Annotated in this window: 110 protein-coding genes, 6 tRNA genes and 2 pseudogenes (2 of these 118 running past the window's edge); 59 read left to right on the plus strand and 59 right to left on the minus strand. The window is 60.3% G+C overall.

Translation table 11 applies throughout. The features are described 5' to 3' along the window. Positions 1-36 carry the beginning of a Glu/Leu/Phe/Val dehydrogenase dimerization domain-containing protein gene (locus HALAL_RS0105385; protein ID WP_025273022.1) on the minus strand. The gene continues 1,044 nt to the left of window position 1, outside the view, so 36 of the gene's 1,080 nt are visible here — the first part of the coding sequence; it begins with the start codon at positions 34-36; its stop codon lies off the left edge, out of view. 351 nt (positions 37-387) lie between these two features. On the opposite strand from HALAL_RS0105385, the gene HALAL_RS0105390 reads away from it, so the two are divergent. Together HALAL_RS0105390 and HALAL_RS0105395 are read left to right on the plus strand one after the other, a co-directional pair. Then, complete coding sequence (locus HALAL_RS0105390; RefSeq protein WP_025273023.1) at positions 388-1,215, plus strand: DUF8083 family protein; 828 nt, start codon at positions 388-390, stop codon at positions 1,213-1,215. Between the two features lie 187 nt (positions 1,216-1,402). Further along, positions 1,403-1,618: a BldC family transcriptional regulator gene (locus HALAL_RS0105395; protein ID WP_025273024.1), complete on the plus strand. Its 216-nt coding sequence runs from the start codon at positions 1,403-1,405 to the stop codon at positions 1,616-1,618. 493 nt (positions 1,619-2,111) lie between these two features. Here the strand turns inward: HALAL_RS0105395 and HALAL_RS0105400 are convergent, their stop codons facing one another. Beyond that, the gene (locus tag HALAL_RS0105400) at positions 2,112-4,946 is read right to left on the minus strand and encodes an AfsR/SARP family transcriptional regulator (RefSeq protein ID WP_035534380.1); all 2,835 of its coding nucleotides are present in this window, start codon (positions 4,944-4,946) and stop codon (positions 2,112-2,114) included. Between the two features lie 172 nt (positions 4,947-5,118). Between HALAL_RS0105400 and HALAL_RS0105405 the strand changes: the two genes are divergently transcribed. The 4 genes from HALAL_RS0105405 (at position 5,119) to HALAL_RS0105420 (ending at position 8,810) form a co-directional block, all read left to right on the plus strand. Then, positions 5,119-5,697: an NADPH-dependent FMN reductase gene (locus tag HALAL_RS0105405; protein WP_025273026.1), complete on the plus strand. Its 579-nt coding sequence runs from the start codon at positions 5,119-5,121 to the stop codon at positions 5,695-5,697. 87 nt (positions 5,698-5,784) lie between these two features. Continuing rightward, positions 5,785-7,263: an MFS transporter gene (locus HALAL_RS0105410; protein WP_025273027.1), complete on the plus strand. Its 1,479-nt coding sequence runs from the start codon at positions 5,785-5,787 to the stop codon at positions 7,261-7,263. Positions 7,264-7,427: 164 nt separating this feature from the next. After that, positions 7,428-7,949: a hypothetical protein gene (locus HALAL_RS0105415; RefSeq protein WP_035534382.1), complete on the plus strand. Its 522-nt coding sequence runs from the start codon at positions 7,428-7,430 to the stop codon at positions 7,947-7,949. Positions 7,950-7,997: 48 nt separating this feature from the next. Continuing rightward, positions 7,998-8,810, plus strand: coding sequence for a PrsW family intramembrane metalloprotease (locus HALAL_RS0105420; protein WP_025273029.1), 813 nt, complete (start codon positions 7,998-8,000; stop codon positions 8,808-8,810). Between the two features lie 4 nt (positions 8,811-8,814). Here HALAL_RS0105420 and HALAL_RS0105425 read toward each other — a convergent pair whose 3' ends face one another. Next, positions 8,815-10,200 carry a cystathionine beta-synthase gene (locus HALAL_RS0105425; protein WP_025273030.1) on the minus strand — a complete coding sequence of 462 codons (1,386 nt, stop codon included), beginning with the start codon at positions 10,198-10,200 and terminating at the stop codon, positions 8,815-8,817. A 369-nt stretch (positions 10,201-10,569) separates the two neighbouring features. On the opposite strand from HALAL_RS0105425, the gene gndA reads away from it, so the two are divergent. Next, entirely contained in the window at positions 10,570-12,021 is a 1,452-nt protein-coding gene (gene gndA, locus HALAL_RS0105430; protein WP_025273031.1) for an NADP-dependent phosphogluconate dehydrogenase, read from the plus strand. Between the two features lie 56 nt (positions 12,022-12,077). Here the strand turns inward: gndA and tsaD are convergent, their stop codons facing one another. The 7 genes and pseudogenes from tsaD to HALAL_RS19175 all read right to left on the minus strand — a co-directional run bounded on the left by tsaD (position 12,078) and on the right by HALAL_RS19175 (position 19,739). Continuing rightward, positions 12,078-13,139 (minus strand): tRNA (adenosine(37)-N6)-threonylcarbamoyltransferase complex transferase subunit TsaD, encoded by a 1,062-nt coding sequence (gene tsaD, locus HALAL_RS0105435; protein ID WP_025273032.1) that lies wholly within the window; start codon positions 13,137-13,139, stop codon positions 12,078-12,080. Next, positions 13,136-13,606, minus strand: a pseudogene (rimI, locus tag HALAL_RS0105440) (ribosomal protein S18-alanine N-acetyltransferase); the annotation flags it as partial. The gene tsaD and the pseudogene rimI, both read right to left, overlap by 4 nt. Beyond that, positions 13,591-14,253: a tRNA (adenosine(37)-N6)-threonylcarbamoyltransferase complex dimerization subunit type 1 TsaB gene (gene tsaB, locus HALAL_RS0105445; RefSeq protein ID WP_025273034.1), complete on the minus strand. Its 663-nt coding sequence runs from the start codon at positions 14,251-14,253 to the stop codon at positions 13,591-13,593. The gene tsaB and the pseudogene rimI, both read right to left, overlap by 16 nt. Continuing rightward, positions 14,247-14,711 carry a tRNA (adenosine(37)-N6)-threonylcarbamoyltransferase complex ATPase subunit type 1 TsaE gene (gene tsaE / locus HALAL_RS0105450; RefSeq protein WP_029767442.1) on the minus strand — a complete coding sequence of 155 codons (465 nt, stop codon included), beginning with the start codon at positions 14,709-14,711 and terminating at the stop codon, positions 14,247-14,249. The genes tsaB and tsaE overlap by 7 nt, the downstream gene beginning before the upstream one ends. A gap of 91 nt (positions 14,712-14,802) precedes the next feature. Next, positions 14,803-15,960, minus strand: a complete 1,158-nt coding sequence (locus HALAL_RS0105455; protein ID WP_035534383.1) for an alpha/beta fold hydrolase — start codon at positions 15,958-15,960, stop codon at positions 14,803-14,805. 119 nt (positions 15,961-16,079) lie between these two features. Next, positions 16,080-17,237, minus strand: coding sequence for an alanine racemase (gene alr / locus HALAL_RS0105460; RefSeq protein WP_084471872.1), 1,158 nt, complete (start codon positions 17,235-17,237; stop codon positions 16,080-16,082). A gap of 75 nt (positions 17,238-17,312) precedes the next feature. Beyond that, positions 17,313-19,739 (minus strand): S8 family serine peptidase, encoded by a 2,427-nt coding sequence (locus HALAL_RS19175; RefSeq protein WP_156937617.1) that lies wholly within the window; start codon positions 19,737-19,739, stop codon positions 17,313-17,315. A 187-nt stretch (positions 19,740-19,926) separates the two neighbouring features. Between HALAL_RS19175 and HALAL_RS0105470 the strand changes: the two genes are divergently transcribed. Next, positions 19,927-20,430 carry a hypothetical protein gene (locus HALAL_RS0105470; RefSeq protein ID WP_035534384.1) on the plus strand — a complete coding sequence of 168 codons (504 nt, stop codon included), beginning with the start codon at positions 19,927-19,929 and terminating at the stop codon, positions 20,428-20,430. A gap of 124 nt (positions 20,431-20,554) precedes the next feature. Here HALAL_RS0105470 and HALAL_RS0105475 read toward each other — a convergent pair whose 3' ends face one another. From HALAL_RS0105475 to HALAL_RS0105490, 4 genes are all read right to left on the minus strand, one after another. Beyond that, a complete protein-coding gene (locus HALAL_RS0105475; protein ID WP_051462770.1) occupies positions 20,555-20,989 on the minus strand; it encodes a PIN domain-containing protein in 435 nt (144 codons plus the stop codon). A gap of 9 nt (positions 20,990-20,998) precedes the next feature. After that, positions 20,999-21,208, minus strand: coding sequence for a hypothetical protein (locus HALAL_RS0105480; protein WP_156937618.1), 210 nt, complete (start codon positions 21,206-21,208; stop codon positions 20,999-21,001). Positions 21,209-21,753: 545 nt separating this feature from the next. Further along, positions 21,754-21,831, minus strand: a tRNA-Asp gene (locus HALAL_RS0105485). Between the two features lie 169 nt (positions 21,832-22,000). Next, positions 22,001-22,073, minus strand: a tRNA-Glu gene (locus tag HALAL_RS0105490). A gap of 222 nt (positions 22,074-22,295) precedes the next feature. Here HALAL_RS0105490 and pheA point away from each other — a divergent pair. Then, a complete protein-coding gene (gene pheA / locus HALAL_RS0105495; protein ID WP_025273042.1) occupies positions 22,296-23,255 on the plus strand; it encodes a prephenate dehydratase in 960 nt (319 codons plus the stop codon). Here the strand turns inward: pheA and HALAL_RS0105500 are convergent. Then, positions 23,232-23,573: a metallopeptidase family protein gene (locus tag HALAL_RS0105500; RefSeq protein ID WP_025273043.1), complete on the minus strand. Its 342-nt coding sequence runs from the start codon at positions 23,571-23,573 to the stop codon at positions 23,232-23,234. The genes pheA and HALAL_RS0105500 overlap by 24 nt on opposite strands. A 250-nt stretch (positions 23,574-23,823) precedes the next feature. Here HALAL_RS0105500 and ddaH point away from each other — a divergent pair, with 250 nt between their 5' ends. Next, entirely contained in the window at positions 23,824-24,663 is an 840-nt protein-coding gene (ddaH, locus tag HALAL_RS0105505) for a dimethylargininase (RefSeq protein ID WP_084471873.1), read from the plus strand. Positions 24,664-24,708: 45 nt separating this feature from the next. Here ddaH and HALAL_RS17405 read toward each other — a convergent pair whose 3' ends face one another. Beyond that, positions 24,709-25,305 carry a hypothetical protein gene (locus HALAL_RS17405; RefSeq protein ID WP_025273045.1) on the minus strand — a complete coding sequence of 199 codons (597 nt, stop codon included), beginning with the start codon at positions 25,303-25,305 and terminating at the stop codon, positions 24,709-24,711. A 272-nt stretch (positions 25,306-25,577) separates the two neighbouring features. Further along, positions 25,578-26,162: a hypothetical protein gene (locus tag HALAL_RS0105515; RefSeq protein ID WP_025273046.1), complete on the minus strand. Its 585-nt coding sequence runs from the start codon at positions 26,160-26,162 to the stop codon at positions 25,578-25,580. Positions 26,163-26,395: 233 nt separating this feature from the next. Here HALAL_RS0105515 and pdhA point away from each other — a divergent pair, with 233 nt between their 5' ends. From pdhA to HALAL_RS0105530, 3 genes are read left to right on the plus strand one after another with little or no spacing between them, the layout of a single operon-like run. Further along, positions 26,396-27,562, plus strand: a complete 1,167-nt coding sequence (gene pdhA / locus HALAL_RS0105520) for a pyruvate dehydrogenase (acetyl-transferring) E1 component subunit alpha (protein ID WP_025273047.1) — start codon at positions 26,396-26,398, stop codon at positions 27,560-27,562. Continuing rightward, positions 27,562-28,539 carry a transketolase C-terminal domain-containing protein gene (locus HALAL_RS0105525; RefSeq protein WP_025273048.1) on the plus strand — a complete coding sequence of 326 codons (978 nt, stop codon included), beginning with the start codon at positions 27,562-27,564 and terminating at the stop codon, positions 28,537-28,539. The genes pdhA and HALAL_RS0105525 overlap by 1 nt, the downstream gene beginning before the upstream one ends. An 11-nt stretch (positions 28,540-28,550) precedes the next feature. Further along, complete coding sequence (locus tag HALAL_RS0105530; RefSeq protein WP_025273049.1) at positions 28,551-29,870, plus strand: dihydrolipoamide acetyltransferase family protein; 1,320 nt, start codon at positions 28,551-28,553, stop codon at positions 29,868-29,870. Between the two features lie 478 nt (positions 29,871-30,348). On the opposite strand, the gene disA is transcribed toward HALAL_RS0105530, so the two are convergent. Next, the gene (gene disA, locus HALAL_RS0105535) at positions 30,349-31,455 is read right to left on the minus strand and encodes a DNA integrity scanning diadenylate cyclase DisA (RefSeq protein ID WP_425402647.1); all 1,107 of its coding nucleotides are present in this window, start codon (positions 31,453-31,455) and stop codon (positions 30,349-30,351) included. A gap of 179 nt (positions 31,456-31,634) precedes the next feature. On the opposite strand from disA, the gene HALAL_RS0105540 reads away from it, so the two are divergent. Further along, entirely contained in the window at positions 31,635-32,225 is a 591-nt protein-coding gene (locus tag HALAL_RS0105540; RefSeq protein ID WP_025273051.1) for a hypothetical protein, read from the plus strand. A 51-nt stretch (positions 32,226-32,276) separates the two neighbouring features. Here the strand turns inward: HALAL_RS0105540 and HALAL_RS0105545 are convergent, their stop codons facing one another. Together HALAL_RS0105545 and HALAL_RS0105550 are read right to left on the minus strand one after the other, a co-directional pair. Continuing rightward, positions 32,277-32,600, minus strand: a complete 324-nt coding sequence (locus HALAL_RS0105545; RefSeq protein ID WP_025273052.1) for a hypothetical protein — start codon at positions 32,598-32,600, stop codon at positions 32,277-32,279. Positions 32,601-32,704: 104 nt separating this feature from the next. Beyond that, positions 32,705-33,991 (minus strand): adenylosuccinate synthase, encoded by a 1,287-nt coding sequence (locus tag HALAL_RS0105550; RefSeq protein WP_025273053.1) that lies wholly within the window; start codon positions 33,989-33,991, stop codon positions 32,705-32,707. 191 nt (positions 33,992-34,182) lie between these two features. On the opposite strand from HALAL_RS0105550, the gene HALAL_RS0105555 reads away from it, so the two are divergent. The 3 genes from HALAL_RS0105555 to HALAL_RS17410 all read left to right on the plus strand — a co-directional run bounded on the left by HALAL_RS0105555 (position 34,183) and on the right by HALAL_RS17410 (position 37,364). Then, positions 34,183-35,019: a diacylglycerol kinase family protein gene (locus HALAL_RS0105555; RefSeq protein ID WP_025273054.1), complete on the plus strand. Its 837-nt coding sequence runs from the start codon at positions 34,183-34,185 to the stop codon at positions 35,017-35,019. 282 nt (positions 35,020-35,301) lie between these two features. Continuing rightward, complete coding sequence (locus tag HALAL_RS0105560; RefSeq protein ID WP_025273055.1) at positions 35,302-36,069, plus strand: SGNH/GDSL hydrolase family protein; 768 nt, start codon at positions 35,302-35,304, stop codon at positions 36,067-36,069. Between the two features lie 185 nt (positions 36,070-36,254). Beyond that, positions 36,255-37,364, plus strand: a complete 1,110-nt coding sequence (locus tag HALAL_RS17410) for a DUF4253 domain-containing protein (RefSeq protein WP_025273056.1) — start codon at positions 36,255-36,257, stop codon at positions 37,362-37,364. 438 nt (positions 37,365-37,802) lie between these two features. Here HALAL_RS17410 and HALAL_RS0105570 read toward each other — a convergent pair whose 3' ends face one another. Then, positions 37,803-39,656, minus strand: a complete 1,854-nt coding sequence (locus tag HALAL_RS0105570; RefSeq protein ID WP_169732408.1) for a beta-propeller domain-containing protein — start codon at positions 39,654-39,656, stop codon at positions 37,803-37,805. Positions 39,657-39,885: 229 nt separating this feature from the next. Between HALAL_RS0105570 and HALAL_RS0105575 the strand changes: the two genes are divergently transcribed. After that, a tRNA-Gly gene (locus tag HALAL_RS0105575) sits at positions 39,886-39,959 on the plus strand. 254 nt (positions 39,960-40,213) lie between these two features. Here HALAL_RS0105575 and HALAL_RS0105580 read toward each other — a convergent pair. Beyond that, positions 40,214-40,687, minus strand: coding sequence for a GNAT family N-acetyltransferase (locus HALAL_RS0105580; RefSeq protein WP_051462772.1), 474 nt, complete (start codon positions 40,685-40,687; stop codon positions 40,214-40,216). A 232-nt stretch (positions 40,688-40,919) separates the two neighbouring features. Here HALAL_RS0105580 and HALAL_RS0105585 point away from each other — a divergent pair, with 232 nt between their 5' ends. Continuing rightward, positions 40,920-42,098: a PP2C family protein-serine/threonine phosphatase gene (locus HALAL_RS0105585; RefSeq protein WP_156937619.1), complete on the plus strand. Its 1,179-nt coding sequence runs from the start codon at positions 40,920-40,922 to the stop codon at positions 42,096-42,098. Here the strand turns inward: HALAL_RS0105585 and HALAL_RS0105590 are convergent. Then, on the minus strand, positions 42,095-42,319 hold the full coding sequence (locus HALAL_RS0105590) for a hypothetical protein (protein WP_025273060.1): 225 nt from the start codon (positions 42,317-42,319) through the stop codon (positions 42,095-42,097). The two genes, HALAL_RS0105585 and HALAL_RS0105590, sit on opposite strands and share 4 nt — an antisense overlap. Before the next feature lie 193 nt (positions 42,320-42,512). Between HALAL_RS0105590 and HALAL_RS0105595 the strand changes: the two genes are divergently transcribed. Next, the gene (locus tag HALAL_RS0105595; RefSeq protein ID WP_025273061.1) at positions 42,513-44,354 is read left to right on the plus strand and encodes an acyl-CoA dehydrogenase; all 1,842 of its coding nucleotides are present in this window, start codon (positions 42,513-42,515) and stop codon (positions 44,352-44,354) included. A gap of 251 nt (positions 44,355-44,605) precedes the next feature. Here HALAL_RS0105595 and HALAL_RS0105600 read toward each other — a convergent pair whose 3' ends face one another. Both HALAL_RS0105600 and HALAL_RS0105605 read right to left on the minus strand, forming a co-directional pair. Further along, positions 44,606-45,385, minus strand: coding sequence for a VOC family protein (locus tag HALAL_RS0105600; protein WP_025273062.1), 780 nt, complete (start codon positions 45,383-45,385; stop codon positions 44,606-44,608). Between the two features lie 125 nt (positions 45,386-45,510). Next, on the minus strand, positions 45,511-46,068 hold the full coding sequence (locus tag HALAL_RS0105605) for a hypothetical protein (RefSeq protein ID WP_051462774.1): 558 nt from the start codon (positions 46,066-46,068) through the stop codon (positions 45,511-45,513). Between the two features lie 242 nt (positions 46,069-46,310). Between HALAL_RS0105605 and HALAL_RS0105610 the strand changes: the two genes are divergently transcribed. After that, positions 46,311-46,850 carry a GNAT family N-acetyltransferase gene (locus tag HALAL_RS0105610; RefSeq protein ID WP_025273064.1) on the plus strand — a complete coding sequence of 180 codons (540 nt, stop codon included), beginning with the start codon at positions 46,311-46,313 and terminating at the stop codon, positions 46,848-46,850. A 73-nt stretch (positions 46,851-46,923) separates the two neighbouring features. Here the strand turns inward: HALAL_RS0105610 and HALAL_RS0105615 are convergent, their stop codons facing one another. The 8 genes from HALAL_RS0105615 to rpmH all read right to left on the minus strand — a co-directional run bounded on the left by HALAL_RS0105615 (position 46,924) and on the right by rpmH (position 52,560). Next, a complete protein-coding gene (locus HALAL_RS0105615; protein ID WP_025273065.1) occupies positions 46,924-47,970 on the minus strand; it encodes a ParB/RepB/Spo0J family partition protein in 1,047 nt (348 codons plus the stop codon). A 2-nt stretch (positions 47,971-47,972) separates the two neighbouring features. After that, a complete protein-coding gene (locus tag HALAL_RS0105620; protein WP_342670453.1) occupies positions 47,973-48,860 on the minus strand; it encodes a ParA family protein in 888 nt (295 codons plus the stop codon). A 364-nt stretch (positions 48,861-49,224) separates the two neighbouring features. Next, the gene (gene rsmG, locus HALAL_RS0105625) at positions 49,225-49,887 is read right to left on the minus strand and encodes a 16S rRNA (guanine(527)-N(7))-methyltransferase RsmG (RefSeq protein WP_025273067.1); all 663 of its coding nucleotides are present in this window, start codon (positions 49,885-49,887) and stop codon (positions 49,225-49,227) included. A 39-nt stretch (positions 49,888-49,926) separates the two neighbouring features. Continuing rightward, on the minus strand, positions 49,927-50,421 hold the full coding sequence (locus HALAL_RS0105630; protein ID WP_025273068.1) for a Jag family protein: 495 nt from the start codon (positions 50,419-50,421) through the stop codon (positions 49,927-49,929). A gap of 281 nt (positions 50,422-50,702) precedes the next feature. Then, positions 50,703-51,749, minus strand: coding sequence for a membrane protein insertase YidC (gene yidC / locus HALAL_RS0105635; RefSeq protein WP_025273069.1), 1,047 nt, complete (start codon positions 51,747-51,749; stop codon positions 50,703-50,705). An 18-nt stretch (positions 51,750-51,767) separates the two neighbouring features. After that, on the minus strand, positions 51,768-52,013 hold the full coding sequence (yidD, locus tag HALAL_RS18015; protein WP_084471877.1) for a membrane protein insertion efficiency factor YidD: 246 nt from the start codon (positions 52,011-52,013) through the stop codon (positions 51,768-51,770). 3 nt (positions 52,014-52,016) lie between these two features. After that, positions 52,017-52,400: a ribonuclease P protein component gene (gene rnpA, locus HALAL_RS17415; RefSeq protein ID WP_025273070.1), complete on the minus strand. Its 384-nt coding sequence runs from the start codon at positions 52,398-52,400 to the stop codon at positions 52,017-52,019. A 22-nt stretch (positions 52,401-52,422) separates the two neighbouring features. Beyond that, positions 52,423-52,560 (minus strand): 50S ribosomal protein L34, encoded by a 138-nt coding sequence (gene rpmH, locus HALAL_RS18020; protein WP_084472072.1) that lies wholly within the window; start codon positions 52,558-52,560, stop codon positions 52,423-52,425. 594 nt (positions 52,561-53,154) lie between these two features. Here rpmH and dnaA point away from each other — a divergent pair. From dnaA to HALAL_RS0105705, 12 genes are all read left to right on the plus strand, one after another. Next, positions 53,155-54,921 carry a chromosomal replication initiator protein DnaA gene (dnaA, locus tag HALAL_RS0105650; protein WP_035535044.1) on the plus strand — a complete coding sequence of 589 codons (1,767 nt, stop codon included), beginning with the start codon at positions 53,155-53,157 and terminating at the stop codon, positions 54,919-54,921. A 1,397-nt stretch (positions 54,922-56,318) separates the two neighbouring features. After that, positions 56,319-57,467, plus strand: coding sequence for a DNA polymerase III subunit beta (gene dnaN / locus HALAL_RS0105655; RefSeq protein WP_025273073.1), 1,149 nt, complete (start codon positions 56,319-56,321; stop codon positions 57,465-57,467). A 207-nt stretch (positions 57,468-57,674) separates the two neighbouring features. Continuing rightward, the gene (gene gnd / locus HALAL_RS0105660) at positions 57,675-58,550 is read left to right on the plus strand and encodes a phosphogluconate dehydrogenase (NAD(+)-dependent, decarboxylating) (protein ID WP_025273074.1); all 876 of its coding nucleotides are present in this window, start codon (positions 57,675-57,677) and stop codon (positions 58,548-58,550) included. 93 nt (positions 58,551-58,643) lie between these two features. Then, positions 58,644-59,810 carry a DNA replication/repair protein RecF gene (recF, locus tag HALAL_RS0105665; RefSeq protein ID WP_025273075.1) on the plus strand — a complete coding sequence of 389 codons (1,167 nt, stop codon included), beginning with the start codon at positions 58,644-58,646 and terminating at the stop codon, positions 59,808-59,810. After that, positions 59,797-60,264, plus strand: coding sequence for a DciA family protein (locus tag HALAL_RS0105670; protein ID WP_169732409.1), 468 nt, complete (start codon positions 59,797-59,799; stop codon positions 60,262-60,264). Before recF ends, HALAL_RS0105670 begins: the two co-directional genes overlap by 14 nt. Before the next feature lie 299 nt (positions 60,265-60,563). Further along, positions 60,564-62,522, plus strand: a complete 1,959-nt coding sequence (gene gyrB, locus HALAL_RS0105675) for a DNA topoisomerase (ATP-hydrolyzing) subunit B (protein ID WP_025273077.1) — start codon at positions 60,564-60,566, stop codon at positions 62,520-62,522. A gap of 76 nt (positions 62,523-62,598) precedes the next feature. Continuing rightward, complete coding sequence (gene gyrA, locus HALAL_RS0105680) at positions 62,599-65,100, plus strand: DNA gyrase subunit A (protein ID WP_025273078.1); 2,502 nt, start codon at positions 62,599-62,601, stop codon at positions 65,098-65,100. Positions 65,101-65,103: 3 nt separating this feature from the next. Beyond that, positions 65,104-65,913, plus strand: a complete 810-nt coding sequence (locus tag HALAL_RS19450; protein ID WP_025273079.1) for a DUF3566 domain-containing protein — start codon at positions 65,104-65,106, stop codon at positions 65,911-65,913. 187 nt (positions 65,914-66,100) lie between these two features. Next, positions 66,101-66,177, plus strand: a tRNA-Ile gene (locus HALAL_RS0105690). A 463-nt stretch (positions 66,178-66,640) separates the two neighbouring features. After that, on the plus strand, positions 66,641-66,805 hold the full coding sequence (locus HALAL_RS19455) for a hypothetical protein (protein WP_425402656.1): 165 nt from the start codon (positions 66,641-66,643) through the stop codon (positions 66,803-66,805). 576 nt (positions 66,806-67,381) lie between these two features. Then, entirely contained in the window at positions 67,382-67,513 is a 132-nt protein-coding gene (locus tag HALAL_RS18890) for a DLW-39 family protein (RefSeq protein WP_211240432.1), read from the plus strand. A gap of 157 nt (positions 67,514-67,670) precedes the next feature. Further along, a tRNA-Ala gene (locus HALAL_RS0105705) sits at positions 67,671-67,746 on the plus strand. Between the two features lie 151 nt (positions 67,747-67,897). On the opposite strand, the gene radA is transcribed toward HALAL_RS0105705, so the two are convergent. Then, positions 67,898-69,301, minus strand: coding sequence for a DNA repair protein RadA (gene radA / locus HALAL_RS0105710; RefSeq protein ID WP_051463050.1), 1,404 nt, complete (start codon positions 69,299-69,301; stop codon positions 67,898-67,900). Between the two features lie 138 nt (positions 69,302-69,439). Between radA and HALAL_RS0105715 the strand changes: the two genes are divergently transcribed. The 3 genes from HALAL_RS0105715 to HALAL_RS0105730 all read left to right on the plus strand — a co-directional run bounded on the left by HALAL_RS0105715 (position 69,440) and on the right by HALAL_RS0105730 (position 72,123). Continuing rightward, on the plus strand, positions 69,440-70,216 hold the full coding sequence (locus tag HALAL_RS0105715; RefSeq protein WP_025273081.1) for an HAD family hydrolase: 777 nt from the start codon (positions 69,440-69,442) through the stop codon (positions 70,214-70,216). Between the two features lie 501 nt (positions 70,217-70,717). Next, the gene (locus HALAL_RS0105720) at positions 70,718-71,077 is read left to right on the plus strand and encodes an ArsR/SmtB family transcription factor (protein ID WP_029767460.1); all 360 of its coding nucleotides are present in this window, start codon (positions 70,718-70,720) and stop codon (positions 71,075-71,077) included. Between the two features lie 233 nt (positions 71,078-71,310). Beyond that, the gene (locus HALAL_RS0105730; RefSeq protein WP_025273083.1) at positions 71,311-72,123 is read left to right on the plus strand and encodes a hypothetical protein; all 813 of its coding nucleotides are present in this window, start codon (positions 71,311-71,313) and stop codon (positions 72,121-72,123) included. On the opposite strand, the gene HALAL_RS0105735 is transcribed toward HALAL_RS0105730, so the two are convergent. Then, positions 72,120-73,184: a hypothetical protein gene (locus HALAL_RS0105735; protein WP_025273084.1), complete on the minus strand. Its 1,065-nt coding sequence runs from the start codon at positions 73,182-73,184 to the stop codon at positions 72,120-72,122. The genes HALAL_RS0105730 and HALAL_RS0105735 overlap by 4 nt on opposite strands. A gap of 279 nt (positions 73,185-73,463) precedes the next feature. Here HALAL_RS0105735 and HALAL_RS0105740 point away from each other — a divergent pair, with 279 nt between their 5' ends. The 3 genes from HALAL_RS0105740 to HALAL_RS0105750 all read left to right on the plus strand — a co-directional run bounded on the left by HALAL_RS0105740 (position 73,464) and on the right by HALAL_RS0105750 (position 76,770). Then, the gene (locus HALAL_RS0105740) at positions 73,464-74,411 is read left to right on the plus strand and encodes a DUF368 domain-containing protein (protein ID WP_156937620.1); all 948 of its coding nucleotides are present in this window, start codon (positions 73,464-73,466) and stop codon (positions 74,409-74,411) included. Between the two features lie 256 nt (positions 74,412-74,667). Further along, entirely contained in the window at positions 74,668-75,216 is a 549-nt protein-coding gene (locus HALAL_RS0105745; RefSeq protein WP_025273086.1) for a hypothetical protein, read from the plus strand. A gap of 717 nt (positions 75,217-75,933) precedes the next feature. Then, entirely contained in the window at positions 75,934-76,770 is an 837-nt protein-coding gene (locus HALAL_RS0105750; protein WP_025273087.1) for a chaplin family protein, read from the plus strand. Between the two features lie 77 nt (positions 76,771-76,847). Here HALAL_RS0105750 and HALAL_RS0105755 read toward each other — a convergent pair whose 3' ends face one another. Together HALAL_RS0105755 and HALAL_RS0105760 are read right to left on the minus strand one after the other, a co-directional pair. Continuing rightward, positions 76,848-77,156, minus strand: coding sequence for a hypothetical protein (locus HALAL_RS0105755; protein WP_025273088.1), 309 nt, complete (start codon positions 77,154-77,156; stop codon positions 76,848-76,850). Next, on the minus strand, positions 77,153-78,952 hold the full coding sequence (locus HALAL_RS0105760; RefSeq protein WP_025273089.1) for a SulP family inorganic anion transporter: 1,800 nt from the start codon (positions 78,950-78,952) through the stop codon (positions 77,153-77,155). The genes HALAL_RS0105755 and HALAL_RS0105760 overlap by 4 nt, the downstream gene beginning before the upstream one ends. Positions 78,953-79,227: 275 nt before the next feature. On the opposite strand from HALAL_RS0105760, the gene serS reads away from it, so the two are divergent. Beyond that, entirely contained in the window at positions 79,228-80,487 is a 1,260-nt protein-coding gene (serS, locus tag HALAL_RS0105765) for a serine--tRNA ligase (RefSeq protein WP_025273090.1), read from the plus strand. 61 nt (positions 80,488-80,548) lie between these two features. Here the strand turns inward: serS and HALAL_RS0105770 are convergent, their stop codons facing one another. Beyond that, the gene (locus HALAL_RS0105770; protein ID WP_029767463.1) at positions 80,549-80,911 is read right to left on the minus strand and encodes a DUF488 domain-containing protein; all 363 of its coding nucleotides are present in this window, start codon (positions 80,909-80,911) and stop codon (positions 80,549-80,551) included. 139 nt (positions 80,912-81,050) lie between these two features. Between HALAL_RS0105770 and HALAL_RS0105775 the strand changes: the two genes are divergently transcribed. The 9 genes from HALAL_RS0105775 to HALAL_RS0105815 all read left to right on the plus strand — a co-directional run bounded on the left by HALAL_RS0105775 (position 81,051) and on the right by HALAL_RS0105815 (position 89,962). Beyond that, the gene (locus tag HALAL_RS0105775; protein ID WP_025273092.1) at positions 81,051-81,941 is read left to right on the plus strand and encodes an HAD family hydrolase; all 891 of its coding nucleotides are present in this window, start codon (positions 81,051-81,053) and stop codon (positions 81,939-81,941) included. Between the two features lie 31 nt (positions 81,942-81,972). Then, positions 81,973-82,800, plus strand: a complete 828-nt coding sequence (locus HALAL_RS0105780) for an HAD hydrolase family protein (protein WP_025273093.1) — start codon at positions 81,973-81,975, stop codon at positions 82,798-82,800. Between the two features lie 132 nt (positions 82,801-82,932). Continuing rightward, entirely contained in the window at positions 82,933-83,865 is a 933-nt protein-coding gene (locus HALAL_RS0105785; protein ID WP_025273094.1) for a Rossmann-like and DUF2520 domain-containing protein, read from the plus strand. Continuing rightward, on the plus strand, positions 83,862-84,764 hold the full coding sequence (gene panC, locus HALAL_RS0105790; protein ID WP_025273095.1) for a pantoate--beta-alanine ligase: 903 nt from the start codon (positions 83,862-83,864) through the stop codon (positions 84,762-84,764). The genes HALAL_RS0105785 and panC overlap by 4 nt, the downstream gene beginning before the upstream one ends. Then, complete coding sequence (gene panD, locus HALAL_RS0105795; RefSeq protein WP_025273096.1) at positions 84,745-85,167, plus strand: aspartate 1-decarboxylase; 423 nt, start codon at positions 84,745-84,747, stop codon at positions 85,165-85,167. The genes panC and panD overlap by 20 nt, the downstream gene beginning before the upstream one ends. 11 nt (positions 85,168-85,178) lie before the next feature. Next, positions 85,179-86,651: a S10 family peptidase gene (locus HALAL_RS0105800; RefSeq protein ID WP_025273097.1), complete on the plus strand. Its 1,473-nt coding sequence runs from the start codon at positions 85,179-85,181 to the stop codon at positions 86,649-86,651. A gap of 19 nt (positions 86,652-86,670) precedes the next feature. Further along, positions 86,671-88,326, plus strand: a complete 1,656-nt coding sequence (locus HALAL_RS0105805; RefSeq protein WP_025273098.1) for an L-aspartate oxidase — start codon at positions 86,671-86,673, stop codon at positions 88,324-88,326. After that, on the plus strand, positions 88,323-89,189 hold the full coding sequence (nadC, locus tag HALAL_RS0105810; protein WP_029767465.1) for a carboxylating nicotinate-nucleotide diphosphorylase: 867 nt from the start codon (positions 88,323-88,325) through the stop codon (positions 89,187-89,189). Before HALAL_RS0105805 ends, nadC begins: the two co-directional genes overlap by 4 nt. 11 nt (positions 89,190-89,200) lie before the next feature. Next, positions 89,201-89,962, plus strand: coding sequence for a type III pantothenate kinase (locus HALAL_RS0105815; RefSeq protein WP_025273099.1), 762 nt, complete (start codon positions 89,201-89,203; stop codon positions 89,960-89,962). Positions 89,963-90,031: 69 nt separating this feature from the next. Here HALAL_RS0105815 and HALAL_RS19275 read toward each other — a convergent pair. The 4 genes and pseudogenes from HALAL_RS19275 to HALAL_RS0105835 all read right to left on the minus strand — a co-directional run. After that, positions 90,032-90,904 (minus strand): annotated as a pseudogene (locus HALAL_RS19275) (4-(cytidine 5'-diphospho)-2-C-methyl-D-erythritol kinase); the annotation flags it as partial. 273 nt (positions 90,905-91,177) lie between these two features. Then, entirely contained in the window at positions 91,178-92,026 is an 849-nt protein-coding gene (rsmA, locus tag HALAL_RS0105825; protein ID WP_025273101.1) for a 16S rRNA (adenine(1518)-N(6)/adenine(1519)-N(6))-dimethyltransferase RsmA, read from the minus strand. Beyond that, positions 92,026-93,630: a peptide chain release factor 3 gene (locus tag HALAL_RS0105830; RefSeq protein WP_025273102.1), complete on the minus strand. Its 1,605-nt coding sequence runs from the start codon at positions 93,628-93,630 to the stop codon at positions 92,026-92,028. The genes rsmA and HALAL_RS0105830 overlap by 1 nt, the downstream gene beginning before the upstream one ends. Before the next feature lie 163 nt (positions 93,631-93,793). Further along, positions 93,794-94,249 carry a GatB/YqeY domain-containing protein gene (locus HALAL_RS0105835; protein ID WP_025273103.1) on the minus strand — a complete coding sequence of 152 codons (456 nt, stop codon included), beginning with the start codon at positions 94,247-94,249 and terminating at the stop codon, positions 93,794-93,796. Positions 94,250-94,274: 25 nt separating this feature from the next. Here HALAL_RS0105835 and HALAL_RS0105840 point away from each other — a divergent pair, with 25 nt between their 5' ends. Together HALAL_RS0105840 and HALAL_RS0105845 are read left to right on the plus strand one after the other, a co-directional pair. Then, entirely contained in the window at positions 94,275-95,174 is a 900-nt protein-coding gene (locus tag HALAL_RS0105840) for a metallophosphoesterase (RefSeq protein WP_025273104.1), read from the plus strand. A 173-nt stretch (positions 95,175-95,347) separates the two neighbouring features. Then, positions 95,348-95,424: transfer RNA gene (locus HALAL_RS0105845), tRNA-Pro, on the plus strand. Between the two features lie 296 nt (positions 95,425-95,720). Here the strand turns inward: HALAL_RS0105845 and HALAL_RS0105850 are convergent. Continuing rightward, positions 95,721-96,338 (minus strand): LysE family translocator, encoded by a 618-nt coding sequence (locus tag HALAL_RS0105850; protein ID WP_025273105.1) that lies wholly within the window; start codon positions 96,336-96,338, stop codon positions 95,721-95,723. A 118-nt stretch (positions 96,339-96,456) separates the two neighbouring features. Between HALAL_RS0105850 and HALAL_RS0105855 the strand changes: the two genes are divergently transcribed. Both HALAL_RS0105855 and HALAL_RS0105860 read left to right on the plus strand, forming a co-directional pair. Beyond that, entirely contained in the window at positions 96,457-96,909 is a 453-nt protein-coding gene (locus HALAL_RS0105855; protein WP_025273106.1) for an Lrp/AsnC family transcriptional regulator, read from the plus strand. 107 nt (positions 96,910-97,016) lie between these two features. After that, entirely contained in the window at positions 97,017-97,364 is a 348-nt protein-coding gene (locus HALAL_RS0105860; protein ID WP_025273107.1) for a DoxX family protein, read from the plus strand. A gap of 750 nt (positions 97,365-98,114) precedes the next feature. Here the strand turns inward: HALAL_RS0105860 and HALAL_RS0105870 are convergent. The 6 genes from HALAL_RS0105870 to HALAL_RS0105895 form a co-directional block, all read right to left on the minus strand. Continuing rightward, positions 98,115-98,747, minus strand: a complete 633-nt coding sequence (locus HALAL_RS0105870) for a DUF305 domain-containing protein (protein WP_025273109.1) — start codon at positions 98,745-98,747, stop codon at positions 98,115-98,117. Beyond that, a complete protein-coding gene (locus HALAL_RS17425) occupies positions 98,748-99,527 on the minus strand; it encodes a thioredoxin-like domain-containing protein (RefSeq protein ID WP_169732410.1) in 780 nt (259 codons plus the stop codon). Between the two features lie 150 nt (positions 99,528-99,677). Further along, the gene (locus tag HALAL_RS0105880) at positions 99,678-100,136 is read right to left on the minus strand and encodes a DUF2752 domain-containing protein (protein WP_025273111.1); all 459 of its coding nucleotides are present in this window, start codon (positions 100,134-100,136) and stop codon (positions 99,678-99,680) included. 280 nt (positions 100,137-100,416) lie between these two features. Further along, positions 100,417-100,707 (minus strand): hypothetical protein, encoded by a 291-nt coding sequence (locus HALAL_RS0105885; protein WP_025273112.1) that lies wholly within the window; start codon positions 100,705-100,707, stop codon positions 100,417-100,419. A gap of 260 nt (positions 100,708-100,967) precedes the next feature. Then, on the minus strand, positions 100,968-101,480 hold the full coding sequence (locus HALAL_RS0105890; protein ID WP_156937621.1) for a hypothetical protein: 513 nt from the start codon (positions 101,478-101,480) through the stop codon (positions 100,968-100,970). Positions 101,481-101,527: 47 nt separating this feature from the next. Further along, entirely contained in the window at positions 101,528-102,268 is a 741-nt protein-coding gene (locus HALAL_RS0105895) for a cytochrome c biogenesis CcdA family protein (RefSeq protein WP_025273114.1), read from the minus strand. 374 nt (positions 102,269-102,642) lie between these two features. Here HALAL_RS0105895 and HALAL_RS0105905 point away from each other — a divergent pair, with 374 nt between their 5' ends. The 5 genes from HALAL_RS0105905 to HALAL_RS0105925 all read left to right on the plus strand — a co-directional run bounded on the left by HALAL_RS0105905 (position 102,643) and on the right by HALAL_RS0105925 (position 105,921). Continuing rightward, positions 102,643-103,002: a BlaI/MecI/CopY family transcriptional regulator gene (locus HALAL_RS0105905; protein WP_025273116.1), complete on the plus strand. Its 360-nt coding sequence runs from the start codon at positions 102,643-102,645 to the stop codon at positions 103,000-103,002. Then, positions 103,002-103,946: a M56 family metallopeptidase gene (locus tag HALAL_RS17430; RefSeq protein ID WP_025273117.1), complete on the plus strand. Its 945-nt coding sequence runs from the start codon at positions 103,002-103,004 to the stop codon at positions 103,944-103,946. The genes HALAL_RS0105905 and HALAL_RS17430 overlap by 1 nt, the downstream gene beginning before the upstream one ends. Positions 103,947-104,032: 86 nt before the next feature. Continuing rightward, on the plus strand, positions 104,033-104,974 hold the full coding sequence (locus HALAL_RS0105915) for a cytochrome c biogenesis CcdA family protein (protein ID WP_211240433.1): 942 nt from the start codon (positions 104,033-104,035) through the stop codon (positions 104,972-104,974). A gap of 3 nt (positions 104,975-104,977) precedes the next feature. Further along, positions 104,978-105,655 (plus strand): peroxiredoxin family protein, encoded by a 678-nt coding sequence (locus tag HALAL_RS0105920; protein ID WP_025273119.1) that lies wholly within the window; start codon positions 104,978-104,980, stop codon positions 105,653-105,655. Further along, positions 105,655-105,921, plus strand: a complete 267-nt coding sequence (locus HALAL_RS0105925; protein ID WP_025273120.1) for a glutaredoxin family protein — start codon at positions 105,655-105,657, stop codon at positions 105,919-105,921. The genes HALAL_RS0105920 and HALAL_RS0105925 overlap by 1 nt, the downstream gene beginning before the upstream one ends. A 285-nt stretch (positions 105,922-106,206) precedes the next feature. On the opposite strand, the gene HALAL_RS0105930 is transcribed toward HALAL_RS0105925, so the two are convergent. The 10 genes from HALAL_RS0105930 to HALAL_RS0105980 all read right to left on the minus strand — a co-directional run bounded on the left by HALAL_RS0105930 (position 106,207) and on the right by HALAL_RS0105980 (position 112,380). Next, positions 106,207-106,515 (minus strand): hypothetical protein, encoded by a 309-nt coding sequence (locus HALAL_RS0105930; RefSeq protein WP_025273121.1) that lies wholly within the window; start codon positions 106,513-106,515, stop codon positions 106,207-106,209. A gap of 186 nt (positions 106,516-106,701) precedes the next feature. Further along, complete coding sequence (locus HALAL_RS0105935; RefSeq protein WP_025273122.1) at positions 106,702-107,295, minus strand: hypothetical protein; 594 nt, start codon at positions 107,293-107,295, stop codon at positions 106,702-106,704. A 244-nt stretch (positions 107,296-107,539) separates the two neighbouring features. Further along, positions 107,540-107,989, minus strand: coding sequence for a hypothetical protein (locus HALAL_RS18470; RefSeq protein ID WP_156937622.1), 450 nt, complete (start codon positions 107,987-107,989; stop codon positions 107,540-107,542). Then, entirely contained in the window at positions 107,934-109,001 is a 1,068-nt protein-coding gene (locus HALAL_RS18475) for a hypothetical protein (protein ID WP_156937623.1), read from the minus strand. The genes HALAL_RS18470 and HALAL_RS18475 overlap by 56 nt, the downstream gene beginning before the upstream one ends. After that, positions 108,998-109,249, minus strand: coding sequence for a hypothetical protein (locus tag HALAL_RS0105955; RefSeq protein WP_025273126.1), 252 nt, complete (start codon positions 109,247-109,249; stop codon positions 108,998-109,000). The genes HALAL_RS18475 and HALAL_RS0105955 overlap by 4 nt, the downstream gene beginning before the upstream one ends. 802 nt (positions 109,250-110,051) lie before the next feature. Further along, positions 110,052-110,603 (minus strand): hypothetical protein, encoded by a 552-nt coding sequence (locus tag HALAL_RS0105960; protein WP_035534389.1) that lies wholly within the window; start codon positions 110,601-110,603, stop codon positions 110,052-110,054. Next, positions 110,596-111,198, minus strand: coding sequence for a hypothetical protein (locus HALAL_RS0105965; RefSeq protein WP_025273128.1), 603 nt, complete (start codon positions 111,196-111,198; stop codon positions 110,596-110,598). Before HALAL_RS0105965 ends, HALAL_RS0105960 begins: the two co-directional genes overlap by 8 nt. A gap of 40 nt (positions 111,199-111,238) precedes the next feature. Next, the gene (locus HALAL_RS0105970; RefSeq protein ID WP_025273129.1) at positions 111,239-111,493 is read right to left on the minus strand and encodes a hypothetical protein; all 255 of its coding nucleotides are present in this window, start codon (positions 111,491-111,493) and stop codon (positions 111,239-111,241) included. A 20-nt stretch (positions 111,494-111,513) separates the two neighbouring features. Then, on the minus strand, positions 111,514-111,771 hold the full coding sequence (locus HALAL_RS0105975; protein WP_025273130.1) for a hypothetical protein: 258 nt from the start codon (positions 111,769-111,771) through the stop codon (positions 111,514-111,516). Between the two features lie 336 nt (positions 111,772-112,107). Beyond that, a complete protein-coding gene (locus HALAL_RS0105980; protein ID WP_025273131.1) occupies positions 112,108-112,380 on the minus strand; it encodes a hypothetical protein in 273 nt (90 codons plus the stop codon). Between the two features lie 927 nt (positions 112,381-113,307). Here HALAL_RS0105980 and HALAL_RS0105985 point away from each other — a divergent pair. Next, a protein-coding gene (locus HALAL_RS0105985) for a non-ribosomal peptide synthetase/type I polyketide synthase (protein ID WP_156937624.1) crosses the window boundary here: on the plus strand, positions 113,308-115,343 show its start. The gene runs 13,849 nt beyond the window's last position; only the first 2,036 of its 15,885 coding nucleotides appear in the window; it begins with the start codon at positions 113,308-113,310; its stop codon lies beyond the right edge, outside the window.

A 115,343-nucleotide genomic window follows, 5' to 3' on the forward strand; every position in this document is an offset into this window, starting at 1 on the left:
CGCCCGTCCGCTTTCGCGGGGGTCGAATATTCCCATGATATTGAGCTCCATTGCTGTACTGGGTTTGGTTTGACCAGTTGTTGTATCGCTTTCCCCGATGAGATATCGGACGGGTCAAGACCCGCTCGACATGATCTCATCGGCGATCGTCTCTGTGGTGGGAGACGGGTGAGACACGCGGTTGTGTCGTGGCATGACCTGTCAAAACAAACGGCGATGGCCTTCGGTTCGCCCCGAATTTCCTCACCGATTCCTTCTATTGGTCACACTCTTAAGTCTAAGCTCATTCGATTTTAAAGTTGCTGGTTGTCCCGGCACTTAGGAGATCCCGTCAAAACCGTTGCCTCCTCGGTTGTCCGAATTGGCGCAATGTGGCAGCATTAAGCCGTGTTTACTCCTGTCGCAGGTTATTTCCGAGTCTATGAACCTGTCAGCGCCTTTTCCGATTCGGATTTTTGGCGGCAATACGTGGAAGACGGCCGTGGCGTACCAGTCTGGGACGGGCCGACCATGATTCGCGAAATGCTGTATTCGCGGGTGGGGTGGCCCTGGCGGGAAGTACCGGATTTCCCTCGAGAGGCGTACCTCCTCCCCGGCGACGAACCTCTGATCTGCCCCTGGAACCTGACCTACCGCACCGCCCATATGGCGGTCGAACTGTCGTCCATGCTTCCGGGGACCTTGGGAGAGCGTCTGTTCCCTCCGGAATTCATCTCCTCCGCCTCCGATGTGGTCACTTCCGACGTCCACATCGACCGGCACGACACTCCCAGTGATTCACATGAGCGAATCTCGATATGGACGGTCCCGATTCGCTGGCTGTCGGCGATGCGCGGAACGGACAAGAAATACTCCACTTCTCACCGAACACGCCATTTGCTCTACCGAGCACCGATTCGCGATGTCCGTGCCCGCCTCCACATCGCGATGTCCATCGCCAATGAACACGATTGGATCGATGAAGACCTTGCTGGCGCGATCGACTCCACCCTGACCTGGTTGCGCGGATTCGACGACGCGTCAAAGGTCGAATTGGACTTCGGCGGGTTGACGACTCTCTGGACCGACCGACAACTGGCAGAGGACGACTCGGTGGACCTGACCTGGAAGGCTCTCGAAGAGGCCAACGACGGAAACACCTCGGGGGCCGAAAAACATCTGGAACGCCTCAACGCCCGCTTCCGTGAAATTCGCGCCAAGGAACGTCTGAACTAATACCTCTTCCGACCTCCCCTAACGGCACGAACGGAGGGCCGCCTCTCCTACTAGTAGGAAGGGCGGTTGACCGTTAGGAGGATAAAAACAACCATTTGCCCTATGTCGGACAAGCCAGACATCACAGACACTAGAGAGGAAATTTCGATTCAGTCATCGAGCGGGTACAGAGGAGATCAACGTGACGATGCAAGCATCCGCGTCCAATGACAACCAAACCCTGCTATTGCCCTCCGAAGTCGCAGCTCTCTTCCGAGTCGACCCCAAAACCGTCACTCGATGGGCCAACTCCGGGCGAATCTCCGCCATCCGCACCCTAGGCGGACATCGGCGATTCCTCGAAAGCGAAATCATGGAAATCCTCGATGGTGAGCGCGCCATGAAAATTCCTGTTCAACGGTGACCGCTCAGCTTGCCCCAGGCACTCCACCTTTGCGCTGCGGGGGATTCTCACGACCTGAAGGTCGCGACGAATCCTCCTCGCGCAAATCTGAAGCACCTGGAACAACCTGAGCTCTTCTCCAGCTCTACCGCCGCTGCACACGCGCTTCGCGCGTTGTTAGCGGCTCGCCAGTTGGCTCGTCCCTAGGGATGGAGTGATGGCAGCGCTCTTTTAGGAGCACAGGTAGCTCTACCGCCACTGCACTCCGCGCCTGCGGCGCGTCGTTAGCGGCTCGCCGGTTGGTTTATTCGTAGGAATAGTCTGGCGGTTGAGTTTGTCGTGGCGACGCAGGCATTTCTGCCTCAACGGTGCGTTTCGCGGTTCGAACTGGGGCTCTTGGGTTCGTCGTGGTGTGAGCTCGCAGGCCACTGCATTACATCCCCCGAAATTCCGATCAATGTGGGTCGCACCGATCCTTCGGTGTGGCCCACATTTATAGGTCCGGAATTGGACGTCATTTTAGATAATCGAGGGCTTCGACGAAAGCTCCACATTCTTCAGCCAGAATTTCCTTCGCCTCTTGACCGGTCAGATCCATTTCAATGGCCTTCAACGCCCCCGCCGCCTCGCCGGCGATCATGGCGTCGCACTGATCCCCGGCCAGATCACGTGCTCTCACCAGCAAACCTTTCGCCGTGTCCGCCTCCCCGCGCATCAAAGCACGTCTCCCCATGCGGGTGAGCAGTCGCGACAGATCGCTCACCAGGTACAGATCTTCGGCATGCTGCAGGGCCATACGGTCCAGACGTTCAGCCTCCGTCAACGCGTCCCGATCGTCGTGAACGCGGCTAAGAATATCGAGTGCCTGCAACGTCCCCCACATATCGCCACAGCCGGAAAAGCCGCGATGCGCCGCATCGGCGAACTTCACCGCGTCATCGAGAACGGAATCGCGCCACGCCGCGAGAGCATATTCGATGTTCCATGCCGCCGAGATCCACTCGTTCTGAACGGACATCGCATCTTCGAGCGAATGTGACGGTTCGTGGAATTGCCAACGTCCGGTCGCGGTTCGGGTGAGCGTGCGGTACCAATGCGCCATATCGACCCGGTCCGCCGAGCGATCATCGTCCGCAATGTCGGAGTGAAAAGGAGTGGACCGCTCGACGTCGCCGTGGTGTTCGTCCAGACGTAGCGACAAGGCTTCGTGCCACAGGCGTACCGCGGTCGCGTGGGCCGCGGATTCAAGATCCGCCTCGATCATATGGCGTGCATATCCATGTGCTTCGGTAATCCGTCCGGTGAGAACCCAGAACCACATCATCTCGAGAGCTGTACTGGCGGCCGTAGCGACATCGGTTACCAGCAGACGTTCCAACACCAGCCTGATGTTGGCGGATTCGTCCCGCAGCGACCGCAGCGCCGTTTCCTGGTGGCGACCTCGCAAGTCCGGGGCGACAGTGAGTACGTACGCCACGAAATAATCGTTGACGGCCTTCACCGCACGGTGTGATGCCTCGGTGTCGTCCTGTTCACGAAGCACAAAGGCACGGATCGTCTGCAAAAGCCGGTAACGGGGACCATGAGTTCCCTGGACGACGTATACCAACGACTGTTCCACCAGCCGGGTCAAGTCCTCATCCAGGTCGATGTCCAGGTCCTCGCACACCTCTTCCAGCGCCGCCAGTGTCATACCGTCGGCGGTGGAGGCCAAGCGTCCCAAGACCGTTCGTTGCGAGGACGTGGTCAAATCCCAGCTCCACGAGATCACGGCGTCCAAGGTCCTCTGCCGTGACGGGCGATCGTTCGAACGCGAACGCAGCAACCGGAAGCGGTCGTCCATGCGTCGCACCAGTTCGGACAGTCCGAGCACCCGTACTCGAGCGGCGGCGAGCTCGAGAGCCAATGGCAATCCATCCAGATGTTCGGCCACTCGAGTCAATTGCGACACGGTTTCCGGAGTGGGGCTGAGTTCGACACCGGTGGCCCGGATGCGATCGGCCAGAAGACGGAGAGCCGGGTAATGTCCCAGCTCCACCCCGCCCACAAGTTCGTCGGAGTTGGGGAAGTCGAGTGGATCGACCACCACGACCTGTTCCGCCTGCAAGCCGAGAACGTCCCGACTCGTGGCGACAATGGCGACTTCACCGGCAATTCCCAGAATTTCGTGTACCGCCGCGGTGACGGCGTCGCGGGCTTGCTCGCAGTTGTCCAGCACCAATAGTGAGCGCTTGGTGAGGAGAGCGCTCAGCAACCGATCACGTAGATTCGGCGGATTGTCGAGTGGCGATCCACCGGAGGCGGCGTCATCACGCACGCCCAGGTGTTCGGCCATCACTTCGTAGACCTGCGAGGCGTCAGTACCTCGAACCGTGGACAGGTCGATGAATTGAATTCCATCGTGGAAATCCGCCGATACCTCCCGAACCAGCTCCACCGCCGTCCTGGTTTTACCGACGCCGCCGGGACCGGTAAGGGTAACCAGACGGTGGCGTCGCAAGAACTTCCGGGCCCTCGAAAGCATCGCCTCACGCCCAACGAGGTCGGTGAGCGGCTCGGGAACCGTGGACACGCTCGCGGGTTGTTGCGATGTCGACGGCGCGGCGGGCAGGTTCTGTCGCAATATGTCCTGTTGCGCCTGTACCAGGTCGGGCCCCGGGTCCAGCCCAAGTTCGTCGCGTAGTCGTTCGCCGACCTCACTGAACACGTCGAGAGCTTCGGATTGACGACCCGCCTGATAGAGACTACGCATCAACAAGGCGTGCAGTCCCTCTCGCAGGGGATGCCGTTGTGCCAGCGCGGTCAGTTCGGCGACGACCGAGCTGCCTTGTCCGTTCTCCACCCGCAGTGAGGCGCGTCTTTCGCGGGCGGAGAGATGCTTTTCCTCCAGGTCCGCGGCCGCGGCGAGCGCGAATCGTTCGTGGCGGAACTCTCCGAAGGGATCGCCCCGCCACAGACTGAGTGCGGTGGACAGGAACTCCTGTTGGGTTCGGCTGTCAGGGGCGGTATCGACGGTGCGCAGGCTGTGTTCGAAGAGGTGTGTGTCGATTTTTTTCGGATCGACGTTCAGGCGGTATCCGTAGTCCTGCCAGGTAATGAGATCGGCGGCGTTCTCCCCCGCATTGCGAAAGGCCTGGCGCAGTTGCGAGACCTTTGACCGCAGGGCCGATTCCACTTTGGCGGGTACCGCGTCTCCCCAGAGTGCGTCGGCGAGTCGGTCGGCCGACACCACTGCGTTGGGGTGGATGAGCAATACGGTGAGCAGGCAGCGAACCTTGGTTCCGGGGATGTCGACGGGTCGGTCGTGTTGATCGGTTACTTCAAGGGAGCCAAGCACACCAAATCGCATAACACAAGGATACTTACGGTTTCCCAAAAGCGCATCCCACTACTTTTATATCGACTTTTACCTGCTGTTTCGTCCGGGTTACGGCTGATTCCCGGTGACCGTAATCCGATCGGAAGGATTCCGTAAGCGCCTCCTCCCATGATGGGCACATCGCAACAAACGAGGAGGAAAAATGAGCGACAACCTGAACCTGGCGATCATCATCGGCTCCACCCGCGACGGCCGTTTCGGCCCCTCCATCACCGAATGGTTCCGCGAGCAGGCGGAGCAGAACGACCGGTTCAATATCGACGTCATCGACCTGGTCGACTGCGAATTGCCGGACCAGTTGGTCGACAGCGAAGAGAACATTCCACGGGCGGTTTTGAACCTCTCCGAGCGTTTGGAGCGCGCCGACGCCTTCGTCATGGTCACTCCCGAATACAACCGGTCCTTCCCGGCCCCCCTGAAGACCGCCATCGACTGGTTCCACAGCGAATGGGCGGCCAAGCCGGTCAGCTTCGTCTCCTACGGAGGTATCTCCGGTGGTCTTCGCGGAGTCGAGCAGCTGCGTTTGGTCTTGGCCGAACTGCATGCCACGACGATTCGCGACACCGTCTGCTTCCCCAACTTCTGGGATTCCTTCGACGAATCGGGGACGTTGACCGACCCGGAGGGCCCCAACAAGGCCGCCCAGCACGTACTCAACAACCTGGCCTGGTGGGCGCAGGCACTCTCTCGGCAGCGTGCCGTCGAACCCTACGGGCAGTAAACCTCTCTCCGGAGTGGCCGCGTTTCCGACACCCGTCGCGGTCGCTCCTTTGATCTCCCAACCACTTCAACCGACTTAGGATCTCCCATGCAAGGCTCTCAGAAGACATCACTGACCAAGAACCAACGGGTTCTCTTGACACTATTGTGCGGCGCGGCGTTTCTCATCGTGCTGGACACCGCCACCGTCGTTACCGCTCTCCCTTCCATTCAGAGCGATCTCGGTTTCAGCGCCGGAGGGGTGCAATGGGTGGTCACCGGCTACTCATTGACCTTCGGAGGGCTGATGATGCTATGTGGTCGTCTCGCCGATCGATTCGGCGGGCGACGGATGTTTCTCATTGGGATGACGGCCTTCATCGTCACCTCCTGGTTCTGCGGTTTCGCGTGGTCCAGTGAAGTACTGGTCGTGTCCCGCTTCGCTCAGGGCGCCGCGGCGGCACTCACCATGCCGGCGGCATTGTCGGTGATCATGGCCAACTTCCCTGAAGGCGGACAGCGTAATAAAGCCCTCGGGGTCTGGTCCACCGTTGGCGGGTTGGGCGGTATCTCGGGGGCCGTCGTCGGCGGTCCCTTGACTGACGGCCCTGGCTGGTCCTGGATTTTCTACATGAACATACCTCTCGCTCTCCTTGTGGTGGTCCTGTCGTTTCGGTTCTTGGCGGCCGATCGAGGTAAGGCCGGTGGAGGCTCCTTCGATTTGAGTGGCGCGGCCACCATCACCTCCTCCCTCTTCCTACTGGTGTGGGCCATGTCGAATGTTCCCGAAAGCGGATGGCTGCACCCGACTACGTTGGGCATGCTCGGGGGATCGATCGTTCTGTTCGCCCTTTTCCTCGCCGTGGAAAAGCGCGCGGCCTACCCGCTGGTTCCCCTGCGACTTTTTCGTAACGGGACTTTGAGCGGTGGAAACGTCGCTCTGTTCCTGGCGGGCATGCTGCAGGGAACCTGGTTCATCGTCACGCTGATGGCACAAGGAGTCCACGGGTTCTCCGCCACTCAGTTCGGCCTGATCATGGTGGTTCCCGCTGGAGCGTCGATAGTGGGGGCCATGCTCGGCCAGAAGGTCACCACCGCCTTCGGCACTAAGCGAGTGGTGATAGTGTCCACGCTTCTCACCGCCCTGGCGGTGATCCCGTTGCTCAGTGTTACCGCCGATGAATTCAACCTGTGGATCGTGTTGTCGGGAGCCGTGGTCATGGGCTTGGTCTTCGGGGTTGCGATGGTGTCGACATCGATCGCCGCCCTGACCGGTGTCGACGAGGCAGACAACGGCATCGCCTCCGGCATTGAGGAAAGCACCTTCATGATCGGATCCCCGGTGGGAATCGCCATCGCGGCTTCGGTGGCCGCCTGGGTGACGACCACGATCGCCCCGGCCTCGGCAACGCAAGGGGAAGCCTTGATCCAAGGGCATCGCACCGCCCTCGTCGTCTTGGTGGCCATCGGTCTGCTCGCTCCGTTGCTGTCCTGGATTCTCATGCGACGCGATACGAGCTCGTCGTCCGGTGAATCGGGACCGTCAGAACCAAAGGAAACCACTCTGGTGGGGCCGTCAGGGGAGTGACGGTCGGTTGGAGGGCCGCCGGACGGGTAGATGAGTACCCGTCCGGCGGCCGTTTTTCGCGTCTATCGTCGGGGCTCCGACGGTCGCGGACGAACATCTTGGCTTTTCCCGTGCCATTGGGTACGATCTAGGCCGATTTTGTGGACACTTGTAACGTGATGCGAATGCGGTCCTTGTCGATTTCAACGTTGGTCAGCGCGATAGTGCTTCTTTTCGCGTTGGGCGTCCCCCTGTTCAATAAGGCCATTAATCCGTCGCAGGACGTCGCCGGGGAGAGTTTCGAGCTGGGGCGGGTCGAATTCACCGCCCCGGAAACGGCTCTTCTGCGTCCGGGGCTTTTTCGCCCCGAGGCCGGTCAGATCGAACTGACCGTGGGGAGGGCGACGGTCAACGTCAATGCTGCGGGTCCATATCACTACGATGCGGAATACCTGGCCGGGGAGGTGACTCGCCTGCTGGAAGCGCGTCCCGGGGTCAATATCACCGAAGCACGTGAATGTGTTGCCGCCAATGACGTCCAAGGCGCGGGCAGCAATTTCGTCATCGAGGACGGCACGGGGTTCATCTGCGCCTTCGTGGAAGACAACGTTCGATTCGAAGTCTCCGTTTCAGGCGATACACTCGACACTGCCACGGTCGTCCACATTGAAGAACTCATGGGCACACTCTCGGTGAAAGGCAGCTAGTTGAAAGTCGATGTCACGTCTCCAGCACAATGGACATTGGCATTCCTGGTGACGGCCTCGAGTATTCTTCTCACCTATTCGCTGCTGCCCAGCGCGTTGGCCTATCCCGTGGCCGGTGGAACCGCCATCGGCCTGTTCTCTCTCTTCGCGGTACCACTGTGGATTTTCTACCGCAAGATCCACAGTCGCGTCACCGTTCCCCCGTCCGCACTGGTACTCGGTCTGATATGGGGCGCTACGGTATCGGTCATGGCCAGTCTGTACGGTTCCGGCGCGGTTCGCGGCCTCCTGGCCGGCTCGGTCAATTCCGCCTGGGCCGAGCGATGGGTACCGGTCTTGGGCGCTCCGGTCGTCGAAGAGTCCGTAAAAGCCGCCGGAGTGATTTTGGTGGCCACCATCGCCTATCCCCGTTTTCGCAGTGTCCTGGACGGATTGCTGCTCGGCGCGTTCTGCGGAGCGGGGTTCCAGATCATCGAAGGCTTTGCCTATGCGATGTCAACGGTGGTGCTGCATCGCGCGGGGGACGACGTCGCACCCGTGATTTCGGTGTTCATCGTGCGGGGAATCCTCGCGGGTCTGTGGTCGCACGCGGTCTACACCGCCATTGTCGGGGCGGGGATAGCCTACGCTCTGCTCCACCAGAACGCGCGAGGGGCGCTGCTCGCGTGGGGCGCGTGGTTGTTCGCGGTCCTGTGCCACGCCTTGTGGAATTCTCCCTTCCTGCGCGATGGCGCCGGTTTGGGAGTGTGGGGCACTCTGAGCGGGGTCATCCTGAAAGGACTCCCCGCCGTCGTCGTGGTGGTCTGGCTGGCGCGGTGGCTGTTGCGCTGCACCGACCACGCCACAGCCACCGCGCGATAGGCGATTACTCGCCGCCGGGGCGTTGAATCTCCACGAATTCAAGGAGGTCCTGACGCGTCACGATACCGACCGGTTTCCCTTCGGCCAGCACCATCAGGGCGTCGTGATCGTGGAACACCTGTACCGCGTGAGCCACGGAATCGCCCGCACCGATGGTTTCCAAGGGCCCGCCGATGAGTTTCTCCACCGGATCGTGCAGCGTCGCCTCACCGCGGAACAGCTGATCCATCAAGTCCCGTTCGGCTACCGCTCCCGCTACTTCGCCACTGGTCACCGGAGGTTCCGCTTGCAGCACCGGCAACTGGCTGACGGAGTATTCGCGCATGATGTCGATGGCTTCGCGGATCGTGTCGGTCGGGTGTAGGTGAACCAGTTGAGGCAGGTCAAGGCGTTTGCGTTCGAGCACGTTCGCAACGGTCATATCGGCGCTGCCCGCGCTCATAAAGCCGTACGCGGTCATCCATTCGTCGGCGAATATCTTGGACAGGTAGCCTCGACCCCCGTCGGGCAGAAGCACGACGATGACGTCGTCCGGCTCGGCCCGACGCGCGACGTTCAAAGCACCCACCACGGCCATTCCGGCCGATCCGCCGACGAGAAGCCCCTCCTCACGTGCGAGCCGACGGGTCATCTCGAAGGCCTCCGCATCGGTGACCTCTTCGATCTCGTCCGGCAAGGTCCGGTCGTAATTGTCCGGCCAGAAGTCCTCTCCGACCCCTTCTACAAGGTATGGGCGACCGCCTCCGCCGGAGTAAACCGATCCTTCCGGGTCGGCCCCGACGACGCGGACCCGATCATGGGATTTCTCTTTGAGGTACTTACCGGTACCGCTGATGGTTCCGCCGGTTCCGATTCCGGCGACGAAATGCGTCAAGCCTCCCTCGGTCTGCTCCCACAGCTCCGGTCCCGTCGAGTAATAGTGGCTTTCCGGGTTGAAGGGGTTCGAGTACTGGTCTGGTTTCCAGGCCCCTTCGATTTCGGTGACGAGACGATCGGATACCTGGTAATACGATCGTGGGTCCTCAGGAGCGACCGCTGTGGGACATACGACCACCTCGGCGCCGTAGGCGGCCAGCACATTGCGCTTGTCGGCCGACACCTTATCCGGGCACACGAATACACAGCGATATCCGCGCTGCTGGGCCACCATCGCCAAACCGACACCGGTGTTACCGCTGGTCGGTTCCACGATCGTCCCACCTGGACGGAGTTTCCCCTCCTTCTCGGCGGCATTGATCATGGCCACGGCAATGCGATCCTTCACTGAACCGCCGGGGTTGAGGTATTCCACTTTCGCCAGCACGGTAGCGTCGATACCCTCGGTAACCGAGTTCAACTTGACAAGTGGGGTGTGACCAATAAGGTCAAGGACAGACTCAACGTATTGCATACCTTCAGATTAGAGGGCCGATCCGCCGAGGTCGCGTAGGCGTCGTAAGCCGCCACGTGTCGTACGTCGAAACCCACCGTATGCTGGAAGACAGCGGCAACGACGCCCCGAGCCGTCTAGCACGGCGAGTTTTTCCGGTTTTCTCCGTCTAGCACGGCGAGTTTTTCCGGTTTTCTCCGTCTAGCACGGCGAGTTTTTCCGGTTTTACTCGTCCAGCACGGCGAGTCTTTCCGGATTCCGCCGTCGACACGGCGAATCTTTCCGGATCGCAGCACTCGCGGCGGCATGTTCATCCGGAGACTGCCGGTAGCCGAATCGACTACTCGACGATCCGAGCTCTCTCAACCATCCAGTGAGGACCATTTACTTATGAGCGAATCGACTAACGCCCGCGCCGATATCGGCGTCATCGGTATGGCCGTCATGGGCTCCAACCTGGCGCGCAACTTCGCACACCACGGCTTTACCGTCGCCGTTTATAACCGCAGCCCACAACGCACCCGCGACATGATCGCCGAGCACGGTTCGGAGGGGGACTTCGTTCCCGCCGAGACCTTGGAGGAGTTCGTGGGTTCCCTGAAGCGTCCGCGTAAAGCGATGTTGATGGTGAAGGCCGGCCGAGGCACCGACGCGGTCATCGAAGAACTCAAGCCGCTACTCGAGCCCGGCGATATGATCATCGACGGTGGAAACGCACACTTCAGCGACACCATGGAGCGGGAAGCCGCCCTGCGCGAACACGATATTCACTTCGTGGGAACCGGTGTATCGGGTGGTGAAGAGGGCGCTCTCAAGGGGCCTTCCATCATGCCGGGCGGTTCAGTGGAGTCTTATGAGAGCCTGGGTCCGATTCTGGAAGCGGTGGCCGCCAAAGCACCCGACGGCACGCCCTGCTGCGCCCATCTCGGCCCGGACGGAGCCGGTCACTTCGTCAAGATGGTCCACAATGGCATTGAGTACTCCGACATGCAGCTCATTGGTGAAGCCTACGACCTCATGCGGCGTGGTGCCGGGATGGAACCGACCGAGCTGGCCGACATCTTCTCAGAGTGGAACCAGGGCGAGCTCGACTCCTACCTGATCGAAATCACGTCGGAAGTACTCGGTCACACCGACCCCGTCACGAAGCAACCGTTCATCGACATCGTCGTCGACCAGGCGGGGCAGAAGGGAACCGGACGGTGGACCGTCCAGTCGGCCCTCGACCTCGGGGTGCCGGTGACCGGTATCGCGGAGGCCACCTTCGCCCGTGCCCTGTCCAGCGGCGTCCCGCAACGCGAAGGCCTCAAAGGCCTGCTCGACGGGCCCAATACCCAGACGGTCGACACCCCGAAGGAATTCGTCGAAGACATCCGTCAGGCTCTCTACGCCTCCAAGATCGTCGCCTACGCCCAAGGGTTCGACCAGATCCGGGCCGCCGGTAAGGAATACGGCTGGGACATCGACCTAGGGCTTCCCGCGGCACTGTGGCGTGCCGGTTGCATCATCCGCGCCAAGTTCCTCGACGACATCACCGCCGTCTGGAAGGCAGATCCGAATCTTCCGAGTCTGCTGGCCGCGCCACGGTTCGCCGACATCGTCAACCAGGCCTCCGAGTCGTGGCGTCGCGTGGTGGCCTTCGCCGTGACCGCCGGAATCCCGGTTCCCGGTTTCTCCGCCGCCTTGGCGTACTTCGACGGTCTACGTTCCAACCGCTTGCCTGCCGCACTCGTGCAGGGGCAGCGGGACTTCTTCGGAGCGCACACCTATCGGCGGGTCGACGCCGAGGGCGTCTTCCACACCGACTGGTCCGGAGACCGCAGTGAGATCAAAATGGACTAACTGAGCTTCGTGAGTGCGGGGCGCGACTGCTCGTGTCCCGCCACTCCGGTCGGTCGTCAGGCCGCGACGGCGTTGGCCACGATGATGTCGTCCACATCCAGCGAGGAACTGGTCGGGAAACCGATGTGGCTGTGCGGCACCCCTGCGGCCACGAGGTGCGAGCCCAGGGCCGCGACCATCGCGCCGTTGTCGGTGCACAGCCGGATCTTGGGATACCGCAGTCGAATCCCGGCCGCCTCGGTCCGGTCGTGTAGGAGGTCGCGCAGGCGCGAGTTCGCCGCCACGCCCCCGCCGAGCAGGACGGTGTCGATATCCATGTCCTGGGCGGCCATGACGGCTTTCTGGGTCAGCACGTCGCACACGGCCTCCTGGAAGGACGCCGCGATGTCGTTGACCGGCACTTCCTGACCGGAAGCCTGGTGGGACTCCACCCAGCGGGCCACGGCGGTCTTCAGTCCGGAGAAGGAGAAGTCATAGCGGTGTTTGCGCATGTCTTTGGCGTTGGTCAGTCCGCGCGGGAAGGCGACCTTCGACGGATCACCCTGGCGCGCGGCCTTATCGATAGCCGGTCCACCCGGGTAGGACAGTCCTAGGAGCCGGGCCACCTTGTCGAAGGCCTCACCGGCGGCGTCGTCGAGTGTTTCGCCGACATAGGAACTGTTCAGGGCGAGGTCGTCGACCCGAATGATATTGGAATGTCCGCCCGAGACCAGAAGGCCAAGAGCCGATCCCTCCAGGGGACCGTTTTCGACCGTGTCGACCGCGATGTGGGAACTGAGGTGATTCACCCCGTACACCGGTACCCCCGTCGCCGCCGACAGGGCCTTCGCCGCTCCGACTCCCACCATCAGGGCTCCCGCCAAGCCCGGACCGGCGGTGACGGCGATTCCGTCGAGTTCGTTCAGGCTCACGTCCGCCGATTCCAAAGCACGACGCACGGTCGGAATCATCGCTTCCAGATGGGCACGTGAGGCCACCTCCGGCACCACACCGCCGTAACGGGCGTGTTCGTCGACCGAGCTGGCCACTTCGTCGGCGAGCAGCTCGTGGCCACGCACAATTCCGACCCCGGTCTCATCGCATGAGCTTTCGATGCCCATAATCAGCGGCCCACTCATTGTGCCTCCTCCAAATCCAAGCGCATAACGGCGGCGTCCTGTCCGGTCGCCTGATAGTAGTTCTTTCGTATGCCCACGCCTTCGAAACCGTAGGCGGCGTATAGCTTCTGAGCCGGTAGATTGTCGGTGGCGACTTCCAGAAGCACCGCTTCCCTCCCGTCGGCCCGGGCGGTCCGCAGCATGTCTTCCAGCAGAAGGCGACCTACTCCACCGCGCCGAACCTCGGGGCTCACGGCGATGTTGTTCACCCAGGCCTCTTCGCCGCCTTCATACATGGCGAGCCCGGCATAACCGACGATGTTTCCATCGGACACGGCGATACGGTAACGGAAACCGCACGCCAGTTCCGACCACAGCATGGGAGCGGTCCACGCGTCGGCACCGAAGATCTCGTTTTCCATCGCCACGATGTGGGGGATGTGCCACCAACGCAATCGTGCCAGGTGCGCCATTACTTCTTTTGCTCCGACAGAAGCTTGGCGTCGGGGCGCCGCAAATACAGCGGGGTCATCTCGTCGGAGGGGGCGCGGTCGAGAATGCGACGTCGGGCCACGGCCGCCAAGGTGGCGAGCGAGGGATAACGCGGTTCGTCGGCGACGTCCTGACGCAACCGGTCGGCGTACAACAACGCACCTTCGCCCACCGCACGATCGGCTTTCAGCTCGGGGAGGGCCGATGCCTTCCCCACCTGGGGATCCGCGACCCGAACTCCATTGTCGTATTCGGCCCAGTAGATTTCCTTGCGCCGTGCGTCGGCCGCCACCAGTGTGCGCCCACTCGTCTCCGCGCCGATTCCGTCCAGGGAGCAGACCCCATACACGGGAACGTCCAGCGCGAAGGCCGTCGCCGCCGCGGTCACCATACCGACGCGCAGCCCGGTGAACGGCCCCGGACCGATTCCGGCGACGACCGCGTCCAGGTCACGGGGTCCGATCCCCGCTTCCTCCTGCGCCTGCTGAATCATGGGAGTGAGGTTCTCCACGTGGCCGTGTTTGTCCACCAGGCGGCGATGCGCTCGTACCGCGACGTTCGACGTTTGATCGTCGTCGGCCGAGACATCGACGATGGCAGCCTGAACGGCACTGGTAGAGGTGTCCACGACGAGAGTCAGCATAAGGCTCCTACAGGTTCCACGATTTCTTTCAGGCGCTCGTTCCAGTCTCCCCCACGGGCGATAAGGCCGATCTCACGGCTATCGTCACTGTTACGTCGCAACGTCACTTCGAGGTGCGTCTCACCGAGGCGTTCGGCCAGACCGGCACCCCATTCCACCACCGTCACCGAGCGTTCGACATCGGTGTCGAGGTCCAGGTCGTCGAGTTCATCGAGACCTCCCAGGCGATAGGCGTCCACGTGAATCAGGGGAAGCCGGCGACGTCCCGGCCGGTGACTGCGAGCGATGATGAACGTGGGGCTGGTGATCCGCCCGGAGACGTCCAGACCTTCACCGATCCCCTGGGTCAGGGCGGTCTTTCCCGCTCCCAACGGCCCGGTGAGTATCACCAGGTCGCCCGCGCGCAGTACCTCGGCGAGGCGTGTGCCGAATTCGTGCGTGTCCTCAGCCGTCCTCATGGTCAGCTTCACAGTCGTCACCTCTATCGTTCCGTCATCCCTGGTCGCCCGCGGGTGGCGAGACAGAGCCCGTTCGGCTGTGTCTCACCGGTCATACCCTCCCCGGAAACGGATTCCACCACCGATGACGCGTGCTTTTCACGGTCGATTCGGCGGGAGGGGACATCGTTCCGGTCCGCGAGCTCGACTTCTCTACTGATTTGTAGATTATCTCCAATAGTTTTTGTGAGATCTCGCGGGGTTGTTCCAACTGGGGATTGTGCCGCGCTGCTACAAATGCCGTCTCCGCCCGCGTGAGCACCTCGGCCATGTCCCGAGAACACTTGACCGGGGTCAGGGCGTCATCGGTTCCGGCCACGATCAATACGTCCCGTTCGGACAATAGCGGCAGGGTGCTGCGCCCATCGTGGTCAAGAATAGCGCGTATATAGCCGACGACCGTTTGAATCGGAGTGTCTCTGTTCATATGTTCGATCAGTGACACCAGAGACGGAGACGGGTTCGGTGCAAGGAACGCCTGTTTCCGCGCCGTCAACCACACCGAATCGCCCACCAGACGACGTGCCCGCTCGATCAACTGCGGTGTCCACCGACTGACCCGCTGCATCATCGGAAGCACGGTGCGCTTGATGCGCTGGACGATTCGCATGGGTTTGGTATCGACGTCACGCAGCGGAGAGGCGGACGACGACACCAGAGCCACCGAATCCACTCGTTCCCACAGCCGTGGATAGCGCTCGGCGACTTCCTGGATCACCATTCCACCCATGGAATGCCCGATCAGAACCAGACGCGAACGGGGCGCCACGCTGTCCACCACCCGCGACAGGGTGGAGGCCAGGTCCGCGATCGAGTACTCCACCTTCGGGAGCGCACCCGATAGGCCGTGACCCGGCTGGTCGTAAAACACGCACTGCACCGGCCACCCGTCCTTGATCCGCTCGGCGCAGGCCTGGCGCTGAAAGTAAAACGTCGCCGAATTCTGAATGTAGCCGTGTAGGAACACCGCCGTCACGGGAGCCTCTTCCGATCCCACCGTCTCCACGTGCACCGAGACCCCGTCGTGGTTCGGCACCGACCGGATCGAATCGGTGGACGGCATCTCGAACGGTTCGTCGGCGTAAGGATCGTCGGAGCCCGCCTTGGCCCGACGCGCCAGGTACTTCGGTACCGCAATCGTAGTGGCGACCCCGGCGGCAATGCCGCCGACCGCGGCCCCGGCCATTCCCAGCTTCTTCCATGACGCCACGCGTGCTCCTCAATGTCGGTCTATCGTCATATCCGTCGTGCTGCCCGGCGCATCCGTATCGACTCAAGCGAACCTACAGGGCCCCAACGAGAGGCGGCGAGGTCATCGCCTCCGGCGTTTCAATCCACCCAACGACGCGGTACTCGGCTGCCGATTCCGGTGAAAATCTCATTGGCGATCGTCCCCGACCACCGCGCCCAATCGTCGGGGCCGGGTGCGTCGGTTCCCGCTCCGAAGAACACCACCGGATCCCCCGCGGCGACCGTGTCGTCCCCACAGTCCACCACGACCTGGTCCATCGAAACCCGACCGATGATCGGCCGCACCTTGTCACGCAAGAGTACGTGCGCCTGACCCGAGGACGAGCGTGGTATCCCGTCGGCATAGCCCAACGGCACCAAGGCGGTCGTGGTGTCCTGTGCCAACCGGTAGATATGGCCGTAGCCGACCCCGGCACCGCGAGGCACCCGCTTGACCAGAGATACATGGCTGCGCAATTCCATGGTGGGTCGGAAGTCCGCGTTGTGTCCAGACACCGGATTCGAACCGTACAGAGCGATTCCGGGCCGAACCATGTCGAAATGCGCGTCCGGGTGCACCAGAATCGCGGCCGAATTGGCGAAATGGCGCATTGGTATCGACAGACCCGCCGCGCCGGCCACCTCCCAGGCCCGTGCGAAAGCGCGCTTCTGGTGTGTGTTGGCGTCGACGTCGCCTTCCTCCGCCCGAGCAAAATGGCTCCACAACGCCACCGTCTCGATGTCTCCGGAATCGACGTAGCGCCGGAGCCGCTCGGCCATCCCCGGCCACTGCGACTCCACGGCCCCACCTCGAGTGATTCCGGTGTCGACCTTCCAATGCACCCGCGCACGACGCCCTTCGACACGGGCCGCCTCCGCCACGGCCTCCAGCTGTTCGATCCCGGCGACACTCACATCGACGTCCGCGGCAATCGCCTCTCGCAGCTGCTGGATCTGATGTGGAACGAAAAACACCGCCAGGATCGGAGTGTCCACGATCTTGGCGCGATGCCGCAGATCCAGCGCCTCCGCCAATGTGGCCACACCCAGCCAGTCGGCTCCCGCCGCGACCACATGTGCGGCGGTCCCCTCTAGGCCGTGACCGTACCCGTCGGCCTTCACCATGGCCATGTGTCGCACAGGCGCATGGCTCCGCAGAACCGAAAGATTATGCGCTAGATTGGCGGCGCTCAAACGCGCTTCCGCTATCCCCGCCATCCCAGCGTGCGGAGCAAGAAAACCGGTTTCACCAGACATGTCCTACAGACTACGCGGTCATCGCTGCGTATCGCCGAACCAAAGCACCGGATGTAAGGTAATCGAGCCAACGCCCTAGCGGGTCACCTGAAAGCTCGGCGACGTCCACGTCTCCCAGTCCGAAGCCGAATCCGGGTCACCGCCGGGACGAACGACCGAGAGACGCACCTGCCACTCGCCGACGCGCAACGACCGATCCACCACCTCCGCCAGATCGAGGATCAAGGTATCGTCCACCCCCGGCGAACGCGGCATGAATTCCTGCTCCAGCGAATCCACCACGGTACCCGTGTCCGCGTTGACGACCTCCACCAGCGACGTCCGCGTCTGATACGCGAGGAACGCCTGCAGGCCCGGCAGGGGGTCGCCGCGTTGCAGAACCCGGTCACCCTTCCACGGCTCGGTCAGGTCCCCGTCATCGTCGGCCACCACCAGCCTCGGGTAGGTCTTATGATCCAGTATCGACAGTGAGTTGAAGTCGCCGAAATAACCCGAATACGGCAGGCGCCATTCCTCGGCACCGTCCGAAGCCACCACATAACCTCCGAAAACACTGTGATCGGGCATGTTCTCACCCGGCCGCCAGGTCACCTCCACCGACCGGCTCGCCCCGGCGTCCAGCTGAAGCGACTTCGGTTCGAAGGCGATATCCGGATCGACGGCGTTCCAGTCGATATCGCGAATATCGCCGTCGGTGGCCGCCGCCAATTGATGCTCCATATCCAGATCGAGCGCTTCGTCTCCAACATTGGACGCTTCGAACTCGAAGACCCGTTCACCCGTTCCGTCCCCGGTGCCCATCACCACGGGACGCAACACGACCGTGGCGTCGAGCGCGGCCGGTATATCGATCAGTCCAGCCCCGACGCGATGCACCGACTCCCACAAAGGGACCTCGGAGTTCTCCCGCCACGGCACCGGCGAAGCCGACGCACTCAAACGCCGCCGCACCTCGGCGGGATCCATCGACGGGTCCTCCCCCAACAACAGAGCCGCCGCGCCCGCCACATGTGGCGCCGACATGGACGTCCCCGACACAGACTTGTAATCGGCCTTGTCACGCACCCAGGTCGACCAAATACCGCCGCCCGGAGCGGCCACATCCGGCTTGGCGGAAAGATCGGGCGCCGGGCCGATGGAACTGAACGACGAAGCGAGACCGGCGTGCGGCAAATCGACCGCGACCGTGTCGTCGCCGAACTCAATACTCGGGTTCAACTCCAGGTCAATGAGATCGCGCAGGTAATCCCCCGCCTCTCCGGGAATCACCGCCCCGGGAACGTCCCCCTCGTCGACTCCGCCCGCGCTGAAGGGACCGTCGTTGTTGTTGTAGATAACGACGGCGCTCGCTCCTGCCGCGACGGCATTGTCGTACTTGTCGGCGAACGTGCAGTCACCGCGTTCCACCAGGGCCGCCGTATTGTCGGGGTCCGACAGTTCGACCGCGTCACAGGCGCGTCCGAGAAATTCCAGGTCGTCACTGTGATAACCGATTTCAGGGGCCTTGGCTTCATCCAGTGGTCCCCAACCGATCTCCTTGTCGAAGGGTTGAGTCTGCGCGGAGCTCATCCGGGTCTCGCGGTTGTCCAGTGAGGCCACCGAAATCACGTTCTCGCCGACGCTGGGGGCGCCAAGGGAAAACGCTCCGGTCGTCCCGGCGTTTCCGGCGGAGGCGACCATAACGATCCCCTCGTCGACCATTTCCGACGCTGCTACCGCCGTCGGATATTCCGGCCATTGAAAGGCGTAGCCCAGTGACATGTTGACCACGTCCATACCGTCGTCGGCAGCCCGTTCCATGGCGTCCAGAATGATCTCCGAGCTGGTAGCGCCCTCGCATCCGAAGACGCGGTAGGCCCCCAGACCGACGTTGGGCGCCGCGCCCACTACCTCGCCGTTCGCACCGACGATCCCGGCCACGTGGGTGCCGTGTCCATTGCAGTCCATGGGGTCGCGATCCGGTTGGGGGCGACGGTCCCCTTTGTCCGAGCGATAATCGTCGCCGACGAAGTCATAACCGTGCGCGACACGGCATCCGTAACCGAAACAGCCGCCCAAATCGGGGTGTTCGTAATCGATGCCGGTGTCGATGACGCCGACCTTGACGTCCTCACCGGCGATCCCGCGACGGTGCGCTTCGGCCGCGCCGGTCGCGTCCACCGCTTGACCCATTTCCTCCCGCTGGGCCGACTCCTCCACCGCTTCCAGGCGTGGGACGGGGATCTCGATATCGGGCCAGACACGTTCCACCGCCGAATTCCGTTCCAGGTGTCGCGCTTCGGCTTCGGTCGCGGATATCGAAACTCCGTCCCAGAGACGTCCGTATTCACGACGGACCTCCACGTTGTCACCCTGCAAGAGGGACGGTTGAGAATCGCCGTTCCATTCCAGCAGCCAGACGCGTTCTCCGGCTTCCGGTTCCGTCGCCTCCGTTGCCGCAGCAGACGAAGCCGTTGCCGCCAGCACGGCGGCCAGCGTCATCGACAGTGCACGCCTCAACACGATATAGCCGACCTTCCTGATAGGTAAACGGTGGAACCCCACTGTGCAGTGTGGATTGCAGCCTATCCCTCAAATCAGCGGCGTGTTTGGGTTTTAGGAGACCGCAGATATTCGACACCAAAGAAAGTGACGTACCATCATGTTCTGTCGTAGCCCCAATGCCCTGGACAACCCCGTGAGGATACTGATGGATGACGCAGGTCTCTTGATCGCAATCGCCGCCATTGCGATTCTTGGTAGCACAGGAGCAATAACAGCGTGGTGTGGCCATAGGACTTCTCAGCTATACGTCTTCGTCGTCGAACTGTTTATGCGCCACAGGCTGGGGATAAAGCGCTCCAAGGAACACGCAGACATCGTTGCGGTGCCCTTCTACGGCGGATTCGGGTTGATGTTCTCCCTCTTCCTGCTTCTCTATACTATTGAAGCGCTGGCTAGTGAGAAGCTTCCAACAGTCGTTATGGGTACAGTTGCCATGGGCCTGGTCATGCACATCTTCCTGACGATCCCGTTGTCGATCGTGATGGTAAAAACCGGCCGACCCAAGTTCCTTATGCCACTTCGCATGAGAAAAAGCAGCCGTCAAGAGCCGAGGGACAATGTGTACTTAAGCTCAGCCGAGGTCGTCGCTCCTGCGAACAAGGCTTGCAAGACGGCTGCTTGCCTGCAAAGCGCGGCCATCGGGGTCTGATGCGTGTTTTACAGCCTTCTCTGGCCCCATCGTCGTGGATCTGAATGTTAGTAGAAGAACTCTCAGTTGGCAGACCGATATCATTGAAACCGGGTATCACACCAGATATTCCCCAGGAACTCACCTACAAATCTGCAGGATAGAGCGTGAAGTGGTCGGCTCCCCAGATCGGCTTAAGTTCGCGAAAGTGGCGCACGTCCTTCGTTACGAGGGTAGTGGTGCGATAAGCATCAGCGAGGACGACAAGCGAGGCGTCTGCGACACCGACATAATCCCGGTCAATTTTCGAACGGCTGATGATCTCGTGGGCCGCTTGGTGGTCATCCCCTGTCCACGTTGCCAGGTCGAAGACTCCAGCTGAGACGTATTCGGAGAATTTCAGGGCTGCCTCAGCGCCAAGCCGTTTGGCGAGCATATAGTCGGACTCCGCAACGATAAAGGGGGACAGCACAAGAGTGTGCCTTGGATCAGACAACACCTCGCTGACCATCCTGTGGACCGGGTCATCCTCGTCAAATGCGGCGAGAATCCCGCTAGTGTCCAAAATCAACGTTGCCATAGTCCATCCTTACTCGCCAAAACCCCTTTTGAGCTCGGCGTCAATTTCTTCAGCTGTCAACGGATCGCCGCTGTGGAAGCCACCAAACGGTGGGCGGGTTCGGCCTGAACGCCGGTCAGCCAGGATTTGAATCAGCTCCGCCAGAGTTGCAGCACCTTCATCTTTCGCCATGCGCTGCAACTGGTTTCGCAAACTCTTTGGCACCTTAATGGTGGTCATCTCTCTTAGCGTCATCATTCTATAACCTTCCCCTCAGCCCCCGAGGCGGGGGTATACTCCAGTATACCATATGTGATGTCATTCACCATTCCCATTATGAACACGCCTGTTCTGTCGTGTTCATAATGGGAATGGTCGTTTTGGACATGTGTTTAACACACATCGATTTGTACCGACTGGCAATTTACCAGCGTAGCCCCTCATGGCCGAATGACAAGGCGTTCCACCAAGAAACCGAGACGCCAGTAAGACTGGCGTGTTCTAACTGGGGAGATACCGTCTTGGCCCATGCGGCATCGCAGAGCAAAACGTCACCTGCCGCATCGCCACTTGCGGCGATATTCTGACCAAGGCACTCTTCATGCATTGGCATACTTGGGTTGCTTCGCATATGATTTCAGGTCTTTTACGTAGTTTTAACTGGAACGGCCTAGGACTGAGCCCCGCTAGACTCCGAAGAGCCACTATAAACCAACCATCTAAAACACAAAAAACTCGATGAACCTACGGTTTCATCGAGTTTCCAATGTCCTGAGACATCACAATGGCGGTCTCGACGGGATTTGAACCCGCGACCTCCGCCTTGACAGGGCGGCGAGCACTCCATACTGCTCCACGAGACCATGTTCAATTGTGAAAATTCGCTGGGCGACTCACTTCTAAAACCTCAGAAGTGAAATCGTTTCTGCGACTTCTCATTTATACCAGATGTCTTTTTGAGCTCCGCACCGGGCTTGGCTTCGATGTGTCGAAGCATTTTCCATGCGAACCAAGCAAAAACACTTGATACCGTACCCCCAACGGGATTCGAACCCGTGTTACTGCCTTGAAAGGGCAGCGTCCTAGGCCTCTAGACGATGGGGGCCTGACTTTATCCGAGCCATCTACATGATCGGAAGCGCGCCACGCATACGGAACCCTTATTCGGTCCGCTGCGCTAACTGCGAAGCCTCAATAAGCATACGCGATCGTTCGTCGCTCGTCCACAGCGGGGTCAAGATGAGACCGCCATCTCAAGGCGATCGCGATACGGCAGTTCAAGGCGTCACAACCTCAATGACTCCTGCAGCGCTGCTAGCGTATTGGCATGGACATCGGCTATCTGGGACCCAGCGGTACCTTCACCGAAGCGGCTTTGCACGACCTTCCCGACAGCGAACGGCATCACCCCGTCCCAATGGCATCCATTCCCGATGTTCTTGACGCACTCCACAACGGCGAGGTCGACGCCGGATTCGTTCCGCTCGAAAACAGTCACGAGGGAACCGTCAATCCCACCCTGGACCGGCTTCTCCACGGCGATCCGGTCGTCATCACCGCCGAGGTGGACTATCCGGTGAGCTTCGTTCTGGCCACCGCCACACCGAACAAGACGGTAGGCACCATCGCCTCGCACCCGCACGCACTGGCGCAAGTACGCGGATTTCTGCGTTCGTCCTTCCCCGAGGCACGCATCATCGAGACTCTATCGACCGCGGCGGGTGCCGATGCGGTGCGGAAATCGGAAGCCGACGCCTGTGTCTGCGGTCCGCATACGACAGAGCAATCCGACCTGGTTATCCGCTACCACGACATCGGTGACAACCCGAACGCCGCCACACGGTTCGTCTTGCTGCGACGCCCCACTCCCCCCGCAGAGCCCACCGGACACGACGTGACCTCTCTAGCGGTGTTCCTCCGGCACGACCAGGTCGGTGCCCTGGTCACGGTGCTACAGCAGTTTGCCGAGCGTGGTATCAACCTCACCAAGATCGAGTCACGCCCCACGGGGGAAGGCCTGGGGCACTACACCTTTCTGCTGGACTGCACCGGTCATCTCCACGACGCCCGAATCGGTGACGCCCTCGCTGGAATCAAGCGCTCCGGAGCCGGAGTGCGCTATCTGGGGTCCTACGAACGGCAATGGCTGGAAGTGCCGATCGGACCCTTGCCGGGCATGACCGACGCCGACTTCGCGGCCGCGTCAACCTGGCTCGAGCAACTGCGTGCCACTGGGCACGACGGCGATGACGGGCAGCAGAATTCAACCCCATCCCAGTTCGTGTAGATGAGCGTCGTCGATACCGAAGTGATGCGCGATTTCATGGACCACGGTGGTGCGTATCTCGGCGATCATCGCCTCCCGATCGGACACCGCGCTCATATGCGGCCCTCGGAAGATCGTAATGGTGTCGGGCAGCACGGCCCCGTAGTCGCTACCGCGTTCGGTCAACGCGATTCCTTCGTACAGACCTAGGAGGCCCGGCTCGCCCGGCGGTGGTTCGTCCTCAACGAGAATCACCACATTGTCCAGCAAGCCCATGAGCCGTTGGGGAATCGAATCCAGAGCGTCTCCGACGGCCTCTTCGAATTCCTCGGCTGTCATTTCGTATCCCACCTCCCTAATGTGACAGCCCCGGCGATCGAGCTCCACCGTCGGCCGCTGTGGGAATGTCGCTCACCTGGAAACGACACGATCGGGGGTGAGTTTCCAGACATTGCGCGTTCCATTCCGCGCAATCGCGGCGCAAAACCGTTCAAACGGGCCACTAGCGGGGCAAATTCCCCATTGACCGCCTCCGTGAAAACACGATCTGATGTGCAATCGCTCAGGGTTTGTGATTAAGATTCTCACTATGCAGACTTTTGCTTCTGGCCTAGCCACACAACGAGGTGATTCACGCACGTATCTGATGTGCCGACCGGAGTACTACACGGTCGAATACGCCATCAATCCCTGGATGGACACCAGTCAACCAGTCGATACCGCCAAGGCCCTCGAACAATGGGAAAACCTGAAAGCCACCTACGAATCGCTGGGACACACGGTTGAGGAAATCAGTCCGGAACCCGGGCTCCTAGACATGGTGTTCTCGGCGAACGGCTCGTTCACCGTCGAGGGACGGGTTTACGGTGCCAAATTCCGCCACCGTGAGCGGCAACCCGAAGCCGGGGCGTTCGACAAGTGGTACGGGGACCGGGGTGGATGGTTCTACACCGCTCCTCGTTTCATCAACGAAGGCGAGGGCGACTTCACCTATCTCGAGGGTTCGGGCTTGATCTTGGCCGGTTGGGGTTTCCGCACCGACCCGGCCGCACACGCCGAGGCCGGGGAGGTCCTGCGCCGTCCGGTCGTGTCCTTGCGGTTGGTCGACGAGCGCTACTACCACCTGGACACCGCCTTGGCCGTCCTCGACGACCACCGAATCGCCTATCTGCCAGAGGCGTTTTCACAGGATTCACAGGTCTTGTTGCGTCGTCTCTTCCCCGACGCCGTCATCGCGACCGAAGAGGACGCGGCCGCCTTTGGTCTGAACTTCGTGTCCGACGGACGCAATGTCGTGATCAATTCGGAGGCCGAGGCATTGGCCGATAAGCTGTCAGATGCCGGCTTCGAGGTCACCTCGGTCGATCTCTCGGAATTCAAGAAGGGCGGCGGATCAGTCAAGTGCTGCACCGCCGAACTACGGCCGTAGTTTCCACGTCACGTCATGGCCCGTCCCGCACTCTGCGGGCGGGCTTTAATCGTGTCTGGGGCCGTTGAGGGCTTCGGCGAGAGAGACGACGGTCTTGGTGCGACGAAGCGTTGCGGAGGAGTGGGAGCGTCGCGATGGAGCACGTTCCGGTCGACGTGCACTGAGCGGCATGGTTTCGCGCTGCGTGGGAATGACCGACTTCGGCAGCGGAATACATTCGACCCCGGGGCGCCGGAATACGAGAGCCAAGTGGGCGTCGATTCGCCACATTCGTTTGGGGTGACTGGTGGGCAACCAGAAGTGGAAGTGTTCCCCGCCGGCGACGAAGCTCAGCTCCACTCCGGGGCGGTTCGGGATGGCCGACCAGCGCATCGATTCGATTTCGTTGACCGGGGCGTCCAGAACCGCCCGTACTCGATTGAGCAGGCGCGATTGCCGGGTAATGACGAGTCGCCGTCCGGTCAACATGAGTATGTGTTCGCCAGAAGCGTAACCGCCGGAACCGATGAGCTGAGTAACGAGTATCACTCGATCCTGAGGTGAAACGTTGAGGCGAAGATAGGGCAGGTGGCGTGTCAGTTGCGAAGAGACGATACCGGCTTCGGCAGAGGCGGCGAGCATGGTGCGCGAAAAGATGTCCATGTGAATTATCCCCCAGAATTTCCGTGTGGTTCATCACTGCCTTTGGTATCTGTAACGGAAATTCGCATATGCACGTTACGGCTCTGAGTGAATAATTCACCAAGTCATCCAAACAGGTGAAGGAAGAGCGCCGCTCACAATGAAAAAATCACTGGGAAGCGTAATGTCTCGGGCGTCAGAGGTGTGAGCGTCTCTCCACCGGGATATCCATGACTCTCGCTCTCCACAGAAGCAGATTGCATGTGCAGATTTCGGTGTCGCCACCTTAACGGTCATAACTCCGTCGTGGAGGTGGCGTCGGATTCGGACGTCGGCTCGTCCTCGTCTTCGTCGTCCACCACGGTCGCGTCATCGTCGTCGGCCTCGGACGGTTCGTCGTCTTCAGAGACCGGCCGTCGTTTCGGCTCAGTGTCTTCCGGGGGCTGCGGCATGCTTTCGGGCGGACGCGGCGCACTCTCGACGTCGTCGTCCTCGGACGGTCGATCGATCTCCACTGACGTCAAGCGCAGTCGCGGACGATCGTCCTCCGCACTCTCGGCACGATCGTCGGGAGCATCCTCGGAGCCATCGCGCTCTTCGCGATCGGCTTCCAGTTCGGACGCCGTGACGGACGGGCGGGGCGGCCCCGGCGGCGTCGGCCGGTCTTGACGCTCGGGAAGAGAAAAATCGTTCGGCAACTCGGCCGGTCGCTGCGCGGTGGGAACCTCCTGGCCGTTTTCCACCTCGTGGAGAACGGCCAGGCCCGTGCCCGCGAAAGCGACCATCGTTCCCACGGTCAGCGCACCAAGTGTCAATGGAACGCGCAGTAGTCGGGTTTGTCCCACTTCGATCGGTTCGATGTCCCCACCTGAATCCATACCCACCTCATTCCAGAAGGACACGATCTAGAATCAGTCTGTTGTATTTTGATTACTCTTCGAAATCAGACTGTCCGTTTTATGGTACTATCGTCGGTTTTCTGCACCAAAATCCGGTTACTTGTCGTCCAGAAAGTCACACTCATTGTAATCGACCGGTGGGGGTTGCCCACAACCCGCGCGCTTCTGCCATGCTTAATACACCGGTATCTCTAAATTGCGAGGAGGCAACTATGGGCACTGGTGAAGACTCGCCACGTCCAAGCAAGAAAAAGGCGGCCAATCGTCGCCAAAGTTCTACCTCCGGTACGAACTCACCACAGTTCGTTCAGATCATCACTCCTGAGGGTAAGCGGGTGAAAAAGCCCGAATTCGACGTCAAACTCAGCGACGACGAGTATCGCAGTCTCTATCGTGACCTCGTCATCTCTCGTGAACTCGACGCACAGGGCACCGCTCTGCAACGTCAGGGACATCTCGGCCTATGGCCGTCCATGCTCGGTCAAGAGGGCGCACAGATCGGCTCCGGCCGTGCGCTCGGCCCCAACGACAAGGTGTTCCCGTCCTATCGGGAGCTCGGCGTCCAGTGGGCCAAGGGCCTGGACATCATATCCGCATTCTCCCTGTTTCGTGGTGTCGACCTGGGTGGACGCCCGGTCGAGGACGACAAGTTCAACATGTACGAAATCGTCATCGCCGCGCAGACTCTGCACGCCACCGGCTACGCCATGGGTATCACCAAGGACGGCGCCGTGGGCAACGAAGACGGCGAAGCCGTTATCACCTACCACGGCGACGGTGCCACCTCCCAGGGTGACTTCAACGAATCGCTCGTGTTCGCCTCGGTGTACGACGCGCCCATCGTGTTCTTCTGTCAGAACAACCAGTACGCCATTTCCGAACCGGTCACCACACAGTCGAAGGTCGCACTGTCCCAGCGCGGCGACGGCTTCGGGATCGACACCTATCGGGTGGACGGAAACGACGTGCTCGCCTGCTACGCGGTGACCCAAATGGCCATGCAACGAGCCCGCATGGGTGAGGGCCCCGCTCTCATCGAAGCGGTGACCTACCGTATGGCACCCCACACGACCTCCGACGACGCCACCCGTTACCGCGGGAAGGACGAAGAAGAAGAATGGCGGGCCAAGGACCCCATCACCCGTTACCGCGCCTGGTTGAAGGCCGAAGGACTGGCCGACGACGAATTCTTCGACGCCATCGACACCGAAGCCGACGAAGAAGTTCGTCGCCTCCGCGATCGCGTGATCAATATGCCGAACCCGGACGTGAGTTCCATGTTCGACCACGTCTACGTCAACAATCCACAGGACCTTGAACAGCAACGCCAAGAGGCCGTGGAATTCCGCGACTCGTTGGAGGAAGGGAGCGACGCCTAATGAGCACCTCGATGTCAATGATCAAAGCTCTCAACGCGAGTCTGCGTAAGGGCATGGAAGACCACCCCAAGACCGTTGTCATGGGTGAGGACGTCGGCGACCTGGGCGGAGTCTTCCGCGTCACCGACGGGTTGAAGAAGGACTTCGGAGTCGACCGAGTCATCGACACGCCTCTCGCCGAATCCGGCATCGTCGGAACGGCCATCGGTCTGGCGTTGCGCGGCTACCGTCCGGTCGTGGAAATCCAGTTCGACGGATTCGTCTACCCGGCATTCGACCAAATCGTCTCCCAGCTGGCCAAGATGCCGTACCGCTCCAGCGGTAACGTACGTCTACCGGTCATCATCCGTATCCCCTTCGCCGGGGGCATCGGTGCCGTCGAGCACCACTCCGAATCGCCGGAATCCTACTTCATCCACACCGCCGGCCTCAAGGTCGTCTCCCCGGCGACCCCCGAGGACGCCTACTGGATGATGCAGCAGTCCATCGCCGACGACGACCCGATCGTCTTCCTGGAGCCCAAGCGTCGCTACCACGCCAAAGGCGAGGTCAATGAAGACGCCGCTCCGCTCCGGCTCGACCAGGCGCACATCGCCCGTCCAGGAACCGACGCCACCCTGATTTCGTACGGCCCGACCGTGGACCAGGCGATGGCGGCGGCGGACGCGGCGGCCGATGAGGGCCGCAATCTGGAGGTCATCGACCTTCGTTCGCTCTCCCCCGTCGACTGGCCGGTACTGGAGGAGTCCGTCCGTCGTACCGGACGAGGAATCGTCATCCACGAGGCAAGCCGGACCCTCGGACTAGGTTCAGAGGTCTCGGCCCGCCTCACCGAACAGTGCTTCTACTCGCTGGAAGCCCCGATTCAGCGCGTCACCGGTTACGATGTGCCGTATCCGGCCAGCCGTCACGAGGATGACTTCCGCCCCAGTGTGGACCGTATTCTCGATGCCGTCGATGCCACGTTCGAGTACTGAGGAGAGGGTTTATGGCGCAGGAAACGATTTTCAATCTTCCCGACCTCGGTGAAGGTCTCACGGAGGGCGAAGTCGTCAACTGGCTTATCGAGCCGGGCGACGAGGTCAAACTCAATCAGCCGTTCGTCGAGGTGGAAACCGCCAAGGCTTTGGTCGAGGTTCCCAGCCCCTTCGACGGCGTCGTCACCACCTTTCACGCCGATGAGGGAACCGTGCTCGACGTGGGCGCACCCTTGGCCACCTTCCAGACCGAAGGCGGAGACGACTCCGCACCGGCTGCCGAGGCGGACAAGGGCGCGGAGGAATCCTCCAAGCGCACGCCTAACCTGGTCGGTTACGGCGCGAGCGAGGAGGCACCGAAACGTCGGCGGCGCAAAAAGAAGGGCGGTGCGGCCGCCGCACCGGCCCCGGAGCCGACTCCGACCCCGGCCCCCGCACCACCAGCGGCACCGGCTCCCACCGGCTCCCCGGTGCTGGCCAAGCCGCCGGTACGTAAACTCGCCAAGGATCTTGGCGTCGATCTTCGTACCGTGACCCCGACGGGACCGAACGGTACGATCTCCCGCGACGACGTGCAGAGCGCGGTCGGCTCGACTCCGGCGCGTGGCGCCACGGTCGGTGCCGCCGAGGGCGACGAGCGGATTCCGATCAAGGGCGTCCGCAAGATGACGGCGGAGAACATGGTGCAGAGCGCCTTCACCGCGCCCCACGTGACCGTGTTCTACACCGTCGACGTGACCGCCATGATGGACACCGTCAAGGCTTTGAAGGGGCACAAGGACTTCGCCGACGTCAAGGTGACGCCTATGCTCCTGGTGGCCAAGGCCGTCCTCGCCGCGATCAAGCGCAACCCGATGATCAACGCCCAGTGGGACGAGCAGGCCGGTGAGATCGTCGTCAAGAAGGACGTCAATCTCGGTATCGCCGCCGCTACACCACGCGGGCTGTTGGTTCCCAACATCAAGGCCGCGCAGTACCTGACTCTGCACGATTTGGCAGCGGAGTTCGGCACTCTGGTCTCCACCGCTCGCGACGGTAAGACGTCGCCGGAGGACATGGCCGGGGGCACTTTCTCCATCACCAATGTTGGAGCCTTCGGCGTCGACTCGGGCACGCCCATCCTCCCTCCGGGAGAATCGGCGATTCTGGTCTTCGGCGCGGTACGGGATCAGCCATGGGTTCACAACGGCGAGATCGCCGTCCGAAAGGTGACCCAGTTGGGTCTGTCCTTCGACCACCGTCTCATCGACGGTGAGCAGGGATCGAAGTTCCTCGCCGACGTGGGTAACTTCCTCAATGACCCGGGTATGGCCCTGCTGGCGTGGAACTAGCGGTTCGACCGAACCGCGGGGAAGCAACAACTGAATACTTCTTCTGACTAGGGGGAGGCGACGTAGTCGCCTCCCCCTAGTCGCGTCATGGTTGTTCCGCCACCACGCCGAGTATCGAACACTGTGCCGCCCATTCTCCCAGGATATGGGACGTGAGTGAGCTTACCTGTTAATCAATGGCAACAGACGTTATTCAGTGTTGTAATTGGTTAGTCAATCGCAATGAGGTATTTGATTCAAAGGCTTATCACCGATCACGGTGATGACTGGAATCCCCTTGAACTACCTCAACGATGGACACAAGGGACTATTCTCCTCCCATCGGTGTCCAAGGCGACGCCGCGCCTGGACACCCCGAGACCCCGGTCATTGGGGGTTCTCACAAGAAGGGGCTGCCAACCAATGGGGTGGGTTGGCAGCCCCGATTTCGTCCGTCTAAAACAGTGACGTGCGATATCGCACCGCGTCGGCGATGCGATTAAAAATAGCGATCCAGAATCGACGCCTCCGCGATTCGGGTCAAGCCGTCCCTGATGTTCGCCGCTCGCGTGGGACCGATTCCGGATACGTCCCGCAAGTCCTCCACTCCCGCACCCAGCAGGCGGGGAAGAATTTCGAAGCGCGCCACGATGCGCTCGGCGATGGAATCGGTAAAACGCGGCAATTTGGACAGCAGCCGATAGCCGCGCGGTGACACCCGTTGCTCCAGCAATTCCGGATCGGCCTCGAATCCCATGCGAATGGCCACCGACGTCAAATCCAGCAGATCCACCGACGACATCCGATCAATGTCGTCCAGAACCTCGTGGAAGTCCAGATGCGCCGGAATATAGTCGCGTACGACCAGTTCACGGCTGCGCGATACCCCCGCCATCAGCTCGTCGAGCTGTAGCGCCAAGAGTCGGCCGTCGGTACCCAGCTCGATGACGTGCCCCTCCACCTCATCGGCGATGTGCCGAGCCATTTCCAGACGCTGAATCACCAGCACGGCGTCGCGTACCGTCACCAAATCCTCGATCTCCAGGGCGAAGAGATTGGACGCCACCTGATCGAGGCGCTGCTTATAACGTTCCAGGGTGGCCAGGGCTTGATTGGCGCGGGACAGAATCTTCGTAGACGGCTCCATGACGTGGTGGAGACGTCGGAAGTACAACCCGATAGTGTGCATGGATTGGCTGACCGAGATCACCGGGTAACCGGTCTGGACCGCGACGCGCTCGGCGGTGCGGTGCCGGGTCCCCGATTCCGTGGAAGGAATCTTGGCGTCGGGCATCAGATGCACGCCCGCTCGCACAATACGCGACAGGTCGGCGGTCAACACCACCGCGCCGTCCATCTTGCACAGCTCACGTAGCCTGGTCGAGGAGAATTCCACATCGAGTTCGAAGCCTCCGGTACAGATATCGGCCACCGCGTCGTTCCAACCCAGGATGATCAGCGCACCGGTGCGTCCGCGTAGAATTCGTTCCAGGCCGTCGCGTAGTGCCGTCCCCGGCGCCATGGTCGCCAGGGTGACTCGTAGATCCTCGTCCGGTGCGCCTGACACTTTGCTCCTCCTTATACAGCAGCTATACCGAGACGCCACCCAACCACACGGTCTACTCCGTCGGACCCGATGTATTTGGCGAACCACGATAAGGTGTAGTCGAGGCGACCGGTAACTGTCATCCCACCTTCCCGCAGAGGAGACTACCGCGTCACCGACACGGTCGGGGATAGTGATATCCATCTCCCCCAAGTAGATCAAATTGAAGGACCGATACGATGCGACGTAAGACGGAGTGGATTACGATCCGCCGCCGTACCCCGCTGCGTCGTTTGAGCACCCTGGCGGCCTATTCCTTCGCCATGGTCTGCGTGGTGCTCTTTACCGTATGGCTCACCGACACCGAGCCACGGCATCTGGACTCGCAGCAAACCAATCCCGTCACCGCTCTACCGCCGTTCATCATGACTCTGGCGGCCATCGGGGCGTTGTTCTTCCTGGTTCCACTGTTGCGGCGTCCGCTGCTACAGGCCAATCATTTCGGGGTGAAGATTCGACCGTCGTTCACCAAGACACTGGTCATTCCGTGGAGCAATATCGAAGAGATCGCCGCCATCACCGTTTCCGGTGGGCGGCGCTCGGTCTCGTACCTCCTCTTGGCCACCGACACCTACCTTGGCCTGGGCGACCGGCCCCGATTCTCCGATCGATCGGTACTACGCGAAGCCAACCGCGCGACCGAAGGCCTGGTCGCCGGGTTCGACGTGGCGATTCGCTGCGAAGACTTCCATCCGTCCCCGGACAAGCAACTGGCCCAGCTGGCATCGTACGCTCCGGGCCACGTGCGCATTGTCGACCGCCTCAGCTGAACCCGGCTTGCAGGCAGGTGCGGCTCGGCGTCTTCCGAGCCTGGTCATCGACTAATCGGACAGCGCGTCGGCCTGGCCGGTCTCAAAACGCACGATCTTTCCGTCTTCCACCTCGAAGTCCCAGTAGGTGTCCATATGGCCCCACTTCTCATCGTCGATGGCGACCATCAGCCGCCGACCGTCGTTTCTCTCCTCGTTAACGGATAGGCGCGCGTGAGAGTCCAATAGATTCTGCCGGACCCAGTCGGTCCCATTACGGTCGACGCCGTCGTCGCTCATGGAGAAGTCCTCAGCCAGGACGGAGAACACTCCCTGTGAATCGCCGGAATTAACTGTTTCAATGAAGGCATTGACTGCCGGATTCGTCGGTTCCATGGATTCAGGCTAAAGCAGCTCCGGCCCTTCGGCGGCGCCTTTTCCAGATGGCCGACACAAATCGGGCCGGAGATGTGCTCTCCGGCCCGATTGAATTAAAAGTTCTACACGATGTCGTGACGGATGACGTTCTCTTCTCGTCCGGGACCGACGCCGATCACGCTCACGCGAGTACCGCACAGTTCTTCCAACCGTTCGATATAGGCCTGGGCGTTCTTGGGCAGATCCTCGAATTGACGGCAGTGGCCGATGTCTTCGGACCAACCGTCCAGGTATTCGTATACCGGCTTGGCATGGTGCAGATCGGTCTGAGTCATCGGCATTTCCTCAATGACCTCGCCCTCGACCTCGTATCCGACACAGACGGGGATACGTTCCAACTCGCTCAAGACATCGAGCTTGGTCACGAAAAGGTCGGTAATACCGTTAACCCGTACCGCATAACGTCCGAGAACCGCGTCGAACCAGCCGCAGCGACGTTGACGTCCGGTGGTAACACCGTATTCGCCACCCCGTTTCAGGAGGAATTCGCCGTACTCGTCGAACAATTCGGTGGGGAACGGCCCCGCGCCGACGCGAGTGGTGTAGGCCTTGATGATTCCAATGCTGGTTTCGATCTTATTGGGAGCCACCCCGGTTCCCACCGCCGCTCCACCCGCGGTCGGGTTGGAGGACGTCACGAACGGGTAGGTCCCGTGGTCGACGTCCAGCATGGTGGCCTGGGCACCTTCGAGAAGCACGTTCTTGCCGTCTTCGATCGCCTTGTTCAGGATCAAGCGGGTATCGGCGATGTAGGGCTTGAGTTTTTCGGCGTACTCGAGGTACTCCTCGACGACCTCGTCGACGTCGATCGCCTTGCGGTTATAAACCTTCACCAGAATTTGATTCTTTTCCCGCAGAATCAATTGCAGCTTGTCCCGCAGAATGCCCGGGTCGAGTAGGTCCTGCACCCGGATTCCCATGCGAGCGACCTTGTCGGCGTAGGCCGGCCCGATGCCACGTCCGGTGGTACCGATGCGGGCTTTCCCAAGGTAACGCTCCACGACGCGGTCGAGAGCGCGATGGTGCGGCATGACCAGGTGTGCGTCAGCACTGAGCTTCAGATTCGACACGTCCACGCCACCGGCGGTGAGCTCGTCGAGCTCGCTGATGAGGAATTTGGGGTCCACCACAACGCCCCCACCGATGACGGGAGTAACGCCCGGTGTGAGAATACCCACGGGTACCAAATGGATGGCGTACTTCGTGCCGTCCGGTGTCACCACCGTGTGGCCTGCGTTGTTACCACCTTGATAGCGGACCACATAGTCCATGTCCGCGCCCAGCAGGTCCGTGACCTTGCCTTTTCCTTCGTCGCCCCACTGAGTTCCGACGACTACGATCGCTGGCATTGCGCCTACCTTCCCGGGAAAAATCGACCCGATTACCGCCCAAGCCTAATAGCATACCTTCTGAATCCCAAATCACCCCTGGCGACACCGCATACGTGGACACATTTCAAGCCCTGCCCTGAACGTGACGTCATGAATATGCTCATCGGCTACTCACGCCGCCAGGGTAGACCTCTTCTATGGTGGGACCTGTGAAAACAGTCGTATTGACCTTGACCGAACGGAGCTGTTCCGATTCCGGACCGCGCACCCAGGTATTGCATTTCCTGGACGAATTGAAACGTCGTGGACTGGACACCGAGCTGGTATCCGCCTCCACCGAACGCGAGGTCGATCCGATTGTGGAACGCACCGACGCCCGCATCGTGATAGCCGCGGATTCCGATTCGCAGCTCAATGCGGTGGTAGGCCGTGCGGTGCGCCGACTATCTCCCCCGCCCAGTCAACGCCCCGAAGACATGCGGCGCGACCGAACCGTGCCCGATCTGCCACCGTTGGCCGTACTTCCGCTGGCCGAGACCCCCGACCTCGTCCGAGAGTTGAATCTGCCCACCGATCCCGCGGAGGTGGCCGACGCCGTCGAGGCCGGAACCGTACAACGTAGCGACCTCATGCGCCACGACGGAGGCGGTGTATGCGTCAACGGAGTGCGCCTGGGCGGCGGCGACAAGCCCTGGAGCGGACTGATCAACCTTGACGAATCGGTATTGACCCAACCTGGGGAGGCCATCTTGGCGTGTGTGATCGCCAATGCCGGTTCGTATCGGGAATCCGACGGAATGGAATTGGTCGAGCCCGATCCAACCGACGGGCAATTGGATGTGGCGGTGGCCGTACCGGTGACAGTCGGACGGTGGCGCAAACGCACCCGCGTCGAAGTGCGGCGCGGACGAGGACGGGCGGTCGCTGTCACCCCGGAGGAGTCCGCCGTCTCGTTGAGCGACGGTGTTGTGGACAAATTGAGCCGCAAACGTAGCTGGTGGATAGAACCCGAAGCGGCCCAATGGATGACCACCACTAGCCGTTGAATTGTGGATTGCGCTCGTACCGAATCGCCCGCCAGAACGGACAATACGTCCGTCGTCCGTATCCGTGACAGCTCCCACAATTGTCTCTTAAGGGCGGGGACAGGGACTTTACTGTGAATATGTGTCGGATTCGGTCAATGGAAGGTATTGCCTTTCCTATACCTGCTATGGCAATGTCATAATTCAAGTCCAGTCCACGTGCCCGATCATCAACGACCGAAATAGGTCGATCAGAGGAGGCATGGGAACGACTTGCCACACGATTCTGCTGGAGGGAGCGTCATGACGGGGAAATACTCCAGTTACGTTGCGATTGGGGACAGCTTTACCGAAGGTGTGGGCGATCCTTCTCCCCAAGGTTCCCGCCCGCGAGGCTGGGCCGATCTGTTCGCGACCGCGGCGGCCGAGGAAAACACGGAATTCACATACGCCAATTTGGCGATTCGAGGACGTCTGTTCGACGCGGTCGTCGACGAGCAGGTTCCCCCGGCAATGCGACAGAACCCCGAACTGGTGTCCTTCGCCGCCGGTGGCAACGACGCGCTCCGTCCTTCTTTTCAGCCCGATCGCCTGGCCTCCCGAGCTCATGAGGTCGTGCGACTGTTCAAGGCCGCAGGAGCCGAGGTCATTCTGTTCACCTCCGCCGACGTCGGCCGGCACCTCCCCGGTATGACACTCATGCGTAAGCGTTTTGTCGGCATGAACGACATCATCCGTAAGGTCGCCCGCCGCCATGATGCGATCCTCATCGATCTGTGGCGCGAGGAGGCCTTCCAGGACGGAACGTTCTGGGCAGAGGACCGACTTCACCTCTCCACCAAGGGCCACATGTTCGTGGCGTCCAAGGTGTGCGAGGCGCTGGACGTCAAGCCCGACTTGGAGTGGGAAGGCGCCACCGTTCACGACACGACGACCAGTATGGACGTCTCCAAGGCACAGTGGGCCCGAAAGCACTTGGGACCGTGGATCAAACGTCGGTTGACTGGTAAATCCAGTGGTGATACAGTCCAGCCGAAGCGGCCGGAGCTAAAACCGGTCACCCGAAACTAAGACGGTACAATGATCGCAAAAACAATATTCATTCTGGTTATCATACTGGTAGCCGCCTGGTCCTTTGGCCTATTGTTCACTAAAAATCGCCATAATTAAATACAGCCTGTACGAGTCGGCATTGCCCGCTGGCCGTTCGGGCCACGGCCTCCAAGACCACAATTGTTGAGAGACGATGAGGAACTGTGGGACTGCTCCAGCGACTTCTCGGTCGTCGGGATACACCCGACACCGTGCCCGACACTACTGCGCCCGATGATGAGATAGCCGGCGACAATCCTGTCCAGACCGCTGTGGGAACGACTTCAGGGACGACCGAGTCCGATATACCCGAGCCTCGTTCCGAAGAGGACCCCCAGAACGGTGATGATCCCGCCCCATCGGTCATTGAGCTACCCGTTCAGAGCACGCCCGTAGAGCACGAATCCACTGATACCGCTCCGGAGGACAAGGCGACGACGGCCACCGAACCGGAAGAGACGGTCGCGGATAATGAGGCAATGTTTACTCCGCCTAGGCCGCGACGAGATTTGCTCACGCTCGCACCACCACCTCCCCCGCGCCCCGAACGCTTGGACGATGTCGTGGAGCCGGAATCGCCGCGCCCGGCATTGGCGGATGCCAATGTAAGCATCGGACGACTGTCTAAACTCGCTACAACGGCGAGTACGACACTCTGGGCCGCACCCGTAACGGCCGAATCCGCTCTACCCACCTGGCTTTCGGTACGGCAGACCGTGGACGAGACCGGCTGGATGCCGGTGCTGCTGGGAAGCTCCGAAGACTGGCGCGACGGCGGAGAGTCCATCATTCACGAAAGCAGCCAGGAACTGGATCGGGCGTCCCAACTCGACCCGAGTACAATTCTGCAGCATAAGGCCGCAGAAGCAGGAGAACCGGCGCGAGGCGTTCCCATCCTGCAGCGGCGTCGCGATACCGACTTTGATACCCCAAGCCGAGCCGGCCTTATAGGATTGGTCAAAGCCGACCATTCGTGGCAGCTACCAGCCCTCCTCTCGTGGAAGGGTTCGACGAATTGGGAGCTCCACGGGGCCGAGCACGCCGCAATTTTGAATTACTGGAATCAAAAATACGATATTGAAATAATAGCCATGACCTTCGACGTCATCGAGCTCTTCGTGGCCAACCCTCCCCAAGACGACAACGAGGCTCTCGAGGTCGCCCACGAAGCCTTCGCCTACTGCCCCGACCTCCTCGACTCAGGCGTCCCCACCATCCAGGACCTGGCAGAACACATGGTCAAGTCCAGAGCATGGTACTTCCAATGGACGTAGTGGGTGACCGCTCTTTGGTTGGTGGGTAGGTGACCGCTTAGCTTGCCCCAGGCACTCCATGTTTACGCTGTGGGGGATTCTCACGACCTGAAGGTCGCGACGAATCCTCCTCGCGCAAATCTGCAGCACCTGGAACAACCTCAGCTCTTCTCCAGCTCTACCGCCGCATACACACGCGCTCCGCGCGCAGTTAGCGGCTCGCCGGTTACGTAAAGGGACTTGCATGGTGGTCGATTTCTCCCTGAATGCACGAGCAGATCTAGCGCCGCATCGCACTTTTGGTGACGGCGGCTTGGGTGGTGGACATGCCCTGGCCCGAAACGCATTTGGGCGGAATACGCTTCTGTCCACGTATCCCGCCCAAATATCAGTACTACATCCCGTCTCATTCGATCGGCCGAATATTCGTCCGGGATTCGATATAGCTCACTAGAACCTTTACCAAGCTCTCCATGCCTCGGTTTCGAAATCATCCAGATCGCTGGCCATGATTCCCAACGCCGAGATGGTCCACAGTTGATCGTCGATGACGAGTGTCCGACCTGCATTCCGGTTCCAGTCCAGCCGGTCGGATTGGTTCGGATGTTCCACATCGGTAATGAACTCCAGCTCGTCGCCGGAATCCCGCAGAAGTTTCACCCCGGTAGAACCTTCTCCATCGTGCCAATTCTGATACGGGAGTGCGATGAGAGATTCGGCCTCCCAGTAAAGAAAGGCGTGCGGCTCCCATTCCACAGAACTCGATACGTTCGGTTCGTGGTACTGATCGACCACCTCTGCCTCGGACTTACTAATGTCGAAAATAGTGGCTTGTAGACCTTCGGTACGGCCCTGTTCGTTCGCTTCCTGGCCCACACCGAGCAAGCGGAATTCATCCAAGGGATGCAAATAGGCGGAATAACCGGTGATCTTCAGTTCCCCGGTGACTTCAGGATTCTCATGATCGGTCAGGTCGATCGTATAGAGCGGATCGGTTTGGCGGAAGGTAACGATATAACCTTTCGCTCCAATGAAGCGCACCGAATAAATTTGTTCGCCAACACCCAGGTCGGTAACTTCGGAAACCTTATCCATTCCTTCACCGTTGAGCTCAAAGACCGAAACGGTGGACCGACTCTCCGGAACCTCCGCTTCAGTGGTCGTTTCATCGGCTCCGTCCATGATCCCCACCGCGTTCTCATGCTCGGTGGTCGCAACACGAAGATATGAGTCGTATTCACTCATGGAATACTGGTTGAGCAATCGCCCTGGAGCCGTCCCTTCCCCCGTGAGAACCGGTTCCCCCTCGTTGAACTGGAAACGGAAGATACTCGTCTCGACCTCAGTCGCCTCTCCGTTGAACGCCCAGATGCCCGGGGAGTGTGTGACGTACAGGCTGTCGGCGGTGCCGTGAACCGTGTCCGCCCCACCCATGATGGTCAGGGGTTCGGGGAGGTTTTCCCAATCCGACCCGGTGGGGAGCGAAAACACCGACAGACTACTCGTTCCTTCGTAGTTCTCGGGAAGGGCGATCCGATCGCAGGCTTTCTCCCGTTCAGTACCGTTGACCGTCATCGTGGGCGTCCATGAATCAAGCGAACTCTCGCGCAGGTTGTTCTGGTTTTCTGGATACCCGGCCCCTGGCCTCACGGTGTATTCGGGCTGTGAGCTTGATACCAATCGGATTTCATCCTCCACCCTTCGGGCGTCCACTCCGGCGCCCTCGACGGTCACTTCGTCGACCGTTTCCAAATCGTCGAGATGAAGCCGTTCAATCACGTACCGCGCATTTTGAGGATCGGAATCATTCGAGGCGTTGTACAGCAGCACCAATTCATTGTCGGTCAACAAGAGTTGCGGATCCCAGATGGATCGCTCGGAGAGGTCCCGCTCCTCGAGCACATCGGCGTTGTCCGGATCGATCTTACGCAACCGATCGCCGATCACCGTGAAGATGTAGTCCCCGTTCGTTTTCACCGTGTCCGGTTCATCGACACCTGCGACCGCCACATTCGTTTCCGAATGAGACTGTCCGGCTTCAGATTCGACCGCGTCGGTCTGATTCTGCTCATCGGCGAAAGCCCCATCGTCAGCGCGACCTCGTGGCTCACCGAAGAGGCCCGCGTCCTCAGAAATTGCCGTGTCCACCTTGGCTTGAATGGCCTCCAAGGTAGTCTCACAGTCGTCATACGTTGTGAGGCTCGCAGTATCGACCCATTCCACCGGTACGGAACCGTCCGGTTCCTCTATCTGGTTCGAATCGGTACACGATGCCACTACCAACAGCGCGGTGATGGACAAGGGGATTGTCAAACCGCGTCTTTGCAAAAGTCTCATACGATTGAGACGCACCGGTTCGCCCCCGCGTTCCCCGAACATCCCTATTGAAGGGGCGACCGGTGGCAAATTCCGATCGGGCCGAGCCTCTAGCCCGCCACTACTTCGAGGGGCAGGGGTGGCGTTGCAGCCTCCCGACCAAGGTAATATACTGGTTGGCGTCGCCCAATGATCGGTCACGATGTCCGGTCTTACGTGCGAATACGCGGATGTAGTTCAATGGTAGAACCTCAGCTTCCCAAGCTGATGGCGCGGGTTCGATTCCCGTCATCCGCTCCAATCCAAAGAGAGCCTCTCCGTTACCGGGGAGGCTCTCTTTATTGCCCGTATTTCCAGTTCAAGGTTGGAGTACCCTCGCGGTCGCGCCACGGCGCACCGTTGACAACCAACCACTGGGCTGCTTTGAAGATGTCCGAGAATGTGCGATTGTAAGCGGCTTCATGCGGCGATTCACGGACTATTTACGGATACGAGCATCCAATACTCACGGGCTTAGCGCACCCCTTGGCCTATATCAATAATGGACTCGGGCATCAGTCCAACGATTTCCCGACGTGGACCGTTCCCGGCTCGTCTGCGTAGGCCCCGAACGGCGTAATGGCCTCGTATCCCAGCTTTTCGTACATGGCAATGGCCTCCGGCTGCTGTGGACCGGTGAACAGAATCGCTCGCTTGAAACCCGATTCGCGTGAGGTACGTTCCAACTCATCCATGATGATCTCCGCATACCCACGGCGGCGTGCGAACTCACGAATGTAGATGCGCTTGAACTCAACGGTCGTTTCATCGACCGTCTTCCACGCTCCACAGCCGACCGCATTGCCGTCACCGTCATGAGCGACCAAGAACATCCCTTTAGGCGGGTCGAAATCCGTGGGGTCAATCGGACTTTCATCGCCGTCGCCCCCGTACCGGTGCATATACAGCTCTTGGATTTCTTGACACATTTGTTGCACAAGCGGGTTAGAATACGGTTCGGCCCGCATGACAAGGTGAGAATCGTTCATTGGCACCTATCTAGGGTGCCACCTGCCCTTCCGTGCCGCAATTCAATTGCGGCATGCGATGCGTGACATCAAAAACGTGGATGCGAAAATCGAGTTCGTTGGAACGCCATCACAGTGAGGTATTCAACCGGACAGACGATGGCAAGCCTACGAACAGTTGATTTTCCGCGCCATGCTGGCCAAAAACCCCACAACAGGGACGGCGCCTCCGATCGTGCAGTAACTTCAAATTGTGCGTACCGCGCATGGTATCGATCGTGACGCGGTCAGCGGCCCCAGTCATGAGTCCCGACGGCGAGGAGTAATGGTGCAGAGCGAATCAGAGGACGTGTTTCCCCTCCGCCTGTGGGCCGCGCTTGGCATCGCCGCCGCATTCATGATGATCGTCATCATCTGGGAACTGACGGTGTACACCTCAGTGCATATGATCTCGGTGCTCATTATGCCGCCGATGATCGCGGCGGTATTCTCCCGTTGGAAACTCACCTTGGGGATCGGGCTGGCCTCCATGGCGACCGCTGCCGTCGGCATATACATGAACATGAGTCATCCGGGCACCGATCACGATGTGAGGCAGCACTATGTCGACGTCGCCCTCATTGCCGTAGCGACCATCACCGGGATCGCCCTCAGCCATTCCCGACAACGCCGCAATAACGAACTCGAGGTCGCCACCGAAGAGGCCTCGGTAGCACAGCAGGCGATCCTCCGTCCGATACCGCATCGCACCGGCTCGTTTCTTGCCGCCGCCCGATATATTGCCCCCGGGCAGGGAGCTCAGATCGGGGGTGACATGTACGAGGCCCTAGAGACCGACTTCGGGGTTCGAGTCATTCTGGGAGACGCGCGCGGACACGGGTTGAAGACGGTCCGCTTGACCTCCACGGTCCTCGGCGCGTTTCGTTATGTGGCCTTCGAACGGCAGGACCTCTCCTATCTCGCGGCCGGCCTGGACCGTTCCGTGGCACGGAACGCCTCCGAGGAAGACTTCGTCACTTCATTGATCATGCAGGAGCGCGGCGGCACGATCGACATCATCAACGCCGGGCATCCCCCACCGCTGTTGATTCGTCAAGGTGCCACCGAAAGCTTGGAAACGAGCAACATAGCTCCTCCGCTTGGGCTGGGCGGCTCCTACCTTTCAGAAAGCTTCCGCATCCAGCCGGGCGACCGTATTCTCCTTTACACGGACGGCTTGGCCGAGGCCCGTAGAGAAGGCGAGTTCTTTCCGCTGTATGAGAGAGCGGCCGGTCTTATCGCACATGGAAACGTGACCGACGCACTGGCTTCGTTGGAGTTCGCCCTCGACCAATGGGTACAAGGACGGTTTTCCGACGACATCGCGCTCATGTTGCTGGAATACGCTCCCCGCACGGACACGGAGGGAAGCACCGCCTCATCGGCCGATTAGGCCTCCACCACCAGCTCTCTACGCAGCTGAGAATCATGAGGATCAGCGGAATTCGACATCCGACGCGTCATCATCCGATACCACAACGGCTGTCGACGGCGGTGACGTCCCACATATGGGCGCGAGCTCTGACCGTCGTCCGGGGTGCTGTCGTCTTCATCTCCCGATCCCTGATCGATGGTGTGGTATGCCGGAATCTGAAATGGGCCGTCAGCAGTCATGGCGCTCCTCCCGGGGGTGTATTCGTACAAGCGACGGGTTACTGGTTTCAACGAGACAGTCGGAGGAAGGTTACGCCACGATACGTCATATTCCTGACAGCGAAAGCACTTCATTCCTGAGTCGGGTAAACTTGATTTGGCTACTGATGAGTAATATGATGGAGCTAACTAAACTACCAGTGAAGGAATCGCAATGACGCACTACCGACACAACCTCCGCGACCTGGAGTTCAACCTATTCGAGGTCTTCAACACCCAGAAGACCCTGGAGCACTCCGCGTTCAGCGAGCTGGACACGGATGTGGCCAAAGAAATTCTGGCTCAGGTCGCTCATCTCGCAGAAAACGACATCGCGGCCAGTTATGTGGAAGGGGACCGCAGCGGCACGGACTTCGATCCCTCCACCGGTACCGTCACTCTTCCGGACGCGGTCAAAAAGAGCTTCGCCACCCTCATGGAGGGCGAATTCTGGCGCCTTGACCTTCCCGACGAACTGGGCGGAACCTACGCCCCGCGTTCCCTCTGGTGGGCCATGTCCGAACTTATTCTGGGTGCCAACCCGGCTCTGTTCATGTACGCCGCCGGACCTTCCTTCGCCACCACCATGTGGGAGGAAGGCACCGAAGAACAGAAGAAATGGGCCAAGATCGCCATTGAAAAGCAGTGGGGCGCCACCATGGTCCTGACCGAACCCGACGCGGGCTCCGACGTCGGTTCCGCCGTCACCAAGGCTTACAAGCAGCCCGACGGATCCTGGCACCTCGAAGGCGTTAAGCGCTTCATCACCTCGGGTGACCACGACATGGCGGAGAACCTCCTGCACTACGTGCTGGCTCGTCCGGTCGGAGAAGAAGGCGTCGGCGGTCCCGGCACCAAGGGCCTGAGCCTGTTCGTCGTGCCGAAGTACCTCTTCGACACCGAGACCGGTGAACTCGGTGAACGCAACGGCGTTTACGCCACCAATGTAGAAAAGAAGATGGGCCTCAAGATTTCGGCCACCGCCGAGATGACCTTCGGCGACAAGAGCCCGGCCAAGGGTTGGCTCCTGGGCGACACGCACGAGGGCATCCGTCAGATGTTCCTCATCATCGAATACGCCCGCATGATGGTCGGCACGAAGGCCACCGCGGCCCTGTCCACCGGGTACCTCAACGCACTCGACTACGCCAAGTCCCGTGTTCAGGGTGCCGATCTGCGTAAGGCCAGCGACAAGACCGCTCCGCGCGTGACCGTCATCAACCACCCGGACGTCCGCCGCTCCCTGTTCATGCAGAAGGCTTATTCCGAAGGACTGCGGGCGCTCATCTGCTATACGGCCGACTGGCAGGACAAATCCCGTCTCGCGGAAATGGACGGCGACTCCGAAGAAGCCGAAGAGGCCAAGATGATCAACGATCTCTTGCTGCCGGTCATCAAGGGTTGCGCGTCGGAACGTGGATACGAGATGCTCAGCCACGAGACGCTGCAGACCTTCGGTGGCTCCGGCTTCCTGCAGGATTATCCGATCGAACAGTACGTCCGCGACTCCAAGATCGACAGCCTGTACGAGGGAACCACGGCCATCCAGAGCCTGGACTTCCTCTTCCGGAAGATCCTGAAGACCCAGGGTGCCTCGCTGATGACGGTGGCCACCGAGATCGGCGAATCGGTGGAGGAAGGTTCCGACGAGCTGGAAGGTGCTCGCGCCAGCGTGAAGCGCGCCCTGGGCGACGTTCAGGGAATTCTGGAAGCCCTGCAGCCCGCCTTCATGTCGGCCATGAGCGGTGAACCGGGAGAAGAGTTCTACGAAACCGGTCTACACTCCCGCCGTCTCCTCTTGGCGACTGGCGACCTGCTGATCGCCTGGATGCTGCTGCGTCAGGCCGAAGTGGCCCAGAAGAAGATCGACGCCGGTAGCGACGAGGAGTTCTATAAGGGCAAGGTCAGCGTGGCCAAATTCTTCGCCAACGAAGTACTGCCGCGTCTCACCGCCGACCGCAAGATCGTGGAGAACTCCGACCTGACCATTATGCAGGCCAGCGAAGAGTCCTTCTAATCGTCTCGGTCCCGGACGTCCGGGACCGATCATTCTGTCCTCAGCCGCTTCCCGACACTGGGCTGCTTGGGATCGGGGAGCGGCACTTTATGGTCCGTCCCCCACAGTCCGGTCGTCACCCGGTTTTGAGAAGCACCGATGTTCGTCAGTCGCATCAGGGTTTCCCAAAGACGGGTGACGACCGGCGGACCATGTGAGTCGCCGGGGATGAACGAGGTGCCTCCTCTCATCCCTGGCGACTTTGCTTTTGCTCACTCCGACTGAGCGATCGCGGTACGGATCCCGAAACCGGCACCTCCCGGCGACCGCAGCACGGCCCATCGGTAACCGTCCGCCGCCCATTCCTCCTCGAGTTGTTCGGCTCCGGAGTTCAGGGCTGTATCGAGCGCGGCATCGAACGAATCCGGTTGAAACATAACCGTCCAGTGGCCCGGAAGGTCGGCCTCCGCTCCTTCGGCGCGATGAAAGCCGCCGAACGGACGGGTCACACCGTCGACCTCAAGATCGCGGAAACGGTCATTGTCAATCGACGTCGTCGTCCATCCGAACAGGTCGCCATAAAATTGGCCGGGATCGTCCAAGGAACCGCGGTAGCCGTATTCAAACCAGGAGGCGGTGTTGTCCTCGTATACGACGTGCCGGGACGATTCCGCATCAAGCTCCTCTACGACGAGAAACAATCCCCCGAACGGGTCGGTGAGCATCGACCAGCGCAGACGCCCGGGCAGCTCCACCGTCGGCTTCCGAACCGACGCTCCCGATTCCACCGCTCGAGCCACGGCCACGTCGCAGTCGGACACTCGGAACGAGACGTACCAGCAACTTCCGGGATCGTCATCACCAGGGTTCATCGGGGTCACTCCCCCGACCGGTCGGCCGTCTCGCGATCTAGTGAGGTCGGCGAATTCGCTGTTTTGCGCTTGTATTCGACGCGTGTTCCAGCCGAACAAACCGTGGAAGAAGTCGAACTCGGATTCGGGATCGGCGGTATACAAGTCAACGCGAACCGGAGCTCCGATGGGATGGGACATGTGGTTACTCCTGGATGAGAGCGGTCGGTGCGTATCGATTCTAAATCGCACCACCGACAGGCCAGGGGGCTTCAATCCCAGGCGTCGCCGCCGTGTTTCACGTGAAACATCGAGGTGAAGGAGCGTTAATCGTCGTCCATCCACGCCGCGATGTATTCCAGATCCAGAACCCACTGCCGCTCCTCGACCGTCGGTAGAATCTCATCCCACATCGTCAAAAACGGACCACGAAGCTGCAGATACCCGGACGGACGCCCGAGAAACCACTGCTGCAGGTGTGCCGTGCCATCACCCCAGCGGTTCACGTGCACTTGCGAGACGGACTCCAGAGAGCGAATCGCACGTTCCAAGCGAACGGTCAACAGCCCGAGTTCCGCTGCGTGCATGCTGGACAGATCCCCCAAGTCGAGGTGAAATCGCGGTTCCAAGACCACGATGACCGGGAGCCCACTGGGTTTCTGCGGAGCACGCAATCGCCACCGATCATTGACCCAGAGATACTCCTCATCCGCACTCCGGCACGACGCGCACGTATTCGGATCGGAGCCGCGCCGTTCAGGTTCCCGTTCCGCCGGCGGCTCCACCGGTTTCAGCCGAAGGTTGCCTTCGAAGGGGAACGCCGGCCATTCGACGAATCCCGGCAAATCATTTCCATTCCGATCACTTTTACGCGGAAAACCCATAACACTTCCTCTTGACTTCGATTCGAATTGCCTGACAGGGTGCCTCCTCCAACTCCCCTAAATTCTATTTCTTTGGAACACAACAGAATAGACCCATCCCACTCCTGGCCCGACCACGTCCGTTTGCAGTGGGGTTCGCCTATGGTCTTTCTGGATGACTCTTTTAGTTCCTTCGACCACATCACGGGAAGTAATTCGGCCAATCCGGCCCTATCAGGCACAATGGTGGGGTGCAATCTACAGTGACTGAGAATCCCGATCCCGACGTCTCGTCGGTATTGATGGATCCGCCGGTCACCGCCGCGCTCGTGGATGAACTCTCACAATTGTGGGTTCGGGTCACCAACGCCGGCGGTTCCGTCGGTTTCGTCCCGCCGATTGACCTCAAGCAAGTCCGTCCGCATACCGTATCTATCCTGTCCAAGGTCATCGACCGAACCGACACCTTGGTCGCAGTGCAGAAAGGGGCCGCCATTGTCGCTTGGTGTGTTCTCACATCAAACGACAGCCCACCGCGAAGCAGTTGGCGCACGATGCGGCACGTGCAAGTCGACCCCGACCTACAGGGTTCCGGTATAGGCGGAGATCTCCTGGAGGCGGCCGATACCGTCGCCAAGCAAAAACTCGGACTACGGGCGCTCAGTTTGAAAGCACGCACCGGAACAGGTGCGGTTGACTTTTACGCGCGACACGGATTCCGCGAAGTAGGGCGTCTTCCCCACGCGGTGGAAATCAGCCCGGATGACTGGCGTGACGACGTCATCATGTGGAAAGAGCTGTAACGAGTCAGAAGAAGGGCGGGGGGATGTTTCACGTGAAACATCCCCCCGCCCTTTATGTCAGAAGACTAGGAGACTACTGATCCAGTTTCATTTGCTCGACGATGCGATCCAAGTCCGCCACCGACGCGAAGTCAATAACGATCTTCCCCTTCTTCTGCCCCCAGGTGACTTTCACACTGGTTTCAAAATGATCGCTCAAGCGCTCCCGCAGTTCTTCTAGACCGGGCGCCTTGATTTTGTCCGCCTTCTTCGGTGCCTTCGCCTCTGGCTTACCGTCGTCGGCTTCCGGAGTCTCCTCCAGTTTGCATGCGGTCACCAATTCCTCGGTTGACCGGACGGTCAGCCCTTCGCTGATGATCCGTTCGGCAATATGTTCTTGGGAGGAATCGTCCTCCAAGCTCAATAGCGCGCGAGCATGGCCAGCGGTGATGACCCCCGCCGCGACCTTCGTCTGTACACGACCGGGCAGTGACAGCAGCCGGATCATATTGGAAATCTGCGGCCTCGACCGCCCAATGCGACTGGCGAGCTCTTCCTGAGTAACGCCGAATTCCTCTAGGAGCTGTTGATAGGCCGCCCCCTCTTCCAGCGGGTTGAGTTCCACCCGATGAATATTTTCAAGGAGCGCTTCGCGTAGCATTTCATCGTCGGCCGTCTGCCGAACGATCGCGGGAATCTCTTTCCATCCCAGTGCCTTGGCGGCACGCAGGCGGCGCTCACCCATGACCAGTTCATAGACTCCATCGGACGTGAGTCGAACGGCCACCGGTTGCAGCATCCCCACTTCACGGAGCGATACCTGCAACTCTTCCAGAGAATCCTCGTCGAAAATCTGACGCGGCTGCTTGGTATTGGCCACCACCGCGTCGACCGAAACGAGTTGGAAGTCCGCGCCCGGGACCCGGTGCAGTTCCGCCTCGGTTTCCGATGTTTCACGTGAAACATCGGAGCCTCCAGCCTCCATCGTCTCGGATTCTCGCTGTGCGGGAGTGGCACCTTCCGCCTTCTCTATGGGCTCGGCATCCTCGGTTGATTCCTCGGATCCCGATACATCGGCCACCCCCGTCGGGATCAAGGCACCTAGGCCACGACCGAGTCCACCTCGTTTTGTTGCCGCCATCTTTAATTCTTTCCATTCGTCGTACGACCCGCGCCGCGTTTGGCGATTTCGGCCGCCGCTTCCAGATAGCGCAAGGCCCCCTTGGAAGCGGGGTCGTAGGTGATGATCGACTGCCCGTATCCGGGGGCTTCCGACAGTCGAACGCTTCGCGGCACTACCGATTCAAGCACGATTTCGTCGAAATGTCCGCGAACTTCCTTCTCCACTTGATCGGCAAGTTTGGTCCGCTTGTCATACATGGTCAAGAGAATGGTCGACACCCGCAAACGCTCATTCAGATGGGACTTGACCAACTCGATGTTCTGCAACAACTGCCCCAGGCCTTCCAGGGCGTAATATTCGCACTGAATCGGAATCAGGACTTCCTTCGCCGCTACCAATGCATTGACCGTCAGCAGCCCCAGCGAAGGCGGGCAATCAATCAGAACATAATCGATCTCACCGTCGTAGGCGGCCAAGGCCTTCTGCAGGCGAGCCTCCCGGGCCACCACGTTCACCAATTCGACTTCGGCTCCCGCAAGGTCGATGGTCGCCGGTACACAATAAAGTCCGGGAACCCCCTCCACCTCGTGCGTGACATCGGACAGCGGGGAACCGTGGACCAATGCCTCGTAAACTCCGGGAGTGTCGACATCATGGTTGACGCCCAAACCGGTGGACGCGTTCCCCTGCGGGTCCAGGTCGATAACCATGACGCGATTTCCATGCAATGCCAGGGAAACCGCAATGTTAACCGTGGAGGTGGTCTTTCCAACGCCGCCTTTCTGATTGGCGATCGCCATGGTCCGACGTGCGGTCGGGCGCGGAACTTCCGTCTCACCCTTGGGGTTCAGGATTCGCATCGCACGTCGCACCTCCGCGGCCATGTCCACTTCTGGCTCCTCTGCCACGGAAGGGGTTTGACTCGGAATATCATTATCCTGAGTCTTGTCCTCCGGCTCCGCGGTCTCATCAGGTGCTGCGTGTCGTGCCATCACTGTGTGGCCTCCCCCGTGCTCTTGCGTTTCATGGGGATTACTCCCCTGCTCTGAGATGTCAGAACCATACGACGCTGGTTTGACAGCCATATCAAGAGTATCGCGAATCCGAACCTCGGCTGCCGATGGTTCGGAGAAAGCCTGATTGGATGAACGGGACCTCGAGTCTTGGGGGGACGTACTGTCGGCGGCTTCACCGCCGTCTTGGTGTTCTCTGGGATTGGAAGAGTTCACATCAATAGATTACGTCCTATGCTTTAACTCTCCAACCCCGGTATCACTTCTTGCGAATCGATACCACCGTCGTGGGCATCTCCACCACCGATTCGCTGCCGTAGTATTCGATCACCGGTTTACTCCCCTTGGCTTTCGAAATAATATAGCGGTCTCGCTCAATTTCCTCCGGAGCACTCCTGCCCTTCAAGGCCATCATCGTCCCACCTCGCTTGAGGAGCGGGAGACACCAACGCGCCAGCTTCCCCAAGGGCGCCACGGCACGTGATACCGCCACATCGAACGCGCCCTTTTTGTCCACTTCATCGGCTCGGGCTCGAACCACCTCAACATTGCGCAATCCCAAGGACTGCACCGTTTCCAGTAGAAATATCGTCCGTCGCTCCATCGGCTCGACCAAGGTCACGAAGATGTCGGGACGTGCGATCGCCAGTGGAATTCCGGGGAGTCCCGCTCCCGATCCCACATCGACCACGTGGGCCTCCGCACCGATTCCATCTGCTATCACCGCGCTGTTCAGCACGTGGCGCTCCCACAGGCGAGGTAGTTCGCGAGGCCCCAGCAATCCGCGTTCGATTCCATCGGTGGCGAGAAGTTCGACATAGCTACATGCCGTCTCAATTCTCTCATCAGCCCCAAAAACGGAGCCCAATGTTTCACGTGAAACATTGGGCTCCGTTTCGGAGGCACTTGTCTCGTCATTCACGAGGCTGCGCCTTTCCGTAGACTTTCGGTCCCCTGGCCATTATTCCGGACGAATCACGACCCGACGGCGCGGCTCGGAGCCTTCCGACTCGCTCTCCACACCGTCGGTGGCATTAATGACGTCGTGGACGGCCTTGCGCTCGAAGGCGCTCATTGGCTCGAGTTTCACCGGACGACCGGTATCCAACACCTTCTCGATGGTGCGACGTGCCACTCCGGAGAGCTTGTCGCGTCGTTTGGCCCGGAATCCCCCGATGTCCAGCATGAGCCGGGAGTGCTCCCCGGTCTTACGATAGACCGCCAGGCGGCACAACTCCTGTAGAGCTTCGAGGGTGACGCCCTTGGGGCCGATCAAATCTCCCAGGTCGCTTCCGACGATTTCCACCTGCGGGCGATCGCCGACCACCAGTTCGTCAATGTCACCGTCGACATCGACGATGTCGAGCAGGCCTTCAATGTAATCCGCGGCCACTTCGCTCTGATCAAAAAGTTCATCTTCGGAGGTCACTTCGTCCTCCCGCACCGTTGAGGCCATAATTCTGTTTTGTGTCCTATCAGTCTGCTCACGTAAGTCTATAGTGCTAATGATATTCAACCACTGTCCCCGAGTCCCGCTGAAGAACAACCTCACCAAGGACATCGCCTTCACCGCAATCTAACCAAACCGCCCTCGGTCGGCAGTGGTCCGTCACTCTTGTAGAGTATCGCGAATTAATAGAGTCCCGCCGAAAAGTATCCTCTCAACGACGGGACGCAACGGTCAATCGAAACGGCGAGACGCCTCCAGCGCACCGCTCATCCGACGGAGCCGTTCGGCTATTTCTTTTTCTTACTTTTATCCGCGTCGGCCCCACTGACCTTCTTCGCCTGCGCAATGCGCTCCGCGCGGGATTGACTCTGCTTCGAGTTGTTGTTACCCGATGGAGCCGATTTCTTCTTGGGAGTGTTCTTCGGCTTCTGTCCCGGCTTAGGTGCCAGCGCCTTCCGACGCTCCTCGGCTTCCTTTTCTTCCTCCACCATCTTCTCGTGAGCCTTCGTACCCGGCTTCGGTGGCTTCACATGGGGATCGTTGTTCGACGGTGGCGGATACTTACGCAGAACGTACTGCTGTTGCGCCAGAGAGAACAGGTTGTTGATCGTCCAGTAGACGACCACGCCGATGGGGAAGAACAGACCCGAGAACACCAGCATGACCGGAATTCCGTACAGCATCAGCTTCTGAACCATCCGCTGTGTCGGATCCGAGTTCCACCCGGTCTTGAGGATCATCTGACGAGTCGTCAGGTAGGTCGTCGCGATCATGATGATCATCAGAATGATCGCGACGATGCGAACGGTCAGAGGATCGGCACCCACCGCTTCGATCTGTTCGGAGGCCGTGCGGAACGACGACCAGAACGGTGCCCCGAAGAGACTCCCGTCCAAGACGAAGGAATTAAACTGTTCGGTAGTCCAACCATAGGCCGTCTTATCGCCGTCGAAACCCGGCTCCGGCCGGTTCAATACCCGGAACAGGGAAATGAAGACCGGGATCTGAATCAGGATCGGAAGGCAACCCATCAACGGATTGGCCTTCTCCTTTTTCCACAGCGCCATCATTTCGCGCTGCAAGGTCTCTTTATCGCCCTTGTAGCGCTCTTGGAGGGCCTTGATTTCAGGGGATAGTTTCTGCATCGCCCGCTGCGACCGAATTTGTTTCACAAACAGCGGGAACAGCACGATACGCAATGTAATGACCACAAAAACAATGGACAGCAGCCAGGCCCATCCCGTGTTGAGGGAATGGGCGGCGCCCATGATGCCGTCCCACAGGTCATGCCATCGCAGCAAGACCCACGATATCGCTGTGTACAACCAGCTCATAGATAAGCTCCAGTCACTTCAGTTACACCGGCCTAATTTCTTCTTCTCAGGGACCAAGTCAACGCCACCTGGATGAAACGGGTGGCAGCGGACCAATCGTCGCACTGTCAACCATAGGCCACGGAGCGGGCCATGCTGCGCAAGAGCCTCCAGGGCATAGGCGCTACAACTCGGGTAAAAGCGGCAACGGTCGGGAATGGTCGGGCTAATGTAGCGCCGATAAAAGCGAATGGGAGCCGACAGGACCGATGAGCCTCTACCCATTGATCACCGTCCTTTTCCCCCGCGAGAATGTCCACGGCCGTCCTTTTCCATGGCTCGATCAAGCGCCGAATGGACGTCTCGCCGCAGTTGGAGCCAGTTCAGATCAGCCGCTCTCGGGGTAGCCCGCACCACGACATCGACGGTACCGGGCCAGTTCGGCATGGAAGAGGCAATAATCGCGCGCAGGCGACGCTTGACTCGATTTCGCACCACCGCATTGCCGACTTTTTTGGATACGACAAAACCCGCTCGGGCGGTCACAACCGGTGCGTCCGCCGAGCGGGTAAGCCAATGGATGACAACGCCTCCACGTGCTGCTCTACTCCCTTTTTTAAAAACCGCCGCGAAATCCTGCGGACGACGCAGGCGAGCAGTACGGGACAGCATGTGGTTGCCTAAAAGCCACGCCTTAAACGCTAAGGCGCTTGCGGCCTTTATTGCGGCGTGCGTTGATGACGGCGCGACCCGCACGGGTGCGCATACGCAGCCGGAAGCCGTGGGTGCGCTTACGGCGGCGGTTATTCGGCTGGAAAGTGCGCTTACTCACGACAGCTTCTCCCGAGACGTTGATTAGTAGAGCGTTCACCGAAACATTCGACGGATTCGCAGACCGACATGAAAGCCATGTCGACTATGTGCGGAACCGGACCGAAGACGTTCGCGGTATATTGCTCGAATTACATAGAACTCGTCGAGTTTAGCAGGATGTAAAGGTGGTGCCCCCACCCCACCACCGGGATCTATGGCACATCCAACACGAGGTTCACATTTTTCGTTACGGCGGGCTCCCTCCCGTTCCGTCGCACCAAGCGCTACCGCCCCCGTATGGTCACCACGCCCGTCGTGAATCCGTCCGGGCAAGGTTGAGGCGGGCGACTCATTGCCAAGCAGCCACCGTTAACAAGGTTTATCCACCGCAGTACCGTACCTGTGGATAACTTATGTTCTCGCCCATATTCCCCCCGCCGCGTTCACTCGAGTCAGTGATCCCAGTTGAAATATAAAGCCAGCTCATAACCTGTCTCAGCACCTTGTCCCCCAAGTGACGGCGCGCTCGGAGGGGCGCTCTCGCGCCTGTGGATAACCTGTGGAAAACTTGACTGTGGTGCACCAATCGCGGCAGAACTCTGGAGGTAAAACGGTGACTGATGACAAATTGGCATCTGTGTGGGCCGACGTCACCAACGCCCTCACAGCGTCCTCCAAACTCACCCGTCAGCAACAGGCGTGGATGCGTCTCTCCAAACCGGTTATCTCCTCCCCCGGCATTTTCATCATCGAAACCCCCGACAAAATCGCTCGTTCTGTCTTTGAAGGCAAACTGCGTCCCCTCTTGACCGAAGCACTCAGCGAACGGCTGGGACAGCCGACCACCATGATGGTGACCATGCAGGATCAGGAAGGCTCCGCTTCCAGCTCCGCGACGACTGAAACCACCGACCCCACGCCGGCCCAGAACCACCACGACGCCGGCAATCCCCCAACTCTGTTCGATACCGCCGAAGCTAATCTCACTCCCCCTCCTCCCGCTCAGGCCGCGACCGCGCCAACACCAGAACCGGCCCCGACCGCATCCGCCGACCTCTATCCCAATCAAGACCACACTGCCCCACGCCATCTGGAACCGACGTTTCCACCCCGCAACAACCCACAACCCGACCCCTACAGCCGCGAAACCGAAATCGCCCCCGCAGAGCCCCGCAATCCGAACGGCGACCAGACCGTAGACGACGGCACCGAATCCGCTACGGCGGACTCCGACAGCACCGTGCGGCCGACCGTCGCACCACCACCCATTGAAGACCCCGACCCCGATCGCCGGGGAACGATATCCGAACCCGCCACGGTCAAAAGAACCCACACGGCGGGAGACGGAATTGCCCGCCTCAACCCGCGTTACAACTTCGACACCTTCGTGATCGGTTCGTCCAACCGCTTCGCGCACGCCGCCTCCTTCGCCGTGGCCGAATCCCCCGCCATGGCCTACAACCCGCTCTTCCTCTACGGCGGTTCGGGGTTGGGAAAGACTCACCTCCTCCACGCGATCGGCCATTACGCCGTCAAGCTCGGCACCGCCCAGGCCGTCCGTTACGTCACCACCGAAGAATTCACCAACGAGTTCATTAACTCCGTCACGGAAAAGCGCATGTTGGCCTTCCAGAAGCGCTACCGCGACGTCGACATTCTTTTGATCGACGACATCCAGTTCCTCGTCAAGAGAGAACGAACTCAGGAAGAGTTCTTCCACACCTTCAACGCACTCCACAACGCCAATAAACAGCTGGTCATTTCCTCCGACCGTTCCCCCAAACAGCTTCAGACTTTGGAGGACCGCCTACGTACCCGATTCGAATGGGGACTGCTGGCCGACATCCAGCCACCGGACCTGGAGACCCGCATCGCCATTCTGCGCAAGAAGGCCGTTCAGGACGATCTCAACGTCCCCTTCGACGCAGTCGAATACATAGCCACGCAGATTCATCATTCCATCCGGGAGCTCGAAGGCGCCCTGATTCGAGTGACCGCCTACGCCAGTTTGAACCAAAAGACGGTCGATAAATCACTGGCCGCCGAGGTACTGAGCGATTACATCTCGGAGGACGGTCAAGCTCCGGAAGTGACGGTCGAACAGATCCTCAAGGTCACCACCGAGTATTTCGACGTCTCACAGGCCGACCTGAAAGGCACGTCCCGCTCCCGGATTCTGGTCAACGCGCGGCAGGTCGCCATGTACCTATGCCGCGAACTGACCGACCTGTCGCTGCCCCGCATCGGCCAGGCGTTCGGGGGACGTGACCACACAACAGTCATGCACGCCACCAAGAAGATCCGCAAGCAGATGGCCGAACGCCGCCCGATCTTCACCCAAATCTCGGAGCTGACCAACAAACTCAAACAATCTGGGTAGGTGGGTGACCGCTCAGCCTGCCCCAGGCACTACATCTTTACGCTGCGGGGGATTCTCACGACCTGAAGGTCGCGACGAATCCTCCTCGCGTAAATCTGCAGCACCTGGAACAACCTAAGCTCCTCTCCAGCTCTACCGCCGCATACACACGCGCTTCGCGCGTTGTTAGCGGCTCGCCGGTTGGCGCACCCCTGGGGATGGTGTGGTGGTTGAGCTCTTTAGGAATCACAGGCAGCTCTACCGCCGCTGTACACGCGCTGCGCACATTGTTAGCGGCTCGCCAATCGGTCATTGGTGGACGTGACAGCATCGGGATGGGACCCCGGGTCCCAGGTCGGTCCCGCACGTGCCGTACGGCGTCGTGTGGCCACCAAGACGGCTTGGTGGCGTTCTCACTCAAACAGAATTTATAACCGGTTCGGCCCAATCCTTCGTCCCTAAGTGACTTCGCATATCGCATTAGAAACCTTCAGGACGCCCTGCATACCTTGCCTGAACAAGCTTCGCTGGACCGCATATCTCAGATACGTCCTCGACTCGTAATCCCTCACCGTGGAATCGATACGGCCCCGGCTTCATGACAAATCACTCATTCCGTCTCGCCGACGATTGCTCCTTCCACAGGCACCGCACCACGCCGAATCAACGGCTCTGGCCGGTTCACGTCACACTTTTTATCCACAGGCCTGTGGATAAGTCTGTGGATAACCTGTGGATATCTTGGGGATAACTACGGTATTTCTGTGGATAGGATGTGGATAAATTGTGGACAAATAAAATTCTGTGAGAATTGCTTCTATTTTGCCTGTGGATAAGGGTGTGGAAAAGCTGTGGAAAAGTTGGGGATAACCCTGTGGACGAATTGTGGACAAGTCTGGATCACACTTCAATTGTGGATAACTTGCCGATTTATCCACAGTTTATCCACAATTCGTCCACAGGGGTGGTACCGTGTTACGCTGCCAAAACATCGGTTATCCACACTATCCACAAGACCGACTACTACGATGAAGAGTTATACCTAGAGAAGAATTATCTAGTAGCTGAATTGGTTTTGCTCACTTCGTTCCAAGCAACCGTTCCCCCGCCCTCCGCATCCTCACCCGTCCGGCAGCGAATGGTATTGTGATCGATGCAGGACTTGGCTCGAGAGCGAAACCTTCGCCCCAACCACTCTCCGGTGGAATGGGAAATCCTGACCTCGTTGCGGCGCTTAGCAAGAGACTGCGGCAGAAGCACATACGGGGTCGACGACACTCACAGCACCCGGCAGTGTCGGCATTGTCGACCGGGTGCCGACGCCTTAAAATCATCCCTACATTCGGTTGTGGGCCAGTCAAACGCCCGCGCCAGAGCCGTGAGGCCCCGCCCGCCAGCGAACAAGGAAGCCAGACGATATGAAATTTCATGTGGAAAAGGACGTCTTCTCCGATGCGGTCACGTGGACGGCTAAAAGCCTGCCCAGCCGTCCCTCGGTACCGGTGCTCGCCGGTTGCCGTCTCGAGGTGACCGAAGGACAACTGACCATCTCTGGTTTCGACTACGAAATCTCCACCCGCGTTTCGGTGGACGTTACCGGTGAAGAACCCGGCGTCGCTTTGGTGAGCGGGAAGCTGCTGGCCGAGATCGTCAAGGCCCTTCCCGGCAAGCCGGTGGAGTTCACTGCGGACGGCCCGCATGCGGAACTGACCTGTGGGTCGGCTCGCTTTACGCTTCCAACCATGCCGGTCGAGGATTACCCGGCCCTCCCCGAGATGCCGGAGGCCGTCGGAACGATTTCGCCCGCCGGGTTCGCCAAGGCCGTTGGACAGACGGCCGTCGCGGCGGGTAAGGACGAGACCCTCCCGACGATGACCGGGGTACAGCTGGAGCTGACCGATGGTCAGATCTCCTTCCTTGCCACGGACCGCTATCGTATGGCCATTCGCGACGCCGAATGGGAACCCAGTGCCGACGATCTCAACGTCAACGTTTTGGTTCCCGCCAAAGCCCTGTCCGACACCGCGCGCACCTTCGCGGGTATGTCCGGCCCGGTCACCCTGGCCGTACCACAAGGGGAAGGTTCCCCCGGAATGATCGGTTTCGAAGCCGGCGGCCGGCAGACGACCTCCCGCGTTCTGGACGGCCAGCTCCCCCCGCTGCGTACTCTGATCGCGACGAATTTCAGCACGGTTCTGCGGGTGAGCACGGCCGAGCTCACCGAAGTCGCCAAACGTGTGGCTCTGGTCAGCGATAAGACCTCCCCGATTCGCCTCAGCTTCGACGAGGACGGACTGACGGTGGAGGCCGGTGGGGCCGAAGACGCCAATGCCTCCGAAACCATGGACTGCCGCCTGGACGGGGACTCCGGACGTATTTCCTTCAATCCCGCGTACCTGCTCGACGGATTGGGAGCCATCGACTCTCCCGTGGCGGCCTTCCAGATGAACGAGGCCGGTAAGCCCGTCGTTCTCGCCGGGGAAGCCGAACCCGACGCCGATGAGGAAGAGCAGGACAAGTACGCCGGCTACCTCTACATGCTGCAGCCGCTGCGTTGGGACGCTTAGGACTTACCCGTCCGCAACCTTCGGTCGGAGTATCTGCTGGGAACCGTAAACGGCATCGACGGTGAGCTTCCCGGAATCGTGGGAAAAACCGGTTCGCCCGTGAAACTCTGTGAGAGTAGGTTTTTCAAGAACTCATTCGAATTCTCACCGCACTCTGACGTTGCTGGGGATTCGAATGAGTAGGTAGTCACTCCGAAGGAGAGTTTCATGCAACTTGGCATGATCGGCCTCGGGAAAATGGGCGGCAATATGAAAAAGCGCCTAGAGGACCGGGGCCACGAGGTGATCGGATACGACCGTGATCCCGATATCAGCGATTCTCGAGATCTCGCCGATTTGATATCGCGACTGGAGGCTCCCCGAGCGGTGTGGGTAATGGTTCCGGCGGGCGAGGCGACGCGATCCACGATTGAACAGCTGGGGGATCTGCTGTCGGACGGTGATGTCGTCGTTGACGGGGGAAATTCCCGCTTCTCCGACGATCAGCCCCACGCCGAACTTTTGGCGAAACGGAACATCGGCTTCGTGGACGCCGGAGTCAGCGGCGGCGTCTGGGGCCTGGCAAACGGCTACGCCCTCATGGTCGGGGGCGCTACCAATCATGTGCGGCATCTCATGCCGATCTTCGACGCCCTGAAACCCGAAGGGGAATACGGCTTCGTGCACGCGGGAGGAGTCGGTGCCGGTCACTACGCCAAGATGGTGCACAACGGTATTGAATACGGAATGATGCAGGCGTACGCCGAGGGGTATGCGCTCATGGAAGCTTCTGAGGCCGTCACCGACGTTCCAGCGGTGGTCAAATCCTGGCGCGATGGAACGGTGATCCGTTCCTGGCTTCTTGACCTGCTTGACCGCGCGTTGGAAGACGATCCCGAGCTTAACGAGCTCCGCGGCTGGGTCGACGATTCCGGTGAAGGGCGCTGGACGGTCGAGGAGGCGATACGGCTGCGAGTGGCACTACCGGCGATCACCGAGTCTCTTTTCGCGCGATACACCTCGCGTGATCCGGATTCCGACACCATGAAGGCCGTGGCGGCACTGCGGCAGCAGTTCGGCGGGCATGCGGTGAAGCCCGAATGACCAAGGTGGGTTGTCGGGTTGTCCGACACCGCGGCAACCCACTCTCGCTTCGCGCCGCACGTAGCGTGGACGGTCTCACGGTACAATCGAGTCGTGCATGTGGCTCAACTGGAACTGACGGATTTTCGCTCTTGGTCGCACGCGCATATCCAATTCGAGCAGGGACCGAACCTGCTCATCGGGCCAAACGGCCACGGTAAGACGAATCTGGTCGAATCCCTGATTTATCTGTCCTCGCTGCGTTCCCACCGAGTATCGTCGGACGCTCCGCTTGTGCGGGCCGGACAGGAAGCGGCCCTGATCCGCAGCGAGATTCTCCATGACGGGCGACGCCTTCGGGCCGACCTGGCACTGATTCCGGGCAAAACGAATCAAGCCCGCCTCAACGGTTCCAAACTTCCCCGACCCCGAGATCTGCTGGGCGCCCTTCGCGCGGTGTCCTTCGCCCCCGAAGACCTTGCACTCGTACGCGGTGAACCGGCGGTTCGTCGCCGTTTTCTGGATGAGGCCGTCACGGCGCGGCAGCCGCGTCTGGCCGCCACCCGTTCGGACTACGATCGGGTGTTGAAACAGCGCAATACCTTGTTGCGTTCGGTTTACCTGGCGAAGAAGACCTCCTCGACGGGCCCCGGGGAAAACGATCTGGCCACGCTCGATGCTTGGGATTCGCATCTGGCGATGTTGGGCGCCGACCTCATGGCCGCCCGTTTGGCGGTGGTGGACGATTCGGTCGAACCGATGGGAAAGGCCCACGCCAATATCGCCGAAGGACGCGGGGATCTGTCCCTGGGGTATCGCTGCTCGATTCCCACTGGTACCACGGAGGCCACCTCCGAAGGGGATTTGCCCCGTTCCCAGGAGGAGTTGACGCGGCTGTTGTCCGAAGCGCTCCGTAACGCTCGATCGGCGGATTTGGAACGTGGGACCACCACGGTAGGGCCGCACCGCGACGACCTGGACTTGAGTCTGGGTCCCCTGCCGGTCAAGGGCTATGCTTCGCACGGGGAATCGTGGTCGGTGGCTCTGGCTCTACGTTTGGGAATCTTCGAGCTGCTGTCGGCCGACGGGGTCGCCCCGGTACTCATCCTGGACGACGTCTTCGCCGAATTGGACGAACGCCGTCGTCGCAGACTCGCCGAGTACGCTCAAGAGGCTCCGCAGACCCTGGTGACCTGTGCGGTATCCTCGGACGTTCCAGCGGACTTGAGTGGAACGCGCTTCAACGTCTGGGAGGACAGGGTTCAACGTGGTGAAACGTAATTTCGGGGAGTATGAGGGTTCGCCTCGTTTCGCCGCACCGCGTTCGCGGCAGAACTGGTCCAAAGCGCGTCGTTCGCGCCGAGCGGCGGCCCGGCAATGGTCGGGTGCCCACCCGGACGACCGTGATCCCCAATCGTTGAAAAACGTGCTGGATCAGCTGTCGCGTAAGCGCGGCTGGCGGCGTCAGGTTGCCGATCACACCGTATTCGGGCGCTGGGAATCGATCGTCGGCCCGGATATCGCCCGCCACTGCCGTCCGGAGCGACTGGAGAACGGTCGCTTGACCGTGGTGGCGGAGTCGAGCGCGTGGGCGACGCAGTTGCGATTGATCTCGAAACGCCTGTACCGTTCAATTGTCGCGGAAGTCGGGTCCACAGTGGTTCGCGAGCTCAACATTCAGGGGCCGGCCGGGCAGCGTCCCTCATACGGGCCACGCCGGGTCCGCAACCGGTGAACGACCGGAAGAGCGAACCTGGTATTTACAACCTCACAGGTTGCTTTCTCAGCTTTAGGTAACTCGCCCGCGTGGACCCCCTTGTGGCTCCGGGAATTAATGCGTCAATGACAACATTGGGCGGCTCTAAAGACTCAAAGTATGATTCGGTGGGGTATCATTGAGCAAGCATTGAAATTCCATGTGTCTTATATCCCACACGCTCGGTGTCGTACCTGTGGATCAGACTGGGGTATTCGAGTCATTCGTGATTCACACCGTGTGTTGGTCCGCAATACATAAAACAGAAGGAGTGGCCGGTGGCGGCTAAGAAAGACGAAGGCTATAGCTCTAGCTCATTGACCGTTCTCGAAGGTCTGGAAGCCGTGCGGAAGCGCCCCGGTATGTACATCGGGTCCACCGGTGAGCGGGGCCTGCACCACCTCATTTCGGAAGTCGTGGACAACTCGGTCGATGAAGCGCTGGCCGGGTATTGCACCGATATATCGGTTACCCTCACAGCCGACGGCGGAGTGCGCATCGTCGACAACGGACGCGGTTTCCCCGTGGACGAGCACCCTAAATTGAAAAAGCCCGGTGTCGAGGTGGCACTGACCGTGCTGCACGCCGGCGGTAAGTTCGATTCGCAGACCTACGCCGTTTCCGGTGGTCTGCACGGTGTGGGTGTATCGGTCGTCAACGCCCTCTCCACCGGTGTCGACGTTGAGATCAAACGCGACGGCTACGTGTGGCGTCAGAGCTATAAGAACGCCGTTCCCAGCCCACTCGATCGCGGAGAGAAAACCTCTGAGACGGGTACGGCCTTGACGTTCTGGCCCGATGACACCATTTTCGAGACCGTCGAATTCGACTACAAGACCATCTATCGGCGTCTCCAGGAAACGGCCTTTTTGAACAAGGGCCTCAGCTTGACGCTTCGTGACGAGCGACCCGAAAACTTCGACGACGAAGGTCAGCCGCGCGAAGTGGTGTTCCATTACGCCGAGGGCATCGCGGACTTCGTGCGTCACATCAATGCCACCAAAACTCCCATCCACGAACACGTCATCTACTTCACGGCCGAAGAAGACGGTCAGAGCGTGGAGCTGGCGATGCAGTGGAACGAGTCGTACGGAGAGTCGGTGCACTCCTTCGCCAATACGGTGAACACCAAGGAGGGCGGTACTCACGAGGAAGGGTTCCGGATCGCACTCACCAGTGCGATTAACCGTTACGGCCTGGAAAAGAAGATTCTGAAGACGGATAAGGATCGCCTCACGGGTGAGGATATTCGCGAAGGTCTGGCGGCCATTATTTCGGTGAAACTGCGCGAACCTCAGTTCGAGGGGCAAACCAAGACCAAGCTCGGCAATACCGAAGCGCGTTCGTTCGTGCAGAAGATCTGCAACGAGTGGCTCCCCGACTGGTTGGATCGCCACCCGAAGGAAGCCAAGGTCATCATTCAGAAGTCCGCTTCCGCCGCTCAGGCGCGTAAGGCCGCGCAGCAGGCCCGGAAGCTGGCCCGCCGGAAGAGCTTCCTGGAATCCTCATCGATGCCCGGTAAGCTGTCCGACTGCCAATCCACCAATCCCGCCGAATGCGAGATGTTCATTGTGGAGGGTGATTCGGCCGGTGGTTCGGCCAAGCAGGGCCGTAACCCGCGTACCCAGGCGATCATGCCTATTCGCGGTAAGATCCTCAACGTAGAGAAGGCCCGCCTGGACAAGGTGTTGAAGAACAATGAAGTCCAGGCCATGATCACCGCTCTGGGGACGGGGGTCCAGGAGGACTTCGATATCGAGAAGCTGCGGTATCACAAGATCATCCTCATGTCGGACGCCGATGTCGACGGTCACCACATCAATACGCTGCTTTTGACCTTGCTGTTCCGATTTATGCGTCCCTTGTTGGAAAACGGACACGTGTACATGAGCCAGCCGCCGCTGTACAAGATCAAGTGGAACAAGAAGGGTGACGTGGTCTCCTACGTCTTCTCGGACGCCGAACGCGACCGGGTGGTCGAAGAGGGGATCGCCCAAGGCAAGGCCGACCCGCGTAAGAGTGATGGTGTGCAACGGTACAAGGGTCTCGGGGAAATGAACTACACCGAGCTGTGGGAGACCACGATGGACCCGAACAACCGGAAGCTGCTGCAGGTGAAGTTGGACGACGCGGCGATCGCCGACGAACTGTTCAGCGTCCTGATGGGCGAAGACGTCGAAAGTCGTCGTAATTTCATCCAGCAGAACGCCAAGGACGTGCGATTCCTCGACATTTAAGACATTTCCGGGAAGTCGACCGGCCGTCGACTTCCGAGGGTGGCCATCAATCTGATCGAACTTCAAGGAAATAACCGTGCCAGAGACCACGAATAACGAATCCGCGATTCCCACCGGCGGAGTTGTCGAACCCGTTGGTATTGAAGAGGAGATGCAGCGCGCCTATCTCGACTACGCCATGAGCGTCATCGTCGGTCGCGCGCTACCCGATGTCCGGGACGGGCTCAAGCCGGTCCACCGCAAGATCCTCTACGCTATGTACGACAGCGGGTACCGTCCCGATCGCGGTTATGTCAAATGTTCCCGCGTCATCGGTGACGTCATGGGGCAGTTCCACCCCCACGGTGATACCGCCATCTACGACACGCTCGTGCGTATGGCTCAACCGTGGTCGCTACGCTATCCCCTGATCGACGGGCAGGGCAACTTCGGGTCGCCGGGTAACGACCCCGCGGCCGCGCACCGTTACACCGAAAGTCGGCTCGAGCCGTTGTCGATGGAAATGCTGCGCGACATCGACGAGGACAGCGTCGACTTCGAGCCGAACTACGACGGCAAGGCCACCGAACCGACGATTCTGCCTGCGCGTATTCCGCAGTTGCTGGTCAACGGTTCTGAGGGGATCGCGGTCGGAATGGCGACCAAGATCCCGCCGCACAACCTTCGTGAGGTCGCCAACGCCGTTTTCTGGTGTCTGGAACACCCCGACGCCGACGAGGAGACGACCCTCGAAGAGGTCATGAAGCTCATTACCGGACCGGACTTCCCCACGGGGGCGACGATCCTGGGGCGGAGCGCCATCGAGCAGGCCTACCGCACCGGACGCGGGTCGATCAAGATGCGTGCCGTGGTCGAGGTGGAAGAGGACACCAAGGGACGGGCTCAGCTGGTCGTCACCGAACTTCCCTTCCAAGTCAACCCCGATAACTTGGCCGAACGTATGGCGCAGCTGGTCAAGGACGGCAAGATCGAGGGCATTGCCGACATTCGCGACGAGTCCTCCGGACGTACCGGCATGCGGCTCATAGTCGTGCTCAAACGCGACGCCGTTCCGAAGGTCGTACTCAATAACCTCTACAAACAGACCCAGTTGCAGGACACGTTCGGTGCCAACCTGCTGGCCCTCGTGGACGGAGTGCCCCGCACACTGAACCTCGCTCAGATGGTGCGTCTGTATGTCAACCACCAGATCGAGGTCATTCAACGCCGGACCCGTTACCGCCTGCGGAAAGCGGAGGAGCGGGCCCACATCCTGCGCGGTCTGTCCAAGGCTCTGGACATGCTCGACGAGACGATCAACCTCATTCGACGGGCACCGTCGGCAGAGGAATCCAAAGCCGGACTGATGAACCTGCTGGACGTCGACGAGATTCAGGCCGTCGCCATCCTGGACATGCAGTTGCGCCGGCTGGCGGCTCTGGAACGTCAGAAGATCTTGGACGAGTTGAGCGACATTGAAACCAAGATCGCCGATCTGGAGGACATTCTGGCCCGTCCCGAGCGGCAGCGCGACATCGTCAAGGCGGAGCTGCAGGACGTCGTCAAGAAGTGGGGAGACGAGCGTCGGACGCACGTCGTTCCCGATTCCGGTGAGGTGTCGATCGAGGACTTGATCGCCCGCGAAGACATCATTGTCACCATCACCCACGGCGGTTACGTCAAGCGCACCAAGGTCGATTCCTTCCGGTCGCAGAAGCGTGGCGGTAAAGGCGTGCAGGGTGCACAGCTGAAGCAGGACGACATCGTCAGCCACTTCTTCACCTGCACCACCCACGACTGGCTGCTCTTCTTCACCAACAAGGGGCGGGTATACCGTGCCAAGGCCTATGAGCTGCCGGAAGCGAGTCGGACCGCTCGGGGCCAGCATGTCGCCAATGTTCTGGCCTTCCATCCGGACGAGACGATCGCCCAGGTCATCCACATTCGGGGATACGATGAAGCGCCGTATTTGGTTTTGGCCACCAAGAACGGGCTGGTCAAGAAGAGCAAGCTCACTGATTTCGACTCCCCGCGCAGCGGCGGCATCGTCGGAATCAACCTGCGTGACGGAGATGAACTGGTCGGTGCGGCACTGATTCACGAGTCCACCGATCTCCTCCTGGTGTCGCGTAAGGCCCAGTCGATTCGGTTCACCGCCTCGGATGAATCTCTGCGACCCATGGGACGGGCGACGTCGGGCGTCATCGGCATGCGGTTTGTGGGCGACGACGAGTTGCTGACCATGATGGTGGTTCGTGACAACGTTGACATCCTGGTGGCGACGACGCGTGGCTATGCCAAGCGGACTCCGGTCGAGTCCTATCCGCAACAGGGCCGCGGCGGTAAAGGGGTTCTAACCGCTAAGATTACTGAGAAACGTGGTGACCTTGTGGGGGCGCTGGCGGTGACCTTGGAAGATGAGCTCTTTGCCATTACGTCCAATGGCGGAGTCATCAGAACACCTGTGGAACCCGTGCGCCAAACCACCGACCGTAATACCATGGGGGTCAAACTCATCGATCTTCCCGACGATGTGTCGCTGTTGGCGGTCACCAAGAGCGCTGAAGAACCAGACGACGGGCAGGAAGAAGAACAATAGACCATGACGGACGCGAGAGCAACCGCCGGTACCGAGCGCGAGGAAGAGCGCCCGGTCGGTGCGGAGTCGCAGCAGGCTCCCGAGGAAAAAGCAACATCTGACAACTCAACCGATGACTCAGTCGGCGAGGTGACGGATACCGAGGAGAGCGCTGTCGGAGGCGCGTCCGCGAGTGACGGCGACTCCGCCACGCCGCCCCATCAGGGTGTTGACGCGGTGGAGTCGTTCGCACCGGAGGATTCTTCGTCATCGGACGGCGGGTCCACGCATGTGCCGGACGAGACGGTGACCTTCAACCGGCCGGAAGGAATGACTCCGCCGCCCACGGAACCGGAGGAACCGGCACCAGGGGCCGTTCCACCTGCCGGGCCGACGTCGTCGGCCCGGGTAGCGGATGCCGTTCGGGCCGCCCGAGCGGCCGTTTCCCAAGCGACCGGGCGTGGGCCGCGGAGGGCCCGTTTGCGGGTCAAGCGGGTCGATCCCTGGTCGGTCATGAAATTCTCCTTCGCGCTGTCGGTCGTGATGTTCATCGTCATCGTGGTGGCGACGACCGTCCTGTACATCACTCTCGATGCGATGGGCGTTTTCGCGACTATTAACGACATGATTTCGACGTTCATGTCGACCAGTGGGACGGATGAGGAGTCCGATCCCTTCCGAGTGACGGCCAAGGGCGTTATCGGAGTGGCCGCCGTGCTGGGCGTGGTGAACATGGTGTTGTTTACGGCCTTGGCGACGCTGGGGGCCTTTATTTACAACGTATGTTCGGATTTGGTCGGCGGAATTGAAGTCACGCTGGCGGAAAAGGACTGACGCTGAGAGGCGTCGCGGGCCGGGGTCAGCCGTTGAAGGGCTTCCCGGCCCGTTTTCTATGGGACAGGCACGGGTGGAACAGAAGGGCGACCGTGACGACGGTCCCTTTTATGCGATCCCCGCTGTCGAGCCGCGCGTGCGGTCATGTATTCTCTTTTATGTTGCTGAGGGCGATGTGAGCCCGTAGGGGCGTATAGCTCAGGCGGTTAGAGCGCAGAGCTGATAACTCTGAGGTCCCTGGTTCGAGTCCAGGTACGCCCACCAGCTAATAACCCAGTTCAACGGGGTGGTTCCACCTCAAGTTGGACTGGGTTTTTTATTTTGTTTCGGGTCGTTAATCCTGTGTCCCGAATCCGTGGTGACTGTCTTCTATCCCAATGTGTCTGGTGTATGGCTCGAGGGTCCTCCGTCGTATACCTGACGTGCCCGCGCCGCGGTTCACCATGCCAGACCTCGCGGCGTGTGACGGCGTTAAGGGCGAGCGTCGCTGGATCCGGGGCTCCTCAGGACGTATTCCGGGCCCCAGCGGGGAGGAGTGGACGACCTCATAGGTGCCAATCGGCGGTCCAGGTGGCCGGCAATTCTACGAGCTGGATTTCCGTCCTTGACAGTGAAGTATCTCTATGTAAATCTAAGACCGATTGATCTGATTGACGCGCCTTCACGTGAAAGACGAATAACCATGGACAGCAAGTACGTGCTTACGTCGGTTTGTTGCCGCGACTGCATGACCTCGATAGCGAACTCCGTGTCCGCCATCGACGGTGTTGAGTCGGCGCACATTGATCGCCCTACCAACACCCTTACGGTATCCTCTAAGACGGAAATAACCCGTGCGCAGGTTTCGGCAGCGTTGGATCAAGTCGGCCCCCGTATGCAAGAATGCTCGTGACGACCCGAGACCGGCTTCTCTGGCTCGTCAAAGTCGAATACGGTTAAGGCGGCATAGACCCCTCCGAAATATCCGCAAGACAGTCTCCAGTGGCCGCAAATACCGCAGATTTACGGTGGCGTGGAACATGTCATCGGGCAGTGGGCCCTCCTGCCGTATTAATGGCGGCACCTCGTTCTTTCCAGCTTTCGACGACCATTCCCGAACTTTCTGGAGCAATGTTCGGATATAGGTGTGGTATTCCAGTCGCGTTGACCGCTTCCCACGGTTGCGGGGTTACAGAGGTCCTTAATCCTGCCAAAATCAGATCAACTCCTAGGGTGTGTAAAACCGGAAAGGCCCCGGATACTTGCCGAAGATGATTACCATGGACACGCCGAATCGGCTTCTCGGTATTCTCAGCGACGCTCAATGTGGCAGTGAGATCACGTCCCAGGCTGCGAAGCTTGTTGAGAGGGTCTGATTCGGTTCGTTATGCTTGAGTAAACGTGCGATGAGGCTCTTGGTGACACGGTTTGTCTCCGCTGCTCAGTCGTCATCGTTACATCTTATTTTTGTTGAGGAGACTTACGTAAAATGTGGAAAAAACTGCTGGTAGTCGCTAGCGCAGCGACCGTCGCATTCGTGGTGGCCAAGAAAGTCAAAACCATCAACGAGGAGCGCGCTCTGTGGCACGAGGCCACCACCTCTCCAGAGGAGATTTACTAGCAAACACCAGTTGTGCAACTCACTTTCGTCTAGGTGGCCGACCGCGTCAGGATTGTTTTAGGCCATACTTGACGGAGTGGGTTGATCGTGCGATGCGCAATCTAAATGGATTTGCATATGCAACGCAGGCCATGAGGCTTGCACATCGCAGTTGAACGGGGCCATAGCTCAATTGGCAGAGCGCCGCTTTTGCAAGGCGGAGGTTAGGAGTTCGATTCTCCTTGGCTCCACCAGGAAATAGAGCCGCCTAACAGATTCTGTTGGGCGGCTCTCAGACCAAATTGGGATCACTTTCAACGCGAACCGCCGGATCTTCAGTCGTGATCGGCGGTTTTTCTTTTACTTCGGAATAACCGTCCGGGACGTCTCGGCGGACGTGGATGATTATTTCGACGGTCGGCGCGCCCAGGCTCGAGCCGCTTCGCGTTTGGCGTCGTTGATGGTCTCCACTTCGACGACGGTCATGCGGGGAGGTTTCTCCGTTACCGATCCGGGTGGCACGAGCGCAGTGGTGAAACCCAGCCGTGCGGCCTCGGACAGACGTCGGTCCGCATTGACGGTTCGGCGGATCTGCCCGGTCAGTGACACCTCGCCGATGGCGGCCAGTTCGGCGCTGACGGCGATTTCTCGTTCAGCACTGACGATGGCGAGTGCCAACGCCAGGTCGCTGGCCGGTTCGCGGACCTTCATCCCGCCGATGGTGGTCGCGTACACCTCGCGATCCAGGAGGGGTATTCCTCCGCGTCGGGTCAGAACGGCGAGGATCATGTTGAGTCGCGGTGTTTCGAGCCCGGAGACGGTGTGGCGAGGCACGGCGCCGTCCTTGACGGATTTGCCGACCAGGGCTTGAACCTCGACCGGTACTGCTCGACGTCCTTCCATGGTCACGGTGACGCAGGTGCCGGGGGTGGGTTCCTCGGGGCTGTCTTCCAGAAACAGTCCTGACGGGTCGGGCAGTGAGACGATGCCGTCTTCGCGCATCTCAAAGCATCCCACCTCGTCGGCAGGGCCGAAGCGGTTCTTCACTCCCCGCAACAGACGTAGACTGGAGTGCTTGTCCCCTTCGAAATGCACGACGGTATCGACCAGGTGTTCCAGGGCTCGCGGTCCGGCGATGTTGCCTTCCTTGGTCACGTGTCCGACCAGGATGACGGTCATATTGCGGTTCTTGGCCTCGGCGGTCAGCGCACTCGCAACGGCCTTGACCTGCGTTACTCCCCCGGGTACTCCTTCTACGTCGTTGGCCATGACGGTCTGGACGCTGTCGATGATCACCAGTCCCGGCCGTACGCTGTCGATATGGCTGAGTGCGGCACCCAGGTCGGTTTCGGCGGCGAGATACAGTCCCTCGGAGAGGTTGTCGGTGCGATCGGCGCGGCGGCGTACCTGTGACGCCGATTCTTCGCCGGTGACAATGAGGGATTTACGCCGACCCGTTTGCGCGAAGCGGTGGGCACAGTCCAGCAGGAGGGTCGATTTACCCACTCCGGGTTCGCCGGAGATCAGGACGACGCCGCCGGGAACCAGTCCTCCACCGAGGACCCGATCAAGTTCACTGATGCCGGTGGGGACGTTGGCGGCCTGCTCGGCGGATATGGAGCTGATAGGGCGCGCCTCCTGTGAAGGGAGGCGACGCTGTGAGGATCGAGGGTCGGGTGCGGTGGTCGGTGGTGGTGCCGCTTCATCCATTGAACCCCACGAACCGCATTCGGGGCAGCGTCCCAGCAGCTTGGGTACCCGGTGTCCGCATTCGCGGCATTCGAAACTCACCCTGGTCTTTTTCGGCATGGACCCCAGCATAGGGCGGAGCTGCGACGCTTGGGGTGACGAGGGATTCCCGCTGTGGCACGCCGATGGGTGTTGCCTGGAGGCGGCGCCACGCTTCGGTGACATGATTTCGTCGGGTGGAGATATTACACTTTAAGCATGGTTCCACGTTCTGCGGCGTTTTTTGATTTGGACAAGACGATCGTGTCCAAATCAAGTGCTCTCGCCTTTGGGAGGCCGTTGTATCATCTTGGCCTGCTGGGGCGACGCGACGTGCTCCGGGCGGCGTACGGTCAGCTGGTCTATCGCATCGGGGGCGGTGACGGCAGGCAGATGGAGCGTACCCGGAATTACTTGGCCGATCTGTCGCGTGGGTGGTCGGCTGAGACCGTTCGTGACGTCGTGATGGAGACGCTGGATCATCTCATCCAGCCATTTATTTACACTGAAGCACTGGATTTGGTTCGGGGGCATCTCGACGCGGGCCGGAACGTGGTGTTGATCAGTGCCTCCGGGTACGACATCGTCTCCCCGATCGCGGATTCGCTTGGTATCCCCGAGGTGATCGCGACGCGATTGCGTACGGATGGAAATGGAATGTACACGGGGGAAGTCGAATTTTACGCCGCGGGGCAGGCAAAAGCGGAGGCGATCCGGGACTATGCCCGAAATCGCGACATCGACCTGTCTGCGTCGTTTGCATATTCGGATTCGATTACCGACGAACCCATGCTGCGGGCGGTGGGAAATCCCCGTGTGGTCAATGGTGACAAGAGTTTGCGTAAACTTGGAAAATCAGAAGGTTGGCCATTGCTGTCGTTTAATGATCCGACACGGGAAGGGAAGCCGTGCGGAAAAGAAATGCGAACGGGATTTGTCGCCGTGGCGGCTCTCGCGGTTGTCGGGTTTTGGGCATGGCGGCGTTGGCTACGATGAAGTCCGGGCCCAACTCACTTTTAGATAGTGAATTCTATCGCATTATATATGACACAAAGTGCGTGTCCATCGGAGTATCTGAATATAATCCCTGGTAGTCTCATTCTGTCTCACTAGCGATCATGCGTCTAGGAAGAGTGTTGGCATGTTAGTAATGTTCTCAGTACAGGACATGCGAGTATGCTCTTATGTAAGACTGGAAAAGTCAGCTGCGGCTTCAAAAGTCTTAAGCTAGGCAACAAACTGTGGACTGTTCTGCGGAAGTCTCGGGGGACTGCGTAACCTAATGCGAATTGGACGGTTTTCAGTAAGTGTGAGGCGCACTGCCGCAGACTTAAGTTTCCAGCTGATCGAACAAGGGTTCTTGTAATGCTCAGCCGGTGACGGGCAAACGAAATCTTAAAACACCACTTGGTTTTAAGGGATTTCCTGAGAGGGTTCTGAAAACACTTTCAGAGAATTATTAGAAACCAAGAACTATAGCTATTGGAAGGAATTACAATGGCACGACTGACTCAAGAAGTGACGACTCCAATCTCTCCTGTGGGCGGAGATGTCATCCCCGAAGACGACGCCGAGCGTATTGCCGGTGTTCTGAAAGCGCTGGCCGATCCCAATCGCCTGCGTCTGATCAGCATGATCCAGACCTCGCCCGACCAAGAAGCCTGCGTCGCGGAACTGACCGATCCGCTGGGCCTGTCTCAGCCCACCATCAGTCACCACCTACGCATCTTGGCCGAGGCCGGTGTCGTCAAGCGCGACAAGCGTGGAGTATGGGCCTATTTCCACTTGGTCCCCGAAACCATGCGTACCATTGCCGACCTCTTGACGCCTCCGAAGCGTCGTCGTTCCAGCAAATAATGCCGGGGCCTCGCAGAAGGGCCTCCAATCCGTGGGACATGAGGAGGGACCTCGACGCGTTCCGGCCATGCTTTAGGTTAGGCACGCGGAGGTCCCTCACTCTTGTAGCGGCGAATTCAGCGGACGTTCCCGACCGGTTCCATGCGGGAAACGTGAATCGAATCGGTGTCGAGTTCGGTAACGTTACTATTGCGTGGAGTTGAAGAATCGAGCGGGACCATTAGAATGTTCACATGACCGGACGCCACCGCAGACCCCGCCGCCTCTCCTATGAGCGGCGACGTCTCATCGGCGGCGTCAGCCTTTCCTTGTTCTTCGCGGTGGTCACCCTGTACACCTTGAACGTCGCGATCGCCCAGGTTCGCGGTTGTTCCGAAACCGTTTCTCTGAGTGTGACCGTATCCCCTGATTTGGTCGACGTGGTCGACGACTACGACCTCAATGAGCGCCTTGTGGATTCTTGTATCAGCGTGGCACTGCACAGCTCCCCTTCGACCGAGATCTCCTCTACCGATACCCAGGTATGGATTCCCGAGACGATTCTGTGGACCGATCATAGCGGGGTCACCGAGGGCTCGTGGGAGACGTATCGAGAATCGGTGGTGTCCAATCCCATTGGCGTGGCGCAGGGTTCAATCGATATCGACAGACCTCGAGACGCCGGGGTCACCGATCCCGCGCACGACGCGGCCGATTTGTTGTGGCTGGTCACTTATGGTGTTGACGATGATGTCGTCTCCGCCGGGGACAGCGAGTCCGCTCCCCGGGTGCGAACCCTGAGCGACGTTCGCCGTTCGGGTGGGGACGGTCTACAGCGCTTTTCCGACGCGGCGGTCCCGACGCTGTCCTACCCCATGCTTATCGATCCGCAGTTGAACGGGCCGCAACGTCGTGCGGCGGATGATCTGTCTCAGGTGCTGAGCGGGACCGAGTTCGAATCCACCGTGCGAGAGAGGGGCTATGAACCCCCGGAGGAACACCCGCCCATCTACCAGGACGATGTAGTGGACGACGTTCTGGAGGCGTGGAGAAGTTATCGGGATTAAGATTCCGGCACGGCCAAAACTTGATTCAGTACGTCGTTCAAGACCTTCTGAGCCGAATCGCGATCGGCTTCGGGGATATCAATGGTGACGACGACATGGGCCTGACTCTGCTCGGCGTCGGATCCGGGAATGGTGTGCGTGAACAGCGACGCTTGAGCCTGCCAACCAGAGCTGACATCACGATGCTGGAACGCCGTCTGCGGATTCTGCCCTTCCCGCATGGGCTGTAGGTCCAAGTCGTCCCGCAATGCTCGCCGCGTGTCCCGATCGCAGTTTCGGCATTCGTTCCACGTGACTTCGATCGTTCCGTCGTTCGGGGTGGTGCAGTCGATGACCCGGCCGTCCCCCTGACAGCTGTACGAAGTGGGTACTCGGAAAGCGACGGGCCAATCCCTTTCGGCCATGATCGACGTGTCCTCGTCGCCGAACTGTCCGCCGCCGAGACTTTCGGAGGGAGCGTCGGACGTCCATTCGGGGCGACCGTCGTCGGTTTCCTCGGCGGTGTCGGAGTCGTCCTCTCCCGACGCCGTGGATTGTTCTTCGGGAGAGAAGGTCTGCCAGATCAGCCAGGTTCCCCCGGTGAGGGAGAACAGGACGACCACGGCCAGCAGGCCGAGAATGATCGGGCGCACGAGCGAACGGGGACGCTTGGGCGGCCGGCTGGGCGAAGGGGGAGGCGGCATAGACGAGACGTAGGTGTTGGTGGTATCGCCGGGTTTCTGCACCTTCGGCAAACGGCCCGTCGGAGGCCCCAGGGACAGGAGACGTTCGAGAATACGTTCGGCGCCGCGCAGGTTTCTGTCCTGCAGCACCACCACGTACGGCTGCTCGGCGTCCAAGTCGGCCTGCAGCACTGGGGCGTCGTCGATTCCGGTATTGGCGTGGGCCCAGGCGACGGCGTCGGTGAGGAGCGCGCGACGGGACGGGTCTTTGGAAGAAGAGGTTCCCAGCGTCAAGATGTGGACCGGGCGACCCTGCGAATCTATGCCCGCGCACATTTCATAGGCACCTTCAACCCGAAGGGTTGACACGCCATGGAACGGTCCAATCGTGCGACTCATCTACGTCCTTAACAAGTCCACCGGTTATCCGATGACAAATCGCCGCCTCCGCTTGGCCACCCTAACGTGGCTTCGGCGAACGCGGTGTTCGAATGTTACCCATTGATCCTGTGCGTCCAGTATGACCGAAGCTCGCACTTGACGCTTCATCGGGTACTCGACTACGTCCGGAAACGTGCGGTAATGATTATTGTGTCGGCGTTTCGGCCGGGTGTTATGGCTGCGATCTGGGTATTACGACCGATTCGGCGCCCGTGGCGTACCTATTAAGCTGTAGGCGTGACTTTGTATCGTAGTGGCGATGACGGCCCCCACCCAGTGATGTCCCACCCGAAGACCCCGTGGTCGAAGGCTCCCTCTTCCTTTATTCGCGGTGGCCTGGTCGGGACGTCTGAAGCGCTCCCCGGTATTTCCGGAGGAACCGTGGCGTTGGTGGTGGGACTGTACGACGGCCTCATCGGAGCCATCTCCGATCTCCTCTCGGCTTTGCGTCAGGCGGCGACCGCCCTCGTCAAGCGCGAGAGCCTCAAACCGGCGTGGCGCTCGTTCGCGGCCATCGACTGGCCTCTGCTGATCCCGGTCGGCATCGGCATGGTGTGTTTCCTGCTGTTGGCGCTGTTTACGATCGCACCGCTCATGGAATCGCACCCGACGCAGATGCGGGGGCTGTTCATGGGGATGATCGCCGTCTCCATCGCGATTCCGATTCGCATGATGCCCGAACGATTCAACCTCGCCAACGCCGTCGGCTTCGGACTCGCGGCGGTGGTCGCTTTTGTGGTGACCGGTCTTCCCGCCGCCACGATTTCCGACCCCTCGCTGTGGTACGTGCTCTTCGCGGCCGCCATCGCCATCAACGCACTGATTCTTCCCGGAGTGAGCGGCTCGTACATCATGATTCTCATGGGCGTATACGGCCCCGTGACGGAGGCCTTGCGGGAACGGGACTTCGCTTTCGTGGGAACGTACCTGGCGGGCGCGCTTCTGGGGCTCGGCACGGTCGCCAAGGCTCTGAACTGGCTCCTGCACCACAAACGTCAAATGACCTTGGCCGTCCTCGCGGGTCTCATGGTGGGGACGATTCGTAGCCTGTGGCCGTGGCAGAGTGAGTCCGGTTCGCTTCAGGCTCCACACGACACGGTCGTGGTACCCGTTCTGCTGTTCCTTTGTGGCGCGGGCGTTATTGTGGCGGGCCTGGTGTGGGAGGCTCGCCGAAAAGCGGACTAGAATCGACGTCACACCGTGTCTGAGATGTCGGAATTGTCCAATCCGGAAGGCACGCGGTAAAATTCGGCGATTTTTTCCGGATCTGAGCGTAACTCTTCCCTCGCGTGGTGCGTTATACGTAGCGTACGACGAAGAGCCATTCCCAATATGGTCCACACGGGTTCGTCCTGGGGATCGTCCAGGGTGAATTGCTCGGAAGATTGCGAGGGATACGTTGAAGCAAACGGCCAAACGGACCGCAGTCGCGGTAGGAGCCATGTCCGCTGGGGCGCTCTTGATTCCGGGGGCCTCCGCCCACGCCGCAGACAATCCAATGGGAGCTTCGGAGAACCCCGAACAAGGTTCAGACGATCGACTTGCGCAGTACCAAAACGAAATACCCGACAATCCCTTCAACGCGGCCGGGCACGAGGGCGATCTGCCACAGGGCGACCTCACGGCACCCCTTCGGGCCGCCGGAGGCCAGATCGTCAATTCGCTCGGTGCGTCGGTGAATCAAGTCCGTTCCGTGGGGGACGAAATCTCCAGCGATTCCGATTCCAGCAGTACCGTGCGGGACGCCTTGCAGGGAGACTCCGGAGACGGAGTACTGGGAGGCGGAATCTTCAATCGTTCCGACCACGGCGAGGACTCGTCCAACGATCTCGACGCCGTCCTGCAGGAAGACGATACGGGCGACGACTCGAATTCGGAGGCTCCGGCCGCAGCGGACGAGGTACCGGACGCGGAGGATCAACAGACGTCGTCCGGCCTTGCCGATCGCCTGCGCAGTGTGATCGTGCGCTTGGCCAACGCCGGCGGCTGACAACCGGCCACGGCTCCGCCTCATGCGGGGCTCGGTGTCGTCACTCGACGACGATCGCAGAATTCGGATCATTGACCGGGAGGCGATGCGGATGTCATCGCCGCCGGGTTCGACCGCCGGCGTCATCGGCCGTCTTGCCGGTTCGCCGTCAGGGGATGGCGGCTCGAAACGATCCGTTCGCAGTGGAACTCATACCGTCGCTAGGACCACTGCTTGAAGGTCCGTAAGACACGGATACTCAGCACACGGCGACAGGGGAATCGTGCGGAGGTGAACGATGGGACCCGGATCGATCCGGCCGTACGTCACTTCGATTTCAACGGTCGCCTACGCAAACTCATAGTGTGGAGAACTCCAAGTTCAAGTCAAACCCGTGATCGTCCCCAGGTAGTTCGTGGCGTTCGACTGGACATTATGGAGTGAGGTACGTATCAGGGTATGAACGCAGCAAAACCCATTGGACGGCGGTTTGAATCGTATTCCCAGGAGTACGCCCCGAACGTGACCCGACTCCGCACGGAGGGTTCGGCCGCGCAGTGAAGTAAGCAGCACTGCGCGGCCGAACAGGAAATGGGCGAACCCGACATCGTCTGAGCCAGGGACATCCCAGTGGCTCCGGGGGTGCGGGCGAGCAGACATTCAATGAATACGACGCTCCACAACGCACGGTTCAAACGTGGCGCGGTGGAGACGTCACACCCTGAAAGGTGACGGTAAATGAATTCACATTGGGCACGAAAGACTGTACAGACCGGTGCGATCGCCGCCGGAGCCGTGTTGGTGGCGGGATCCTCCAACGTGGCGCTCGCGGACGACTCCGCTGCTATGACCACCCACGATCAGCTCGGTGCGGTCTCGGGAAACCAAGTCGCGGCACCGGTACAGGCTCCCATTAATATTTGCGGACTCGCCGTTTCGGTCCTGGGCGGCTCCAATGCCGGCTGCACCGGGGGAAGCGACGCGAGCTACACGGCTTCAGGCGGACAGCTGGACACACACGACAATTCAGGTCTCCTGAACGGCAATCAGGCCTACGCGCCCGTCCAGGCCCCCGTCGACGTGTGCGGGGTATCCGCTTCCATCGCCGGTACGTCGGGATCGAGCTGTGAAGGCGGCTCGGAGGCCACTCTGAAAGAAACCGGATCCGCGCAGGAGGAATCGGCCGCACAGGAGGAGTCCGGAGTACACACCTCCGACAACAGCGGTGCGCTCTCCGGAAACCAGCTGTTGGCCCCCGTCCAGGCCCCGATCGACGTCTGCGGCAATGCCGTAGCCGTCGGAGGCAGCTCGGCCGCCGGTTGTGAGGGTGGCGCTTCGGCCACCAACACTTCCCCGGCCGCTGGTGAGCTTTCCACGCACGACAACTCGGGACTTCTGAACGGCAATCAGGCCTACGCGCCCATTCAGGCCCCGATCAACATCTGTGGCAACGCGATCGCCATTCTGGGAACGGCAACGGCCTCCTGTGAAGGCGGTTCGGACGCGGAGATCACTCCTCCCGAAGAGGAAGAGGAAAAGCACCACGGAAAGCGCGAGTCGGCGGGAAAAGCATAGCTAACGACGCTGAAGCGAGCCGTCGCGACGTTAGCACCACTGAACCGAGGCTCAGCCAGGACGACGAGGTAACGATACTACCGGTGTCCGATGAAGCGGATTCCGCTTCCAACGGTCTTCTCGGCGTCGTTGAGGGAACCGTGGATCGGGTACCCGTGGTCAATACTCTGGCCGATGGGATCAGCGAGCGCCTGTAGTTCGACCCGTTCAATAAGAGCAAGGTAGGTGACGAGGGCCGGGACGCCATATCGGCGATCCCGGCCCTTTCTGCGTCCACGCGGAGGTACATCGGCAACGGCCACACGGGATCGAACCGAACGGCCGTGCCCGGCATCGATGGTCGGCTTGACGCTGCACTGTGGTGGGTGGTCGCGGGTGCGCCTCACCCCGGGTACTCGCGGTATTCCATCGGCTTGGGGTTGGCCCGACCCGCCGTGCGGAGCTCGTCCAGATTTCCGATGCGTTCCTCTTCGGGGTCCTTGCGGTTCAATGCCACGAAGCTCGGGTCGGCGGAGAGGCATTCGTCGCGTAGGTGTTCTCTGGCGATGGTGATGGCTTCCTGAGTGGTCGCGGGGAGGCGACCTTGGGTTTCCAGGCGGTGGAAGGCGCCCAAGGCAAAGCAGGCTTGCCGATGCTCCGCGCGCAGTCCGGATATGAGCACGATGATGCCGCGCTTTTCCAAGCGGTGGATCGCGTCCCATAGGACGCTCGCTCCGGTCGCGTCGATTTTGCTGACTCGCGACATTCGGAGGATCACGACTTTGACTTCCGCGATGTCGGTGAATTGTAGGAGGAAGTCGTGTCCGGCGGCGAAGAAGAGCGGTCCTTCGAGGCGATAGGCCACGATGTGTTCCCGCAGGAGGGCGGCCTCTTCGGTGTGGTGGTCGGAGGTGTCCAGTTCGATCTGGTTGACTTCCAGGGTTTTGGCGAGTTTGTGAATGGCCGTTCCGCCGGCGAGGGCGAGTCCGACGAGGACGGCCATGATGAGGTCGACTGCCACGGTGACGACGGCGGTGGTGGTCAGGACGAAGAAGTCGGCTCGGGTGGCGCGGCAGAGGGCGACTACCGAGCTGACTTTGATCATGCGAATGGATGTTGCCATGAGGACGCCGGCGAGGGCGCTCAGTGGTATGTGGGCGACGAACGGCGCTAGGGCGAGCATGAAGAACGCCAGGATGAGCGCGTGGCTGAGCGCGGCGAGTTTGGTGGAGGCTCCGGAGCGGACGTTGACGGCGGTTCGGGCGAGTGCTCCAGAGGAGGGTATGGCTCCGAACAGGGGTGCGGCGAGGTTGGAGACTCCTTGTCCGAAGAGTTCGCGGTTGGGGTCGTGGCGTTGTTCGACGGTCATTTCGTCGGCGACCTTGGCGGACAGTAGGCCTTCGATGGAGGCGAGCGCGGCGATGGCGAAGGCGGCGGTGAGGAGGGTGGGGACGGCGGTGGGGTCGAGGTGGTCGAGTGTGGGTGTGGGGATGGTGGTGGGGAGGGTTCCTACGGTGGCGGTGTCGAGGCGGAGGAGGAGTGTGGTGGCGGTGGCGGTGGTGACGGCGATGATGGCGAAGGGCCATTTGGGTGCGTAGCGGGCTCCGATGAGCATGGCGGCGGTGGTGGTGAGGGTGATGGTCAGTGCCGTCCAGTTGGGGTTGTCGGTAAAGCTGACGGTGGATTCCCAGGCTTCCAGGATGATGTGGGTGTGGGAGCTGTCGAGGCCGAGGGCGAGTGGGAATTGTTGTATGAAGATGATGACGGCGATTCCCACGGTGAACCCTTCGATGACGGGTTCGGGTATGTATCGCATGAGGTGGCCGGTGCGTAGGAGGGCGAGGAGGATGAGGATGATTCCGGCGAGGAAGCCGACGGTGTAGACGGCTCCGGGGCCGTATTGGGCGACGATGGGGACGAGGACGACGGCGATGGCTCCGGTGGGGCCGGAGACTTGGAGGTTGGATCCGCCGAATACGGCGGCGCAGGCTCCGGCGATGATGGAGGCGATGAGTCCGGCTCCGGCTCCGACTCCGGTGGCGATTCCGTACCCGAGCGCGAGGGGCAGGGCGACGATGGAGACGGTGAGTCCGGCGAGGAGGTTACGTCGCCAGTCGTTGCGTAGGGTGCTCAGTTCTGAGACGCTCGGCAATAGTCGAAACGGGTTGCTTCGGCCGGTGGCCCGTACGTTGCTGTGGGTCACGGTTGTCCTTGTCGAGTTGTCGGTTGGAATCGGCGAGGTCGTGGCCGCCGGTTCGTGGTGTGTTCGGCGACGGTGTCGGACGTTGGTGGTCAACCTCTTTGAGTGATTATTTCACTACTGAACGCTACATTTTGGGGGCGGTTTTGTGGGTAGACACGCACGAGAGGCCGGTGGGTCGCATCGGTGCCGGTCACCTGGGGCTCTGGTGTGAACGACGCGCGTGGGGCCGGTGTCCACCTGCCGCTGTGGGTTGTCGGGCGGGTAGCCTTTTAATCATGATTGATTTGCGAGCATTGCGAGATGATCCGGAGGTTTACCGCGCGAGCCAGCGTAAGCGCGGTGCTGATCCCGAGGAGGTGGACGCGGTCGTATCGGCCGACTCGTCCCACCGCAGTGCTCTGCAGAGTTTCGAGTCGTTGCGGGCGGAGCAGAAGGGTCTGGGTAAGCAGATCGCGAAGGCCGACGGCGAGGAGAAGCAGGAGCTGTTGCGGCGGACGAAGGAGCTGGCCGCCGAGGTGAAAGAGGCGGAGGCCCAGGTCGCTCAGGCGTCGGCGGATTTGGACGCCGCGGCGAAGCGTATTCCGAACCTGGTGGCCGAGCAGGCCCCTGCCGGGGGTGAGGACGATTTCGAGGTTCTCCGTGAGGTCGGGGAGACGGCCGTTCCGCAAGCGTGCCGTGACCACCTGGAGCTGGGGACGTCGCTGGGGCTGTTGGATATGGAACGTGGGGCGAAGACGTCGGGTTCGCGTTTCTACTATCTGACCGGTGACGGTGCCTTGTTGCAGCTGGGCATGTTGAATCTGGCGATTCAGCAGGCGACCCTGCACGGGTTCATGCCGATGGTGCCGCCGGTGTTGGTGCGTCCCGAAGCGATGGAGGGGACCGGTTTCCTCGGTGAGCACGCCGACGAGGTCTATTACCTGGAGCGCGACGAGATGTATCTGGTGGGGACCTCGGAGGTTCCGCTGGCGAGCTATCACTCGGGTGAGGTTCTCGGATCTCTCGACGAGCCGGTTCGCTATGCGGGCTGGTCGTCCTGTTTCCGCCGCGAGGCCGGTTCGTACGGTAAGGACACGCGCGGCATCATTCGCGTGCATCAGTTCGACAAGGTGGAGATGTTCTCCTTCTGTCATCCCGATCAGGCCGCCGACGAGCATGAGCGTTTGTTGTCCTTTGAGGAGACGATGCTGGGGTTGATGGAGTTGCCGTACCGCGTGATCGACGTCGCGGCGGGCGACTTGGGGACCTCGGCGGCGCGGAAGTTCGACTGCGAGGCGTGGGTGCCGAGTCAGGAGCGCTATCGCGAATTGACGTCGACGTCCAACTGCACGACGTTCCAAGCGCGCCGTCTGGACGTGCGCTACCGCGATGAGAACGGGAAGAACGCGTTCGCGGCGACGTTGAACGGGACGTTGGCCACCACTCGTTGGCTGGTGTCGATTCTGGAGAACCACCAGCAGGCCGACGGTTCGGTGCGGGTGCCGGAGGCATTGCGTCCCTTCGTCGGCAAGGACGTTATCGCGCCGAAAAGCTAGCACGACGAACTTAATGGGTGGTGGTCGATGTTTCACGGGAAACATCGACCACCACCCATTTCTATGTCGTCTGGTCCTCCAGCCAGGATTTGAGTACGAGGGCATGGTTGACCTCGGGGTTCTTGGCCGCGTAAAGAAGCGTGATGGGGCCGCTCTCCAGCGCGGTGCGGAGCGGTTCCTGCGCTTCGGGGTGGCTGTCGAGCTCCCGGCGGTAGCGTTTGGTGAATTCGGCGAACCGCTCCGGGTCATGGGCGAACCAGATGCGCAGTGGTGAACTCGGGGCGACGTCTTTGGCCCATGCGACGCCGTGGAGGCGTTCTTTGCTGACGCCGCGCGGCCAGAGGCGATCCACCAGGAAATCCGTTTCCGTTTCGGTGTCGCCGGCGTGATGGTCGTAGACTCGCTTGAGGAAAATCTGATGCATATTCGCACTGTACGACCGTGAGCCGTCCGTCAGGGCGGATTCGGTGATCACGTTCGGTTATGAATTTTTATCGGTTGGTAATCGTGAGTTCGCTCGCCGGTCTCTACACGGACATGTACGTAGGTATTACTGTTGAGTGATGTATGAAACCGCCCCACAGGCCACGCGAAGGCCTGACAAGACAGATTTCAGTCAGTCGTCCGTCGACGCCGATACTCCCGACTTGATCGCGGTGGACATCGACGGAACGATCGTTGACTACCAGGAAAAAGAGTTCACCGAGCCGTCGCTGGACACCATTGCCGCGCTCCGTAAGGCCTACGACGCCGGTATCCCCGTCGCCATCGTGACCGGGCGCCCCACGTGGGGTGCCGCCCGGGTCGCCCACCAGCTCGACCTGCCGGAGGCCTTCGTTTCCGCCTCTCACGGCGCGGTGGAGTATCAACTGTCCGAACGGCGTATTTCGCACGCGGAATCGATGGATCCGAAACTGGCCGTCGACACCTTCCGCAGCGTCCACTCCAAAGTGGAATTCGCCTTCGAGTGGGACCTCAAAGGCTGGTACCACACCTCCGGATTCGCCCGTGATTTCGCCGCCCACTGGGCCGAGGTCAAGCCCCTGCGCGAGCTGACGGCCCGTTCGGCCGCTCGCATGGTCGCGCGAGTGCCCTCGAAACACCACTATCAGGCCGGACAACGGTGCCCGGAGGCACTCCGGCTGGCCGAGGCGGCGCAATTGAGCGAGCAACACTACTATGTGGAGCCCGGATACAACGGTTGGGTGGACGTCAGCCCCGCCGGTATGACCAAGGCGACCGGCCTGGCCCGCATCGCCGACCACTATGGTGTCTCAGCCAACCGCGTCGCGGTCTTTGGCGATGCCCACAATGATCTCCCGATGTTCGAGTGGGCGGGTTACGCTATCGCCATGGGACAGGCCGATGAGTCGGTCAAAGCCGTCGCCGACGAGGTGACCCTGCCGGTCGCGGACAACGGGGTGGCGTCGGTGATACACCGGTGGCTGAAGTAGTCGGTCGCAATCCGACAATGAAGGGTGCGTTATGGGAACAGGCGAACTACCGAAGGTATTGGTCACCGATCTGGACGGCACGATCGTGCGCGGTGACGAAACGGTGTCACCACGCACCCACGCGGCCCTGCGACGGGCCATCGACCACGGCATCACCGTGATCGGAGCGACCGGACGCGGTCCGCGACTGCTCAACTGGACGGTGAGCGACCACATTCCAATGGCCGATCACCTGATCATGGCGCAAGGCGCCTTCGTCTACGACACCACCGACTCCCACAATCCGCGTCGCTTGAGTTCACAGCTGATCGACGGCGAGATCCTTTACGAACAGGTCCAACGGATCGAATCCCACATTGACAAGGTCTACATGATGGCCGAGTCCGACGACCCCGACACGCCCCTGTCGGGCGACGACATGCCGGTGTGGCCGTGGGACTTGTCCACCGTCGTACGGGATCGACGCGCGGCGTTGACCGGTCCGATGGTGAAACTGTACTTCTGGCCCGACTCCCTGGACTCCGACACCGTTCTGGAAAAGGCCGAACCACTGTTGGCCGACACCGAGGTGGGTATCACCGAATCCGGAGTGGGAATGCTGGAATTGAGCCCCGCCGGAATGGACAAATGGCGGGGAATCGAAGCGGTGCTCAAAGAACGCCAGGTCGGTTGGCATGAGGTGCTTGCCTTCGGCGACGCCCTGAACGACCTGGGAATGCTGTCTCGGGCCGGGCGTTCGGTGGCGATGCCGCAAGGTCACCAACGGATATTGGACGCCGCCGACGAGATCGCCCCGGCCGACAATGACGGCGACGGGGTCGCGCGCTACCTTGAACGGCTTCTTGACGGTCGGAGTTAACCACGACACCCGGCCAGGGTGTGAATAGTGACACTGGCTCGCCTCTCTCTTGGATTTTTATTTCCCGCAGCGGACAATGGAGCTGTCAGATATAGAGACCGGTACCTGAACGTGGAATAGGACTGGATCGAGATGGACCCTTTGTTCGCGCCCGCGAGCGAGGCGAATGCCCCGCCGCGTTCCGCTCCCCGCCTGTCGGTGGGAGTGATCTCCTCCGGCAAGGTCGGAGCCGTCCTCGGCGCGGCGCTCGATCGCGTCGGACATCGCGTTACCGCCGTATCCGCTCCGAGTGCGCAGGCGCGGGCGCGTGCCGCCGAACTACTCCCCCAGGCTCGGGTGACGACCCCCGACGACGTGGCCGCCTCGACCCAACTGCTCCTGTTGACCGTTCCCGACTACGCACTCCCCGAACTGGCCGACCGCCTGCCGTTTCGCGCCGGACACATCGTGCTGCACACCTCCGGTGCCTACGGAGTCGGCGTGCTCTCCCCGGCACGCCGGGTCGGTGCCCTGGTGGCGGCGGCCCATCCGGCGATGACCTTTCTGGGAACGACCGACGACCTCGGTCGACTCGCACGCCTGCCCTGGGCCGTCACGGCACAGGACGAGGCGTCCTTGATCGCCGAGGCGCTGATCGCCGAAATCGACGGTGTCGCCGAGCACGTGTCCGAAGAACAGCGTCCCCTGTACCACGCCTCGCTGGCACACGCGGCGAATCACCTGGTCACCTTGATTAATGACGCCTCCGAGGAACTCGCACGCGCGGGAATCGGCGATACCTCCTCCTACCTGCGGCGTCTGGTGAACGCTGCGGTGGACAACGCTGTGACACACGGCGACGACGGTTTGACCGGCCCGGTGGTACGCGGCGACGCGGACACGGTCGCGCGGCATCTGTCGGTCGTAGACGACGATAAGCACGACTCGTACCGCGCCCTGGCGAACCGAACGGTTGAGCGGGCGCGGAAGTCCGGTCGATTGACCGAGCGGGAATACGACCGGGTGCGCGAGGTGTTGCTCGAGTCCGGCGACCCCCGTCGGGTGGAAGTGGAAGGAACCCCATGACAGACCTGGAATGCGTGACGGACATTGCCGCGCTGCGTTCGCGACGTGCCGAGCTGTCGGGACGCGTTGCGGTGGTACCCACCATGGGTGCGTTGCACGAGGGGCACGCCGATCTGATCCGAGCGGCGCGCCGGACGGCCGACCACGTGATCGTTACCGTCTTCGTCAACCCCCTGCAGTTCGGCCCTGGGGAGGATTTGGACGTCTATCCCCGGACCTTGGACGCCGACCTGACCGTGGCCGCCCGCGAAGGAGCGGACCTGGTCTTCGCGCCCGGTGAGGCCGAACTCTACCCCGAAGGACGCGAGCGCCTCACGACCGTGCGGGCGCCCGAGATCGGCGATGTGCTGGAAGGGGCGTCACGGCCCGGTTTTTTCAACGGTGTTCTGACGGTGGTGGCGAAGCTGTTCGGCCTGACCGACCCCGATGTCGCGGTGTTCGGTGAGAAGGATTTCCAGCAGCTGGCGATGGTGCGTCGGATGGTGCGCGACCTGAATTTCGACGTCGAGATTCTCGCCGTTCCGACCGTGCGGGAGTCGGACGGACTGGCCCTGTCGAGCCGCAACTCCTATCTGTCTGCTGCGGAACGGCAGACGGCCCTGGCGATACAGCGCGCCATCGGGGCCGCGCGGGAGTCGCCCGAACCGCATCAGGTCGCCCACGGCGTTCTGGCCGAACAGGACGGTCTGGAGATCGACTATGTGGCCGTGGCGTCCCAAGACTTTTCCGTGGTCGCCGCTCGGGCCGACGAGCCGCCACGGGTGACGGCCACCGGCGAGGTCGGTCGTTTGAGTGGACCCGCTCGCCTATTGATCGCCGCGCATGTGGGATCGACCCGTCTCATTGATAATGCCCCGGTCACGATTGGAGAAGGCAACGATGCTGCGAACCATGTTTAAGTCCAAGATTCACCGCGCGACCGTCACCGAGGCGGATCTGCATTACGTCGGTTCGGTGACGGTGGACGCCGATCTTTTGGAGGCGGCCGACATCATGGACGGCGAGCTGGTATCCATTGTGGATATTACGAACGGCTCGCGCCTGGAGACCTATACGATCGCCGGCGAACGGGGAACCGGAGTCCTCGGTATCAACGGTGCGGCCGCACACCTGGTCGAACCGGGTGACATGGTCATCCTGATCACCTACGCTCAGATGGACGACACCGAGGCTCGGAAGTTCTCTCCGACGGTCGTACACGTCGACGAGAACAACGACATCGTCGAGGTCAATACGGACAAGGTCGTCCCCGCCGAGGGGACCGCCGGTCATCCATTGCCGTCCCCGCTAGCCGTACGGTAAGTTTGGCGACTATGAGCGACGAAACAAAGAACTCCTCGCAAAACAGCGAGACGAACGACGTCAAAAACGACAAACCCACCGACGACTTCGTGACCACCCACCATTCGCTCGGCGACCTCAACTACACCGCCACCACCGGTCGCATGGTCATCAGCGAAGAGGTCACCGAGGAGGAGAAGTTCAAGGGCCGTAAACCCAAGGCCGAAGTCTCCATCACCTCCTACACGCTGGACAACGCCGACGTGAAGCAGCGTCCGGTCACGTTCGCGTTCAACGGTGGCCCCGGTTCCTCGTCGGTGTGGCTCCACCTGGGCGTTCTCGGTCCGCGCCGCGTCAACTCCGGTGACGTCGGCGCGATGACTCCTCCGCCTTACGAGATCGTGGACAACCCCGAAACGCTGCTCAATGCCTCCGACCTCGTCTTCATCGACCCCGTTTCCACCGGTTACTCCCGGCCCGTGGAAGAGGAAAAAGCCGATCCTTACCACGGATTCCAAGGAGACCTGGAATCGGTCGCCGAGGTCATTCGGTTGTGGACCAGCCGTCATCAGCGCTGGATGAGCCCGAAATTCCTGATCGGGGAATCCTACGGCGGCACCCGCGCGGCCGCACTGTCGGACTACCTGCAGTCGACCCTCGGCATGTTCCTCAACGGCGTCATGCTCATCGCCCCGGCGCTGAATCTGGAAACGCTGTACTTCATGGCCGACCGCTCCAACCTCCCCGACCCGCTGTTCCTGCCGCTGTACGCGGCCACGGCCCACTACCACGGCCTGCACCCCGATCGGGAACTCGACGAGCTGGTCGCCGAAGCCCGCGACTTCGCCGACGAGTACACCCTGATTCTGAACAAGGGTCACCGGGCCACCGAGGCCGAACGCGACGCCGCGATCCACAAGATCGCCTCCTTGGCGGCCGTCAGCCCCGATTACGTCGACCGCGCCAACCTGCGTCTGGAACACACCCGCTTCTACGCCGAAATCCTGCGGCACAAGCGTCTGGTCACCGGTCGTCTCGATACCAGGTTCACCGGCCCGGCCGACAATTACATTCACGAGCAGATGTCGACCGAACCGTTCTTCGCCGCCACGATGCCCGCCTATACGGCCGCGTTCAACCACTACATTCGGGCCGAGCTGGAATACGCCAACGACCAGAACTACCGGATACTCACCGGCGACGTTCACCCGTGGTCGTACAAGGAATTCGAGGGTAAGTCCGTGGACGTCACCGACCGTCTCTCGTCGGCCATGCGCGCCAACCCCTTCCTCAAGGTCCACGTCGCCGCCGGACGCTACGACGGCGGGGTGCCGGTCGAGGCGATCAACTACACGATGGATCACCTGCTCATCCCCGACTCGTACCGGGAGAACATCGAATTCAAGGAATACCCTGCCGGTCACATGATGTACCTGCACGATGAGTCCCGGAGTCGCCAACTGGCCGACCTGACCGACTTCGTCCGCCGCTCCTCCAACCGCTGAACAGAATGAACGACCTCCCGTGAACCTCGACAAAGCACCGCAACTGACCACCCGCCTACACGGATCACGGCCATCCTGGACCGAAGACACCGACGTCGTGGTGGTCGGTTCCGGTGTAGCCGGGCTCACCTGCGCGCTCAACCTGCGCGAAAGCGGATTCCACGTCACAGTGGTCACCAAAGTGGAAATCGACGACGGATCCACCCGCTGGGCTCAGGGCGGCGTCGCCGCCGTCCTCGATCCCGCCGACTCCCCGGAATCGCACGCCTACGACACCTCCGTGGCAGGCGTCGGCCTCTGCGATCCCGAAGCGGTCCGGGTGACCGTCAGCGAAGGCCCCGACGAGTTGCGGAAACTCATCAACGCCGGGGCCCGCTTCGACCGCGACGACGACGGTGCACTGCAACTGACCCGCGAAGGCGGGCACCGCGCACGCCGCATCGTTCACGCCGGCGGGGACGCCACGGGAGCCGAAATTCAGCGTGCCCTGCACACGGCCGTGCTGCGTGACCCGTGGATTCGGGTCATCGAACACGCCATGGTACTGGAGCTACTGCAAGACGACTCCGGCCACGCCGCCGGAGTCACCCTGCACATCCTCGGCGAAGGAGTCGAACACGGCGTGGGATCGGTACGGTCCCGCGCCGTCGTACTGGCCACCGGTGGGCTCGGCCAGATCTACCAGAACACCACCAACCCCGCCGTCTCCATCGGCGACGGTGTCGCACTCGCACTCAGGGCCGGTGCCGAAGTCTGCGACCTGGAATTCGTCCAGTTCCACCCCACCGCGCTCTACCTCGACGACCATGAGGGACGCGCTCCCCTGATCTCCGAAGCCCTCCGCGGCGAAGGCGCCCACCTGCTCGACGGCGACCAACGACGTTTCATGACCGACGTTCACGAACTCGCCGAACTCGCGCCCCGCGACGTCGTCGCCAAGGCCTCCACCGCCCGCATGCGCGACCAAGACCGACCGCACGTCTGGATCGACGCCCGCCACCTCGGCGAAACCATGCTGACCGGACGCTTCCCCACCATCACCGCCATCTGCCGCGATCACGGCATCGACCCCGCCCGCGACCTCGTCCCCGTCGCACCCGCCGCCCACTACTCCTCGGGCGGCGTCGCCTGCGACCTCGACGGCATGTCAACGATCCCCGGCCTGTACGCGGCCGGAGAAGTCGCCCGCACCGGCCTCCACGGTGCCAACCGACTCGCCTCCAACTCCCTCCTGGAAGGCCTCGTGTTCTCCCGCCGCATCGCCCAACACATCGCCAAAACCCAGCCCGAACCCGGCCCTCCACTCACCATGACCGGCCACGGACGCCTGGTCCACCACGACGCGCCCGGACGTATCCGACAGGCCATGACCGAAGGCGCGGGAGTCCTACGCTCGGCCGACAGCCTGACGGCCACCCTCGGCCAACTCGCCCGCGCCGGAGCACCCGGACCACCGCAACCCAAACCCGACACCTGGGAAGCCACCAACCTCCACACCGCCGCCACCGCCGTCGCCTACGCCGCCGGACTGCGACGAGAAACCCGAGGCAGCCATTGGCGGAACGATCACCCCGACGCCTCGCCGATATGGCTGGGTAATCTGCATGTGAAACTAAAGGACAACGGGCGACTCAGCCACGAATTCCGACCGCTACAGGAGAGGCCGCACACATGACCGACGTCGCTGACCGGATCAGCCAACTGGCGCTGGACCCAGAACGCACCCAAAAGGCAATCGGCGACTTCCTCACCGAAGACCTCTCGCCCCAATGGAGCGACGTAACCTCCGAGGCGATCTTCTCGGCCGACGAGACCACCACCGCCCACCTCGTGCCCCGCGACAGCGGCATCCTCGCCGGACTGCCTCTGGCACACGCCGTCTTCGCTCAACTGCCGGGACCGGTCGAATTCGAATATCACGCCACAGAAGGCACCCACCTCAACGCGAGCAACCCCATCGCGTCGGTGACCGCACCCGTGCGGAGCCTTCTTGCCGCCGAACGCACCGCCCTCAACCTCCTCAGCCGCCTCTGCGGCATCGCCACCCACACCCGCGACTTCGTCGAACTGGTGGAAAACACCAGCGCCCAGATCGTCGACACCCGCAAAACCACACCCGGACTGCGCGAATTCGAAAAATACGCCGTCCGCGCCGCCGGAGGCGGCAACAAACGAATGGGCCTGTACGACGTGGCCATGATCAAAGACAACCACAAAGAAGCCGCCGGATCGATCACCGCCGCCTTCAACGCCGTACGCGGAGCCAACCCCGACATCGACGTTCAAGTCGAAGTGGAAAGCATGGAAGAAGCTGTCGAAGCCACCGCCGTCGGAGCCGCCTTCCTGCTGGTCGACAACCTCAGTCCCAAAGAGACCCGTGAGATCGTCGAGGTCGTCGGGGACAGGACCGACATCGAAGCCACCGGCGGTATTACGCTGGAGAACGTCGGGGAATACGCCGTGGCCGGGGTCGACTTCATCTCCATCGGCGCGTTGACCCATTCGTCGCCCATCGTGGACATCGGTTTGGACCTGTAGGAGTTTGTGACATGTTGCTGTGTGTGGACATCGGGAACACCAACACGGTGTTGGCGACCTTCGAAGGCGAGAAGCTCGTCCATTCCTGGCGTCTGAAGAACGACTCCAAGGACACCGCCGACGAACTCGGCATCAAGTTCCGCGCGCTCCTCGACCAAGACGGCATCAACATATACGGAATCGCCCTGTCCAGCACGGTTCCCCAGGCCGCCTGGGAAATCGCCCGCATGGCCGAACGCTTCTACCCGCACGCCAAACTCATCTCCGTCGCCCCGGGCGTCAAAACCGGAGTGCGCCTGTCGATCGACAACCCCAAGGAAGCCGGACCCGACCGCATCGCCAACACCCACGCCGCCTACCACATGTTCGGCGGCCCCTGCATCACAGTGGACTTCGGAACCTCCACCAACATCGACGTCATCTCCGAACACGGCGACTTCCTCGGCGGCGCGTTCGCCCCGGGGATGGAAGTGTCGATCGACGCGCTCGCCGCTCGGGCGGCTCGGCTGTTGAAGGTGGAACTGACCAAGCCGCGCAAGGCTATCGGGAAGAACACCGTGGAATGTCTCCAGTCGGGGATGATCTTCGGTACGGCCTCCCAGGTGGACGGCATGGTCAATCGGATCGTCGCCGAATTGGGAGCCGAACCGACGGCGGTGGTGGCCACCGGTGGACTGGCGCCCGCCGTCATCACCGAGACGACCACCGTTACCCACCACGAACCCAACCTGACCCTCCACGGACTGCGGATGATCTGGGAACGCAATACCTAAGCCGGTGGCTTTCGGCCCTTTCACCGGGCCGAAGGCGGGATGGACGCTGCGCACTCCCCCGCGCATGGTAATGCGACGCGCCAGTGAAGCGGCGTGCGAGGAGTCGCGGGCCAGGAACAATACCGTAGGACCGGAGCCGGATACGTGCGCGGTGAGCGCGCCCTCCTCCAAACCGCCGTGCATGACCGACGCCAACTCCGGACGCAGACTGACGGCGGCGGCCTCCATGTCGTTGATGAGCAGTTCGGCCAGCTCCCGGGCGGAAACACCGGTCTCAAACGCCCGTCGAATGTCGGTGATGTTGTCGCTGTAACGACCGATGCCGCTCTCCCGCAGGCGGTCGACTTCCTTATAGCATTCGGGGGTGGAGATCTGAGTGTGCGAGGTGGCGACCACCCAGTGGTATTCGCCTCGGGTGTCGAGTTGCGACACGGACTCGCCTCGGCCGCTGCCGACGGCCGTGCCGCCGTGCAGGCAGAAGGGAACGTCGGAACCCAGCCCCGAGGCCAGTTGATCGAGCTGTGCGTCGCTGATGTCGATGTCCCACAGGCGTTGACAGGCGATGAACACTCCGGCGGCGTCGGCCGATCCGCCCGCCAGGCCCCCGGCGACCGGGATGCGTTTCTGGAGATGAATATCGACGTCGGGGGAGATGTCGGCGTATATGGCCATCAGCTGGGCCGCACGCACCGCCAGGTTCGTTTCATCGGTGGGCAACTCTCGCGCGCCCTCCCCGGCGATGGTGATCGACACTCCGGCGTCGGGGGGATTGCGCCGCACCGTGACCGTGTCGTACAGCGAGATGGACTGGTAGACGGTGGTGAGCTCGTGGAATCCGTCGGCCCGTACCGGACCGACACCCAGGTGCGGATTGATCTTGGCACCCACATCGACCGACACGACATCCGAGCGCTCCGCAGACGCGGTTTCCGATTCACCCATAAGGGCCCCTTCCAATCCGAAGTCCTCACACCGGTCCCATCCACGTGATGGTCAGTGTCTGTCAACGACCGAGGTGACGCGATCGGGACGCCCAACGTCCCGACGGCGGTCCATTGAGTATCGGTCAACTTGGCCGACACCACAACCGCCTCATCGGCATTTCGCCGAATTCGATGCTTTCCAGCCTCACCACACCATTGTGACAAGAAAGCGCGAACCGGAGGCTAAAACCCGGCTAACCACTGAACTCCACAGGGTCGGGCGTTGTGCGAGTCAGGACTCTTTTTTCGCCCGGCTCAAGGCAATGAACTCCTCGATGGTCAACGATTCGCCGCGTCGCGTGGAATCGATCCCGGCCAGGTCCATGATCCGTTCGGCCTCGGAAACACTGCCCGCCCAGTCGCGTAGCGCCTGGCGTAGCATCTTGCGGCGCTGTCCGAATGCGGCGTCGACGGCGGCGAAGACCTCTTTCCGGTCGGCGTCGGGGGAGGTGATGCGCTCGAACGACACCAGTCCGCTCGCGACTTTCGGCACCGGCCAGAAAACCTGCGACGATATCGCACCCGCGCGGCGTGCCCGGGCGTACCAGGCCATCTTCACACTCGGGGAACCGTAGATCTTGGAGCCGGGGGAGGCGGTCAGACGGTCGGCCACCTCGCTCTGCACCATCACCAGGCCGCGACGCAGAGTGGGAAAGGTCTCCAGCGCGTGCAGGACAACCGGAACGGCGACGTTGTAAGGAAGGTTCGCGACCAGTGCGGTCGGTTCGGTCGGCAGTTGCTCAGACGTCATATGGGCCGCGTCGGTCTGGACGACCGACAGTTTGCCGAATTCGACGGGCGACGTCCGGGCCTCAAGCGTGGTCGGAAGTGCCAGGGCGAGTTTGGGGTCGATTTCCACGGCCGTCACCGACGCGGCGACCTCCAGCAGCGCTGCGGTCAGAGATCCGAGGCCGGGGCCGACTTCCAGGACGTCGTCCGACTCCGATACTCCTGCGGTTGTGACGATCCGGCGCACCACATTGGCGTCCACCACGAAGTTCTGTCCCCATTTTTTGGTGGGCTTGATGCCCAGACCGGTGGAGATCGCCCGGATGTCCTTACTTGTCAGCAGCTGGGCCACTAGCCTTGTCCCCCTGCCAGGAGAGGCTCCAACATGAGGTCCGGGTAGTCGTTGACCAAGGTCTGAATCCGGTACTTATTGGGCAGTGCCACCAGGTAGGCGCCGTCGCGGGGACGCTGGAAGATCTCGACTCCGGGAGCGGTCTGCAAACGCTTGGCCCCCTCTTCGTCGGTGAGGCGGGCCAGTTGATACGGCAGGTGGTTGATTTCGGCCGGGACGCCGAATTCGGCCTTGAGGCGTGCCAACGTCACGTCGAACTGCAAGGGCCCCACGGCCGCCAATACCGGTGTGGCGTCTCCGCGCTGTTCGGAATACAACACTTGGACCACACCTTCGGCGTCCAACTGAGTGATTCCCTTGCGGAACCGTTTGGCTTTGGAGGTGTCGTTCATTTCCAAAGCCCCGAATTGTTCGGGAGCGAACGCGGGAAGCGGCGGGAATTCGACCTTGGAACCGGCGTAAATCGTATCTCCCACCGACAGGCCGCTGGCGTTGACCAGACCGACGATGTCGCCCGGCCAAGCCTCTTCGGCCGTACCACGGCTGGAGCCGAACATCGTCTGCGCGTACTTGGTGGACATGCCTCGCCCGGACTGGGTCTGCGTGACCTGCATACCCCGGTCGAAATGCCCGGAGCAGACCCGCACGAACGCCAACTGGTCGCGGTGCGAGGCGTTCATGTTCGCCTGCGATTTGAAGACGAAACCGCTGAAGTCGCCCGAGACCTCGCGCGGCTTGCCGGAGACGTCTTCGCGTGAATACGGCGACGGAGCGATGTCGACCAGCAGATCCATCAGCTGCGACACTCCGAAGTGAACCAGGGCGGCACCGAACAGCGTCGGGCTGGTGTCTCCGGCGAGGAAACCTTCACGGTCGAAGTCCGCCTCGATCTCGTCCAAGAGTTCCGACTCTTCACGTGCGCGCAGGTAGTCTTCGCTGAAACGTTCTTCGGCGACGGCGGGGTCGAGGACCTCGCTTTCGGCACCGGCGACACCTCCAGCGGTGCGTTCGTAACGCACCATGCCGTCGGCCTGTTTGCCGCCGATGGGCATGCGTTCGATGACGCCTTTGAAATCGCCGCCGATTCCGACCGGCCAGGTCACCGGGGTGGGTTTAATGCCGATGCGCTCTTCGATCTCCTCCAGCAGTTCGAGAGCGTCCTTGGCGGGACGGTCCCATTTGTTGATGAAGGTGATGACGGGGATGCGGCGCGCGCGACAGACCTCGAAGAGCTTCAGGGTCTGCGGTTCGAGCCCTTTGGCCGCGTCTAGAAGCATGACCGCCGCGTCGACGGCCGTCAGCACCCGGTAGGTGTCTTCGGAGAAGTCGGCGTGGCCGGGGGTGTCGAGGAGGTTGATGACGCAGTCGCGGTAGTCGAACTGCAAGGCCGCCGAAGTGATCGAGATGCCTCGATCTTTTTCCATCGACATCCAGTCGGAGACCACGCCCTTGCGGTTGCCCTTGCCGTGGACCGCACCGGCGGATTGAATCGCTTCACCGTAGAGCGCGAGCGCCTCGGTGATCGTGGACTTACCGGCGTCGGGGTGCGAGATGACGGCGAAAGTGCGGCGGCGGGCGGCTTCCTGGGCGACCTGCGAAGACATAGACTCCTCATAAACGGCAGGATGGTGGGCGCGAACTGTGGTCGAAGCGGTTCGCACAGACTGCGGAAAAGCTTCGAGAAATGCTTACGTCAACTTTAGCCCCGCTGTTCGGAGGCGTCACTTCGCCACGCTCCCGGGAGTGCCGCCGGCCGCGTTCGTCGCTCTAGGTGGCCAGGAGGCCCTTGACGATCTGGGAGACGGTTTTCCCGTCCGCACGTCCCGCTACCTGGGGTTGCAGGGTCTTCATGACCTTGCCCATGTCCTTGGGGCCTTCGTAGCCGCCTTCGGAGATGATCGTCTGAGCCATTTCGGTGATTTCCGACTCAGTCAGTGGTTCGGGCAGGTATTTCTTGATGACGGCTTCTTCGGCCAGTTCGGCTTCGGCCTGCTCGGTGCGGCCGCCGTCGTGGAAGGCGTCGGCGGCTTCGCGACGTTGTTTGGCCTGCTTGGTCAGGATTCTCTGCACGTCAGAGTCCTGGAGTTCGTGGGAGGAGCTCCCGGAGACCTCCTCGTTCTTGACGGCCGTCAACACCATGCGAAGAGTGTTAAGGGTCACTTTGTCCTTGTTTTTGAGGGCGGCGCGCATGTCCGCTTCCAGTTGGGTCTTCAATTCACTCACAGATAAACAATCTACCCTTGGGGATATGAGGAAAAGCCGAGGACTAGCAGTAGCCGCCGGAATAGGGATCGGGGCAGGTGCCCTCGCGCTTGCGTATGCTTCCCTATACGAGCGGGTTCAGTACACACTTCGTCATTTTGCGGTGCCGGTATTGCCTGCTGGAAGCGAACCGGTGCGGGTTTTGCACATTTCCGACCTGCATATGACGCCGGGGCAGTATCGCAAGCAGCATTGGGTGGCCTCGCTATCGGCGTTGGATCCCGATTTGGTGCTGCTGACCGGCGATAATCTGGGGCATCCGGAAGCGCTGGAGTATGTGGAGCGCACGCTTCGGCCGCTTTTCAACTCGCCTGGGGCGTTCGTCTTCGGTTCGAACGACTACTACGCTCCGGTGCCGAAGAACCCGTTTACGTATTTCAACAAGAACCGCGAGCACAAGTACGGTGAGCCCTTGCCGGTGGAGGATCTGCGTCGGATCTTGACGTCGGGCGGTTGGATGGATTTGAACAACAAGTCCACCGACCAGCGTCTCAGTGGCTTGAACATGCACCTCGCCGGGGTGGACGATCCCCACTTCGACTACGACGACTATTCGGCGGTGGCCGGACCGGTTCCGGCGGAAGCCGACGTGTCGATCGGGCTGGCCCATTCGCCGGAGCCGAGGGTGCTGGACGACTTCGCCTCGGACGGATACGACTTCGTCGCCGCCGGGCACACCCACGGTGGTCAGGTGTGTGTGCCCGGGTACGGGGCTTTGGTGACCAACTGCGGCATCGACCGTCGTCGAGTGAAGGGGCTGCACGACTGGGGCAATGACATGTGGCTGCACGTGTCGGCGGGGCTCGGTACGTCGCCGTACGCGCCGGTCCGCTTTGCCTGTGCGCCGGAGGCGAGTCTCTTGACGTTCGTGCCGAGGGAAATGTAGTCGCCTCACCGATCGACGCAGTGCGGTCGATTCGTGCCGTGGCCGTGTTGCCCGGGGCGGGGAGCGGGGAACTGTGACTCGAGTCAGCCTCGCTGACCCGCATCGGGTACGGATGGCCAAGTCGGGTATGATCGATGCGTACTTTGCGGGATCCATTCGATGGATCGACGCAACGGGTTGTGGCGCAGCTTGGTAGCGCACCTCGTTCGGGACGAGGGGGTCGCAGGTTCAAATCCTGTCAACCCGACCACATCATTGCAGGTCAGGGCGCAAATCCTGGCCTGTTTTGCTTTCCTGGGCATGACCACGGTTAGCACTTGGTCAGTGGGATCGTACGGCACTCCCTGACACGATCCGAACCATGTCGAATGATTGCTTTGACGTCATCACATAGTGCTGCTCGCCGGACCTGCCGGTCGCCCTTCAGAAATCTTTGCCTGGTATTGACAGGGAGTGACACTTTCACCGGAATCTAGGTGGTGAGACGCGATACGGAAGCGTGCGAAGCTGGATTCGAGCGGCCCGTCGGGCCCGGCATGATGCGAGTCAAGCGATCAGGGGCTTGGCGATCAGCGCGACGCTGATACCGATCATGGCCAGTCCCGAAGCGCGGGAGACGACTTTGGCTGTGGCAGGACGCGTCCCCAATACACGGCGAGCGCCCACGCCCACGGCTACGTAGACCACCGCGCACGACGCGATGTGGATCAGACCGAGGAAGACGATCTGCACGCTGATCGGCCAAGGCCCCGAAGGGTCGGTGAACTGCGGCAGGATGGCAAGGAAGAGCAGGTATACCTTCGGGTTCAGTCCGCTCACGCCCATGCCCTTGAACGTCTGGCGCCATGGGGATGACACGTCGGGCTCCCCGCTGGTACGTGGGCCGGCGGGCTTCGCGAAGGTCGTGGCTCCCAGCCACAGGAGGTACACGGCACCGGCGACGGTCAGCCAAGTGAGCGCATGGGGAGATTCGGCTACGAAGGCGCCTACCCCAGCGGCCACGACGAGTGTGGCGGCGAGATGTCCGGTCAGCATGCCTCCAACCGAAGGCACGACAGACCGGTGGCGTAGTCCGGCGGAAATGGCATAGGCCCAGTCCGCTCCCGGCGTACAGACAAGGAGGAACGAGGTGACCCAGAAGGCAACGGCGGCGGCGGAGTCCACGGCTGTCCCTTTCTTCTTACCAGAAATCAGTGTGTGCAGAACAAGATTAGTTCTGTTTGTGAAGGAGAAGATTGCAAGTAATGGCAGATAGAGTCGTTTTAGGGGTAAAATATTCTCTGTGGACGCACTTGATAAGAAAATTATTGCTGAACTACAGCGAGATGGACGCCTAACGGTGACGGAACTGGCCGCCAGGGTGAACCTGAGCGTCTCGCCTTGCCACCGACGGCTGCGCGAGCTCGAGGAGTCGGGCGCGATTCGCGGCTACCGCGCCATCGTCGACCTGCAGTCGATAGGGCTCTCCTTCGAGTCGCTGGTCTTCGCGACCTTGAGGTGGGAGGACCGCAACACCGTTCCGGAGTTCGAGGAGGCCGTGGCCTCGGTTCCCCAGGTAGCGCAGGCGGAGCGGTTGTTCGGAGAGCCGGACTACCTTCTGCGAGTCGTCACCGCCGACCTGGAGGCGTTCCAGAAGGTCTACGACGAGCAGTTGGCGACCTTGCCCGGTGTTCAGCGGTTGACCTCCACCATCGTCATGAAGCGCCTGGTGGAAGACCGGCCGTTGAAGTCCTAACAGCCCCGGTTGGCTCGACGAGCGCTGCATCGAGCCGGTGTCAGGTTTCTCGCCTCTACCCGGTCAGGACAGTGAAAGCACTTGTCAATCGAGAACGGAGCTATCTCATGGCCATCGCTCATATAGTCGTCACCGTCGCCGCCGCTCTTTGGGTCGGTTTCTCGGCGTACGCGCTCCTATCCAGAGCCGCCTTTGTCGTTGAAGCCATGGAGGAGTACGGCGTCCCACGGTCGTGGTGGAGCTGGCTCGGGTGGGCCAAGGCGGCAGGCGCAGTCGGACTCATAGTCGGCCTCGTCGTCCCCGCTATCGGAATCGCCGCCGCGATCGGACTGGTTGTCTACTTCACGGGAGCGGTAATCACCGTTCTGCGAGCGCGTGCGTACAGGAGCGTGGTCTTCCCGATCCTGTACCTGGTTCCATCGGCGGCCGCGCTGGTCCTCGCAGTTCTTGTCTAGGGAGGGGCAGACGACCGGTTGATCCCTGACCGGCAGTGCCCGTTCCCTGCCCGACGAGGTCCTCGCCAAAACACCGAAATTCCAGGGGACATTTGAGTAGATGCCTACCTTAATTGATGGACCATAGTTTTGTGCGAATGGGAATGTCGACGTTCGGGGCGAACAACTTTATTGAAGAGATGGACGATATGTTGGGGGGATCGGTTATTGGTCCAGTTTCCTTCGCCAGGCGGTATCGAACAGGGTTACTGCCAATATAAAGGGAAGGGCAATAGCGAGACTCCAATACCAGGAAATATCGAACCAGTAGGCTACGCTGCTGATTCCACCAATGATGGTGATAGTCGACAGGAAGCTTAGTGCTCTTGGCCAAAATCCGCTGTACATTTATGCCCTCCAGCTAATTGCAGTTGGCACTCGTCGCCTCGTTGTATTTCCTTTTCCGGCCCTGGGATTTTGCCTTAATAGCCTATACTGCTCGCAAAGTCCTTGTTGCTCAAGGTGTCTTTCGTCCAGATTTAACTGTGCCTTCTGTTCGGTGCGGCACTAACAGAACTTGTACAGACCAGCGTGCATTGATGCGTCGATGTCGACGATCGTTCCTTCATAGCCGAGCGCTATTTCTGACATTACGGACTTATCTGGACAAGTAGTCGTGCTGCATTCGTTAGTCGTGAAAGTAGGAATGGTGGCGCGTTGCGAGGGCTTTCCCCATCGCAACGCGGTCGGTGCTGGTCATGGCGAACGCGGTTAGGAAGTCTCGGTGTTTATGGATTCCATGATGAGTTCCATGTCGATGATCTCCTGCTTCTGTACGGCCACCATCCGTTCGGCCATGTTCACAACAACGGCTTCGTCGGCCAAGTCCACGGCCATGGCGGCCATGTCGATACCGCCTTCATGGTGAGCGATCATTAGCTCGGCGAAGCGTAGATCGGCCTCAGCGCCGATCAGCGTCTTGAATTCCTTGAGCTGTTCAGGGGTGGCCATGCCCGCCATCATGACTCCCTTCTTGTCATTCGCATCGGATTCGGAAACGTCGGCGTCCTCTGCCCACACCATCGGATCTGAGTGAGTCACATTGAGTTCCCACTGGTTAAGCAGAGAACGCATCGCTCCGATCTCACCCTGCTGCGCGGTAAGGATGTCGTAGGCGATGGCGCGCATGTTCTCGTTCTCGCCGTACTTGTACTCGTAGATCGACATCTCGACGGCCTGGGCGTGGTGGGTACTCATGTCGCGGAGGAACCCCGCATCAGCGGAGTCTTCACCTGGAGTCGAAGCCTCGACCCACAGAAACATCGCTCCGGCCCCGATGACCGATGACAATACCGAGGCGAGGATGACGAGCAGGACGGGTTTTCCGGTGTATTCGGTGCTCATTTACTCTTCCTGATCCTTCGCGTTGTCGTCAGAGGTCTCGGATGTTTCGTCATGGTCGGAATCTTCGTCCTCGGACGGCGGCTCCGGCATCGGATCGTCCACTGTTGTGGTGACGCCGCCGGAACATGTTGCGTTGGGCTCCATGGTGTTGTCTTTCGCCTGGGCGAAGCGGTCAATGAACTGGCTGATACGTTCATCCTCCGGGTTATCCACGGTCAGACGTAGGCCCCAGGCCTGGAGCGATATGGGCTGATCCATACCGGGGTATTGACTCATGAAGGTGTAGTCACGTCCCTGCACATTGGAGGCGAGCTCTTCCACATCACTGTCGCTGACGGCGTCGGGGTCGTAGGTGATCCAGACTGCGCCGTGTTCGAGCGCGTGAATGGCGTTGCGTGTGTCGATCGCGCCGTCGTAGACGGTGCCTTGGCAGTTCTGCCACTGACCGTAGTGGTTTCCGCCGACCGCCGGTTCGGTGTCGTAGTCGACGTAGGTTCCCTCTTCGACGTGAGTGCGCTCAGCGACCTGCGGATGTTCGAGGTCGTCGGCTTCTATCTCTCCGTCTTCCATTGCCAGGCGCAGTTCGGTGGAGTATTCGTAGTCGCCAAGGAAACTCTCCAGCCCTTCAGGCGGCTTTTTGGAGTCGTTAACCACCCAGAGTGCGCCGCCGACGATGCCGAGGGCGACCACGCCAATGATGGAGAAGGTGACGATCAGACCCCACGGCTTGGGATTCTTAACGGTGACTTTAGGGCTGCGGGTTCGTTTTGATTCAGACATGACGGGTTGACACCTCATTTGTTGTCGTTCGATGCGGGTGGTGAAGATTCCTTGCGTATACACCATTGGTGCCGAAATTCGGAACGCAAGAGCACGGGATGGTCGACCGTGCTTCTACCTCTCCGGTGCGGCAATCGCCGGGAGGCGTGTCTAGCCGAGGTAGGGGATGTTGAACCACGTGAACGGTCCGGATGGAAGATTGCGCAAAACAAGCAGAAATACGAGGCCAATGACTCCGTAGGCGATGTAAATGGAAGCAGGGATCCGCAGCGCGGGAAGGCGCTTTCCGCTCCACGCCCAAGTCGTCCACCAAACCAGCCCGTAAGCGGCTGGAGGGAAGGCGATCAACGCCACCGGGTTGTGGCGGAAGGCCTGGATGAGGTCGCCGTGAATGAGATACCAGTACATTCGGGTGCCGCCGCAGGCAGGCCCGTTGATGTCGAATAGGACGTGGAACATGCACGGCCCGGTGGGGTCCGGGTTGGTGTCGGTGGGGTTGAACGCCAAGACGTAGGCGGTGGCCGCCGCCAGTCCGAAGGCGACGAGGAGGGTTCCTATTCGGTGCGGCAGTGGGGAACTCGGCCGTGCGCTGATCGGTATCCGTGTCATGTGATGGTCCTAGGTAGCGAACACAATTATTACTATTGTACATAGTACTAGTTAAGGGCGTAAGAGTGCGACGGATCAGGTTGATGTGAATGCGGCCGGAGTCGAAGTCGATCTATGCGACTATGGCGGCTGCGACGGGGTTTGGTGGGGTGTAAGCGATGTCCTCTATTTATACTAGTGTGTATAGGTTCCAATTGCCCCTCGTATAGGTCACGATCGCGTGCTTAAGAGAACGGCGGGGAGGGGCCTTCGCCCTCCGCTCCGCCGTTTCGTCGGCTGCTTATTCCGATTCATCAAGGTGCTCGAGGCAGGTAGAGTCGCCCATGGTCTCTTCGTGCATGCGCCGCATCTCCTCCCTTTGCTCGGGGCTCATCTGATCAGAGTCCATTTGCTCGTGCATTTGCTGCATGTCCTCGGAGTCCATGTCCATCATCATGCCCATGCCGTCCATATCTCCCGGCATCATGGACCCCAGGCCACCGGAGGCGACGCTGGTACCGGCGAAGCCGATAATGGCACCGGCAAGTACGCCCGCTCCTGCGATGCCCCAGGTCTTGGCTCTGCTACTCATTGACCGCCCTTTCGTCGAACTTACTATTCAACATAGTAACTGAAATTTTGAGGAATGGCTTCTCTCTCGGATTAGAGTTGGTTGATTCGGAACTCGCAGTGTCCAGATCTAGCTTTAGGCGCTGGGAGAGGTCACCCACTGATCGCATTGAAAGGCGGGTGGCGGGCAACCTTGGCGACACCGTAGGTGGGGCCGATTGCAGCGCTGAGCCGGCTACCTAGGAGAAGCTCGCTCAGCGCCATAACCGTATGGACGGCACCTCAGTCGTAGGCGACGTCTCCGCACAACACCCGGTCACCGGCTACGGCATGGTCGTGGCCTTCGGGGGCGTCGGTATGGACGACGATTGACTTAACGCGGTCGTCAGCCTCCAGCGGGCTCGAGGTGGTCACCGTCGCTTCGCCGCTGTCGTCGGTGGTCAGGTGGAGATGAATCTCGTTGTCCTCACCCATGCCTGCTTCAGGATCGGCCAACCAGTGCTCGCCACCGGGCGGGTCGGCCTCGCAGGAGGAATCGTGGAGATGCGAGGTGTAATCCGTATCGGGGTTCATCTCGGTGATGGTCAACTCCACCGTCGTTTCTTCCTCGGAGACCGTGATTTGGGAGCTGCCGGCGGCTTCAGTACCGTCGAGAGCGATCAAGGCGGCGGTGGCGGTTTTCTTGTTGGCGTCGGTATCCGTCTCTGAATCCTGGGATTCGGATTCGGACGAGCCGCAGGCGGCCACGGTGGCCAGGAGCCCGAGGGCGGGGAGGAATGCGGTCATTTTATTCAATGGATTGTCCTTTCTATGTTTTCCAGTGTCATAGCGCATTGTGTCGGTCATAGCCAGATTTCTCCGACTCCGACACTGGCGCGTAGCCAGTTGATGAACACGCCCCAGGCACCGGTAACCAGCATGAGGCCGACGGTGACCAGCAAAACGCCTCCGATCGCGGTGATCACACGGGTGTGGGAACGGAGAAACCTAAACGCACGGGTGGCTTTCTGGAATCCCAGGGCGAGCAGAAGGAATGGGATGCCGAGGCCGAGGCAGTAAGCGATGACGAGAGCCAGGCCGCGAGTGGTACCACCCTGCACGTAGGCGAGCCCGGTGACAGCGGCCAGAACTGGGGAGATGCAGGGAACCCACGAGATGGCGAAAACCGCTCCGAAGATCGGCGCTCCGGTGAGTCCGGCGGCAGGTCTCCATTTTATCTGGAAGCCGCGACCGAAGGGGATGAGTCCGGAGAACATCAGTCCCATAAGAATCATGAGCCCGCCTACGATCACTTCGATGGTCGTTCCGTTACCCAGAAGGTGTTTCCCTACCGTCTGGAGCGCGAAGACGGTGGAGGTGAAGACGAAAGTGAACCCCGCTATGAACAACAGCGCTCCGGCAAGAACTCGTCCCTTGCGTCCGCCGCGTTCCAATTGGTCACCGGTGAGGCCGGTGATATAGGAGAGATAGCCGGGCATCAGGGGAAGACAGCAGGGGGAGATGAACGACAAAAGTCCGGCTCCGGCGGCGATGGCGATCGCATAGACGATCGGTCCGGCGGTAATGATCTCAGCCGGGCTCATTGGATAAGGGCCCTCTTCGTGGGGTCATCGATATCGGTGTCGCTGGGGTGTCGAAATCTTGGGGTACTGCGACTCACGTGGCGAATCTCGTCGACCCCGTCGGACTGTGAAAGTCGTCTGCGGGTGGTCGGTAGCGCACAGATGATCGGCATGACCATGGGGTTCTCCTTGGTCGGCGGAACGGTTGGGGAGCGAACCACTCCATATACTAAGTTGATTAGTAGTTTAGGGATGCCGTCGAACCTTGTGGTCGTGCCTGTCCATGATGTGCGCCGCTTCATTCAGGGTGTCGGGTTGTATGTACTAATCGGGTTAGGAGTACCCCTGGGGCTCGGTTATCATAGGAGCACTGACGACGAGGGAAACGAGGATAGATGAAGCGGCTGGGAGAATTGGAAGCTCAGGTCATGGAGAAGCTGTGGAGCTCGTCCGAGCCGATGAGTGTCCGCGCCGTGCTCAAGGGGCTGAACCGTAAGGAGGCCCCGGCCTACACGACGATCATGACCGTGCTGGACAACCTTCACCGCAAGGAGATGGTTGAGCGCTATCGTGAAGGCCGCGCCTATCTGTATCGTCCGGCGATGTCGCGCGTCGATTTCGATGCCACGCGTATGGCCGAAGTCTATGATCAGGCAGGTGACAGGGAAGCGGTACTCCTGAAATTCGTCGACTCGGTCTCCGAAGATGAGGCCGATCAGATCCGCAGGCTTTTGGGCGGCACAGGCGGGCACTGATGAGTATCGCACTGGTCCTCTTGTCGTTCGCTCTCGTTCTGGGGTGGGGTATGCCCTGGATGCTGTCCCGTTGCGAGGGACTGGAGTCGCGACCACGGCTGGCCATTACCGTTTGGATGTCCTTCGCCGTAGGGCTCGTACTGTCGTTGCCGGCTGCCGGCCTGGCCATGCTCTTGCCAATGGCGTCGTTCCAATCGATGGCTTCGGATTTTCTCAACACTTGTCTGGCAGCGCTTCGGTCGCAATACGGTTCGTTCGGCGGTAGCGCCGTCGGTGTCATCTCGGCTCTCTTGGTCTTTGGGGCCGCTGCGCGGTTGACGTATCTTGCCGTCCGCCACTCCGTCACCTCCCTTGCGCAACACCGCCGCCACAGTGAATGGTTGGCGACCTCTGCGCGATGGGATGACGTGCGCGGATGTCACGTCGTTGATCACCCCGCCGCGACCGCTTATTGCCTTGCCGACCGGGACCGGTCGATCGTCATGACCACCGGGGCGATCGACGCTCTCGACGCCGCGTCTCTGCGGGCGGTTCTCGCCCATGAACGTGCCCACCTATTCGGGCGCCACCACCTTGTCGCTTCGGTCGCCCTGTTGGTCGGGCGATTTCTACCCGTCATTCCTCTGCTGGGCATGTTGCCCGCACGCATTGGTCATCTTCTGGAGCTGTGTGCCGACCGTGCGGCTACTCGTACCGTTCCCGCTCGTGACATCGCACAGGGCATCCTTGCGTTCGCCGAGGCTGGAAGTGCAGCTCCCCACGCTGCCCTGGCCGCCTCCGGTGGGCACGCTCTCTCGCGGGTGCGTCATCTGCTCGGAGAACATCCGACCACTCCGGCCTGGCAGGCGGGCAGTGTTGCTGCGGGAAGTTTCGCCGCAGCTGCATTTCCGGTGTTGGCGGCTGCATTGCCGCTGGCGGTCTTGGCTCAGATGTCGTGCTACTAGAAAACTCTGAGTTTCGCTTTCTGCGGTGGCGACTTGGTCGTTTATATACTATCCTTCATAGTACTTGAAAACTTAGTAGAAAGTGGGTGGCCGTGACAGAGCTGCTGTTCTCCACCACTCTCCTTGCCTCCTTTCTCGGAGGTGTCCTAGCGTTGGCCGCACCGTGCTGTGTATCTGTCATGCTTCCGGCCTACTTCGCCTCCACCTTTCGTCACAGGCGCGCCATCCTCGGCATGACGCTGGTCTTCGCCGCAGGTGTGGCTACGGTAATCCTCCCGATCGCGTTGGGAGCTACGGCGCTGTCGCGTTTGTTCATCTCCCAGCACGTGTGGGTGTATTCCATCGGGGGCGTACTCATGCTTGCTTTCGGGGTGGTGATGATGGCAGGTGGGGACTTCAAGATTCCCATGCCGGGTATGCGTTCCACTTCAGGCAAGGGTATGGGGTCAACCTACCTGCTCGGCGCGTTCTCCGGGATTTCATCAGCCTGTTGCGCCCCCGTTTTGGCCGGTGTCGTGACCGTTTCCGGGGCTACGGCGTCCTTCCCAGCGGCAACGGCCGTCGGAGTCGCCTACGTCTTCGGGATGGTCGCCCCGCTGGCGGTGCTGGCTTTGTTGTGGGACAAGCGCGACTGGGGTTCGGCGAATTTGCTGTCATCGAAGAGCGTTACCTGGCGAATTGGTGGCCGACGCAAGACCGTTCCTATGTGGTCGGTTCTTTCCGGCGGTGTTATGGCGGCCATGGGTGCGCTGACGTTCATACTGGCGTTCACGGACCAAGGTATGGACCCAGCGGGGTGGCAAGCTCGCGTAGCCGCTGCGCTGCGACATTTCTCCGCACGACTACAAGAGGCCTTGGCGTCGGTTCCGGGAATTATCACCAGCCTATTGATTTTCGTGGCCCTAGGTTGGGTGATCTACAAGGCCGTCCGCGGGCTGCGTGGAGGAACAATCGCAACCGGCTCGAGTCAAAACAATGCCGAGTCCTGCTGCGAAGACCACGAATCCGAACCGACCGCGAAAGGATGACGTATGAAGACAACGACCACCGGTAAGAAGAGTAGAAACAATGCCGCGACCGGGCCGTGGCAACCTAGCATCGGTCAGATCTTCATCGGAATCGCGGTCTTGATCGGCATTGGACTTCTTTACACCGTTTACTCCGTCTCCGCCGACGCGAAGAAAGACGCCGCCGATACGGGAGCCAGCGGCTACGAATACGCCGTCGGTGATCCCGGAATAGGACAGAAAGCCCCTGGCTTCACGCTTCCAGGCACCAACGGTGACGATGTAAGCTTGGCCGATTACGAAGGCGAAAACGTGCTGTTGTATTTCCATGAAGGTGGTGGGTGTCAGCCTTGTTGGGATCAAATAGCCGACATTGAAAAGGAATGGGACAAGTTCAGCGACTCCGGTATTGACCGATTCCTTGCCGTCACCACCGACCCGATCGACATCCACACGCGGAAGATGGCCGATGACGAACTCGACTCCACAGGCGTTTCCGATCCCGACTTGGCCGTCTCAGAACGGTATGACACGAACTCCTATGGAATGATGCGCGGAACCACCAACGGGCACTCCTTCATCCTTGTCGACGGCGAGGGCACCATCACTTGGAGGGCCGATTACGGCGGCGAGCCCGACTACACGATGTACGTACCGGTCGATGGAATCCTCGCCGATTTGGCATCGTCCCGAGGAGAATAATGACCGTGCTGGAGATTACCTTGCTTACCCAGGAGGACTGCGGGTTCTGTACGCATGCCAAGGAGATTCTTGGTCGCCTCCGAGCGGACTTTTCGTTGACGGTCACCGAGCTGGACATGACCACTGAATCCGGTCGTGCCATGGCTTTGGAACACGGTATTTTCTTCGCGCCCGGACTGTTCATTGACGGGGAGCCGTTCAGCTACGGGAGGGTTTCGGAGAAGAAGCTCCGCAAAACCTTCCGGAAACGAGTGGACGAAGGATGAATGCCTGATAGTCGCTTTTGGGCTTGTTCGTTTCGGCGGTCTCCCTACGGTGACCTTCTCGTCTCTAGGTGAGGTAGTGCAGGCGCGTAGGCGGCAAGTTAAGCGGAGATACCGTGCGACTCTGCATTACAGCGTATGGACCACGAATGATGGGTTTGCCTCTTGGTGCGGTGGTGTGCCATTGCAGCCTTGCCGTAACGGCACACCACCGGTGAACGTTCGTTCGGACGGCCCACAATCGACTAACGTGTGGTCAGTCGTTGGAGCTGTCCCAATCCACACCCGTTAGTTCGTCTTGGCGGGGCAGCATGACTCGCCGCTGGCCTGCGCCCGTAGCATCTGGTGGTGCATGCGAAGCATTTCGGCTTCTATCCACGGATCATCCGTCTGATGCATCATCCGCTGCATACAGTCGGCCATATCCTCACAGCAGTCCTTGTGGCTCTTCGGCATGTCCATGCAGCAGCATTCCATCTGCTCCTCCATGTGCACGTTCCCACCGTCGATTGCGTGCGCCGGAGTGCCAGTCAGGAACAGAAGAGCAGCAGCCGTTCCGGATACCATTGCGAGCAGTTTCTTAATGTTGTACCGCATAAATTCTCCTTTTTACGAAGAAGAATAGTAGGATTGAAGGCGGTTCGGAGTGATGGCGATCGGCGTGTTGGGCTTCTAAGTCTCATCATATCGCCCCAGGGCGTAGGTGGCACTCAGCAATGGCGTTGGGGTATAGGCGATACCATGCGGCGAAAAACCTATGAGGCGAAACAAGCGATGACAGCATTATGTGGTAATACGATTTAGAAGTGTCGATATAAGGCTTATATACCCTTGCGCAGTTTCGGACGATACGTGGGTTTGCGGACTTTCTATAACTCGATTGCGGATTCGTACCGCGCCGTGTAGGGATTCCGCTGTTCTAGCATCGATACGGTTGCGCTCTACCAGATTATCGATGATGTCGTTTATATCGTAGGAGTGTGCACGGCCGTCGGATTGTGAGTTCAGTTCCGACAGCTGATTGATCAGGACGTCGGTAGCGGTGATGATTGCGGCATTAGGCGACGTGGAAGCAACCTGATTGGCCTCTGCCAGGCGAAACGTTCGGTACGGATCGTGCGACCCGCCGGGCTCGGCACCGTCGGAGTCGTCCATCCAATCGATGGCGGTTTGACGGGTTGATTGATCGACGGTTTCCTTCAATGTGTCGATTTCGGCTGAAAGTGTTGCACTCAATGGACCAGCCTGGAGGGTGTCGAGGCGGCGGCCCTGGAATATTCCGGCGAGGGATTTCCTAAACAACAAAGCGATCACAATCGAAACTACCGGCCAGGCAAGGACGTCTACCAGTTTCACGGTAGCTTCGAGAACGTTCATGTCCGCAAGGATATCGCCGTTCTGCCAACTGAAAATCCCCCATTTTCTTGAACGGCAGCGATCTTGCTGAACATGCAGGACCTAGTGGCCCTATCGGAGTTGCCCACCTTCCAGAGCTCCGACAGGGCCTGACTCCCCTCTCCCGCAGCGCCGGTTGTCAGGAGAAGGAAACCGGAGTAAAGACAATGCACGCCTCACGGCTGGTGGCGTTTGTGGTGCCGTGTGGCGTGGACTGGTGCGATCACTAGGGCCGCAGCATCCGACGCGGTCGAGGTGGGTTGCCCGTGCGGGGAACCCTTGCTCGTTGGGGGTCGAGATGCGGTCCGACGACCTTCTGGAGTGTGGCCGATAGGCGATGTAGCCAGTTCGGATCGGTGATGGTGCGCTGGAACAGCTCATCGTCGTAGAGCACGATGGTGGGTTTGATCAGATCGGCACAGTTGGCCAACACATCCGGAGGCTGACGCTCAAACGAAACATCGACGTAGCCGGGGCCTCCACCTGAACCGCCATTGGAGCCCGTACGTGCGCTCGATCTCCGCGCAGTGCCATCCGGGCTAGAGCTATCGGTGTCATTAATGTGGAACAGGAACACGTTCGAGGACGGGACATCCAAGCGTCCATGGAAGCGATACTCCTCATGCGCGATGGAGCCCAGATTGAACGTACCGATCGGCATATAACGCACTGGCATAGGATCCCGTCACCTCCCCGGAATGAGAGACCACCGAGGCCGGTTTGGCGCGGTCGTGGAAGACCTCTTCCACCTGAGCGATCAGGCGTTCGTTGAGCCAGAAGTAGTTGAAACTCCCATTCGGCACGAGACTTTGGCGGGCTGGCGTGTTAGCCCAGAGGACGTGGTCGGAGTATTTGGCGTCCCATAGGATCGAACCCAACACGACTCTCTGTCCAGTGGTGGGGTGGACGGCGATGATGGTGGCCGACATGAGCGTGACCTGACGTATCTCGACTCGGTAGCCGAGGAAGTCCAGGCTCGTCATCAATGGCCCGTTCATGGAGCGGTGCGGGTCGGTGTGCGGAGTCAACCACCGCCGACGCGACCCTACAAACTGAGCCCGACCATCCGCCGACCAATCGGCCACTGGCGGGTGGGCGACCGGTCGGTGGGCCGTCGCTCGTCGGGTCGTATACCGGTGGGAGACGTGACGCCGACCGGTTACCTTCCGACCCGTGCGGTGGGAATAGGAGTCCGACCGACGCAACGCCCGATGACGACCCGGGCTCTGCTTCTGACGACCCGCACCTCGATCCCGATACACCGAACCCCAGACCCCGTCGACCGAACCCCGGGACTGGCCGACTGGACGCTCCAGGTCCCCTGACCGGTGCCGCTGTTGCCCCGCTGCGACCGGTGGATGAGAACTATTCGGGTCAGTAGATCCTGCCTTCTCCCAACGCGATTGCCGTTGAGCGATGACAGTAGTGTCCTCCGGTTGGCTCCTATGACCAACCGATGTGTGACGGTAGGTGTCATTGCGGCGCAGCCGCTCCCAGAGTTGCCGAGGCCAGGCGGCATTTACCTTAGCTCTACTCTGGCTTGGCGAGCGACCTCCGGAGGCCGAACCGGTAGTAGCCGGTTGGGTCTCCCACACCCGGGCTCGGAGGAGAACTAGCGGAACCGCCAGCAGGTAGGCGATGAGCAAGACTTCGTAGACGGCGAAGAGGGCAGAGGTGTTGGTGTTCATTGGTCGGCCTCCTCACCGGTGCGGAGGAAGGTTTGGAGGATGTGTGCGGCGATGGCTTCGCGTAGTAGCCAGGCTTGGATGTCGTCGGGAATCGTCCAACCGTTGTGTGGACGGATGAAATGGCCTTTGAGGTGGACGATGGCGGCCAAATCACCATCGATGACGATCCAAGCGGTGTCGCGTCCGAACCGTTGCGTGATATCGACACGGGAGTCCTCCCATGTCACGGTGCCCAAGAGTTCAGGCATGACGGTGGGTCTCCATTCTCCCCGGGGATCGGGGGATAGATGAGAAACAAAGAAAGGAAAAGGCGCAAAACAGCCTGCCGAGGCCGGCCACCACACACCCAATGAACCCCCAGCTAAAGAGCGACCACGATTGACGCCGTTCGTTCCCGTCCAGGCGCTGACTACAGGCTCGACGACCCGTTTTAAGGCATGACGGGGTAGACGAGTGTCCTCAACAGTTTTGATAACGAACTGTTTCTAGACACACGCGGATTAGGAATTAGCTGGTATCAGTAGTGAATGTAGTGAAAAGGCCGGTCAGGCGCTCGGTCAGTAGTAACTGACGCGCCCGGCAACACCGCCTCGTGACTGGAAAAGACGCGCACGATGCATTACGATGTGTGAGAACACGAAACCTCCTTTCGGGGAGTTGTGTTTAGGGGCGGCTTGTCAGAACATAGTTGGTAGCTTGGCCTGACAAGCCGCTGATTCAGACAAACTGGCTGTCTGCCTAAGAACCCCTGGATGATCATCGGGATCACCCAGCGTGCGTTAGTGTCGCGCATTGCTGACACAAAGTCAACAATCACAAACGCGTGTCGCCCAACTCGAAGTCGTTTTCTGCTGTCAATTATCCGACTGCAACGGTCAAACAATGTACGTTGAGTTCTACGGCTGCTCCCTACGTAATGATGTGTAGAAGTTAGACCTCTGAACTCTTGAGGCAAATGAATGGGAGTCGATAACGCTTGATCGACTCCCATTCGTGCTCTAGAGGGTTTGAAGTCTGAATTGGAAGGCCGAGGCATTTGCGGCGAAAGAGCTAAAGTCCGTTTGCCCAGGATTCGGCGCTTGACTTGGCGGCAGCTGATGAAGATAGGGCCTCATCCATGCGCGACAAAGCGTCTTGAATGGCATCTATCGCATCTGAGACAAGGCTATTACTCGATCCCTCTGTTGCCTGTTGAACGAGGCTCAACACTTCTTCCAGTTGGCCACGCCCGGATTGAATTTGAGCATCTGCTTCAGTGCGCACTGTGTCTGCCACCGCGTGAATCGCTGACTTAGCCTCGCCCATACTTGCGAAGCTGCCCACTGACGCACCTGACGACTTCGAGTTCACAAACGACGCAACCGTATGCTTGAGGTAGGCGGCCCCACCTCCGGCGATCGCGGCTCCAGCCGATGCACCCGCTGCCGCACCGACGGGCCCACCAGCGCGCAAGCCAAATGCACCGCCCACCAGTGTTGATGTCGCATTGAAGAGGTTGTGCGACATGTCGCCAAACATCATTCCGCGATCTTTTATGCGGCGCTTCTTTTTAAGTTTACGATCTTTTGAATTTGTATTTCGACGGCTTCCAAAACTACCCATCTATTGGCTCCAAGAATCCGTACGTATTATTCAACATGTCGAACATGGTGGGAATAAAGTGCTGCGCGACTTCATACGGAGTCTTTTTGGTCTCTCCAGAAGCCATGTCCTTGCATACTTCCCAAATCGATCCATCTAGATGCGATCCGAACCAAATGGCTTGAGTCCATCCGTCTACATCCATCCATGTGTCACCAGCGTCTATCGTTAGACGGAACATGTCTTTATCGTCGGGAGACCTGCCGAAACATTGAGCTGTAGGTATCATGTGAACTTTGGAAAAGAACGCCTCGAGGTCTCCGTTTTCGATATCGATCTCGTAAAACGCACCGATCGAGAACAGTTTGTCGATGGCCTCGATTATCTGGTCGTTCGTTACTTTAGTAAGCTCCGCTCTCACCATGGGAACGAGCGACCGTCGCGTGATGTCTCCATAAGGAACACTATCGTCGTGTGCGGCCATCCAGGTATACCAGGAAACAGTGTCTACCTCCTCCATTTCCTTTCCGACCATGATGAGGAACGTGCCCACATCTTTCGGTTCGTCGCTTTCGAAACCGAGGGAAAACCCCACCGGAATAATTGATTTCGCCATTCAGCGAACCTCCTTGCACGCCAGTACGGATGGCTTAACGTTAGATCGTCTCTTTATACTGTTCGACAGCCGTTATAGCTTGCCCTATTACAGCATTAATCGATTCTGTTTCCTGACCGCTACGCGATAGAGCCCCTACCGTTTCAGCGGCGTCGCTGTTGCTGGAACCGTCCGCCAACGACGACAACGCCCCCTGAGCGCCTTCATAGGCTGAACCGGCGGCACTAACCGAGCCTTGAATCTGCCCCATTTGGTCGACAGCGTTTTCCAGATCAAGCTTTACTGTAAAAGTCACCGGGGAGAACTCACTTCCTTTTAAATAGAGCTATTGAACTCTTCGCCTCTCGTATTGCCCTCCTGGAGAGTTCGGGCGGCTTCCTCGAGTTGTTCGAACGCCGTCTGATACAGAGAGATCTGTTCGCCGGGCAGTGGGTTGCTCGTCTCTTGGGTCGCAGCGTTCACTGCGTTCATGGCTTCCTCGATCTTTGAGCGCACGCCTTCCAACATGCCGCTCGCCTCGTTCGAGTACTCCATTCCCTGCTGGACTTGATTCTTGACATCGCCAATTGACATAGTGAAACCTTGCTTCCTGTCATAACGCGTGGGTCACTTACAATTAGTAGCGTAGCGAGTGCACACAACCGCAAAGTGACTGGGGCTATTGACATTTGCTCCTGGATGGGTGCTTCAAATAGACGTTTTACCAGGTATTCCTTGTCTTTTAAGCACCAGGCCGCAGAGAAGGATGGAAAGACGTAATGCCGCGAACTCACCTTGTTTGGTCTCCCGGAACTCGTTGCATGATTCAATCCGGACCTGCACATGGGTGGCTTCGGCTGTATCGTGTTGAATCCGTAGGAGCGGTTATTGCTGGTTGGTCGGGTTAGGGTCGAAGAAGAACGCGGGCTTCTATGCCCACCAGATGGTAGTGGCTCCCACCAACACAAGTACAGCTATCGGAATGGCCGCGAATGCCAATACCAGAACCGCGCACCCGCTGGAACGAGATCCTTCCCGTTCGATGACCGTCTTCATGAGCTGGTCCCGGTCTTCCTGTTGCGGTGGGCATCCCGGTCTCACTTCGTCGGTACGACTGAACACTCGACACGGCAATCCGGTCATGAACGTCGGGTCGTACGGCCTCCCGCAGAGATCGCAAGGTGGCCAGGGCTTTTCAGTCATGAGTTGATCGTATTAAGGATGAGGATTGGTCGTACAGCCTTGCGTCCATTGCCTTGAGTTATCGATGGTCCGACTACCGCGACCCGCTCTACAGTGCCCAGCACACCGGCAATTACGATTTTCCCGATGTCCCCACGAGATGAAAGTCGTGGATACGCCTCCTGCGCACTAATGAATCCGGATTAATCATATTTACGTTCGCCAGTCCAGATTTGATCCGGCTGACAAATGTACTTCCTTTCTTTGCTGGAAGTTATTCGACCTGTCATGTGATGACCGCTGATTTGAGGGGGTCGGAGAACGTGGTCGAGGTAGCTCCCGGGCGACCCTAATCTATTGGCGCACACCACTATTGCTTTCACAGGCTCGGCGTGACGGCGGTCAGTGAGTCCGGTCGGGCGAAGAACCATGGGGGCCGTGGCGTTTACTAACCTATATATTATACACAAAACTGAATAAGTATACATCTCATTACTCGTGCGTAAGAATTGCAATCATGCCTCTTCGAGAATGAACAGTTAATAAACCATATAGTAGTCGAAATGTCGAAATAAATACAATTCGTGGAGCTCAGGGCGATTAGCTTGGGTAACGATCGAATTATCGTGTATATCGTTGAGTTACAACTGGGTGTCTTCAGCGTTACTCTAACTTGAGAGTAACTTATATAGTCCATAGCGAGGGAATATTTATAATCATCGAATGTACCCAGGGCTATATTAATATTTATGCCATGTATAGTGCGTTACATGGTGAGAATCCCTTACGTGCCCGCCTGTGCCCTTTATGGACTATTCATCACCTTTGGGTGACGTGACTTTTTGGAATTGCCCGTTCCGCGTCCCGTCGCCTCTGCGAGGGTGCGCGGATAACAAACTGACTGATTAGTATGCGCCGTAAAGCGATGCTGAAAGGGTCCGTGTGATCATGCCCGAGTCCTCCCTGCCGTTGTCGTCGTTTCAGCAGGGCCTGTACTTTGACTGTCAAGTGCGGGACGCCTGCGACTACCACGTTGTCCTGCACCTGAGAATTGCTCCTCTTGCGCCCGAACAATGCGAATCGGCAGTGCGCCACGTGATGTCTGAGCAGCCTGCGCTGCGAAGTACGGTACGAAACAATCGTGACGGCGTCTCCTACCATGTCGAGAAGTCGGTTGCGCCACCGGTTTCCTTTGTGGATTTGCGTGAACATACTGAGGAACTGGACGAAACCGTTCAGAATGCGGCTCGGCTTCCGTTCGAGCCGGGGGAAGCGCCTTTGTTCCGGATAGTGCATTGTCGACTTCCGGATGAAGACCGGCTCATCATCGTCGGACACCATCTGATCGCTGACGGACTCTCCTTGAGCCTCATGGCCGAGCGTGTCATCTCCCTCTCGCTGGCGGATGAGCTTGAGCCGCACAGTCCAACCGTCGTCGATACCGGATTTCAGTCGTATCAAGAGAAGCAGGCCAAGGGCTTGTCGGATCGAAAGGCGACGAAGTACGGCAATTACTGGCAGGACAATCTTAGTCGCCAGGAGACCCCGGACCTGTCGCATTGGTTGGACTCGTCTGGCGACGACTCCGAGGGCCGTGAGTTGCGCCTTCCGCTCGATCATCGGCTCCGAGCGGATTTGGCAGAATGTGCGCGGGAAGCCGAAATCACCGAATTCACCCTGTACCTGGGAATGTTCGGCCTGTTGCTGTCACAGTACGCTCACGCCGATCACGTCTCGGTGGCCACGCCCTTCGCCGATCGTCCTGGGCTTGACATGGAGCAGAGCATCGGCTGTTTCATCAAAGCACTTCCCGTCCACATTGATGCCGAACCCCGTCAGACGGTCCGCACCATGCTGGAAAACCTCGGTACCGAGGTCATCAATAGCTGGAAGTATCTCGAATATCCGGTGACGGAGCTTCTGTCGGATCACCCCGCTCTGAATGGGATTTACGATGTCACCTTCATTCAGGATCGATACGACGCCTATCCCGACGGCGTCCTCGGTGCAGTGAGGTCGGACCGAGTGCAATTCCCCGGCAAGTTTACCGTGCTGGTGGAACAGATCGGTGACGATGCCGAACTGGTCTTTCAGTACAAAGAATCGGCCCTCACCGAGGATAAGGCCTCCCGATTCGCCGGACGCTACCTCGCACTCCTGGAAGAGCTGCCCGGTTCCTTGGACGAGCCGGTTGCCGCTCTGCGGCCTCAAATGGACGCGGGCTCCGCCGAGTTGCTGGCGGATCTGTCCAAGTCACATCACTTCGACTGGGAACCGACCCATCTCGGGAAGGTGTTCCTGGACAAGACCGTTCGCAATCCCGATCGAATCGCCTGGTCCGACGCTACGCGGGACTATTCCAACGCGTGGGCTCACGATGCGGCGGCCCTGGTGCAACACAGGCTCTTGGCAGCGATCGGTGACGACAGCCGGTCGGTCGGCGTGCTCCTACCCCGGGGCGCGAATCTGCTTTCCGCGCTCTTCGGAACGATGCTGGCCGGGGGCCACTATGTGCCGCTGTCGGACAACATGCCCGCATCGCGCTTGGAGCGGATTGCCTCGGACGCCGACATTTCGGTGGTATTGACGACGTCGGACGCGGATATCGCACTCCCCGACGACGTGACACGGCTGAACCTCGACACCTGGGACGACCTCTCGGCATTGCATGCCGAACAGCGCATGGAAATCCATGAGAAGGTGGCTCAGGTTGAGGTTCATGCCGATGACGTCCTCTACATCGAATACACCTCGGGGTCCACCGGCGAGCCGAAAGGCGTGGTCATCAGTCACGCCAATGTGCAGAACACGGCCCTGGACCTGGAACGCCGCTTTCCCCTGGAGGCATCCGACGTCTATCTGCTGAAGACGGCGTTCACCTTCGACATCTTCGGAACCGAACTGTACGGCTGGCTCGTCGGAGACGGACGTTTGGCCATGTTGCCGGTCGGGCACGAAAGCGATCCGGACGCGGTACTCGACGC

This window comes from Haloglycomyces albus DSM 45210 (assembly GCF_000527155.1).
Taxonomy (GTDB): Bacteria; Actinomycetota; Actinomycetes; order Mycobacteriales; family Micromonosporaceae; genus Haloglycomyces; species Haloglycomyces albus.

Coding starts and splice junctions, on each gene's coding strand:
- HALAL_RS0105860 (WP_025273107.1), top strand. CDS start 97,017: ATGGCCATCGCTCATATAGTCGTCACCGTCGCCGCCGCTCTTTGGGTC.
- panC (WP_025273095.1), top strand. CDS start 83,862: ATGACAGACCTGGAATGCGTGACGGACATTGCCGCGCTGCGTTCGCGA.
- panD (WP_025273096.1), top strand. CDS start 84,745: ATGCTGCGAACCATGTTTAAGTCCAAGATTCACCGCGCGACCGTCACC.
- HALAL_RS0105480 (WP_156937618.1), bottom strand. CDS start 21,208: ATGACCACCATTAAGGTGCCAAAGAGTTTGCGAAACCAGTTGCAGCGC.
- HALAL_RS18475 (WP_156937623.1), bottom strand. CDS start 109,001: ATGAACACCAACACCTCTGCCCTCTTCGCCGTCTACGAAGTCTTGCTC.
- HALAL_RS17405 (WP_025273045.1), bottom strand. CDS start 25,305: ATGGACATCTTTTCGCGCACCATGCTCGCCGCCTCTGCCGAAGCCGGT.
- HALAL_RS0105980 (WP_025273131.1), bottom strand. CDS start 112,380: ATGACTGAAAAGCCCTGGCCACCTTGCGATCTCTGCGGGAGGCCGTAC.
- HALAL_RS0105515 (WP_025273046.1), bottom strand. CDS start 26,162: ATGGATTCAGGTGGGGACATCGAACCGATCGAAGTGGGACAAACCCGA.
- yidD (WP_084471877.1), bottom strand. CDS start 52,013: ATGGGTAGAGGCTCATCGGTCCTGTCGGCTCCCATTCGCTTTTATCGG.
- HALAL_RS0105785 (WP_025273094.1), top strand. CDS start 82,933: ATGGACCCTTTGTTCGCGCCCGCGAGCGAGGCGAATGCCCCGCCGCGT.
- HALAL_RS0105975 (WP_025273130.1), bottom strand. CDS start 111,771: ATGTCAATTGGCGATGTCAAGAATCAAGTCCAGCAGGGAATGGAGTAC.
- HALAL_RS0105605 (WP_051462774.1), bottom strand. CDS start 46,068: ATGGGTTTTCCGCGTAAAAGTGATCGGAATGGAAATGATTTGCCGGGA.
- HALAL_RS0105895 (WP_025273114.1), bottom strand. CDS start 102,268: ATGAGCCCGGCTGAGATCATTACCGCCGGACCGATCGTCTATGCGATC.
- HALAL_RS0105405 (WP_025273026.1), top strand. CDS start 5,119: ATGAGCGACAACCTGAACCTGGCGATCATCATCGGCTCCACCCGCGAC.
- HALAL_RS0105925 (WP_025273120.1), top strand. CDS start 105,655: ATGACCGTGCTGGAGATTACCTTGCTTACCCAGGAGGACTGCGGGTTC.
- HALAL_RS0105600 (WP_025273062.1), bottom strand. CDS start 45,385: ATGTCCCATCCCATCGGAGCTCCGGTTCGCGTTGACTTGTATACCGCC.
- HALAL_RS0105540 (WP_025273051.1), top strand. CDS start 31,635: ATGCGACGTAAGACGGAGTGGATTACGATCCGCCGCCGTACCCCGCTG.
- HALAL_RS0105525 (WP_025273048.1), top strand. CDS start 27,562: ATGAGCACCTCGATGTCAATGATCAAAGCTCTCAACGCGAGTCTGCGT.
- gnd (WP_025273074.1), top strand. CDS start 57,675: ATGCAACTTGGCATGATCGGCCTCGGGAAAATGGGCGGCAATATGAAA.
- HALAL_RS0105470 (WP_035534384.1), top strand. CDS start 19,927: ATGGATGACGCAGGTCTCTTGATCGCAATCGCCGCCATTGCGATTCTT.
- HALAL_RS0105615 (WP_025273065.1), bottom strand. CDS start 47,970: ATGGCGGCAACAAAACGAGGTGGACTCGGTCGTGGCCTAGGTGCCTTG.
- HALAL_RS0105550 (WP_025273053.1), bottom strand. CDS start 33,991: ATGCCAGCGATCGTAGTCGTCGGAACTCAGTGGGGCGACGAAGGAAAA.
- HALAL_RS0105400 (WP_035534380.1), bottom strand. CDS start 4,946: ATGCGATTTGGTGTGCTTGGCTCCCTTGAAGTAACCGATCAACACGAC.
- serS (WP_025273090.1), top strand. CDS start 79,228: ATGATTGATTTGCGAGCATTGCGAGATGATCCGGAGGTTTACCGCGCG.
- HALAL_RS0105720 (WP_029767460.1), top strand. CDS start 70,718: ATGGCACGACTGACTCAAGAAGTGACGACTCCAATCTCTCCTGTGGGC.
- HALAL_RS0105965 (WP_025273128.1), bottom strand. CDS start 111,198: ATGGCGAAATCAATTATTCCGGTGGGGTTTTCCCTCGGTTTCGAAAGC.
- HALAL_RS0105920 (WP_025273119.1), top strand. CDS start 104,978: ATGAAGACAACGACCACCGGTAAGAAGAGTAGAAACAATGCCGCGACC.
- HALAL_RS0105630 (WP_025273068.1), bottom strand. CDS start 50,421: ATGGCCTCAACGGTGCGGGAGGACGAAGTGACCTCCGAAGATGAACTT.
- HALAL_RS0105935 (WP_025273122.1), bottom strand. CDS start 107,295: ATGAACGTTCTCGAAGCTACCGTGAAACTGGTAGACGTCCTTGCCTGG.
- HALAL_RS17430 (WP_025273117.1), top strand. CDS start 103,002: ATGAGTATCGCACTGGTCCTCTTGTCGTTCGCTCTCGTTCTGGGGTGG.
- HALAL_RS0105905 (WP_025273116.1), top strand. CDS start 102,643: ATGAAGCGGCTGGGAGAATTGGAAGCTCAGGTCATGGAGAAGCTGTGG.
- HALAL_RS0105580 (WP_051462772.1), bottom strand. CDS start 40,687: ATGAACGATTCTCACCTTGTCATGCGGGCCGAACCGTATTCTAACCCG.
- HALAL_RS19450 (WP_025273079.1), top strand. CDS start 65,104: ATGACGGACGCGAGAGCAACCGCCGGTACCGAGCGCGAGGAAGAGCGC.
- dnaN (WP_025273073.1), top strand. CDS start 56,319: ATGAAATTTCATGTGGAAAAGGACGTCTTCTCCGATGCGGTCACGTGG.
- HALAL_RS0105715 (WP_025273081.1), top strand. CDS start 69,440: ATGGTTCCACGTTCTGCGGCGTTTTTTGATTTGGACAAGACGATCGTG.
- tsaD (WP_025273032.1), bottom strand. CDS start 13,139: ATGAGTGGGCCGCTGATTATGGGCATCGAAAGCTCATGCGATGAGACC.
- radA (WP_051463050.1), bottom strand. CDS start 69,301: ATGCCGAAAAAGACCAGGGTGAGTTTCGAATGCCGCGAATGCGGACAC.
- HALAL_RS0105475 (WP_051462770.1), bottom strand. CDS start 20,989: ATGGCAACGTTGATTTTGGACACTAGCGGGATTCTCGCCGCATTTGAC.
- HALAL_RS0105880 (WP_025273111.1), bottom strand. CDS start 100,136: ATGACACGGATACCGATCAGCGCACGGCCGAGTTCCCCACTGCCGCAC.
- HALAL_RS0105730 (WP_025273083.1), top strand. CDS start 71,311: ATGACCGGACGCCACCGCAGACCCCGCCGCCTCTCCTATGAGCGGCGA.
- HALAL_RS0105745 (WP_025273086.1), top strand. CDS start 74,668: ATGTCCGCTGGGGCGCTCTTGATTCCGGGGGCCTCCGCCCACGCCGCA.
- HALAL_RS0105775 (WP_025273092.1), top strand. CDS start 81,051: ATGTATGAAACCGCCCCACAGGCCACGCGAAGGCCTGACAAGACAGAT.
- HALAL_RS0105800 (WP_025273097.1), top strand. CDS start 85,179: ATGAGCGACGAAACAAAGAACTCCTCGCAAAACAGCGAGACGAACGAC.
- HALAL_RS18470 (WP_156937622.1), bottom strand. CDS start 107,989: ATGCCAGTGCGTTATATGCCGATCGGTACGTTCAATCTGGGCTCCATC.
- HALAL_RS0105545 (WP_025273052.1), bottom strand. CDS start 32,600: ATGGAACCGACGAATCCGGCAGTCAATGCCTTCATTGAAACAGTTAAT.
- HALAL_RS0105595 (WP_025273061.1), top strand. CDS start 42,513: ATGACGCACTACCGACACAACCTCCGCGACCTGGAGTTCAACCTATTC.
- HALAL_RS18890 (WP_211240432.1), top strand. CDS start 67,382: ATGTGGAAAAAACTGCTGGTAGTCGCTAGCGCAGCGACCGTCGCATTC.
- HALAL_RS0105415 (WP_035534382.1), top strand. CDS start 7,428: ATGCGGTCCTTGTCGATTTCAACGTTGGTCAGCGCGATAGTGCTTCTT.
- HALAL_RS0105395 (WP_025273024.1), top strand. CDS start 1,403: ATGCAAGCATCCGCGTCCAATGACAACCAAACCCTGCTATTGCCCTCC.
- HALAL_RS0105960 (WP_035534389.1), bottom strand. CDS start 110,603: ATGGGTAGTTTTGGAAGCCGTCGAAATACAAATTCAAAAGATCGTAAA.
- tsaE (WP_029767442.1), bottom strand. CDS start 14,711: ATGAGGACGGCTGAGGACACGCACGAATTCGGCACACGCCTCGCCGAG.
- tsaB (WP_025273034.1), bottom strand. CDS start 14,253: ATGCTGACTCTCGTCGTGGACACCTCTACCAGTGCCGTTCAGGCTGCC.
- gndA (WP_025273031.1), top strand. CDS start 10,570: ATGAGCGAATCGACTAACGCCCGCGCCGATATCGGCGTCATCGGTATG.
- HALAL_RS0105955 (WP_025273126.1), bottom strand. CDS start 109,249: ATGCCTGAACTCTTGGGCACCGTGACATGGGAGGACTCCCGTGTCGAT.
- HALAL_RS0105780 (WP_025273093.1), top strand. CDS start 81,973: ATGGGAACAGGCGAACTACCGAAGGTATTGGTCACCGATCTGGACGGC.
- HALAL_RS0105930 (WP_025273121.1), bottom strand. CDS start 106,515: ATGCGGTACAACATTAAGAAACTGCTCGCAATGGTATCCGGAACGGCT.
- nadC (WP_029767465.1), top strand. CDS start 88,323: ATGACCGACGTCGCTGACCGGATCAGCCAACTGGCGCTGGACCCAGAA.
- HALAL_RS0105750 (WP_025273087.1), top strand. CDS start 75,934: ATGAATTCACATTGGGCACGAAAGACTGTACAGACCGGTGCGATCGCC.
- HALAL_RS0105815 (WP_025273099.1), top strand. CDS start 89,201: ATGTTGCTGTGTGTGGACATCGGGAACACCAACACGGTGTTGGCGACC.
- pdhA (WP_025273047.1), top strand. CDS start 26,396: ATGGGCACTGGTGAAGACTCGCCACGTCCAAGCAAGAAAAAGGCGGCC.
- HALAL_RS19455 (WP_425402656.1), top strand. CDS start 66,641: ATGACCTCGATAGCGAACTCCGTGTCCGCCATCGACGGTGTTGAGTCG.
- ddaH (WP_084471873.1), top strand. CDS start 23,824: ATGCAGACTTTTGCTTCTGGCCTAGCCACACAACGAGGTGATTCACGC.
- HALAL_RS0105530 (WP_025273049.1), top strand. CDS start 28,551: ATGGCGCAGGAAACGATTTTCAATCTTCCCGACCTCGGTGAAGGTCTC.
- HALAL_RS0105870 (WP_025273109.1), bottom strand. CDS start 98,747: ATGAGCACCGAATACACCGGAAAACCCGTCCTGCTCGTCATCCTCGCC.
- yidC (WP_025273069.1), bottom strand. CDS start 51,749: ATGAGCTGGTTGTACACAGCGATATCGTGGGTCTTGCTGCGATGGCAT.
- HALAL_RS0105425 (WP_025273030.1), bottom strand. CDS start 10,200: ATGCAATACGTTGAGTCTGTCCTTGACCTTATTGGTCACACCCCACTT.
- HALAL_RS0105500 (WP_025273043.1), bottom strand. CDS start 23,573: ATGACAGCCGAGGAATTCGAAGAGGCCGTCGGAGACGCTCTGGATTCG.
- HALAL_RS17425 (WP_169732410.1), bottom strand. CDS start 99,527: ATGTCTGAATCAAAACGAACCCGCAGCCCTAAAGTCACCGTTAAGAAT.
- HALAL_RS0105830 (WP_025273102.1), bottom strand. CDS start 93,630: ATGTCTTCGCAGGTCGCCCAGGAAGCCGCCCGCCGCCGCACTTTCGCC.
- HALAL_RS0105560 (WP_025273055.1), top strand. CDS start 35,302: ATGACGGGGAAATACTCCAGTTACGTTGCGATTGGGGACAGCTTTACC.
- HALAL_RS0105885 (WP_025273112.1), bottom strand. CDS start 100,707: ATGAGTAGCAGAGCCAAGACCTGGGGCATCGCAGGAGCGGGCGTACTT.
- pheA (WP_025273042.1), top strand. CDS start 22,296: ATGGACATCGGCTATCTGGGACCCAGCGGTACCTTCACCGAAGCGGCT.
- HALAL_RS0105410 (WP_025273027.1), top strand. CDS start 5,785: ATGCAAGGCTCTCAGAAGACATCACTGACCAAGAACCAACGGGTTCTC.
- HALAL_RS0105840 (WP_025273104.1), top strand. CDS start 94,275: ATGAGGAAAAGCCGAGGACTAGCAGTAGCCGCCGGAATAGGGATCGGG.
- alr (WP_084471872.1), bottom strand. CDS start 17,237: ATGTCTGGTGAAACCGGTTTTCTTGCTCCGCACGCTGGGATGGCGGGG.
- HALAL_RS0105770 (WP_029767463.1), bottom strand. CDS start 80,911: ATGCATCAGATTTTCCTCAAGCGAGTCTACGACCATCACGCCGGCGAC.
- rnpA (WP_025273070.1), bottom strand. CDS start 52,400: ATGCTGTCCCGTACTGCTCGCCTGCGTCGTCCGCAGGATTTCGCGGCG.
- HALAL_RS0105590 (WP_025273060.1), bottom strand. CDS start 42,319: ATGACTGCTGACGGCCCATTTCAGATTCCGGCATACCACACCATCGAT.
- HALAL_RS0105735 (WP_025273084.1), bottom strand. CDS start 73,184: ATGAGTCGCACGATTGGACCGTTCCATGGCGTGTCAACCCTTCGGGTT.